The sequence below is a fragment of the Magnetospirillum molischianum DSM 120 genome (genome assembly GCF_000294655.1).
GTDB lineage: Bacteria > Pseudomonadota > Alphaproteobacteria > Rhodospirillales > Magnetospirillaceae > Phaeospirillum > Phaeospirillum molischianum.
On sequence record NZ_CAHP01000022.1, the window covers coordinates 1 to 110,226 of the forward strand.

Consider the following 110,226-nt stretch of genomic DNA (forward strand, 5'->3'; position numbering starts at 1 on the left):
TATGTTCTTCGCTTCATAGCCTCAGTCGCCGTGCCGCCAGGCGTCGGGCAGGTGGCGGGGCAATCGTCCCGGCGTCAGCAGCACCAGATCGAAGCGCAGGTCGCATCCGGCAAGGTTGGGAGTCCGGGCCAGGAAAGCCGCTGCACCGCGTTCGATCCGCCGACGTTGTGCCGGGGTCAGCGCCCATGCGGCCTGATCCAGGTCGGGGCGCGACTTGACTTCGACGAACGCGACCAGATTGCCGCGCCGGACGATCAGATCGACCTCGCCCGCGCCCGATCCACGACCAGTCACCTCGCCGTGACGCAGCACGCGATATCCCTTCAGCCGCAACCACAGAGCCGCCACCCACTCAGCCCTGATTCCCCGTCTTCGGGCAGCCCGACGGGTTGGATCGGGCCGGGACGAGGGAGACGATTCCCTCATTCCTCGTTGCTTCCCCGGAATAGTCTCAGCGCTTGGGCATAGACCTCACGGCGAGGATATCCTGTCTCGGCGGCGATCAGCGCGGCGGCGTCTTTCAGACTGGCTCCGGCTTCGATTCGCTGGCGCAGTCGGGTCTCAACATCGTCGGCGCTGGGGGCTTCGGCCTCGCCGGGTGGTGCGGCGACGATCACCACCTCACCGCGCGGTGGAGTGGCGGCGAAGCGGGCCGCCAGTTCCGACAGAGGCCCGCGCACGACCTCTTCATGCATCTTGGTTAATTCACGGGCCAGCGCCGCTTCGCGGTTGCCCAGCACCGCCGCCATGTCGGCCAGAGTCTCGGCGGCGCGGTGCGGCGCTTCGTACAGAACCAGCGTGGCGGGAGATGCCGCCAATTCCTGCAATGCAGCGCGTCGCCGTGCGCCCTTGGGTGGCAGGAATCCGGCGAAGAGAAACCGTTCGACCGGCAGGCCGGATAATTGCAGCCCCGTCAGCACGGCCGAGGCTCCGGGCAAGGCGGTGACGGCGATACCGCGCTCGACACAATCGCGCACCAGCCGATAGCCGGGATCGGACACCAACGGTGTTCCGGCATCCGACACCAGTGCGACCACCGCGCCCTGTTCCAGTTTGGCCAGCAGCGCCGGGCGGGCCTGATCGGCATTGTGATCGTGATAGGGGGTCAGGCTGGCCTTGAGCCCCAGCAGCCGCAGCAGCTTTCCGGTGACTCTGGTGTCTTCGCAGGCGACAAGATCGGCGGCGGACAGCACGTCAAGTGCCCGCAGCGTGATGTCGCGTAAATTCCCGATGGGGGTCGCGACGAGATAGAGTCCCGCCGCCGGTTTACTTCCGCGTCCCCACGGGCTAATTTCGCCGGACGTGTCTGCGGCGGCATTGTCGCCGCCCGCTTCGTCCAGGGAGGGTTGCTTTGCGCCGGTCCGCGTTTCGGTGGCGCCGTGTCGCTGCCTTGTCATGGCTTACCGCTTTCCTGGTGCTTTCGGGCTGTCAACAGGCGGCAGAGGTATCACCTTGGGAGCGCGGAACCAAGCCCGCATCCCCGATGGCCTCCGCTTCGCCGGTTCAGGCCGCGCCCGCCCCTGCTTTGCCCGCGCCGCCACCGCCTCCCGAACCCGCTCTTTCTCCGGCCGTGACAGCGCCGATGACGCTCGTCGCCCCGAAGGCCGCCAAGACAGAGTCACGAGCGGCATTGTTGTTGCCGTTGTCGGGACCACAGGCCGCGACCGGGCAGGCGCTATCCAACGCCGCCCAACTGGCGCTGTTCGAGATCGCCGATGCCCATTTCAGCCTGATCCCGCTTGATACCAAGGGGACCGCCGAAGGGGCCGCCGCCGCGATGGGGCAGGCCATGGCTCAAGGCGCAGACATTATCCTCGGCCCGGTGTTCAGCTTCGAGGTTAAGGCTGCGGCTCCGTTGGCGCAGGAGCATATGCTGCCAATGCTGGCCTTCACCACCGACGCCACCGTCGCCGGGAATGGCATTTATGCCCTGGGCTATCTCCCCGGCCCGCAGGTGGCACGGGTGATCTCTTATGCCCGCGATCAGGGACGGCGGCGGATCGCCGTTCTGGCCCGTTCCGACGAATATGGCCGCGCCGTCGCCGATGCATCCCAACTGGCGGCGTCGAGTCTCGGGGTCGATCTGGTTGCGGTCGAGTTCTACGATCCGGCCCAGACCGACTTTACCGCTCTGGTCAAACGGCTGGCCGCCCGCCGTCCGGCACCGGGACAGAAATCCGCCTATGACGCCATTCTGATCGCGGACGAAGGGGTTCGGCTGCGCAATCTTTCCTCGTTGCTGTCTTACTATCTGACCGGAGGAGAGCCGCCGCGACTGCTGGGGACTCTGCTGTGGGACGATCCCCGGCTGGTGGCCGAGCCGTCTTTGATCGGCGGTTGGTATCCGGCTCCGCCCTCGGCTTCTTACGAGGCGTTCGAGCAGCGCTATTCCAAGGCGTTCGGGCCGATGCCGGCGCGCGTGCCCGGCCTGCTTGCCGGAATCGCCTATGATGCCACTGCCCTGGCTGCGTTGATGGCGCGTCAGGGACGGGGCGAATACAGCATGGAGGCGTTGCAATCGCCGCTGGGGTTCTTGGGAGCTGGAGGTCTGTTCCGCCTGACTCCGGCCGGACTGGCGGAACGAGGGCTGGCGATCCGCGAGATCACCCCCCAAGGGGCGCGGGAAATCGCTCCGGCACCCGCGACGTTCTGATCGCAAACCCAGGAGCCGCAGGCTCCTGGTGGGTCAGGTTCAACCGGCCAACGGGTCAAATCCAGGGTTGGCCGGTCTAAACCCCGGTTACCACAATTTCGTCGAAACCCACCAAGCGGCAGCGCCGACCGTGCCTGCCGCCGGGATGGTGATAACCCAGGCGACGACGATGTTGGCGGCGATGTTCCACCGTACCGCCGACAGCTTGCGGGCGGCACCAACGCCGACGATGGCGCCGGTGATGGTGTGGGTGGTCGAGACCGGAATCCCGGACCAGGTGGCGGCAAACAAGGTGATGGCACCGCCGGTTTCGGCGCAGAAGCCTTGGACCGGCTTCAGGTCGGTGATCTTCGATCCCATCGTCTTGACGATGCGCCAGCCGCCGAACAGTGTTCCCAAGCCCATTGCCAGCTGACAGACCACCGCGACCCAGATCGGGATGTGGAATTCCGGCCCCAGCATGCCTTGACTGAACAGCAGAATGGCGATGATTCCCATCGTCTTTTGGGCGTCGTTGCCGCCATGGCCAAGCGAATACATCGCGGCCGAGAAGAATTGCAGCACCCGGAAGCGACGATCGACCGCGAAAGGTGTCGAGCGGCGGCACAGCCACGAGACCGCCAGAATCAGCAGCATCGCCAAGGCCAGCCCGATCAGCGGCGACAATACGATTGCGGAACCGGCTTTGACGAAACCCGAGGTGACCAGGGCGGGAAATCCGCCCTTGGCGATTCCGGCTCCGGCGATGCCACCGATCAGCGCATGGGAACTGGAGGATGGAATCCCCAACACCCAGGTGACGATGTTCCATAGGATCGCGCCTGCCAAGGCTCCGAAGATAATGTGAGTGTCGATCAGGTTCGGCTCGACAATGCCGGTGCCGATGGTGTTTGCGACGTGAGGCGCAAAAAACAACAGGGCGGCAGTATTGAAGAAAGCCGCCCACGCTACCGCATATTTTGGCGATAGCACCCGAGTCGAGACCACGGTGGCGATCGAATTAGCGGAATCGTGAAGGCCGTTGAGAAAATCGAACACCAGGGCCACAAAAACCAGCGCCACGATGATCGGGAGAGCGACGGATCCGTCCATGGTGCGTCAGACCAGCTCGATCACGATGGTTTCTATGACATTGGCGACGTCTTCAAAGCGGTCGGTGACTTTTTCCAGCCGCTGATAGACTTCCTTACGGGCGATCAGCCGAACCGGATCACGCTCGGAAGCGAACAAACCGCGTAGTCCGTCGCGTTGGCGCTGGTCGGCGGTGCTTTCTTCCAGGCCGATGGCTTCGCACAATCGGCCGATTTCATCCGCGTTGCGGGTGGCCTGCTGCAACATCGGGATCGCCTGGACCAGCAATCCGGCGCAGGCGGAAATTCCGGCGGCCAATTCGCGCATGTCTGGGCTGAAATCGCGCACCCCGTACAGATCGACGCGCTGGGCGACGTCTTCGATTCCATCGACGGTGTTGTCCATCGTGGTGATCAGCTTATGGATCTGATCGCGGTCGAAGGGGGTGATGAAACTGCGGTGAAGGGCTTGGTGTGTTTCTCGGGTGATCTTGTCCGCTTCACCCTCGATTGTACAGATGCGTTGGAAGTGAAGGCTCATGTCGGCCCCTTCGGCCATCATGGCTTCCAAGGCGCGCGAGGCTTCGAGGATCTTCTTCGAATGCGCTTCGAACAGCTCGACAAATCGCTCTTCTCGCGGCATCAACGACCGAAACAGGCGAAAGAACATCAACTAGGCCCCCGACAGTTCCAGATAAGCCCGCGAACGAGCGCCGCCTGCATATCATACATGACCGACCCGTTACAGGCGGTTCCACGGGCCGCGACGGATTCGAGCACGATCCGTTTTTATCGGATACCGCTCTACCCTCTTGTGCCCGCCGCGACGGACTTCTACCCTTGATCGGATCGAAATCCTGTCGAGGGAGTCCGGGTGATGCGCCGCCTCGTTTTTGCCGCCGCTGGCGTGGTTTTGTCCACGCTTCTCGCCCTGCCCGGCGCTCCCGTTCTGGCTGCCGAGGCCGATGAGGGCGAGGTTGTCGTCAGCACGTGGGCCTTCGTTTCTCCCGGTTTGTCAGAAAAGCGCGGATGCCGCATCCGGGTGGTGGTCGAAAATTTCACGCCAGTGTCGATCGGCTTTTCCGGCAAATATCGCACGACGCTAAAGGGAACCGAAAAGGACGCATGGCTTGTCAACAGCTCACGAATCCCGCCGAAAGGCAGGGTCGAGCGGCTTTATTCCTGCGTTCTTCTGGGCGACACACTCGAACTCGACCGCACCAGCGACTACGGATATCCACGCACGTGTGAGGTCCGGGGCGAAAATACAAGCCCCTGCCCGTTCAAACTGCGGCAGGTCTCCAATCTTGCCATCTCTGGCCAATAGGCCGCCGCTCAGAGGGGGAACTCAAGACAGATGCGGACGGTTCTGGTCGGTAACATCAAGGGTGGTTGCGGTAAGACCACGCTTTCGACTCACCTTGCCGCCGCTTTTTCGGCCGAGGGCAAGGTAACCGCGATCGGCGATTGCGACCGCCAGGGGTCCAGCCTCAACTGGCTGCGGCGGCGCGATCCCGCGTTGCCGACAATCCTAGGGCTCGATTGGGCCAAGGATGTCGGCGACACCCCCAAGGGTCTGGAGCGGCTGGTGATCGACGCCCCGGCGGCGATGCATCACAAGGATGTCGAGGCTTTGATCGATATCAGCGATATCGTCGTGGTTCCGGTGTTGCCCGGTGCGTTCGACGAAGACGCTACCGCCCGTTTCCTCGAACGCCTGTCGAAAGTCAAAGCGGTGCGCAAGAACAAGCGGATCGTGGCCGTGGTTGGCAACCGGCTGCGTCCGGGTACGCGCACCAGCGACCGTCTCGATGGTTTTTTCGGCGGTCTTGGCTTTCCCGTGGTGGCGCGGTTGCGTGACACCCAGCTTTACCCGACCGTCGCGGCGCGGGGATCGACCGTTCTGGAAGCAACGGAAAGCCGAGCAAAAGCCTACGCTGCCGAGTGGGGTCCTCTGCTCGATCTGATCGCCGGATCGGGATCGAAATAGAAAAAGGGACCGGCGCATTACGCCGGTCCCTTTTTAGAGTGCTTATTTTGCCTTGGCGCGTCCGCGTGCAGCCGCTTTCGGCTTGCTCTCGGACGAGGCGGCTTTGGTTGCCTTGGATTTCGCGGCGGGAGCCTTCTCCGGCGCGGGCGAGTCAGCAACAACAGCCGTTCCCATCAGACGCTGTTCAGCCGCCAGCCAGAAATCCAGGTCGCTGCCATCGGGCTGTCCTGCCTCTATCCACAGGTGGTAGGCAAGATCCCTCACCTCGGCTTCGGAAATCTGGGTCATGTCCCCTCCAGGCGGTCAGTTATAAGTCCACTTTTACATTAACGTACCCGTCCCTCTGGGTACAATGACGGTCCGGTTTAGCTCGACTTGCGGCTAGCGCCGATGCGGGGTTCCTCGCCTTTGAGCAGCCGGGCAATATTGGCATGATGGCGGTGAAACCCCATCGCAGCCAGTCCCAACGCCATGACAGCAGCGGCGGGACCGGCGAAATACCAGGCATAAAGTGGCGCCAGCGCCAGCGCGGCCAGTGCCGCCGCCGACGAGATGCGGAACACCGCCGCTACGACCAGCCAAGTCAGACCACAGGCGATCCCGACAGGCCAAGAGGCCGCAGCCAGGGTGCCCAGCGTCGTTGCGACCCCCTTGCCCCCCTTGAAGCCGAGCCACACCGGATAGTTATGGCCCAGCACGGCGGCGAACCCTGCAAGCAGGATCGGATGGGATGCTCCATCGGTCAGCAACGCTGCCAGCCCGACCGCGATCGCCCCCTTGCCGCCGTCAAGCAGCAGAGTGGCGAGTGCCAGTCCCTTGTGTCCGGTGCGTAACACGTTGGTCGCACCGATATTGCCCGATCCGATGGTGCGGATATCGCCCAATCCAGCGGCGCGGGTCAGTACCAGACCAAACGGGACACTGCCCAACAGATAGCCGCCGATCGCCGCTAGCGCGAGGGTCAGGACGACGACCGGATCAGCGTTCATGACGGAACACCGTGCGGCCATCAACCACGGTTCGCGCCACCTGACCGCGAACCAAACGGCCGTCGAACGGTGAATTTTTCGACTTCGAACGGGCGATCTTGGCGTCGATGGCCCAGGTGCGGTCGGGATCGAACAACACCAGATCGGCCGAGGCTCCGGTCTTCAACCGTCCGGCGGCAAGGCCCAGGATCGAAGCCGGGGCGCAGGTCACCAGACGCAACGCCTCGACCAGGGTCAGGATTCCGTCATGGACCAGATCAAGCGTTACCGGCAACAGGGTTTCCAGACCGATGCCGCCGAATTCGGCCATCGTGAACGGAACCCGCTTCGAGTCTTGATCCTGGGGGGCGTGATCCGACGCAATCGCGTCGATGGTGCCGTCTTTCAGTCCCTCGATCACCGCCAGCCGATCGGCCTCACCGCGCAATGGCGGCGACAGCTTGGCAAAGGTGCGGTAATCGCCGACAGCCTGCTCGTTGAGGGCGAAGTAGGGCGGTGCGGTGTCGCAGGTAACCGGCAGCCCGTTCGCCTTGGCACGACGGATCAGGTCGATCCCCTCGGCGGTGGAAAGGTGGGCGGCGTGATAGCGCCCGCCGGTCAGTGCGACCAGACGCAGGTCGCGCTCAATCATGATCGCCTCGGCCGCCGACGGCATTCCGGCCAGTCCCAGCCGGGTGGCGAACTCGCCCTCGTTCATTACCGCATCCTCGACCAGCGAGGGTTCTTCGGGATGCTGGACGATCAGCAGGCCGAAGGTGGCGGCATAGGACAGGGCGCGGCGCATGACCTTGGCATCGCCAATGGCGCGGGTGCCGTCGGTGAAGGCCAGCGCTCCCGCCTCGGCCAACATTCCCATCTCGGCCAGTTCCTTCCCGGCCAGCTGCTTGGTGGCGGCGGCATAGGGAAAGACCTTGGCCAGCCCGATCTGACGGGCGCGGCGGGCGACGAACTCGACCGTGGCAACGTCGTCGATCACCGGGTGGGTATTGGGCAGACAGACCATTGAGGTGACGCCGCCCGCTACCGCCGATTCGCCGGCCGAGCGGAGGGTTTCCTTATGCTCCTCGCCCGGCTCGCGGACTTGGACACGCATATCGACCAGACCGGGAGCGAGGCAAAGGCCATCGCACTCGATGACCTCGATTCCGCTCGGGACTCCGGCCTGGAACAGACCTGGACCGACATCGGCGATGGTCTCGCCATTGATCAGAAGGGCGCCCTTGGCATCCATCCCGGTGGCGGGATCGAGCAGGCGGGCATTGACATAGGCCACCAGGCCGGTGGAGGCGCGGTTAGGCATCAGGCGGCTCCGTCCCGATTGGGGAGATGGCGGGTGAGAACGTCGAGGCAGGCCATTCGTACCGCCACGCCCATTTCGACCTGTTCGCGGATCAACGAGCGTTCAACGTCGTCGGCGACGTCGGAATCGATCTCGACGCCGCGATTCATCGGGCCGGGATGCATAATCACCGCGTCGGGCTTGGCCAGGGCCAATTTGGCTTGATCCAACCCGAAGAAATGGAAGTATTCGCGGATCGACGGGATGAAATTGCCGCGCATCCGTTCGTTCTGAATGCGCAACATCATGATGACGTCAACGCCCTCCAGGCCCCGTCGCATGTCGTGAAAGACCTCGACTCCCATCCGATCGACCCCGGACGGCAGCAGCGTGCGCGGTCCGATCAGACGGACCTGCGCACCCATCGCGTTCAGAAGATAGATGTTCGACCGCGCGACCCGGCTGTGCAACACATCGCCGCAGATCGCGACGGTAAGACCCGACAGCCGCCCCTTGCGCCGCCGGATCGTCAGGGCGTCGAGCAATGCCTGGGTCGGGTGCTCGTGGCTGCCGTCGCCGCCATTGATGACGGCACAATTGACCTTTTCCGACAACAGCTTGACCGCACCGGAATCGGGATGGCGCACCACCAGGACATCAAGATGCATCGCGTTCAGCGTCATCGCGGTGTCGATCAGGGTCTCGCCCTTCTGCACCGACGATCCGGCCGCTTGCATATTGATGACATCGGCGCCCAACCGCTTCCCTGCCAGTTCGAAGCTGGTCCGGGTCCGGGTCGAGTTCTCGTAGAACAGGTTGATGACGGTGCGACCGCGCAACAGATTCTTGCGCTTATCGACGGAACGGTTCTGCTCGACATACCCATCGGCGATGTCGAGCAGTGTGGTGATCTCCTCCGGCCCCAGGCCCTGGATACCGAGGAGATGACGGTGCTGAAAGTGGGTGTCGGTCATGGTGCCGAACTATAAGCCTGGCCGCGAATGCCCGCAAGGTGGGGCGAAGGCCGGGATAAGTCGTTCCTTAAGTCAGTCCGGCCAGCGGCGATGCAGCCACAACCACTGTTCCGGCCTCTCCCTCACCCACTCCTCCATCAACAAGTTGATCCGCCCCAGCAACAGCCGATTGTCGTCGTGGATGTCGCCGGTATGGGGGAAGGACAGCGGCGGCAGGATGGTGATGCGGAAGTGGGCTCCGCCCAGTCGTTCGACCCGCGCCGGCACCAAAGGGCAGGAAAACCGGGTGGCGAACTGGGCCATCGCCGGGGCGGTCATTGCATCACGGCCGAAAAACGGGATCGGAACTCCGTCATTCATCTTTTGATCGACCAGCATGCCGAGATGGCCGCCAGCCTTCAGAACCTTGATCGCTTGGCGTGCTCCGGCGGCTCCCTTCTGAATCTGGTCTCCTGCGGCTCCCTTGCGTCCCTTCCGGTACAGATTTTCGATCCACGGGTTGTTGGCGGCGCGATAGACCAGATGCAGGGGCAAGCCGCGTTGCAGCGCGACCGCTCCGCCCAGCTCCCAATTGCCGAGATGACCGGAAATGAAGATGCCGGGCTTCCCATCGTCGCGCATCCGGTCGATTTCCTCGCCGCCGATCGTTTCAATCCGTTCGGTGGCGATCCGTTCCAGATGGGGGAACTCTCCGGCGACGCGGCCCAGATTGTCCCACATCCCCCGAAGAATGGCGGCGCGTTCCGCCTCGCTCTTTTCTGGAAAGGTACGGGCGAGATTGCGCCGGGCAACCCGGTTGACCCCCAGGTGCGGCCCCACCATCCGGGCGAGCCAGCCTCCCAGCGCGGACGCGGCATCTAGCGGCAAGGCCCGGAACAGCAGCCAAATTCCCCACGCAGCCAGGGCTTCCAACCGCTGTCGAATCTCTTTGCCCGTCATGCCACCACTCCGATCCGGTCCAGCAAAGGCGTCAGACGCGCCGGGTCGCGCCATTCCAGTTCCACAGGAAGCGCCATCACCCTCTCGCGTAAATCCGAAGGCAGCCGTACCCGGTCCTTCGCGGTGGTGACGGCCTGCGCATCCATCGCTTCGGCTTCGGCCAGCAGCGCCTCGATCTCGGCACGGGCATAGGGGTGATGATCGGGAAACGGATGCGCGGTCACGATGGTCGCCCCGATTCCACGCAAGGTCGCAAAGAACTTTTCCGGCAGACCGATCCCGGCAAATGCCACGACGCGCCGTCCGTTCAGGTCGGGCGCATCGGTGGACGGCACCAGCCGGGCTTCGAGCACAGGCAGATTCGCCCTCGCCGCCTGTTCCGCCAAACCGGCTCGGTCTTCGCCGACGAGCACCAGTGCATCGGCGCGGGAGAAGGCGCGCTCGGGTGGTTCACGACAGGGGCCGGCCGGGATCACGCGGCCATTGCCGAAGCCATAGGTTCCATCGACGACCAGTAGCCCGAGATCGATCGCGATCCGCCCACTTTGAAAGCCGTCATCCATTACGATCAGATCGGCCCCGGTGGCAATCGCGGCAACTGCGCCCTCGGATCGGTCGCGGGCGACCCAGGTTGGTGCGTATGCCGCGAGCAGCAGTGGTTCGTCGCCGACACGGGCGGCATCGTGGCGCAACGGATCGACGGCGCGGGGGCCGATTTCGGTTCCGCCATGGCCGCGGCTGAGAAAATGCGGCTGTCGTTTCGCCGCGATCAGCCGCTGTGCCAGGGCGATTGCCACCGGCGTCTTACCCGCGCCTCCGGCGACGACATTGCCGACGCAGATCACCGGCACCGCCGGACGATATTGTTCTGCCCGTTCCAGCAGGCGGGCCGCACCCCAGGCATAGACCGACCCTAACGGTGCCAGCGCACGGGACAGCCGACCATCCTTGCGCCAGAACTCAGGGGCGCGCATGTCGCCTCTCGGCGGCGCGGAGGAAGGGGGCCAGGGCGGTTTCGACCACATCCAGCACTTCGGCCTCGGTTTCGGCCCAGGCAGCGGCAGCCGCCTTCATCCGGTTCAACCGCTCGGGATCGGCCAGCAGCGCGCCCAGCGTTTTAGCCATATCGTCGGCATCCTTGACTTCGATCGCGGCACCTGCGGCCACCATATGCGCCGTCATGTCGGGAAAGTTTTCCATCCGTGGCCCGAACAGCACGGCGCACCCCAGCCGCGCCGGTTCGAACGGATTCTGTCCACCGCCAACGGTCAGGCTTTTGCCCATGAAGACGATATCGGACAGACGATAGAACACTCCCAACTCGCCCATCGTATCGGCGATATGGATCGCGGTTCCGGCGCGGGGCGTCTCTCCTGCCGAGCGCATTGCCACCGACAGGCCCAGAGCGATCAGCTTTCGGGCGATATCCGGCCCTCGGCCGGGATGACGCGGCACGATCAGGGTCAGCAGGGAGGGAAAGCGTTCAGCCAGATGACGATGCACCGAGGCGATGATCGCTTCCTCGCCGGGATGGGTGCTTGCCGCCAGCCAAAATGCTCGCCCCGCCACCGCCGCTCGCAGCCGTTCCAACTCGGCTTCGTCTCCCGGCAGCGGCGGCACGGCGTATTTGAGATTACCGAGACAGCGAACATCGCCGCCGCCCAGGTCGCGCAATCGTCCGGCGTCGGCCTCGGTTTGAGCCAGACACAGATCGAAGCCGCCCAACATCTTTCCGATTAAATCGGGCAAATAGCGCCAGCGGGCATAGGAGCGGGGCGAAATCCGTCCTTGGACCAGCACCATCGGTATCGCCCGCCGTTTCGCTTCGGACAACATGTTGGGCCAGAAATCCGACTCGGTCCACAGCATCAGGTCGGGCTGCCAGTGATCGAGAAACGCGGAGACATAGGCTGTCCGGTCAACCGGCTGGTATTGGTGGATCGCTCCTTCGGGAAGACGGTCGGCAACCATCCGTGCCGAGGTGACCGTTCCCGTCGTCAGGAGCACGCCCAAGCCACGCCGCCGCAGCCGTCCGACCAACGGCAGAACCGATAGCGATTCGCCCACCGATGCGGCATGGACCCAGACCAGCGGGCCGGGGGGGCGGGGCTGGCTCGGCTGGCCTAACCGTTCGCCGAATCGGGCCGGGTCTTCCTTGCCGCGATGCCGACGGTTATCAAGGTACAGCGAGATCAGCGGTCCGCCCAGATCGGTTATCCGTCGGTAAAGATCGTAAATCATGATTCCTCCGCCCCGACGCCGCTTGGTGGGGCTGGACTGGGGCTTTCGACGCCAAGGCGGGCATCCGCTTCGGCGGTCAGGGCATTCAAGGCCATCTCGATCTTCAGCCGTGCCGCCTCAAGCCCGTCGGCGTCGGCATCGGTTGCGACATGGATCGGTTCGCCCCACACCAGTTCGCCCTGGGCGAAAGGAAGAGCAACGGCGAAACGATCCCAGCTTCCCAGCAGGCGGCGGGGTTTGGCGGCCCAGGTCGCAGGCAGGACCGGACAGCCCGACAGCCGCGCCACCGCGACGATTCCCGCCGTCGCCCGCATCCGGGGGCCGCGTGGCCCGTCCGGGGTGATCCCGACACATTGTCCCGATTTCAGCGATTTCAGCATCGCCCGTAGCGCCGCCCCGCCGCCCCGGTTGGTGGAGCCGACAATGGTGTCGATGCCGAAATGGCTGACGGTGCGGGCGATCAATTGCCCGTCTCGGTGCTGACTGATCAGCATGTTGATCGGCACGCCCGGACGCCAGATACGCGGCATCATCAGGATGCGGCCGTGCCAGAAGGCCAGGATGAACGGCTTGCCCTCGTCCCACAACGCCGCGGCCGGGCCATCATTGATTACGGTCCAGCGCCCGGTCAGCGCGACCAGCCGGATGTACTGCGCCCCCAGCCAGCACAACGCTCCCCGCAAGGTCTCGCTTTTGCCGATTCGCTTGGCCAGCCCCATCCTTCCGGGTCTCCTTATTGTGTGCCGCCTTCGGCGGTCTCCTCGGCGAATTGCATGGCGTAGAGACGGGCATACAGTCCGCCCTGCTCCATCAGCATGGCGTGAGTGCCGGTTTCAACCACGCGGCCGCGATCCATGACGTGGATCAGATCGGCTCCAACCACGGTGGAGAGCCGATGAGCGATGACGATGGTGGTCCGTCCCCGCATCAGTCGGTCGAGTGCGGCTCGAATCTGGTGCTCGGATTCGGTGTCGAGCGCGCTGGTCGCCTCGTCGAGCAGCAGGATGGGCGCGTTCTTCAGCATCGCACGGGCGATGGCGATGCGCTGACGCTGGCCGCCCGACAGGTTCAGACCGCGTTCTCCGACAACGGTGTCATAGCCGTGGGGCAGGCCGATGATGAATTCGTGCGCTGCGGCCGCATGGGCGGCCTGAACGATCTCATCGTCGCTGGCACCGGGACGGCCATAAGCGATGTTGGCGCGGATCGTGTCGTCGAACAGGGTAATCTCCTGGCTGACCAGGGCGATTTTCGACCGCAGCGAAGCCATCGTGACGTCACGGATGTCCTGGCCGTCGATGCAGACTCGTCCGTCGGTGACATCGAAGAAGCGCGGCAGCAGGTTGAGCAAAGTCGATTTGCCCGCGCCCGATGGTCCGACCAATGCGACGGTGCGCCCGCCCGGAACCGACAAGTCGATCCCATCCAGCACGGCGCGGCTGCCGTCATACGTGAAGAACACGCCCTCCAAACGGACATGGCCTTCGCGTACCAGCAATTCGCGGGCGGAGGGATGGTCCTGAATCTCGGGCTGGGCGTCCAGAACCGAAAAGGTTCGTGCCGCCGCCGCCAAACCTTCCTGAAGATTGGTGTTGAGCGAGGCCAGCGATTTCAGCGGGCGATAGGCCAGCATCAGAGCGGTGATGAAGGAGAAGAACGCGCCAGGAGTCGTGTGCCCGTCGATGACGCGCGAGCCGCCATAAAGGATCACCACGGTGATTGCGACGCCGCCCAGGAATTCCATGATCGGAGATGAGGCCGACCGCACCCGAGCCGCGCGATAGACCAGATCCTGCAAGGTCTCGATCAACTGGCGGACACGGGTCTTTTCGTAATCCTCCATCCCATAAGCCTTAACCACCCGGACACCCTGAACCGATTGCTCCAGATAGGTGGTCAGCAGTCCCATCTGCTCCTGGGTGTTGGCGGTGACCTTGCGCATCCGCCGTCCCAGCTTGCTGATCGGCAAGATCGCCAGCGGGAAGACAAAGAAGGTCCACAGCGACAATTCCCAGTCCTGATAGAACATCGCGGCGATCAGGAAGATCAGTGACGAGGCATCCTTGCCCGCGCCGGTCAGCGCGTCCGACACGGCAAAGCGCATCTGCGAGATGTCATTGGTCAGACGCGACAGAATCTTGCCGGTTGAATTGGCCTGGAAATAGGCGACGTCGAGTCGCATAAGATGCGAAAACAGCCGCATTTGCATGTCGGCGATCACCCGAAGGCCGACCCGCGACAGAAACACCGCCTCGCCGTAATTGCACAGTGCCTTGACCGCAAAGGCGGCCAGAACCGCCAGTCCCAGTGGCAACAGGAAGGCGGATTGCCGCTCGGTGAATATTTTGTTGACCACCGGGTCCATCAGCAAGGCGTAGGCGGCGTTTGCCGCCGCTCCCACCACCATGCACAGAACCGCCAGGGCAATTTTGCCCAGATAAGGACGCATGCCTTCGCGGAACAGACGCCGCACCAGAACACGTGTCGAATGATCGAAGGTGATTTTTTGCTTGGTCAAGGCTCCGCCCGGTCGGTTTTTTCGGCGCGGCGGACCATAGCATGGCCGCAGGCTCGGGCCAAATCAAACGAACCCCTGCCCTCTACAGCCTGTGGTATGGGCGGTTGTTTCCGTCACATCCGGGGGGATTGGTGGCGTCTCGATCCGTCTTGCCGCAAAAGAAAACGGCCGCCATCGAACTCGATGGCGGCCGTCCTGTCGTCATTTGATTAGGATCTGAGAGAAAGCTCTCTGCGATCCGAACCAAATTTTCTTAGTGAACGTCCTTCCAAATCTGCCGCTTCAGGGCGAAGAGCAGGGCGGTCAGAAGGGCGAGGAACACCATCACCTTGACGCCAAGGCTCTTGCGGGCCTCCAGCTCAGGTTCGGCGGCCCAGTTCAAGAACGTCACCACGTCCTTGGCGATCTGTTCCTGGGTCGCCTTGGTGCCGTCGGCATAGGTCACGACGTCATCGAACACCTGCCGCGGCATGCCGATGGCGTAGCCGGGGAAGTAGGTGTTGTACATCTTGCCTTCGGGGATCGCGACGTCCGCAGGCGGGGCGTCGGGGTAGCCGAGCAGCAGAGAGTAGACATAGTTCGGACCGTTGGCGCGGGCCTTGACGATCAGGGACAGATCGGGCGGAACCGCACCACCATGGATCGCCGCAGCCGCCTTGTCGTTGGCATAGGGCGAGAGGATACGGTCGGCCGGACGAGCCGGACGCTGGAACATCGCGCCTTCGTCGTTCGGGCCGTCCAGGACTTCCTTCTCGGCGGCGATGGCCTTGATCTCTTCCGGGGTCAGGCCGACGGCGGCGAGATTGCGGAAAGCGACCAGTTTCACGCCATGGCAGTTCGAGCAGACCTCGTGATAAACCTGCCAACCGCGCTTCAGAGCAGCACGGTCATAGCGGCCGAACACGCCTCCCCACGAGAAACCGCCTTCGGGCTTCAGCAACTCATGGGTCGCGGTATTCGCCTGAGCCGTGCCGGAGAAACCAGTGGCACCGATCAGAAGCATGGCACCGACCGCGATCGCCTTGACCACCGGAGCGGAGATCGACGCCGGCAGGGGCAGGGTCTTTTCCTTACGTGACAGCCAGGGCAGCACGATCAGGAAGTGAGCGAAGTAGTAGGCAGTCGCGATCTGGCTGACGGTGACCAGGAAGTCGGTCGTCGGCTTGGCGCCACAATAGCCGAGAACAAAGGCATTGATGACGAACAGCCAGAAGAACTGGCGGTACAGCGGCCGGAAGGTCGCCGAACGGACTTTGGAGGAGTCCAGCCAGGGCAGGGCGAACAGGATCAGGATGGCACCGAACATCGCCACCACACCCAGCAGCTTGGCCGGGATGAACCACAGATCGACGGTGAACGCACGCAGGATCGCATAGAACGGCAGGTAGTACCATTCCGGGACGATGTGCGGCGGGGTCAGCATCGGGTTGGCGGGGATGTAGTTATCCGGCTCGCCGAAGAAGTTGGGCGCCCAGAAAACGAAGGCCATATAGATCATCAGGAACACGCCGATGCCGAACAGATCCTTAACCGTGTAGTAAGGATGGAACGGGATCGCGTCCTGCGGGCCATTCATCTCGATGCCCAGCGGGTTGTTCGACTTCACGCTGTGCAAAGCCCAGACGTGCAGAGCAACCAGCCCCAGGATGACGAAGGGCAGCAGGAAGTGCAGGGCGAAGAACCGGTTCAGGGTCGGGTTATCGACCGAGAAGCCGCCCCACAGCAGGGTGACGATCGAATCGCCGATCAGCGGGAACGCCGAGAACAGGTTGGTGATGACCGTGGCGCCCCAGAACGACATCTGGCCCCAGGGGAGCACATAGCCGAGGAAGCCTGTGGCCATCATCGTGAGATAAATGGCGATGCCGATGAACCACAGCAATTCGCGCGGAGCCTTGTACGAACCGTAGTACAGGCCGCGGAAAATGTGGATGTACACCAGGATGAAGAACATCGAGGCGCCGTTGGAATGCAGATAGCGCAACAGCCAACCGTAATTGACGTCGCGCATAATGCGCTCAACAGAATCGAAAGCCAGGGCGCTGTTCGGCGTGTAATTCATCGCCAGGAACAGGCCGGTCGCGATCAGGATCACCAGCGTGAACGCGGCAAGAGAGCCGAAGTTCCACCAGTAATTCAGATTTTTCGGCGTCGGATACTCGACGGCGCTGTGGCGCAACATCGAGAACACGGGCAACCGGTCTTCGACCCAGTTGACTACCGCGTTGTTGCTCTTGAAGCCACTCATGACGGTCCCCCTCAGCCGATCCGTACGGTGGTATCGCTGGTGAATTGATAGGCGGGTACAGCCAGATTCTTCGGTGCCGGCCCCTTGCGGATGCGACCCGAGGTATCATACTGCGACCCGTGACACGGGCAAAACCAGCCGCCCCATTCCCCCCGGGGATCGGTCGGCTTCTGGCCCAGCGGAACGCAGCCGAGGTGGGTGCAGATGCCCACAACAATCAACCATTGCGGGTTTTTAACCCGAATGGCGTCGGACTGCGGATCTCGCAATTCGGACAGGTTTACCGCCTGTGCAGAGGCGATTTCCTCGGCCGTTCGGCTCCGGACGAAAACCGGAGCTCCACGCCAAACCACAGTGATGGCCTGTCCAGGCTTAATTGCCGACAGGTCTACATCGGTGGTGGACAGCGCCAAGGTATCAGCAGCCGGGTTCATGCTATGCACGAACGGCCACAGGGCGATGCCCGTCCCGACCACGCCGACGGTGGACGCGGCCTGCAGCAGGAAATCCCGCCGCGTTTGCCCGTCCGCCGCCGAGGGCTGGGCATTCTTTGCCGTATCAGCCATTTCAAATCCTCTTGTTGGCCCGCGGAAGCGAGACTATTAAACACAATGGATGGCCCGATTCAACAGCCCTCTAGCCCCAGGGCCAAGCTGTCATGATACCTGATTTTCAGTCGTCGGCCAGCCAATCGGCGCACATTTCTCGCCAGACCTTGACGCGCAAGGAGTTTCACCCCATGGAGCGGCTCCGTCTGGCTCTATTTCAACCCGACATCCCTCAAAACGCGGGCACACTTTTTCGCTTGTCCGCCTGTCTTGGATTGGGAGTCGATGTGATTGAACCGTGCGGCTTTGTCTTTGACGACCGCAAGTTAAAACGTGCCGGAATGGACTATTTGGACCGTGCGCGTGTGGTTCGTCATGCTTCGTGGGAGGCGTTTGCTCTGACACTGGCGAAGACGGGGCGGCGGCTGGTGCTGTTGACTACGCGCGGCGAGCACCGTCACGACCACTTTTCCTTTTTGCCCGGCGACACTTTGATGGTCGGTCGGGAAAGTAGCGGCGTTCCGCCCGATATCGCGGCACTGGCGGCCGCGCGGGTACGAATCCCGATGGTGACGGGACCGCGTTCCATTAACGTCGCCTTGGCCGCCGCGATGGTCACCGGAGAGGCGCTCCGTCGTCTTGACGGTTTTCCCGACGAATCCCCAGCCGAAGAGGGTATGGAATGAAATCGTTCAAGGCAGCCTGTCTTCAAGTCAATTCCGGCACCGACATGATGCGCAATTGCGAGGTGGCCGCGACCCTGGCGGTCGAGGCGCGCGCCGCTGGGGCCGACCTGATTCTGATGCCCGAGAACGTAGCCCTGATGGAGTGGGGTCGTTCGGCTTTGGTGCTGAACGCCGCTGCCGAGGAAGACCATCCGGCCCTGGCCTTTTTCCGCGATCTGTCCCGCGAGATCGGGGTCTGGCTGCATCTGGGCAGCCTGCATATTCTGCTTGATGGCGGAATGATCGCCAATCGCAGCTTCGTGATCGATCCGTTGGGCGAGATTCGCGCCCGTTACGACAAGATTCATATGTTCGACGTCGATCTCGGCTTGGGCGAGGTCTATCGCGAATCCAGTACGTTCTCGCCCGGCAACCGTTCTGTTGCCGCCGATTTGCCGTGGGGGCGTTTGGGGTTGTCGATCTGCTACGATCTGCGTTTTCCCCAGCTTTACCGCGATCTGGCCCAGGCCGGTTGTGACTTTCTGACGGTTCCGGCCGCGTTTACCCGTACCACCGGCAAGGCGCACTGGCACGTTCTGCTCCGGGCGCGGGCGATTGAGACCGGATGCTATGTTTTCGCTCCGGCTCAATGTGGCGAACACGTCAACAATCGCCAAACGTATGGTCACGCGTTGATCGTTTCGCCTTGGGGTGAAATTCTCGCCGATGCTTTGGAGCAACCGGGCTGGGTCATCGCCGAGATCGACCCTCGCCGTGTCGGCGAAGCGCGCAGGAAGATCCCCTGTCTTGATCACGACCGGCCCTTCGTGCCCTTGCGGATGTGACGGCTGACTCGGTGGAAGGCGTGGATGTATAATGTTGAGGAGTCCGCGCCATTGGGGCGTGGGCAGACTTTCGCGGTGCGCCGATGATCCTGTTCGAATTGCGTTGCGCCTTGCAACATCATTTCGAGGCGTGGTTCCGCGACGGGGCCGCCTATGAGGCCCAATCGGCGGAGGGAGCCATCGCCTGCCCGGTTTGCGGCGATAAAGACGTCTCGAAAGCGCCGATGGCTCCGCGTTTGGTGCAGAGCCGGGGCGATTCGCCTCCGCCCGATTTCGACCGTGTTGCCGGGGATGTCCGCCGCGCCTTGCTGGAGATCAAGAAGCAGGTCCAGCAAAATTGCGATTATGTCGGGGACCGTTTCCCCGAGGAGGCCCGCCGGATTCATTACGGCGAGTCCGATGTCCGCCCGATCTATGGCGAGGCGACCCACGATGAGGCGCGTGATTTGCATGAGGAAGGGGTGGCGGTGCACCCCCTGCCCTGGATTAGCGACGCCAATTAAAGTCTCTATGCCGCTCGTTCAATGTTTGCCGAAGGAATGTGCGACGGATCAAACGCAAATAGGCTGAGGTGGGCAAACGCTTATTCGCCGGTGCGGATATTGGACCAGACCATATCGTGATAGCGGTGGATTTCTGGGTTGCAGGACACCAGGAATCCGACCTTGGCTGGCCAGGGCGCGACCAGTTCAGGGGCCGAAAGCACCTCGGGCCTCAGATGCGCCTCGGCTCCGCGGATCATCGTTGCATACCCGTTATAGTTGGTGTCGAGCGCTGCATTCTCTGGCCGTAGCATGAAAGCGATGAACTTCAGCGCATTGGTACGGTTGGGCGGATGACGCGGCACAGCGACGACATCGGTCCAGACCAGATTGCCTTCGCGTGGATAGGCGTAGGCCAAAGTCGGCCGCTCATCGCGGGCGCGCATTGCATCGCCGCTGGTGGTAACGGCCAGCGCCAACGTCTCGTTTCGTAAAGCAGAGGCAACCTGACTGATCGGGATCAGCCGCGCCCGTGCCATCAAGGGTTTCAGGAGGGTAACGGCTCGGTCGAGTCGGGCGGGGTCGGAGGTGCACCGTGGCTCGCCCGCTTGGATCAGGGCGAGGCGCAGCATCACAGAATCGTCCAGGAGTCCGATCCGGCGATCCAATTCCGCAGGCGGTGAGAACAGAAGCGACAGGCTGTCGATGTCGCCTTTATGAACCGTGGTATCGACGGTGAACGAGATCGTCCCCCACTGATGCGGAATCGTGTATTCGTTGCGAGGGTCGAACGAGCGCGACCGCCACGGGTCTTCGATGTTCCAGAAGCCTGGAAGGCGGTCGGCCCAGATCCGTTCCAGCCCTCCCTGTCCGATCAGTCCGGCGACATGATGATCGGACGGGAAGGCGATATCGAAACCGGGGGGGGAGGTGCGCAGGCGACGGATCATTTCGGCATGATCGGCGACTTCGGTGACATCGACGGCGATGCCGGTCTCGCGCTTGAATTTTTCGATCAGTTCGGGAGATAGGGTGGCGGTGCGCGCCAGAATACGAAGCTCGCTGCTGGCCAACGCCGGAGCGGGGAAAGCCAGCAGAACGGACAACAAGAACAGAATCGCCGCCACCCCTCGGCGCGGCGAGTCCATGTTCAGACCTCGTCTTCGATTCGGCTCATGTCGTCGTCGGACAGGCCGAAATGGTGGCCGATTTCATGGATGAGAACGTGGCGGACCAGCGTCGAGAGATCTTCGCCGGTTTCACACCAATAATCGAGGATCGGACGGCGGTAGAGCAGGATCATATCGACCGAGCCCGGCACGCCGCCAAAAGCGTGGATGTCCATCGCCGAACCGCGATAGAGCCCGAGCAGATCGAACGGGCTTTCCAGATCCATCTCACGCTCGACATCTTCGTCGGGAAAATCTTCGACGCGGATCAGAACATCGGCGACGTGACGGCGCAATTCCTCGGGAATCTCGGCAAAGGCGGCGGCGGCGATAGTGTCGAGATCGGCGATCGAAGGCGGCGTGGCGTAGTGTGGGATCAGTCTGCTCATCATCGCCCGAGTTTATCGTGTCCTTGCCGATGGTGCCAGCGTCACCCATGTGTCAAGAATATGCAACTCGTGGAGGCATGTCTGAGATGAATCCCGTCCTGTCCGGTGCCGAACGCACCGCCGCGTTGGCCAGCCTCTCCGGCTGGACCGAACGCGACGGCGGCAGTTCTCTTGCCCGCGATTTCGTCTTTCGCGATTTCGCCGAGGCCTTCGCTTTCATGACGCGGGTGGCGCTTGCCGCCGAACGGCTTGAGCATCACCCCGACTGGACCAACCGCTGGAACCGGGTCGAGATCACCCTGACCACCCACGAAGCGGGCGGTCTGACCGAGCGGGACATTTCTTTGGCCCGCGAGATCGACCGCGCCGCGAAGTAACGCCGAATCGGCGCCTGACGTTATTGACCCGTCTTCGTATCGCTCTGCCAATCCGGCAGGCGGTCAAAGGCGATCATTTCCTCGTAACTGGGCCGAACCCGCACCACCGCGAAGCGGTTGCCGTTGACCATCACTTCGGGCACCAGCGGCCGCGAATTGTAGGTCGAGGCCATCGCCGCGCCATAAGCGCCCGCTGTGGCGAACACCAGCAAATCCCCTGCCTGGACTGGGGGCAGGGGGCGTTGACGGGCGAAGGTGTCGCCGGTTTCGCAGACCGGGCCGACGATATCGACCGGCACCGCTTCGACTTCGGCGGAGGGTTCGGTCACAGGATGGATCGCGTGATAAGCGTCGTACAATGCGGGACGCATCAGGTCGTTCATCGCCGCATCGACGACGACGAAGGTCCGGGTTGCACCCGTTTTGACCCGCACCACTGACGAGACGAGCAGGCCAGCATTGCCGACCAGCAATCGGCCTGGCTCGACGAGGACGCTACAGCCCAGATCGCCTAACGTCTCGGCGATCGCACCGGCATAGGCGGCCGGAGAGGGCGGCGTCTCGCCATCATAGGGCACACCCAAACCGCCGCCGAGATCGAGGCGGCGGATATCGGTGCCGTCACTGCGCAGAACCTGGACCAGATCGCGCAGCCGCAGGAAGGCTTCGCGGAACGGCCCGATCTCGGTCAATTGCGAGCCGATATGGCAGGCCACCGCCACCGGCACGAGACCCGGCAGGGCACGGGCAATCGCATAGACTTCGCGGACGCGGGTCCATTCGATGCCGAACTTGTTTTCTTTCTTGCCGGTGGTGATCTTGGCGTGGGTATTGGCATCGACGTCGGGATTGACCCGGATCGCCACTTCGATCTCGCGTCCTGCCGCCGTCGCCAGTTCGGACAGCATCAGCAACTCAGGTTCGGACTCGACGTTGATCTGCATGATCCCGGACTCGATGGCAAAGGCCAGTTCGTCGCGGGTCTTGCCCACCCCGGAAAAGACGATCCGTTCGGCGGGTACGCCAGCGGCCAGCGCCCGGCGCAGTTCGCCCTCGCTGACCACATCGGCACCGGCACCAAGCCGCGACAGCGTTCGAATGACCGCCAGATTGGGATTGGCCTTGCAAGCGAAACAGATCGTTGCCTTCAGCCCCGCTGCCGCCAGGGACTCGGCCAGGACGGTATAATGCCGCTCAATCGTCGCGGTCGAGTAGCAATAGAACGGGGTGCCGACATCCGCGGCGATGCGGGGAATCGAAACGCCCTCGGCGAACAGAACGCCGTCCTGATAGTCGAAATGGTTCATCGGGATTGGTCCGTTTCAGGGGGTGGCGCACGGTTCGCCTCCCCGGCCCCGGTCCGGGTCGTCGCTTTCTGACCGGGATAGGGTGTGTAGGGATAGACGTTCGGGTAGGTCGCGCCCTCGGGCGTTTCCGGCTTGCCTCGGCGGCCGCAGGCGCTGAGGACCGAAGCTCCCAGCCCAGCCGTTAAAAATCCGAGCAGCCTGCGGCGGGTCACCGCCCTTCCTCCGCCAGCCGGGCGCGGGCCTCGGCGATGGCGGCGCGCACTCGCACCGGAGCGGTTCCGCCTTGGCTGGTGCGGCTGGCCACCGACGAAGCGACCGTCAGAACAGCGCGAGCCTCTTCGGTGATGCCCGGCTCGACCGCCTGCATGTCCTCAAGCGACAGGTCTTCCAGACCGACGCCTTTGTCCTCGGCCAGCTTGACCAGCGACCCGGCGACGTGGTGGGCGCGGCGGAACGGCATCCCCAGCGCCCGCACGCACCAATCGGCGATGTCGGTGGCGGTGGTGAAGCCCGCTCCGGCAGCGGCGGCCATCACCGCCTCGTTGACCGTCAGGTCGCGGATCATCCCGGCCATTGCCGAGATCGCCAGTTCCATCGTGTCGGCGGCTTCGAACACCGGCTCCTTGTCGTCCTGCATGTCCTTGGAATAGGCCAGCGGCAGACCCTTCATCACGATCAGCAGCGAGGACAGATCGCCGATCACTCGGCCGGTTTTCGCGCGGATCAACTCGGCGGCGTCGGGATTGCGCTTTTGCGGCATGATCGACGAGCCGGTGGTGAAGGCATCGGACAGCGAGACGAAGCGGAATTGCGCGCTGGTCCAGATCACCAGTTCCTCGGCCAGACGCGATAAATGCACCGCACAAATCGCCGAGGCCGACAGGAATTCCAGCGCGAAATCGCGATCCGACACGCCGTCGAGCGAATTCCGCATCGGCCGGTCAAACCCAAGCGCACGGGCGGTGGCCTCGCGGTCGATCGGGAACGAGGTGCCCGCCAGCGCCGCCGATCCCAGCGGGGATTCGTTCAGCCGCCGGCGCGCATCGACCAGACGGCCGCGGTCGCGTCCGATCATCTCGACATAGGCCATCAGGTGATGACCAAAGGTCACCGGCTGGGCCGCCTGAAGGTGGGTAAAGCCCGGCATTACCGTCGCCGCATGTTCCTCGGCGCGGTCGAGCAGGGCCAGAACGAGGTCTTTCAGACCGGCTTCCATCCCGTCGATGGCATCGCGTACCCACAAGCGGAAGTCGGTTGCCACTTGGTCGTTGCGCGAGCGGGCGGTGTGCAGCCGACCCGCCGGTTCACCAATCAGTTCGGCCAGCCGGGCTTCGACATTCATGTGGATGTCTTCCAGCTCGGCGCGGAACGGGAAGGTTCCGGCCTCGATTTCGGCCAGGACTCGTTCCAGTCCGTCCAGGATCGCCGCCGCATCGTCGGCACCGATCATCTTCTGGGCGGCCAGCATCCGGCAATGTGCCTGCGAGCCTCGGATATCCTGGGCATACAGGCGGCGGTCGAAATCGATTGAGGCGTTGATCCGCCGCATGATCGCGGCGGGGCCACCGGCAAAGCGACCGCCCCACATCTTGGATGCGGCGGCCTTGCTGTCGTTATCGGTCATGAGGGTTCCGTGGGTCAGAAAACTGGCGAACACCCTACACCCGCCGCTTCCGGGCGGGAAGAGGGCTGACACGGGATGACCTGTGTCGGGGCGTTACTTCCGTTTGGCGGCGCGGACGAGTTCGGCGAGTCCTTCGATTCCGCCTGCGGCGATGTCCGAGGCCAACGACCCCCAGGGTCCGGCCAGACGTCCCTTCGGCAACGCGCCCTGCTGGGATATCCGTCCCAGTTCGGCGCCGTCGGCACCGGCGACAATCCAGACCATCGTCAGGGTCTCCTGTCCACCGGCGGCGGCGGTAACGGTCGCCTGGACCCGCATGACGAAATCAGCGGCACCGTCACCCTCCACCGGCTTGAAGCCTGACTTTTCCAGCAGTTTCCGCAGCGCGTTGCTCAATGCGGCGTTGCCGTCGCCGGGCAGATCCGACAGCGGCACCAGCCGCACCGTGGTTGGCGCGGGCGGCGGAGTCGGTGGGGCGGCGGTCGGGCCGCCGCTCAGAACCGGCATCGCTTTTTCGACCAGATCGGCGGCCAGTCCGTCGATCAGGCGGGGGGTGGGGGTCCGCCAGACTTCGGCTGGAATGGTCTGAGTCAGATCGGCGGCGATTTCGTCATCGGCGCGGACCAGCCGCCAGCGTAAGACCGTCGTGGTCGCTCCCTCTTCTGCCTCGGAGATCAAGGTCCAGCCGCCACCGCCGCCGCTGCGGGTGGTGGCGGGAATCTCCGAGTCGAGCAGGCGACGAACGACCGCGTCCGCCAGCATGGCACCGCGCGGGGATTCGTCGATCCGGCGCACCAGCACGGATCGTGCCGCCACCGGAGCCAGGGCGACGTTGGGGCCGTCGTGACGGAACGGCTGGGGGACATCGCCACAGCCAACCACAATCAATAAGGGCAGGATCAGCGCAGCGGCGCGCACCCGGTTCAGCCTTCGAGCAGAATAGTGGAAAGTTGGCGTCCGTAATCGGGTTCGCCCCGCAACGTGGCGCGGCGATAGCTGAAAAAGCGTGTCTCGTCCCGGTTGGTGTCGGCGGGAACCCGCGAGACGTCAGTCACTCCCAGCCGCGACAAGCGGCGCGAGACATAGCCCGGCAGGTCGAACAGATAGCGTCCCTCGGTAAAAGGCGATGGCGCGAAGAAATCGGCGTTGATGATGTCGCCATCGATGAACGGCTCGGGAAAATCGTGGCCGACTTCATAGCTGCGCTGGCCGATACAGGGGCCGATTGCGGCGACGATGCGGTCGGTTTTCGCCCCCAAGCCGACCATCGCGGTGATCGCATTGTCGAGCACGCCGCTCAATGCGCCGCGCCATCCGGCATGGACGGCGGCAACCACCTGGGCGCGGGCATCGGCGAGCAGAACCGGGGCGCAATCGGCGGTGAGGATGCCAAGCACGAGGCCGGGCCGGTCAGTCACCATCGCATCGGCGACCGGAGGATGTGCCGGATCCCACTTTTCACGGACCACCACCACTTCGGCGGTGTGGGCCTGATGCAGCGTGCACAGAGCGTCGGCGGGTTGGTCCAACATCGCCATCACGCGGGCGCGGTTTTCGGCGACGGCGGCGGGATCGTCTTTCGAGCCGGGGCCACAGTTGAGCGAGGCGTAAATGCCGGTCGAAACGCCCCCTTCGCGGGTAAAAAAGCCGTGCCGCAGGCACGAAATCTCGTTCAAAATCGATAGGGTGATCATGGGGGGGATGATCCTTGAGGCACGTTCAGAGCAGTAAGCTTGGGCAGGGTTGGAGAGGCCAGGGCGAGAACGCGGAACAGGGTGCCCATTTCGCTGGGATCGATCAAGCGCCGCGCTCCGGCGGCCAGGGCGGCGGCCTGCTCTGGCGTTGCTTCCCGCATCAGCATCGTCGCCCGCTCTTCGATCCCCATCCGCGACAGGAACAGCCCCTGAGAGACCGGCCCGTCAATCCGTGCTCCGGCCTGTCGCGCCGCCGCCGCCAGTCGGGCGAAATCGACATGGGCGGTCAGATCGACGCGGCCAGGATCGGCCAGCACGGGGTGATAACGGTGACGGCGCACCGCCTGAAGAGTATCGCCGATTCCGCCTGATTCATGGCCGTAATCGATGATGAGGGCGGCGCCGATATCAGCGCATAGGCGGCGTCCCAGCCACGTTGCCAGGGCCAGACCGGCCTCTCCGATCTCGGCGATTGCTCCTTCGGCGGCCTCGGCGGGGAGTTCGGGCGCGTTGGATTCGGCTCCGGCGACGAAGACGAATCCGCCGTCCGGGTCCAGTCCGACTCGCCGTTCGCGCCAAACGCCATCCTTGCGCTCGAATTGGCGGATCGGCAGGGCGTCGAACAGTTCGTTGGCGATCACCAGCAACGGACCTGGCGGCAAGTCCTCAACCCGCTCGACCCAAGTGACTTTGTGCCCGGCCAGAGTCTGAACTTGACGGTTGCGTAACGCCGGGCTGGTCTCGACCAGAACCACCTCCAGCGCGGCAGCAAAGGCCGGACGGACCTGGGCGGTGCGCAGCAGATCCGCCATCAACGTCCCGCGTCCCGGCCCGATCTCGGCCAGAACCAGCCGCGCCGGCGATCCCATCGCCTGCCACGCCAGCAAGCACCATAGTCCGATCAACTCGCCGAACATCTGGCTGATTTCCGGTGCCGTGGTGAAATCGCCGCCCAGACCGAACGGGTCATGTCCGGTGTAATAGCCGTGTTCGGGGTGACCGAGCGCCGCCGCCATGTACTCGGCGACGGAAATCGGTCCCCGCACTCGGATTGTCTCGGCCAGAATGTGCGCCAATGGCTGGGTCATGATGTCACCTTGGCTCATAGACGGGCGGCGGTTCAGGCGGTTGCGGTTTTGCCCCGATAGGCCGCGACGATCAGGCCAGCCCCAAACAGCACCAGCGGTACCGACAGCAACTGACCCATGGTGAAGCCGCCCCACAGGAAGCCAAGATGGGCATCGGGCTGGCGGAAGATTTCGCCGACCATCCGGGCCAGACCGTATCCGGCCATGAACACGCCGGACAGCGCGCCGGGATGGTGGCGGATGGCGGTGAAGCGCCACAGTAGGAACAGGATCAGCCCCAGTGCGGCCCCCTCCAGCCCGGCTTGATAAAGCTGGCTGGGGTGGCGCGGCTCGGGTCCGCCATGGGGAAACACCATCGCCCAGGGCAGGTCTGAGGGGGCGACACGGCCGAACAACTCGCCATTGATGAAATTGGCGATACGACCGAAGAACTGACCGATCGGCTCGGCACAACAAATCACGTCCCCGATCAGGAACATGTTGCGCCGGTTCTTCTTGGCGAACAGCACGACGGCAAGCATCACGCCCAGCGCCCCGCCATGGAAGGACATGCCCCCATGCCACAGCATCGGGATCTCAAGCGGATTGGCTAAGAAATAAGCGGGTTTGTAGAACAGGACATAGCCCAGCCGCCCCCCCAGGATCACCCCCAACGTCGCCCAGACCAGGAAGTCGTCAACCTCGGTTTCGGTCATCGCGTTGGGCGGTCGGGCGACCAGCGCCTTGACATAACGCCAGCCCAGCAGCAGCCCGGAAATATAGGCCAGGGCATACCAGCGAATCGCGAACGGACCCAGTTGCAGCGCAACTGGGTCGATCTGGGGGTAGGTGAGGGCAAAGCTCATCGGTACGAATCCGCTGCCGCCAGATAGCGCTTCACATAGGTTTCGACGCCCTGCTCCAGTCCGGTGAAGGGACGGTCGTAGCCCGCTTCGCGCAGGCGGTCCATCCGCGCCTCGGTGAAGTACTGGTACTTGTCGCGGATTTCGATCGGGGTATCGCGGAACTTGATCTGCGGTTCGCGCCCAACCGAGCGATAGACCGAATTGGCCAGATCAAGGAACGACCGCGCCTTGCCGGTGCCGACATTGAACAGGCCGTTGACCTGGGGGTTGTCGTAAGCCCACATCATCACGTCGATGACATCGCCGATCCAGATGAAATCACGCAACTGCCCGCCGTCCGGGTATTTCGGATTATGCGAGCGGAACAGCTGGTAAGCGGCTCCGGCGACGGCGTGGGGATAAATCTGGGCCACCACGCTCTGCTGGGTTCCCTTATGGTATTCGTTGGGACCGTAGACGTTAAAGAACTTCAACCCGACCCATTGCGGCGGGCGGCGCGACCCGACCGACAGTTTGCGCGCCACGCGGCGGTCGAACAGATGCTTCGACCAGCCATAGGCGTTCAGCGGGAGCAGCTTCGCCAGATGCTCGATCGATGCATCGTCGTCGAAGCCGTGGGTACCGTCACCATAGGTCGCCGCCGATGAGGCGTAGATCATCCGCACGTTGTTCATCGCGCACCATTTCCACAGCGCGAGCGTCAACGAGAAATTGTTGGCGACGATCTTGTCGGCGTCGGTCTCGGTGGTGGCCGAAATCGCGCCCATGTGAAAAATGACCTCGATGCCTTTGCGATTTGCCTCAAGGAAATCGAATAATTGCTCGGGATGAACGATGTCGGCCAGCTCGCGCTTGGCGATGTTGCGCCACTTGTTGTTGCTGCGCAGCCTGTCGCACGCCACCAATTTTCCAGCATTGCGCTGTTCCAGCGCCGCCAGGATGTTTGACCCGATGAAGCCGGCGCCGCCGGTGACTAAAATCATCGCACGCTCCGCGACCTTTGGGGGGACTATCGCGGTTATAGGCCCGCCGCCGAGGCTTCCGCAAGCGGCGGAACCGTGAAGGCGATTCTGTTCATTGTTTCAGTCGCTCCGTCCGATCCTGTGTCGATCAATCGATGACCACCGCTTTCATTTGTTCGACCGCTTCGATCAGCGCCGAGCGCAGCGGTGGTTCCATCGCCGCGTGTCCGGCATTGGGGAGTATCCTCAACAAGGCTTCCGGCCAGACGCGGGCCAGTTCGAATGCGGTGACGGGCGGACAAATCACATCGTAACGCCCCTGGACGATGATGGCGGGCAGATGTCGGATCGCCTCCATCCCGTCCAGTAATTGGTTCGGTGTCAGGAAACCGTCATTGGCCATGTAATGGGCCTCGATCCGCGCCATCGACAGCACGCCCGGCCCGACCGGCAGGCCATCGTCGGGGCGAGGGATGATTCGGGCGCAGGCCTCTTCATAGGCGCACCACGCCCGCGCCGCCGATAAATGAATTAACGGATCGGGATCGTTCAGCCGCTTTTGCCATGCCGCCAGCGGGGTGGTTCGCTCGGCGGGGGGAAGAAACGTGGCGAAGCGCCGTCCGGCCTCGGGGAAGAAATGCCCCATGCCGGTCATGAACCACTCGATCTCGGGGATCGAGAACAGAAACACTCCGCGCAGGACGAAGCCGAGGCAGTGCTGCGGGAACGCCTGACCATAGGCCAGGGCCAGGGTACTTCCCCACGAACCGCCGAACAGAAGCCAGCGCTCGATCCCGAGATGAAGCCGGAGCGCTTCGAGGTCGGCGACGAGATGAGGGGTGGTGTTGGCGACGATCGACGCCTCGGGTAGCGAGCGTCCGCAGCCGCGCTGATCGACCAGAACGATTTTCCAAAAAGCGGGGTCGAAAAAGCGGCGATAAGTCGGTTGTGTGCCTGCTCCCGGCCCGCCATGGACGAACAGGACCGCGGGACCGGATGGATTGCCCGAGACGTCCCAGTAAAGCTGGTGGCCGTCACCGACCGGCAACAGCCCGACCTGTATCGGTTCGATCGGCGGAAACATCTCCATGGCGCCTCAGCAAAGCGGAGAAAGACTTGGGTAAGTATGACACGTGGATTGAAGGCGGACCAGACGCAGCCCGCACGAGAGTCTGGAGAAGCGGCGCATCTGAGGGCATACTTGATTCGAGTGTCCCCTCCCCCCGACCCGAGGACTCATGAAGGCTCTCCTGTCCCACGCCGAGTCCGTCTTGACCGTGTCTCTCGACGGTTGCCTCGATCATACCGCCGGCAGTTCCTGCCAACACCTGATCGATGAAATTTCCCCGATCCGGGTCAGTCGGGTCATCGTCGATCTCAGCCGGGTGCCACGCATCGATTCGGTCGGACTTGGCATGCTGTATCTGGTCCGCGACGCTGTTACCGGCATCGACGCGCGGCTGACGCTACGCGGAGCGACGCCGACGGTTTTACGTCTGCTCGAATTGACCGGCAGCCATCAAGTGTTCGAGATCGAATGACCGTGCCGCTCCGCCGCTTTTCCCCGATTGCGCGAGGATATCGATGCTGGCCTGGATTCTTCTAGCCGCCGCTGGGTTGCTGCTGGCGCTGGCCGGATTGGGCTGGTTGATCCGGCAACCGCCGGGAAAGATCAGGTCCGGTTTGATCTCCGTCGCTCTGCTGGCGGTGGCGGTGATCGGCATGGCCCTTCTTCTCAGCGGTCGGCTGGCCGGTCTGATCGCTTTGCTTGCCGGATTGTCGCCCTGGCTGTCGCGAGCGATGCGGCTGCACCAATTCTGGCGGATGCTGCNGGGGCAGCCCGCCGAGGCCGCCCCTCCCCCTCCGCCGCCGGCTGGTGTGGGAGGGCTGACTCGTGCCCAGGCGTATGAGATACTTGGCCTCTCCCCCAATGCCCGTCCAGACGAGATCCGCGCCGCCCATCGTAAACTGATGCAGGCCAATCATCCCGATCGCGGCGGATCGACCTGGATCGCGGCCCGGCTTAATCAGGCTCGCGACCTGCTGCTGGGATAGGATCGATGCCGCCCCTGTCTCCTCTTCCCCTGCCCCCCAACCCGCACGGCAATCGCTGCCGGGCGCGAGTCGGGTTGCTGGGCGGTTCGTTCAACCCCGCCCATGACGGCCATCGCCACGCCGCGCTTCAGGCGATGCGGCGGCTTGGCCTCGATCAGGTCTGGTTGATGGTGAGTCCGCAGAACCCGCTAAAATCCACTGCCGAGACCCAACCCCTGTCCAGCCGGGTCGAGTCTGCCCGGCGCATGGCGGCCGGTCATCCCGCCCTGCGGGTCACCGCGCTGGAGACCAGCCTTGGCACCCGCTTTACCGCCGATACGCTGGCCGTGCTGGTCCGCCGCTTTCCCCGGATCGAGTTCGTTTGGCTGATGGGGGCCGATAATCTGGCCCAGATTCACCTTTGGACCCGTTGGGCCACGATCTTTCGCACGGTTCCAGTTGCGATTCTGGCGCGGGAACCGTATTCTGAACGTGCCTTGGCCGCAAAGGCATCGCGGCGATTCGCCCGCTTCCGCTGTCCCTCGGGTGCGGCGCGCGGGCTCTGCCGGAAGCATCTTCCCGCCTGGGTGTTTCTTCACATTCGGCGTCATCCCGCTTCCTCTACCGCGCTGCGGGCGGCCATACCCATTCCCTGAATCAGGCCCAAGCGACAGGAGCCCGTCATTACCCAGCCTCTTCCTTCCGAGTCCACCCCGGCGACCGATTTGCTCGCCCTGGTCACCGCCGCTCTGGAAGACCTCAAGGCCGAAGACATTGTTACCTTCGACCTGCGCGGCCGTACTTCGATTGCCGATGGCATGGTGATCGCCAGCGGGCGTTCGGCCCGTCAGGTTGGCGCGATGGCCGATCACATCGGACGGGCGCTGAAACAGGCCGGATGCCACGTTTCATCCGAGGGCGAGCCGCAATGCGACTGGGTTCTGGTCGATGGTGGCGATATCATCGTCCATCTGTTCCGGCCCGAAGTCCGCGCCTTCTATAATCTGGAAAAGATCTGGGCCCGTCCGGCCGAGTCCGCCGGACAGGTTGCCTCGCGTCCCCAGGCTGCCGCAGGCGTCTGATGCGGGTTACCCTGGCGGCGGTCGGCCGGGCCCGTTCGGGTCCGGAGCTGGATCTGTTCCAGCAATATGTCCGCCGCCTGACTCCGCCATTGACCTTGCGCGAGGTCGAAGAGCGTCGCCCGTTGCCGTCCGATCGTCTCAAGGCCCGCGAGGCCGAGCTTCTACTCGGCTGCGTGCCGCCCGGCGCGGTGACGGTCGCGTTGGACGAACGCGGCGTGGCGATTGGCTCGATGGCCTTCGCGACCCGCCTGCAAGGCTGGCGCGAGTCTGGCACCAGCGATCTGGTGTTTCTGATCGGTGGTGCCGATGGACATGGCGAGGCGGTGCGCAGTCGTGCCGATCTGCTCTTGTCGTTCGGTCCCATGACATGGCCGCACATGCTGGTGCGCGCGTTGCTGGCCGAGCAATTGTGGCGGGTGCAGGCGATCCTGTCCGGCCATCCCTATCACCGGGCTTAACGCCATTTGCGTTTGATCCAGCGAGGGGTATCGAGGCGTCAGAACTGTTCGAGTTCGGTATCCCAATACAGATAATCGCGCCAGGATTGGTGCAGGTAATTGGGCGGGAAAGACCGGCCATTGACCTGAAGCCGAAACGTCGAGGGTTGTTCCGGTCTGGCCAGCAGGGTCATTCCTGCGGCACGGGCCGAGCGGCACCCCTTGCGGAGATTGCACGGTGAACACGCGGTGACGACGTTGTCCCAGGTGGTTCGCCCCCCGCGTGAGCGCGGAACAACGTGGTCGAAGGTCAGTTCATGGGTCGGGAATGAGTGGCCGCAATACTGACAACTGAAGCGGTCGCGCAAGAAGACGTTGAAGCGTGTAAAAGCTGGTCGCCGCGTCGTGGGAACGTATTCCTTCAGCGAAATAACGCTGGGCAGCCGCATCGTAAAGGTGGGAGAGCGAATCTCCCGGTCATATTCCGATACGACGGACACACGATCAGAGACCACCGCTCGGATCGCGTCCTGCCACGACCACAGCGATAACGGGAAGTAACTGAGTGGCCGGAAATCGGCATTCAGCACCAGGGCAGGATGGTTGTCGAACGCGACCAAACGCCTCTCCCTTCACGGGTTGAGAAACGATAGTCGTTTTGTCCTAGATAATCTATGCCGACATCATGACGTTATGTTGAAACCGGACACTCGAAAGTCTGGGCTAGAAAGGCCTGAGCCAGACGTGCGCTCGACTCGTCGATGCCATGGCCCAGGCCGGGCTGCATCTGGGCCAGCACCGGCACCCCGACGGCGGCCAAAGCCTGTTCGGCGGTAGCCAGACTGGCAGGATTGACCACTTCGTCCTGCTCGCCATGGATCAGCAGCACCGGCGGGCGGACTGTGATTTCGCTGGCCAGTGACGCGGCATCGACCAACGCCCCAGACAGGCTGATCAGTGCTGCGGGGGATTTCGCGCGGCGCAGGCCGACATGAAGCGCCATCATCGCGCCCTGGCTGAAGCCGACCAGGGCAAGGTCGCCATTGCCGACGCCCCAGTGCGTCAGTTGTTGCTCGATATAGGCATCAAGCCGAGGCGCGGTGGCGCGCAAAGCGGCGGAAATGGCCGGGCCGCTGCGGTCTTGCAAGCTGAACCATTGCCGCCCGAACGGAGCAAGATCGAACGGCTCGGGCGCATCCGGGGCGACGAAGGCGGCGTCGGGCAGGACTGCCGCGAAGAACGGAGCCAACTCGATCAGGTCGGAGCCATCGACGCCGACACCGTGCAGCAGGATCACTAACTGCGCTGCCGGTCCGCCGGATGCAGGCGGAACTTCGGGTCCGGTCAGTGGGGGCAAGGTCGGGGACGGCTCGGTCATGACACCTCCAGCGAAGCGCGCCCGGTTTCCAGCCATGCTAGACTGGAACCAGTACGGGGCCGTAATAAGATCATGCCCCGCCGTCGCCTGTGAAGGACCAAACCGCGCATTCGGCCATGATCGTTACCCGTTTCGCCCCCAGCCCAACCGGAGAGCTTCATCTCGGCCACGCCTTTTCCGCTCTGAGCGCCTTCGCGGCCGCGCGGATGGCGGCGGGACGGTTTCTTTTGCGGATCGAGGATATCGACCTGGGCCGCTGCCGTCCGGCTTTCGTCGACTCGATTCTGACCGATCTGTCCTGGCTCGGTCTTGTTTGGGAAGAACCTGTGCGGCGACAGTCAGAGCATTTTGACGAATACCGCGCCGCTCTCGACGTTCTTTCCGCTCAGGGACTGCTCTATCCTTGCTTTTGCACCCGCAAGGACATCGCCGGAGCCGGACAGGCACCGCACGGCCCCGATGGTCCGCTTTATCCCGGCACCTGTCGCAATTTGTCTCCGGCGGAGCAATTGGAGCTGCGGGAGTCCGGCCAGCCCTTTGCCCTCCGTCTCGATTGCGCGGAGGCGACCCGGCGGGTGGGGCGGTTGGTTTGGCATGACCGCTTCGCCGGGACCGTCGTTGCCCGTCCCGAATTGTTTGGCGATTTCGTGCTGGCCCGCAAGGATTGCCCGGCGAGCTATCACCTCGCCGTCACCCTTGACGATGCCCATCAGGGGGTAACGCTGGTGACGCGGGGTGAGGATTTGTTCGCCGCCACTCATGTTCACCGCCTGCTTCAGGCGCTGTTTGATTTGCCCGTCCCGGATTACAGCCACCATCCGCTGTTGACTGGTCCCGATGGCCGTCGTCTGGCCAAACGCGACCACGCCCAGACCCTGCGTTCGTTGCGAGAGGACGGGCGCTCGGCGGTTGAGGTGCGGGCGATGGTCGGATTGGTCTAAGGCTGCGCCCTTTTCCTGCGCATCGCCTCATCCATCCGATCAGCGCGGAATGCGGCGATAGCGGAAAAAGGTCGGTTCACGTCCCGTCAGGCACTTGATTTCGTAACGGGTGGCGGGCCAGTCGGACGGCAGAGTTGCGCGCGCGGTGGTGACCTGCTCGCGGCGAAAAGCGGGATGAGCGTCGAGCTGGCGGGTGGCCCAGGCGACATAAATCGGATCATCGCTGGCGACGCGCAATTCACCCTCGTCCGTGAGCAGGCGGGCGATCTGATCGAGATTGTCGGGGTTGATGAACCGGCGGTCGGAATGGCGCGATTTCGGCCAGGGATCGGGAAACAACACGAAAACCCGGCTCAGGGATGCTTCGGGCAATGCCGGGAGCAACAGGCGAGCGTCGTCAGGAAAAACGCGGACGTTTTCCAGATCCTGGGCCTGAACATGACCCAGCAGGCTGGCGATGCCGTTACGGAAGACCTCGCTGCCGATCATTCCGATACCGGGATGAGCTTCGGCCAGGGTGGCGAGATGCTCACCGCCGCCGAATCCGACTTCGAGCCAGATCTCGTCTACCGGGCAAGGGAACAGGGTAATGGGATCGATTTGTTCGTTCGGCCCCGGTATGGCGATGGCAAGACGGGGCAGCAGGCCGTCGATCAGGCCGAGGGCTGTCCGACGCAGGGCCTTGCCGCTGCGCCGTCCGAAGAAGCGCGGCCGATCTCCGGCCGCGCCGCTTTTTTCATTGTCCTCGGCCATCTCACCGACGTCAGAAAGCGCGCTTCAGCGCATCGACCAGATCGGTCCGTTCCCAAGAGAAGCCGCCATCGGCTTCCGGGGCGCGGCCGAAATGGCCATAGGCGGCGGTCCGCGCATAAATCGGCTTGTTGAGGCCGAGATGGGTGCGGATGCCGCGCGGGCTGAGATCGACCAACTGCTGAAGCACGTCGGACAGCTTGTCTTCATCGACCTGGGCAGTACCGAAGGTATCGACATAGACCGACAGCGGCTTCGACACGCCGATGGCGTAGCTGAGCTGGATGACGCACCGGGACGCGAGACCCGAGGCGACGACGTTCTTCGCCAGATAGCGGGCGGCATAGGCAGCCGAACGATCGACCTTGGTCGGGTCCTTGCCCGAGAACGCCCCGCCGCCGTGCGGAGCCGCGCCGCCGTAGGTGTCAACGATGATCTTACGCCCGGTCAGGCCGGTGTCGCCATCGGGACCGCCGATGACGAAGCGGCCGGTCGGGTTGACGTAGAAATGGGCTTCATCGGGGAACCAGCCTTCGGGCAGCACATTCTTGACGTGCGGACGGACCAGTTCGCGGATCTCGGCCTGGGTGGCGGCTTCGATGTGCTGGGTCGAAACGACCACCGACGCGGCGCGAACCGGCTTGCCGTCGCGGTATTCCAGGGTAACCTGGCTTTTCGCGTCGGGCAGGAACTGCGCGGCGGCGCCGGAATGGCGAGCCTCGGCCATCGACTTCAAGATTTCGTGCGAATAGTAGATCGGGGCCGGCATCAGCGTCTCGGTCTCGTTGACCGCATAGCCGAACATGATGCCCTGATCGCCCGCACCTTCGTCCTTGTCGCCCGCGGCATCGACGCCGACGGCGATATCGGCGGACTGGGCGTGGACGTGATACTGCACCTCGGCGTTCTTCCAGTGGAAGCCGTCCTGCTCGTAACCAATGTCCTTGATGGCGTGGCGCGCAGCGTCGATCAGCAGATCTTTGGTAACCGAAGCCGGTCCACGTACTTCACCGGCCAAAACCACCAGATTGGTGGTGCACAGCGTCTCTACCGCAACCCGAGACTGGGGGTCGGCGGCAAGAAAGGCATCGACCACGGCATCGGAAATGCGGTCGCTGACCTTATCTGGGTGCCCTTCGGACACCGATTCGCTGGTGAAAAGAAAATTCTTTTTGGACACGGGCAAGCCCTCCTCGATCCTATCCACAGGGGACCAGGGGCATCAGACGCTGGGAACGTCGCCATCGTGATGCACCCACTTAGCCGTTTTGACGTGGCGGCAAGCGGTCAAAATCTCCACAGGAGCGAGTGACCCGCTCCGGGGGGTTCTTCTGACAGCCGAAGAGGGAACCGTCAAGGGCTAAGCCGGGTTATTGTGCCGGTTGTGTCGGTTCTGCCGATTGCGCCGGAAGCGGGGGCGGCGTGATTGCGGCGGCAGGCGGCATAGTTGTCGGAGCCGGAGCGGGAGCCGGAGCAACTGCGGGGGCGCTCGGAGGGGGGGGCTTGGATGGGGGGATCGCGGCCGCATCGGCGGATTCAACGAAAACCACCACCACCTCGACCGCGCTGGGATCGGGCCGTTCCAGCAAAAGTTTGAAGCTGGTGGTGCCCTGGGGGTCGAGTGCCGCAGTCGGCGGCCGAGCCTGTTTTTCCTGGACTGGCTGACCGGCTTTGTCGAGCAGGATCAACTTCATCGTCGGTACGGCACGAATCCGGTCGCTGATATTCGCGATGATGCCGCGTACCACCAGGACGTCAACATCGTTGATAACAAGGCGCTCTGGGGTTCCGGCCTTGCGCAGTTCCAAACCGGCGCCGGGCTTTTCGTGGCGGAGTCCGGCCTGGGTCAACAGGTCTCCGGCCTCGGGCACCAGATCGACGACCTGATCCTGGAAGTAATAGACGCCACCACCCAGCCCGCCCAGGACCAGCAGGACCAGCACAGCCCATAGGGCGGAGGTGCCGCCACGGGAACTTTTTCTTGAACGGAGCCGAAAATGTCGGGCACCGATGGCGGTTCTTCGCTGAGCAGCCCATGCGACAGATCGATGTCCGGCCGTTCCGGCGGCAGGCGCGAGCCGAAATTGGGTCCCGGCGGCGGTTCGAGATCGGGAAAAGCGGAAAGAACCGGGCGGGTCTGGGACGGAAACGGCGGCGGGGGTGTGGGCGTGGACTCGGCAGAAGAGAAAGGCGAAGGCGTCGCCGGTTCCGCCTGCGGTTCGAAGTCGAGATCAAGGACGTCATTGTCCTCGATCTCCAGCCGCAGCGGAGCCTGGAACCACTTGTGCTCGCATTTGGCGCATTTAAGCTTGCGCCCCTCGGTGCCGAGCGCGGCATCGGGGATCGAGAAGTTGGTTCCGCAATTAGGGCAAGTGATCAGCATGCTGACTGTAACCGCGAGGGGGACGCTCTAGACTTATAGGCCGGAGGCGCGGCCAACACAAGCGAGGGCCTTTCACAACAGTGGTGGACCGGATCGAAAACGCCCCGTCCGTCAAGTGCTTGAGACCGTCGGCGAGACCTGCTAAACCGAGGCCCTTGCGATCAGGAGGCTTGAATGCGCCAGGGAAAGATCGAGCGCACCACCACCGAGACCGCCGTCGCCGTTTCGGTCGACCTTGATGGTGGTGGACGCTATCAGGTGGCAACCGGCATCGGCTTCCTCGACCATATGCTGGAGCAGTTGTCGCGGCATTCGCTGATCGATCTGGTGGTCGAGGCGCGCGGCGATCTGCACATCGATGCACACCACACCACCGAGGATGTCGGTATCGCGTTGGGGCAGGCGGTGGCGCGTGCGCTGGGTGACCGCAAGGGCATTCATCGCTACGGCGCGGCTTATGTCCCGATGGACGAGACCTTGACCCGCGTGGCGCTCGATCTGTCCAACCGGCCCTATCTGGTGTGGAAGGTCGCGTTCAAGCGCGATCGGCTCGGCACGCTCGACACCGAAATGGTGCGCGAGTGGTTCCAGGCTTTCGCCCAGGCCGCCGGGGTGACCCTGCATGTCGAATGCCTGTACGGCGAAAACGACCACCACATCGCCGAAAGCTGTTTCAAGGCGCTGGCCCGCGCCCTGCGCGAGGCGATCGAGATCGACCCCCGTAAGGCGGATTCAGTGCCATCGACCAAGGGTACGCTGGGGGGAAGCCTGTGAGCGGACGTGTCGCCATCGTCGATTATGGGTCGGGCAATCTGCGCTCGGCTGCCAAGGCGTTCGAGAGGGTCGCGGCTGAACGCGGTCAGGGGCAGCAGATTCTCGTCACGTCGCGGGCCGAAGATATCGCCACCGCCGAGCGGATCGTTCTGCCCGGTGTCGGTGCTTTTGCCGATTGCAAGGCTGGTCTCGACCGGCTGCCCGGCATGGTCGATGCTCTCGAAGACGCGGTTTTGCGTCGGGGCCGCCCATTTCTTGGCATCTGTGTCGGCATGCAATTACTTGCCACCACCGGGCGCGAGCATGGCGAACATCGCGGCTTGGGCTGGATCGCGGGCGAAGTGTTGCCGCTGGCGGTCGAGGATGCGGGGCTTAAGGTGCCGCATATGGGCTGGAATGAACTGGTCGCCGACTGTCCCGACCACCCGATCCTCGCCGGATTGCCTGCGGGGGCGCACGCTTATTTCGTCCACTCCTACCGTTTCGCCTGTGCCGATTCCACCCATCGCCTGGCTCATGTCGAATATGGTGGATCGGTTACCGCGCTGATCGGTCGCGATTCGATCGTCGGCACCCAGTTCCACCCGGAAAAATCACAGGAAACCGGGTTGCGGGTAATCGAGAATTTCCTGACCTGGAGGCCGTGAGCGATGTTTTTTTTTCCCGCCATCGACCTCAAGGACGGTGCTTGCGTCCGGCTGAAACTCGGCCTGATGGAAGAAGCGACGGTGTTCAATACCGATCCCGCCGCCCAAGCCGCCGCGTTCGCCGCCGCCGGGGCCGAGTGGATTCACGTCGTCGATCTTAACGGCGCGTTCGCGGGCAAGCCGGTCAACGCCGCCGCCGTCGAGTCGATTCTGAACGCCGTTTCGGTTCCGGTTCAGCTTGGCGGTGGTATCCGCGATCTCGCCACGATTGAATCGTGGCTGGACCGTGGCGTGCGCCGGGTCATCCTCGGCACCGTCGCCTTGAAAGATCCCGAACTGGTCAAGGACGCTTGTCGGCGCTTTCCCGGTCGGGTCGCTGTCGGCATCGACGCCAAGGGCGGCAAGGTCGCGGTCGAAGGCTGGGCCGAGACCGCCGATATCACCGTGCTCGATCTCGCCCGCAAGTTCGAGGACGCCGGGGTCGCCGCGCTGATTTATACCGATATCGACCGCGACGGCGTGTTGGCCGGTCCAAATGTCGCCGCCACGGCGGCTCTGGCTGCCGCGATCCGTATTCCGGTAATCGCTTCGGGTGGGGTGTCGTCGCTGGACGATCTGCGTGCGTTGAAAACCGTTCCGGGTCTGGAAGGGGTTATTTCCGGCCGCGCTCTGTATGACGGACGTATCGATCTGGCTGCCGCCATCGCTCTGCTGAAAGGCTGCGGCTCATGCTGAAGATGCGGATCATCCCTTGTCTCGACGTCAAGGACGGTCGTGTCGTCAAGGGAGTCAATTTCGTCGATCTGGTCGATGCTGGCGATCCGGTCGAGCAAGCGCGAATCTATGACCGCGCCGGGGCCGACGAACTGACCTTCCTCGACATCACCGCCAGTGTCGATAATCGCGACACCATCTATGATGTCGTCCGCCGCACCGCCGAGCAATGCTTCATGCCGTTGACCGTTGGCGGCGGGGTACGCACCAACGACGATATCCGAAAGCTGTTGCTGGCTGGAGCCGACAAGGTTTCGATCAATACCGCCGCCGTCCATCGTCCTGATTTCGTTCGCGAGGCGGCGGAGAAGTTCGGTAGCCAGTGCATCGTCGTTGCCCTTGACGCCAAGCAGGTCGCTCCCGGCAAGTTCGAGATCTTCACCCATGGCGGCCGGACCCCGACCGGGATCGACGCCGTGGGCTGGGCGCGGCGGATGGTCGAGAACGGCGCGGGCGAGATATTGCTGACCTCAATGGATCGCGACGGCACCCGCCAGGGCTTTGACATCGCGCTGACCCGCGCCATTGCCGATGCGGTGACGGTGCCTGTGATCGCTTCGGGCGGGGTCGGCACCCTGGACCATCTGGTCGAAGGCATCCGCGACGGCCACGCCACCGCCGTTCTGGCGGCTTCGATCTTTCATTTCGGGATGTTTTCGATCGCCGAAGCGAAAGCTCATCTGGCAGCTGCCGGTATTCCGGTACGACCTTAACCCATCGGTCATATGTACAAGGATGACAGTCTAGACTGCATCTGCTACCAACTTAGGCAGTGGCACCCGGTGCCCAATTCAATCAGGGGGCGAAATCATGGCCCAAGACGTCGAAATTCTGAACGAACTGTACAAGGTTATTCTCAGCCGTCGCGGCACCGATCCCGATAAGTCCTATACCGCCAAGCTGTTTTCGCGCGGTCGGGGCAAGATCGCCCAGAAGTTCGGCGAGGAATCGGTCGAGACCATCGTTGCCGCCTTGTCCGAAGGCCGCGACGAGCTTGCCGCCGAAAGTGCGGATATGCTGTATCATCTGCTGGTGCTGTGGGCCGATTGCGGTCTGGAGCCGGGTAAGGTGTGGGCCGAGCTGGAACGTCGCTTGGGCACCTCGGGTATTGACGAGAAGAAGTCCCGCGCCAAGAAAAGCTGACGACGGGGCATGCGCACAGAGGGGGAAAGCCGGTGATGGTGTATGACGACAACAACGTCTTCGCCCGCATCCTGCGGGGCGAGATTCCCTGCCGTAAGGTCTATGAGGACGAGCACACGCTTGCCTTTCACGACATCAACCCCCAGGCACCGATCCATATTCTGGTGATCCCCAAAGGTGCCTATGTCTCGATGATCGACTTCACCGAGCGCGCTTCGGATGTCGAGATCGCCGCCCTGTTCCGCAGTGTCACCAAGGTCGCCGAGATCGCCGGAGTTTCGGCCGAGGGCTGGCGTTTGCTGTCCAATATCGGGATCAATGGCGGGCAGGAAGTGCCCCACCTGCATATCCATATTTTCGGCGGTCGCAAACTGGGGCCGATGATCGCCAAGTCGGCCTAAGCCCCAGTCCGCCAACACCCGGTCAAATACGGGGAGGGTCCGAGAGTCGGAGCCTCCCTCAGATCGTGTCGTGGCCGGGCAGGCCACCAAGGCTGGCGGCGGTGTCGCACTTGATCCGCTCTTCGGGAAGAGATTTTCCGGTAATACGGAAGTGGGTCATCTCGGCGATGTTGGTCGCGTGATCGCCGATCCGTTCCAGATTCTTGGCGATGAACAGAAGATGGCTGCACGGGGTGATCGTGCGCGGATCTTCCATCATGTAGGTAAGAATTTCGCGGAACAGGGCGGAGTGGATTTCGTCCAGTTCCTGATCGCGGTCGCGCACCACCAGCGCCCGTTCCGAATCGCCGCCGAGATAGGCGTCGAGCACATCCTTCACCATCGCCAACGACAGTCGCCCCAGTCGGCTGACCGAGCGGGTCTGAGCCACTGGTGGCAGCTGGTTCAGAACCAGCGAGCGTTTGGCGACATTGGCGGCGAGGTCACCGACCCGTTCGATTTCTCCGGCGATTTTCAGTGCCGTGACAACGGTGCGCAGATCGTCGGCGACCGGCGCGCGGAGCGCCAGCACCTTGATCGCCTGCTCGTTGATGAAAGCGTCAAGGCTGTCGATACGAGCGTCGCCGCCAACCACCTCTGCGGCCTGCTCGCCGTCGCGGTTTTCCAGCGCTTCAATCGCGGCGGCAAGCTGGGCTTCGGCCAGACCGCCCATGCGGGCCAGGGCGTCTCCAAGCTTGCCGAGTTCGATGTCGTAGGATTTGACGATGTGTTGCTCGCCGATGCTCATTGCGCCCGTCCTTTAGCCGAATCGGCCAGTGATATAACCTTGGGTTAGTTCCTTAGCGGGGGCGGTGAACACCTGTTCGGTGGCTCCCACTTCGATGATCGCGCCAAGATGGAAGAAGGCTGTTATCTGCGAGACCCGCGCCGCCTGCTGCATCGAATGGGTCACGATGACGATCGTATATTGATCGCGGAGTGAGTCGATCAGTTCCTCGATCTTGGCGGTGGCGATCGGATCGAGCGCTGAACATGGCTCGTCCATCAGGATCACTTCTGGCCCGACCGCGATGGCGCGGGCGATGCACAGCCGTTGCTGCTGTCCACCCGACAGGCCGGTGCCCTTTGTCGCCAGCCGGTCCTTGACCTCGCCCCACAATCCGGCGCTTTCCAGGCTGGACTGAACCACGGCATCCATATCGGCGCCTTCGTGGCACAGCCCCATCAGCCGAGGGCCGAAGGCAACATTGTCATAGATCGATTTCGGGAACGGGTTGGGGCGTTGGAACACCATGCCGACGCGGGCACGCAGCAGCACCGGGTCGAGACCGTCGCGGCCATAGATCGGTGCGCCGTCGAGGGTGACTTCGCCCGAGACCTTGGCCCCCGGAATGGTGTCGTTCATCCGGTTGAGACAGCGCAGGAAAGTCGATTTGCCGCAGCCGGACGGGCCGATCAGTGCCGTTACCCGCCCCGAGGCGATATCGAGATCGACGTCTTTCAGCGCCAGCTTGCCGCCATAGCGGACGGCCAGATGGCGGGCGGTCATCTTGGGGGAGGGAGCCCCTTGCTCGGACATGCCAGGTTCCTTTGATCCTCGCGGAGACGATGTCACGCCCGGTTATAGCGGGCATCGGACCGGACGCAATTCGAAAAAGGTGAAGGATTCATGGCAGCGCGATTCGAGGCTACCCGAAACGGAGCGTGTCATACGACCTTGCCCTACCTTGCCTTGAGCTGCGCCAGCCATCATTATGAGGACACGATGAAAGCCGCTAACTCGCGCCGCTCATGGCGCCACGCCACCACCCAGACGGCCCCCCAACCCGATCCCCGTCGTTGTGACCATCCCGGTTGCGATCAGACAGCGGAGCATCGGGCGCCGCGTTCGCGCGACCATCTGGACGAGTATTACTGGTTCTGTCTCGACCACGTTCGCGCTTATAATTCCGCTTGGGATTATTACGCCGGGATGCCGCCCGAAGCGATCGAGGCCGAGTTGCGCCGCGACAGCACGTGGCAGCGCCCGACGTGGCCGTTGGGGCGTCAGGGTGCCACGCGCCGGTTTTCCTTTGTCCTCGACGATCCGTTCGATCTGTTCGACGAGGCAGAGGCCGAAGCCCAGGCGCGCAAGGTCCGCCCGTCCGCCGCGCCCGAAGACGAAGCAATGAAGGTGCTCGACCTTCGCCCGCCCTTGACCGCAGTGGAGCTTAAGGCCCGCTACAAGGCGCTGGTTAAGCGCTACCATCCCGACGCCAATGGCGGCGATAAGGATTCCGAGGAACGCTTCAAACAGATTAACCAAGCCTACCATATCCTGAAGACCAGCCTGGATGCTTGACAGCACCCCGGCTGGACGATTCCCCTCAAGGACGATCGCATGACCTCCAAAACCCAGATCCCGCTCGCTTCGGATCATCCGATGGCCGAGCCTGACATCGAGATTTCCGCGAGAGAGGTGTTTGGTCTCGACACCGACATGATGGTTCCCGCCTTCAGCATGGGCAGCGAGCATGTTCCCGAGATCGATCCGTCATACCGTTTTGATCCCGATACGACTCGCGCGATTCTGGCTGGTTTCACCTATAACCGCCGGGTGATGATCCAGGGCTATCACGGTACCGGCAAGTCAACCCACATCGAGCAGGTGGCAGCCCGGCTGAACTGGCCCTGTATCCGCATCAATCTCGACAGCCATGTCAGCCGCATCGATCTGATCGGTAAGGATGCGATCGTGCTGAAGGATGGCCAGCAGATCACCGAATTCCGTGAAGGGATTTTGCCCTGGGCATTGCAACATCCCTGCGCCCTGGTGTTCGACGAATATGACGCCGGTCGTCCCGACGTGATGTTCGTGATCCAGCGGGTACTGGAAGTCGAAGGGCGCTTGACCTTGCTTGACCAGAACCGGGTGATCCGCCCCCACCCCGCTTTCCGTCTGTTCGCTACCGCCAACACGGTCGGGTTGGGCGATACCACCGGGTTGTATCACGGGACCCAGCAGATCAATCAGGGCCAGATGGACCGCTGGAACATCGTTGCCACCCTGAATTATCTCGAACACGATGCCGAATGTGCGATCATTGTTGCCAATCAGCCCGAACTCGATTCGGTCGATGGCCGCGCCCTGGTGTCGAAGATGGTGATGCTGGCCGATCTCACCCGCACCGGCTTCATGAATGGCGACATCTCGACGGTGATGAGTCCCCGCACGGTGATTACCTGGGCCGAGAATTTCCGGATCTTCGGCGATCAGGCCTTTGCTTTCCGCGTCACCTTCCTCAACAAGTGTGACGAGATCGAACGGCCGGTCCTGGCAGAATATTACCAGCGTTGCTTCGGCGAGGATCTGCCCGAGGGACCGGCGCGGCAATTGGCCTGATGTCATGACCGTCCCCCCGCATCGCACCGAAGGTCCGAAGATCGTCACCGGGCCGAACGAAAGCCCGGCCGATCTGGTCCGTCGTACCACCGCCGCGACACTGAAGGCGGTGTCCGGCCGCATCGACGTCGAAGTCGATTATGGTGTCGGTCAGGGCAGTGTGCACGGCGCCGAGGTTCGGTTGCCGTCGCTGCCGCGCACCGTTTTGCCTGCCGATCTGGCCCGGCTGCGCGGTACCGCCGATATGGTGGCGCTGCGTCTGCGCTATCACGATGACGGGCTGCACCTGCGTCGGATGCCGCGCCAACCCGAGGCCCGTCAGGTCTATGAGGCGGTTGAGCAGGCTCGGGTCGAGGCGCTGGGAACGCGGCGGATGGCCGGTGTCGCCACCAACCTGAACGAGTTGCTGGAAAGTCGCATTCTCGCCGAGGGGCTGGATCGGGTCACCCGCCGCGATCAGGTTCCGCTGTCCGAGGCGCTGGCTCTGATCGCGCGGGAGCGGTTTTCCGGTCAGGTGCCGCCCGCATCGGCTCGTCATGCGGTCGATCTGTGGCGCTCAGAAATCGAGGCCAAGGCTGGCAAGGCGCTCGACCGCCTGAGCGGATTGCTGCGTGATCAGGACGCTTTTTCGCGCGGATTGTTCGACCTGCTGCGCGAATTAGAGGTTGGTGGCGATCTGGAATCCGACTCCAGCGAAAGCGGCGAAAGTGAAAGCGCGGCGGACAGTCCCGAAGCCGGTCCCGGATTGGAAACGGACGATCAGGGGGACGGAAGTGACGCACCCTCCGACGGGACCGACGCCGAGGCCCCAGGATCAGAAGGCGCGGCAGACGAGGACGATGGCGGCGAGTCCGGCGATGAATTGACCTTGACCGGGGCCGGAATGGACGATCCCGGCGGCCCATCGCGGGAACGGCGCGATCAGCCCTCGGCGCCGAATGCGGAAAAGCCTTATCGTCCCTATACCACTCGGTTCGATCAGGTGGTTGGTGCCGAGGAATTGTGCGATGCCGAGGAGTTGGGGCGGCTGCGCGTCCAACTCGATCAGCATCTATCCCGGCTGCAAGGGGTGGTGTCCAAGCTGGCCAACCGATTGCAACGCAAGCTGATGGCGCAGCAAACCCGGTCCTGGGCCTTCGATCTGGAAGAAGGCATCCTCGACACTGGACGGTTGGCCCGGATCGTTGCCAATCCGACTCATTCGCTGTCGTTCAAGGTCGAAAAGGAAACCGATTTCCGCGATACGGTGGTGTCGCTGTTGATCGACAATTCCGGGTCGATGCGGGGCCGGCCGATTACTGTCGCGGCGATGAGCGCCGATATTCTGGCCCGTACCCTGGAACGGTGCGGGGTCAAGGTCGAGGTGTTGGGCTTTACCACCAAGGCGTGGAAGGGCGGGCAGGCGCGCGAGGCGTGGCAGGCCGAGGGCAAGCCCGTCAGTCCTGGCCGTCTCAACGATCTGCGTCACATCGTCTACAAGGCAGCCGATGCGCCCTGGCGTCGAGTTCGGCGCAATCTGGGGTTGATGCTGCGCGAAGGCATCTTGAAGGAGAATATCGACGGCGAAGCACTGCTGTGGGCGCATGAGCGTCTGCTTGGTCGTCCCGAACTGCGCCGTATCCTGATGGTGATCTCGGATGGTGCTCCGGTCGATGATTCCACTCTGTCAGCCAATTCGGGTAATATCCTGGAAAAGCATCTGCGTGAGGTGATCGCGACGATTGAGACCCGCTCCCCGGTTGAGTTGGCGGCCATCGGGATCGGTCACGACGTGACCCGCTATTACCGCCGTGCCGTCACCATTATGGATGCCGAGGAGTTGGGCGGAACAATGATGAAGCAACTTGCCGACCTGTTCGATGAAGGACAGGCAGGTGGAGGCCGCCGAATCCGTTAGACCGGCGCAAATGTGGGAGAGACTTTAACGGAATGGTCGGACTTCCCCTCCCCCGGCTTCTCTTAGCCATCGTTGCGGCCGTTACCTTGTTGGGTGGCGTCGGTGGGCTTGTCGCCATTTCGTGGCTTGACCACAACGCCACCGAGGCCGAATCCAGCGACCGGCTCCGGCTATCGTCTCGGTTGGCTGAGAGTCATGTCCGCGCTCTGCATCAGGCCGGGCAGGAGGTTCTCGCTCGTATCGGCGAGTATTATATCTATCGTCCAGGCGGGGCCGGGGTGCGGCCCTGGCTGGCGACTCTGGTCGAGGATGCGCCCTATATCGACGCGGTGCGGATACAGAATCTTAGCGGCGAGACTATCCTTTCGACCGACGATGCCGCGCCGCTGACCGAAACCGAGTTGGCCGACATTCGTACTGCTTTGTCGCAGCCGGGGCGAACGGTAATCGGTATCTTGTCGTCCGAAGCCCAGTTGGGGGGGCATGCCATCGTGCTGACCCGCGCCTTTTCCGCTCCATCCGGGGCCGTATTGGGAGTAGCGCGGATTCTGGTGTCTATCTCCTATTTCAACGATCTCTATCGTGATCTCATCCCGCCGCCGGGGGCGATTTTTTCCGTTCTGCGCCGCGACGGACTACTGATCGCGCGCTATCCGATGCCACCCAATTCGCCGCGCCTCGATTCTGCGGCCCATCCCTTCACCAAATTCGCCGAGGCTTCGGAAGGGGTCTACCAGGCGGTGTCGGTGGTCGATGGTTCCAATCGGTTGTTGTCTTATCGCGTTCTGCCCGATCTCGATCTGGTGGTGGCCGCCGGGCTGTTGACCGATACCGTGTTCCAGGACTGGGAGGTGCGGACCCAGCACGCCACCTTCTTGGTGTCGCTGGCTCTGCTGCTGATGTTGGGGCTGACGGCGTTGGCGGACAGAAGCATGCGCAAGGAATTCCTTCTATCGCGCTCGGATAAGGAAAACGCAGACAATTTGGCGGCTGCTCTGGCCGACAAGGATGTGTTGTTCCAGGAAGTCCATCACCGGGTTAAAAACAATCTTCAGGTGATCTCTAGCTTGTTGACGATGCAGTCTCTTCATGTTCGCGATGAGGTCGCCCGCAACACATTGAAGGACGCGCTGGACCGCATCCACTCAATGGGGCTGGTTCATCAAACTCTGTACGAACGCAATCTGGCTGCCAATGTCGATCTTGGCGCTTATTTTGGGCGGTTGGCGGAGGGATTGGCGAGCAGCTACGGCTCGGGGAAGGGAGGGGTTACGGTTCAGGTCGATGCCAGCGGAACCCTGGAGCTTGAACGGGCAGTGCCGTTGGGGATGCTGGCCAACGAAGTGTTATCGAATGCGTTGAAGCATGCTTTTGCCGATGGTCGTCATGGCAACGTCTACATGTCGCTACATTGTGAGGACGGGCGCTGGCGGCTGGTGGTGCGAGACGATGGCTCTGGGATTGCCCCCGAGCCGGGGCGCGGCATCGGGTTCGGATTGATCCGGGCTTTATCGCGGCAATTAGGCGGCTCGGTCCAGTTTTCCGCTGCGTCGGGCGGCGGCACGATGGTGGTGGTCGATTTCCCCGCCTGATGTAATTAATAATTTTATGTCAAAAAAGTTGATCTAAAAGACGTCAACGTCTAGCATCAGTTTCTTAATGGATAGTTGTTGTGGCGCGAGGAACAGATGAAGGTTTCTGAGTTTGAGCAAAAAGTTTGGGAGCTTGATGGCATCCGGATTATTTTGCGCGCAGATTCTAATGATGAAGTTGGTGAGTATGAGAGGGTTCGTGCCGTCGCCCAAAGCTCATCGATCGCAGAATTTATTGAGAATAGAGTAAAAAAACATATTGGTGACGTGGATGTAGTCGTTGTTGATGGCCGCGGCACAATTCCAAGAAGAAACTCATTGGTTAGTACTATTCGGGAAACCTACAATCGAGAATGAGGCGGTTCGAACAATTTTTTGTTCCATGAGCCTCACCCCAACCCCGCAAGGAGCCTGCGGCCCTTTGACCCGCCTTCACGGGATCGGGTTCCAAGGGCCATGCCCTTGGCGGGTGAGGGCAGAGCCCACGTACCCCCTTTTTCCTTCGCTACTCTGCCGCTCGCGTTTTCGGGTCGGTGCTGTTCTGTTCCTTCAAGGCTGCCAGTAAGGTGACGCGGATTCGCTCCAGCTTGCGCTCGTGTTCGACCTTATGGCCGAACACATCCTTGACATAAAAAACGTCAACGACCCGCTCGCCATAGGTCGAGATGTGGGCGGATGAGATTTGCAGACCCAACTGGGTCATCGCCGAGGTGATGTCGTACAGCAGTCCCGGCCGATCACGACCGTTGATCTCGATCACGGTGTGCGAGCGAGACGGCTTGTTATCGACCAGAACGCGCGGCGGGACCTTGAAGACGTGGGCGCGGCTGGGCAGGTTGCCTTTGCGGGAAGCTAGTTCCTGGGCCAGACGCAGGCGACCGGACAAAACCTGTTCGATGGTGTTGGCCAGACGGTTCAACTTGGCCGGGCTGTCGAACGGTGCGCCCTCGGAATCCTGAACGAAAAAGGTGTCGAGCGCCATTCCGTTGGTCAGGGTGATGATCTTGGCATCGACGATGTTGGCTCCCGATACCGCCATCGCTCCGGCGATTTGCGAGAACAGGCCGGGATGGTCGCCGGTATAGACCACCATTTCGGTGACGGCGCGCTGGGCATCGACCCGAGGCTCAACCGTCAGTGGCGCGCCGGAATCCTCGGCCGCGCGCACCAGATGGGCATGACGGGACTGGGTGGCGGTATCGCAACCAGTCCAATAGCCGGGATAACCGCGGGCCAGATGAGTCTCGATGTCTGTCAGTGGCCAGCCCTGGCGCAGCAGTTCGACGCGCAATGCATCCTGGGCCGCCTTGACTCGCGTGGAGTGGGCCAGCCCAGCCAGTCCGCCCGTCATCACCTCCAGCGTCCGCTGATACAACTCGCGCAGCAGCCCGGCTTTCCAGGCGTTCCACACTGTCGGACCGACCGCCCGAATATCGGCGACGGTCAGGCACAGCAGTAGCCGCAGACGTTCGGGCGATTGCACCAGGGCGACGAAATCCTGGATCGTCTTGGAATCGTCGATGTCGCGCTTAAAAGCAACGCGGGTGAAGGCCAGATGGTGGCGGACCAGCCACGAAACGGTTTCGGTTTCCTCGTCGGTCAGACCCAGGCGCGGGCCGAGCTTCAACGCAACGTCGGCTCCGATCTGAGAGTGGTCGCCGCCGCGTCCTTTGGCGATATCGTGCAGGAACGTCGCGACATAAAGCGCCTTGCGCGAACTGATCTGGTGGATCACTTCCGAGGCGGCGGGGGCTTCCTCGGCCAGATCGCCGCTTTCGATCGAGTGGAGGATGCCCAGCGCCTGGAGGGTATGCTCATCGACGGTGAAGACGTGGTACATGTCGTACTGCATCTGCGCCACCACCCGGCCGAAATCGGGTAGGAAGCGGCCCAGAACCCCGGCTTCGTTCATGTGGCGCAGCGCTACTTCGGGGTTCTTGCGCGAGGTCAGCATCTCGACGAACAGCCGGTTGGCGTTGGGATCGAAGCGTAGAGTCGATCCGATCCGCTTCAGGTTGCGGTGGATCAGTTCCAGCGCCCGAGGATGGATATCGACATCGTTTTCCAACGCGGCATGGAACAGCCGGATCATTGCGCCGGGATCGGTTTCGAACTGATCGGGAGCGGCGACGTCAAGCCGTCCGCCTTCCTGAACGAAGCCGTCCAACATTGTCCGCCGTGAGAATAGTCGCCGGAACGGCAGACGCCGGGGCTTGCGCCGATGCCGCTCCTCGACCAGCGCGCAGACCAGCCGGGTCAGGTCGCCGACATCCTTGGCGATCAGGAAATAGTGCTTCATGAACCGCTCGACCCCGCGCGATCCGGCGCGATCGACATATTGCATCCGCTGGGCGATCTCCGGCTGAACGTCGAAGGTCAGCCGATCCTCGGGCCGATCGGTCAGGTAATGCAGGTGGCAGCGCACCGTCCACAGGAACGCCTGATCCTTGGCGAAATGGCTGGCGGCCTGGGCGCTGATAATGCCGGCTTCGGCCAGTTCGTCGATTCCCGCCACGCCGTACATGTCGCGGGCGATCCAGAACAGAGTGTGCAGATCGCGCAGTCCGCCCTTGCCCTCTTTGACGTTTGGCTCAAGCACATAGCGGGAATCGCCCATCTGAGCATGGCGGGTATCGCGCTCGGTCAGCTTGGATTCGATGAACTCGACGCCGGAATTGGACATAACTTCGGCGCGATAGCGGTTCTGAAGCTCGGCGAATAGATCCTGGTCGCCCCACAGCCAGCGCATTTCCAACAGCGCGGTGCGAACGGTCAGATCTTCCTTGGCACCGCGGATGCATTCCTCGGCCGAGCGGGTCGATTGCCCAACTTTCAGCCCCAGATCCCACAGCATGTAGAGGATGAACTCGACCATCTGCTCGTGATAGGGCGTTCGCTTGTAGGGCAGCAAAAACAGCAGATCGACATCGGAATGTGGTGCCAGCTCACCCCGTCCATAGCCGCCCACCGCCACCAGGGTCATCGTTTCGCCCAGGGTGCGGACGCCGGGGGGAAACTCGTTCTCGGCGGCGAAGTCGTGGATCAGCCGCACCAACTGGTCGATCAGAAAACAGCTTTCGCGGACTGTCAGCGAGCCGTCGCCGCTCTGGTCAAAGCGGCGACGAATCTCGGCCCGTCCTTCGGCCAAGACCTGCTTGAACAGGTCAAGAACCCGGCTGCGGCGGCGATTGCGGGGCAGGTCGTCCAGAGCCAACGCCCCAAGCCGGGCAAGGACCGAGCGGCGGTTGATGATAGCGCGCTGAGAGGTGATACGGGGCATGGCGGTGACATTTCGTCAGGGTATTAACGGACCAGTATAGGAATCGCCGTGCCCCGGTCGCTAGCCGAATCGGAGGCCGAGGGGGAATGAGCGCGAACGAAAGCGATGAAATCGTCAATGGGCATCGGCCGGGCGATCAGATATCCCTGGATTTCGTCGCAATGGAAGAGGCGCAGCCGGTCGAGCATTTCCTGGTCCTCGACTCCCTCGGCGATCGTGCGCAGGTTCAGGCTGTGCGCCATCTGGATGATGGTGCGGATGATCGCGGCGTCGTCAGGATCGCTGGCCAGATCGCGGACGAAGGATTTGTCGATCTTCAGCTTATCGACCTTAAATCGCTTCAGGTAACTGAGGCTGGAATAGCCGGTGCCGAAATCGTCGATTGCCAGTTTCAGCCCCAGCGACTTTAGCTGGAACACGGTGGCCAGCACCTCCTCGACATCCTTGATCAGGATCGATTCCGTCAGTTCGAGTTCCAGGCAGGTTGGATCGAGGCCAAATTCGGCCAGGGCGTCGGTGACGGTTTGCTTCAGGTTGCCGCGCTTGAATTGCAGCGCCGACAGATTGACCGCCACCGTCACGCCGGCCAGTCCCTCCTTCTGCCATGCCGCCGCGCGACGACAGGCTTCGCGCAGGACCCATTCGCCGATGGGAACGATCAGCCCGGATTCTTCGGCCACCGGGATAAAGCGGTCGGGTGAGACGCGGCCCAGTTCGGGATGGTTCCAGCGAATCAGCGCCTCAGCTCCGATCACCCGACCACTGGCCAGATCGATTTGCGGCTGGAAATGCAGCTCGAATTCATCATGGTCGAGGGCGTTGCGGAGGCCGTTGCGCATTCGCAACAATTCCGCGACCCCGACATTCATCCGCTCATCGAAGAAGCGGTAGGTGTTCCGTCCTTCTTCCTTGGCGTGATACATCGCCGTATCGGCTTTTTTCAGCAGGGTGGCAAAATCGGTTCCGTCGCCAGGATAAACCGCGATCCCGATCGAAGCGGTGGTCAGCAGAGTCTGGTTCTGGATATCGAACGGTTGGGCAATTTGTGCCAGGATTTTGCCGGCGGTGGTGCTGATCGCATCGCTGGTGCGCGGGCCGGTCAGCACGATCAGGAACTCGTCGCCGCCATGGCGAGATATAGTGTCGGTATCGCGCACGCAATTGCTCAACCGTTCGGCCACCGCGCGGATCAGGTCGTCGCCGCAGGAATGGCCCAACGAATCGTTGACGCCCTTGAAGCTGTCGAGGTCAAGGAACAGCAAAGCCGCCATCGTTCGGTCGCGCTGGGCATGGGCGGCGGCCTGGGTCATCCGGTCTTGGGCCAACAGGCGATTGGGCAGGCCGGTCAGGGAATCGTGATAGGCCAGATGCTCGATTTTCTGCTCAGCTGTTTTTCGTTCGGTTATGTTTTCGAAGATAATCGCCAGTAAACCGTCCTCGGTCATGAAAAAAGATGAGACGAACCAGATGTTAAGTGCGCTGAAATAGCCCTCGTGTTTTTCCGGCTGGCCGGTTTCGGCGACACGAACTCCCATCTCATAGATTTCTGCGTCTGTTTCCTTGATGGTCGGAAACATTTCGGATACCAGCTTTCCGGTTACATTTTTAAGCCCGGTCTGTACTTCAAAGCTGGGATTGGTGAACAGATAGCGGAAATCGACCGGGCGGCCGTTCTCGCGGATCACTTCGTAAGACGCAAAGCCGCTCAGCATATTCTCGAACATCGAGCGATAACGCGCCTCGCTGCGCCGCAGGGCTTCGCTGGCCATCAACAATTCTGTGATGTCGCGGGAAACGCCGATTATGCCGACCACCCGGTTCGATGTGTCGAGCAGGGGAGCCTTGGTGACCGAAAACGTGCGCACTCCCAATCGGGTGGTCAGGGTTCGGTCGTAGGTTTCGATCCGCCGCTCCGCCATCATCTTGCGGTCGATTTCCATCAATTCCGCCGCCTCGTCCGCCGGGAACAGCACATGGTCGTCCCGCCCGATCACATCGTCGGCGGTGCGGTTCAGCATCCGCTCTGCGGCGCTGTTGAACAGAAGATAACGTCCGCACTCATCCTTGACGTAAATCGCTTGCGAAGCTTGCTCCGAGATGGCCTGAAGGCGGCGGGCGAGTCGCGCCATACTTGAAGCCCGGTCTCGGGGTGTTTCGGTCGCCATGGTGCGGCGAAGCAGCGCGGCCAGAATCAGGGTGGAGACAGCGACAAAGGCCAGCCCTTTAGTTAGCCCCGATATTCCGCCGGTAAGGTTTGCAAACACACCCTCGGTTAGTCCGAACCAAGCTGCGGCAGCGACCCCGTATATGGTAACAACCCGGATCGACCCGCTTGGGTCGGAGGGGGCTACGGACGGAAGCGGAGGGTCCTGAGCCGTAACGTGGCTCTGCTTATAGTCTGGCATCAGCCTCTCGCAAGCAGGGGCTAAAAACGATAGCCTGTGCCGCGCCGGGGATAAAGCCCCGACTGGGCACGCGGTATCTTTTAGTTGCCGCTCGGGGAGATTTATCCGTTGAAAGTGCTTTTGTCATTCAGCGCATTGATCGATGGTGTCAATGCACGGGTAGGAAACAGCGTTCGCTGGTTAATTCTAGCGATGGTCGTGATTTGTACCGCGACCGCAATAATGCGTTATTTGTTCAGTGTCGGCTCGAATGCCTGGCTTGAAATACAATGGTATCTGTTTGCGGCGGTCTTCCTGCTGGGGGCGGGAGATACATTGCGACGCAACGAGCATATCCGTATCGATGTCATTGCCCAACGTCTGTCGCGACGGACCCAGGCCTGGATTGATATCGTCGGGACCGTGCTGTTTCTGGCACCGCTGGCAGTCATCATCATCGTGTTGTCCTGGCCGATGGTGATGGCGTCGCTGGCGCAGGGTGAATTGTCGAGCGATGCTGGCGGGCTGCTGCGCTGGCCGGTCAAGCTGCTGATCCCGGTCGGTTTCGGGTTGCTGCTGTTGCAAGGGCTGTCGGAACTGATCAAAAAGGCGGCGTTTCTGACCGGGCGGATTCCCGATCCGGCCGAGACCGCTCCGCCCGGTCTCGATCCCAAGGCGGGAGGCGTGCTGTGACCGCCTTTATCATCGCCAATATCGCCCCGCTGATGTTTGCGTTCCTGGTGCTGTTCCTACTGTTCGGCTATCCGGTCGCCTTCGCTCTTGCCGCCAATGGTATTCTGTTCGGCTTGATCGGAATCGAACTCGATCTGTTGACGCCATCGCTGTTCCAGGCGCTGCCCGAGCGGGTATTCGGGATCATGCGTAACGACACCTTGCTGGCGGTGCCGTTCTTCACCTTCATGGGGCTGATTCTGGAACGCAGCGGGATGGCCGAGGATCTGCTCGACACGATCGGCCAGTTGTTCGGACCGATTCGTGGCGGACTGGCCTATGCCGTGATCCTGGTGGGTGCGCTGCTGGCGGCGACCACCGGGGTGGTGGCTGCCTCGGTAATCTCGATGGGGCTGATTTCGCTGCCGATCATGCTGCGTTACGGCTATGACGCGCGGGTCGCGACTGGTGTGATTGCCGCCTCGGGAACGCTGGCCCAGATCATTCCGCCCTCGCTGGTTCTGATCATCATGGCCGATCAGTTGGGGCGCTCGGTCGGCGACATGTATCAGGGCGCGTTGGTGCCCGGTCTTCTTCTGACCGGATTGTATGCCGGGTATATCCTGCTGGTCAGCGTGGTGTTCCCCAAGGCGGTACCGGCCTTGCCGCTTTCCGCCCGAAATCTTCATGGTCTGGCGCTGGTCGGGCGGGTCGTCACCTCCCTGTTGCCGCCGTTGGTGCTGATTTTTCTGGTGCTGGGCACGATCTTCCTGGGCATCGCCACCCCCACCGAGGGCGGCGCGATGGGAGCCGCCGGGGCCTTGGTTCTGGCCTTGATCCGGCGGAAACTAAGTTGGGCGCAATTGTCTCAGGCGATGGAGAGCACGGCGCGGCTGTCGTCCTTCGTGCTGTTCATCCTGATCGGTTCGACAGTGTTCGGTCTGGTGTTCCGGGCCGTCAACGGCGATTTGTGGGTCGAACACCTGCTGACCGCCTTGCCGGGTGGAGCCATCGGCTTCCTTGTCGTCACCAATCTGTTGATCTTTGTCCTCGCATTCTTCCTCGATTTCTTCGAGCTGGCCTTCATCCTGGTGCCGTTGTTGGTCCCGGTGGCCGATAAGCTGGGGATCGATCTGATCTGGTTCGGGGTGTTGCTGGCGGTCAACATGCAAACCTCGTTCATGCATCCGCCGTTTGGTTTCGCCCTGTTCTTCCTGCGCAGCGTAGCGCCGCGCCGTGACACGATCGACCGCATCACCGGGCGGCTGATCCCCAAGGTGACCACTGGCCAGATTTATTGGGGCGCAGTGCCGTTCGTGCTGATTCAGCTGGTGATGGTCGCTCTGGTGATTACCTTTCCCGATCTGGTGCGGGGGTCGATCGATACGGCCCACACGATAGATGCTTCGAAGGTACAGATCGAGGTGCAGCAGGAAGATTACGGCGGCAGTCCCGCCGAATCGCCGTAAGGTCGGTCGAAGAATAAGGGAGCCATCATGTTCGCTGGCTCCCTTATCTCTTTTCGCGGTCGCTACTTCTTTGGGATTCCGTTCAGGACGAAATTATCAAAGCCGAATTCGGCGACGCGGAACCACGAACGCTGTTCCTCCAGGAAGGCGCTCCAATGCTCGAACACCTTCTTGAAGGCCGGATTGTGAGCGGCGTCTTCGGCGAAGGTTTCCTGCGACGCCTTGTAACAAGCCTGCATGATCTCCTTCGAGAATGGCCGCAGCTTGGCACCGTTGGCGACCAATCGCTTCAGCGCGGGAGGATTAAGCACGTCGTATTTCGCGCTCATATGCAGGTTGGCATCGGCGCAGGCGGATTCAAAGATCGCCTGATAGGCTTTAGGCAGCTTTTCCCACGCGGCGATGTTAACCAGCATCGTCACGGTCGGGCCACCTTCCCACCAACCGGGATAGTAGTAATAAGGTGCGACCTTGTGGAAGCCGAGCTTTTCGTCGTCGGCTGGGCCGACCCATTCGGCACCATCGATGGTGCCTTTTTCCAGGGCCGGATAGACATCGCTTCCGGCCAATTGCTGGGGCACGACGCCCAGCTTGGTCAGCACCCGCCCGGCATAACCGGCGATGCGGAATTTCAGTCCCTTCAGATCCTCGACAGTCTTGATCTCCTTGCGGAACCAGCCCCCCATCTGCGTTCCGGTATTGCCCGCAGGGAAGTTGATGACGTTATAGGAGCGGAAGAAATCGCGCATCAATTCCAGCCCGCCGCCCTGATACAGCCAGGCGTTTTGTTGACGGGTGTTGGTCCCGAACGGCATCGTCGATTCGAAGCCGAAGGTCGGATCCTTGCCGACATAGTAATAGCTGACGGTGTGGCCGCATTCGACGGTTCCGGCTTGGACGGTATCGAGAACCTGGAGGCCGGGGACCAGTTCACCCGCGGCAAAGCTGCGGATCTGGAATTTGCCATCGGTGGCTTCGGCTACCCGTCGGGTGATGTATTCGCCGGTGCCAAACAGGGTTTCCAGACTTTTGGGAAAACTTGATGCCAGTCGCCATTTGATCTCGGGCTGGGTCTGGGCCAGCGCCGGGGCGGCCAAAGCGCTGGCCGCCGCGCCCAAGGTCGCAGTGGTCAGAAAAGTCCGTCGTTCCATCGAACGTCTCCTCGATTTTGTCGTTCCGGGACAGAGCGGGTCACCCCGGTTCAAGCGGGCTCTATCCTACAGGATCGCGCGCGCTCCGCCAGCAGAGGCGCTTGACGGCCGGGGCGGCAGAGGACTATCACTGGTCCCCGTGGTGATTTGTCCGACCGGATTGCGGCCACGTTAAAAAAACCGCTAAAGAGGTCCTGCTCCGGTTTCGGAGCAACGGTGCCTCTCAGTGCGGCCATTTGCCGGTCAGACCAGCAGATTGTGCATGCCTTAAGGAGGCAAGACCGATGAGCGAACGACTTCCCACCGATCCGAAGAGCTGGAGCCCTCAGACTCGTGCCATCCGTTCCGGTTTGGCCCGGACCGGGTTTCATGAAACCGCCGAGGCGTTATTCATGACCTCGGGCTATGTCTATGACAGCGCCCAGGAAGCGGAAGAGAGCTTCGACGGCACCCGCGAGCGGATGGTCTATTCCCGTTTCCGTAATCCGACCGTGGCCGCGTTCGAGGATCGTCTGGCCGCGATCGAAGGTGCCGAAGCGTGCCGCGCCACGGCTTCGGGGATGGCGGCGGTGCATGCCTCTCTGCTGTGCCAGTTGAAGGCAGGTGACCGGCTGGTGGCGTCGCGGTCGCTGTTTGGTTCGTCGCAATGGATCATCGACGATCTTTTGCCCCGCTTTGGGGTCGAGCGCGAGTTCGTCGATTGCGGCGATCTTCCCGGCTGGGAACGGGCGTTGTCCCGTCCGACCGCGTGTGTCCTGATCGAGACACCATCGAATCCGACGCTGGAAATCATCGACATTCCGGCAGTGGCCGAGCTGACTCACCGCGCCGGAGGGCGGCTGGTGGTTGACAATGTTTTCGCCACCCCGGTTCTGCAAAGTCCGTTGGAACTCGGTGCCGACGTGGTGGTTTATTCCGCGACCAAGCATATCGATGGCCAGGGTCGTTGCCTGGGTGGCGCGGTTCTTGGCAGCGCCGAATTCTGCAACGACGTGCTGGGGCCGTATTTGCGTCATACTGGTCCGGCGATGTCGCCGTTCAATGCCTGGCTGCTATTGAAGGGGCTTGAGACGTTGGGCCTGCGCGTCGAGCGCCAGACCGCCAACGCCCTGGCGCTGGCTCAATTGCTTGACGGTCATCCCGCCGTCGCCCGTGCGCTCTATCCGGCGCTGGCCAGCCATCCGCAGCACGATCTGGCGATGCGGCAGATGCGCGCGGGCGGAACGATGATCGCGTTGGAGCTGAAGGGCGGCAAGTCGGCGGCTTACCGGCTGCTCGATGCTCTTCATCTGATCGACATCTCGAACAATCTGGGCGATGCAAAAAGTCTGATCACCCATCCCTGGACCACCACCCACCAGCGCCTGTCCGTCGAGGACAAGCTGGCGATGGGGATCGGCGAGGGGATGTTGCGTCTCTCGGTTGGTCTCGAAGACATTGTTGATCTGACGGCCGATCTGGGGGCAGCTCTCGACGCCGCCCAGGGCTGACACCAATAAGGCTGGGTTGGAACCTGACAAAAGAATACACTGCATGGGGGAAGTCGGAGGTCGGTGGCCACCGTCTTCCCCCGCTTGCCCCGTCCGGTTCGAGGAGGCTCCCCCCGCCATGTACAGCCACACCACCCGCGACATCACGGTGACGGTTCGTCCGTTCTTTCTTGAAGAACAATCGGCCCCGGACGAGGGCCGTTATGTTTGGGCCTATCGTATCCGTATCGAGAATCTCGGTCTGAGTACCGTCCAACTGCTGAACCGCCACTGGATCATCACCGATGCCACCGGATGCAGTCAGGAGGTAAGGGGATCGGGCGTCATCGGTGCGCAACCGGTGCTTCGCCCCGGCGAGAGTTTCGAATATACCAGCGGCGCGCCTCTCACGACCCCGTCTGGGATCATGCATGGCAGCTACGAGATGGAAGGCGAGGGGGGCGAACGCTTCGAGATCGTCATTCCCGCCTTTTCGTTGGACAGTCCGCACGACCGCCCCAGCCTTAACTGATTGATCGGAGGCTTTCTCCCGTGACCGCTGACGATATCCCCCCGCGTCCGCTTTCCGGCGCTTGTCCCGTCGTTTCCGACCGTCCTTCCCGCGCCGAGGCCGAGGCGGCGGTTCGCACTCTGATCCGCTGGGCCGGTGACGATCCCGCGCGCGAAGGGCTGGTGGGCACTCCCGATCGGGTTGTGCGCGCTTATGAGGAATTTTTCTCGGGTTATGAACAGGACCCGGTCGATATTCTCCACCGGACCTTCGAAGAAACTGACGGCTATGACGAGGTGGTGCTGCTGCGCGACATCCGCCTCGAATCCCATTGCGAACATCATATGGTGCCGATTATCGGTGTCGCTCACGTTGCCTATCTGCCCGACCGGCGGGTGGTGGGAATTTCCAAGCTGGCCCGCGTCGTCGAGGTGTATGCCCGGCGCCTCCAGATTCAGGAAAAGCTGACGGCTCAAATCGCCAACACCATCAACGAGGTGTTGCAGCCGAAGGGGGTCGCGGTGGTGATTGAAGCCGCCCACCAATGCATGACGACGCGGGGCGTCCGCAAGGCCGGGGTGACCATGGTCACCAGTCGGATGCTGGGCGTGTTTCGCGACGATTCCGAAACCCGGCGCGAGTTCATGGCGCTGATCCACAATCGGTGTGGCAGCGGAAGTTAGGAATGGCGATCCCTTCCTCTCCCTCGTCCTGGGGGAGAGGAAGAGAAAAGGATACGCAGAGGGTGGGTCTTACTTGTCCGCCTTCGGCACCGGAGTGTCCTCGACGCGGCCATATTTGGCATTAAGACGATCGTTGCAGCTGACTTGTGCCGCGCCGGTCAATGGTCCGCAATTCTCCTGCCAATCGTCGGCATAGGTGCCGGTGATGTGCAAAGAGGGACCGGCCGCCGTTGGGGCCGGGTCGGAACCGTGTTGACGCAGAGCCAACGCGGCGGTGATGGCGGCAATCAGGGCCAGGGCGATACCAATACGCAGAACGATCCGTTTCATGGCGGCTCCTCGGCGAGGCGGCAAGGGACTGTCTCGGTTACACCCGGCCGATGCTGTAATACTCGAACCCGAGTTCTTGCATCTCGGCAGGTTCGTAGACGTTGCGCAGATCGACGATGCGGGGGGCGGCCAGAAGGGTCTTGACCCGATCGAGATCGATGGCGCGGAACTCATTCCACTCGGTGACGATGACGAGGCATTCCGCTCCCGGCAAGGTCGCGTAGGCATCGTCGCAGTAAATCACCTGAGACGGCAGCAGTTTCTTCGCTTCGCCCATCCCTTCGGGATCGAAGGTGCGGACGGTGGCGCCCGCCCCGATCAACCCGGCCACGATGTCGATTGAGGGGGAATCGCGCATGTCGTCGGTATTGGGCTTGAAGGTCAGGCCCAGCACGGCGATGGCCTTGCCGGAAACCGAACCGCCGCAGGCAGCGACCACCCGGTCGGCCATGCTTTTTTTCCGCCGGTCGTTGACCGCGATCACTTGTTCGATGATCGACAGGGGCGAGTTGAAGTCACGGGCGGTTTGAACCAGGGCCAGCGTGTCCTTGGGGAAGCACGACCCGCCATAGCCGGGACCAGGGTGAAGGAACTTCTTACCGATACGGCCGTCCAGCCCGATCCCCTTGGCGACGTCATGAACGTCGGCACCGACCTTCTCGCACAGATCGGCGATTTCATTGATGAAGGAAATCTTGGTGGCGAGGAAGGTGTTCCCTGCGTACTTGATCAGTTCCGAGGTGCGGCGCGAGGTGAAGACGATCGGCGTCTCGATCAGGTAGAGCACCCGGTAAAGCTGCTTCATCACCTTGCGGGCGCGTTCGGATTCGGTGCCGATCACCACCCGGTCGGGGCGCAGGAAGTCGTTGATCGCCGACCCTTCGCGCAGGAATTCGGGGTTGGATACGACATCGAACTCGGCATCGGGGCGGCGTGCCCGGATAATCCGTTCAACCTCGTCGCCGGTGCTGACCGGCACCGTCGATTTGGTAACGATCACGGTATAGCCGTTCAGGGCGTCCGCGATTTCCTCGGCGGCGGCATAGACATAGGACAAATCGGCATGGCCGTCGCCGCGCCGCGATGGCGTGCCGACGGCGATGAAGACCGCATCGGCTTCGGCGACCGCCGATTTCAGATCGGTGGTGAAGGACAGGCGGTTCGCCTCGACATTGGCGGCGACCAGTTCGTCCAATCCCGGTTCGTAGATCGGCATCACGTTCTGACGCAGCAGGTCGATCTTGCGTGCATCTTTATCGACACAAACGACCTGGATGCCGAATTCAGAGAAACAGGTTCCCGACACAAGCCCGACATAGCCGGTGCCGATCATTGCGATACGCATGATACGAAGACCCCCCTTGAGGATCAGAACTGGAACGGGCGCAGGACCGAACGAACGGCGTCGCTAATATCCGGGCGGTCGAGGGCGAAAGCGACGTTGGCTTCAAGCCAGCCGACTTTGTCGCCGCAATCGTAGCGGTTGCCTTCGAAGCGCAGGCCGTGGAAGGGCACCGTCCCGATCGTCTGGCTGATCGCGTCGGTGAGCTGGATTTCGCCGCCTGCGCCCTTTTCCTTGCGGTCGAGCACTTCGAATACGACCGGGTGCAGGATATAGCGGCCGATGATCGACAGGGTGGATGGGGCCAATTCCGGCTCGGGCTTCTCAACCAGACCGCGCGCCTTGGCGATGCGGCCATTGTCGGTCTCGACATCGAGAATGCCATAGCGCTTGGTGTGCTCGCGCGGGACATCGGAAACGGCGACGACATGACCACCGACTTCGGTGTGAACCGCGACCATCTGGCGCAGACACGGAGTCTTCGACAAAATCAGATCGTCGGGGAGCAGAACCGCGAACGGTTCGTCCTCGACCAGATCGCGGGCGCACCATACCGCGTGACCGAGACCCAGCGGCTCGCTCTGGCGGGTATAGGAAATCTGGCCTGATTTGGGCATCCAACTGGTGACCGCTTCGACCAGATCGAACTTACCGCGCTCCTTCAAGGTGCGTTCCAGCTCGGGAGCGTGATCGAAATGATCTTCCAGCGCGTTCTTGCCGCGCCCGGTGACGAAGATAAAGTGTTCGCACCCGGCGGCAGCGGCCTCTTCAACCGCATACTGAATTAGCGGCTTGTCGACCACCGGCAGCATTTCCTTGGGCATCGCCTTGGTAGCGGGCAGGAAACGGGTGCCCATGCCGCCAACGGGAAACACGGCCTTGCGCACATGACGAGCCATCAACACCACTCCTTCGCGCCGAAATTGCCAGCTGGCCAGCGGGCGCGAGCCGCCAATTCCAGCCGCGCAGTTGTGACATGGCCGGTGATCGGACGCAATCGCGCGCTGAACCAACGCGCTCTGCGCCGAATGCAATGCCTCGGATCGGTCGCGACCGTCATCCCGCCACAATCGGGACTGGGAGCCTCAGCGCCGCTCCGCGCGTAGCTTCCGGGTTCGCAGCGCGTTAAGCAGAATGCCGAGCGTGGTGCCGTTATGCAGGATCGCAGTCGAAATCGGTGACAGCATCCCCAGCGCCGCCGCCGACAGGATGCCGGTGTTCAGGCCGACGGTCAGGCGGTAATTGGTGGCGATCAGGTCCATTGCAGCTTTGGCGGCGGCCTTGGCATCGGCAACGCACTCGATATCGTCCTCCAGCAAGGCGACGTCGGCGGTCAGGCGGGCGATATCGGCCCCCTTCATCATTGCGATGCCGACATGAGCCCCGGCCAGGGCGGGGGCGTCGTTGATTCCGTCGCCAACAAACGCGATCCGCGCCCCCTGAGCGGCGAGCGAGTCGATGATGCGAGCCTTGTCCTCGGGCATCAATTCTGAATGGCACTCGTCCAGGCCCAGTTCGTCGGCCAGTTCGGTGGCACGGTCACGATGATCGCCGGTCAGCAGCAGGATGCGGCGGACTCCCAGGGCGCGCAGGCGGCGCAAGGTCGCGACGGTGGTGGGGCGCACCGAATCCTTCAACCCGATCACGCCCAGCAGCCGTCCGCCAAAGCCGATGAACAGTAGGGTTTTGCCGTCACGGTATAGTTGGTCGATGATCTCGGTCTGCGGGGTGATGTCGATGCCTTCGTCTTCCTGGACGAAATGGCGAGAGCCGACGACGATTCGCTTGCCGTCGATCACGCTGGCAACGCCATGGGCAACGATAAACTGAACTTCCTGGTGATCGAAATGGCGATGATTCTCGGTGGCGCGGGCGGCGGTGACCACCGCCATCGCCAGCGGGTGGAAGTAATGTTCCTCGACCGAGGCGGCGAGGCAGATCAGATCGTCGGGGGTAAAGGTCGGGTCGAAGGCGATGGCGTCGGTCACCTGCAACAGGCCGGTGGTCAAGGTGCCGGTCTTGTCGAAGACAAAGGTATCGGCCTGGGCCAGTCGCTCCAGCGCACTGGCTCCCTTGACCAGGATGCCCGCCCGTGCCGCGCCGTACATCGCCGATTTGAACGCGACCGGGGTGGCCAGCTTCAGGGCACAGGAATAGTCGGCTTGAAGCACGGAGGCGGCGCGCCGCCAGTCGCCGGACACCACGAAAGCGGCTCCGGCCAGTTTCAGCACCAGCGGGACCAGCCGGTCGGCCAGTCGCGACGCTTCCAACTGCGCTTCACTTTTGACCACCAGCGACTGCTCGACATAATCGGCAATGCGGGCGGCGGCGGTGCGGCGGCCGACCTGTTCGGCATAGATCGAGAGCCGTCCTTCTTCGACCAGGGTTCCAGACAAGACCAGAGAGCCGCGGCTTTTTTCGACCGAGACGCTTTCGCCCGTCATTGCTGCTTCGTTGACGGTAGCCTCTCCCGACAGCACCGTGCCATCGATCGGGATCACCGTGCCGGTGCCAACGACCACCGTATCGCCGACGACGACTTCGGCGGCGGGGATCAACACCTCTTCGCCGTCCCGCATCACCCAGATTTCGTCGCTGGACGGGCGCAGCAGATGCTTCAGCAGATCGTCGGAGCGGCGGGCGACCGAATGTTCGAGATGCTCGCCCAGCGCCAGCATGAACGTCGTGGTGTTGGCGGCGGTGTAGTCGGCCCGCGCCAGCGAGATCGAGACCGCCATCGCTTCCAGGCCGTGCGAGGTCACCCCGTTCTCGGCGTAATCCTCGGCCCCGTGCCGCAGCAGCGGCAGGGCGGCGGCCAGTGCCACCGGCAGCCGCAATGGCGCGGGGAGCAGCGGCGTCATCAGCAAGGTCATCAGACTGGACCCCAGCCCGGAAGACGTCTTTGGCGCGGCGGCGGGAGCCGTTTCCGGCTGGACCGTTGGCAGCAAGGCGGCGACCGAGGCGCGTAACGCCTCGGCTCCGGTCTCGGCCGGGTCATAGGAAAGGATCAGCGAACGCGCAGCCGGATTGATCCGTGCGGCGGTAACACCGTCCAGCTCGGAGACGGCCCGCACCAGCGGGGCGGTGGCGATCGGTCTGCCGTGCGACCGATAGCGCAGCCGAACCCGTCCCGGAACGCGGTGGACTACCTCCACCGCGTCAATCCAGCCGGCGTCCGGGATCATGCAGCGCCGCTTTGTTCGGCCTGAAGCTCGGCCTGAATGTCGGCGACCTGCTCCTTCACTTCTTCAAGTCCGCCGACCAGCCCGGAATAGAGCTTGACCCCCGAGCGGATCAGCTTGCCGCGCAGTTCCTCGTCGCTGAGGACATAGGCGGCGGCAGCGCCGATTGCCGCGCCGAGCAGGAACTGTTCAGTCCGTCCCGCAGGCAGCATCCGGCCCAGACCGGCGAACAGGCCACCCGTCCCGGCCTGGGGATTCCCCACCGGAAGACCGCGTTTGCCGTATTTGTTTTTCTTAGATTTCTTCTTTTTCTTGGCCAAAGCCAGTCTCCTCGTTCCGTTCGGATGATCCATGAGTCAGCAGGTATTCCGCCGCCAGTACGCCGCCCGCGCCCAGCGCCGCCGCCGTCAGGACAGTCGGGTAATCGCGCTGTCGCAACGCTTCGGCCACCATTGTCGCGGCGGACAAGGCCGCGCCGCCCTGAAGAGCGTGGCGCAGGATCTTGCGGCCACTCGGGGCGGGCGAAACCGGCTCCAGCCGGTCTTGAAACATGCTGAGAAGGCCGGTGGTGACGAAGCCGCGTGCAAAGGCCGTCGCCGCTTCGGTTCCGGCCTTACGTTTCGCGGCTTTGCCTTTGCCCCGCTTCATGGCGTGTTCCCGGCCTCGGGCGGCTCGGTGGGAGCCGGAGCGGCGGGGGTCAGCTTGCCGCGCAGGCTGGCAGATGATTTCTCGATCGCGGTCAGGCCGGAAACGGTGGCGTCGCGCAGGCCGCTCTTGGCCTGATCCAGGCCATGGCGGGTCTTGCCGCTAAGAGACTCCAGGGCGTCCTTACCCTTGCCGCTATTTTTCAAGGCGCGGACGCCGACAATTCCAGTCACCAGTCCGGTGGCGAAGAGCAAAACAGGATGCATGTCCGTGGGATCCTTTCGGGCCAGGGTTAAGCGGGATGACGGTCGGTTCCGACCAATCGGTGCGTCAGAGCCAGGGCTTCGGCCGAGCGGGTNNCGNGGCTCACCGGGACGGAGCGGAACGTCGCTTCGTAGCGTATCTTGACCGAGGTCAAGCGCGCGCAACCCCATCTCGCACACCATCACCTGTGCTCCCAATGCGACGCAGGCAGCCAGCAGATCCTCGAATCCGGCGATGCCTCTGGCGCGAAAGGCGGTGTCGATGTCTGGCGCGGTTTGCCCGCTTTGTCCCGTCGCGAGCTTGGCCCAGCCCGGATGTCCGTCCGCCGCACTCCGTTCCAGGGCGCGGGTGGCTGCCATGGTAAAAAAGAGGGTAACGGCGCGGTTACAGGCCAGTGCGGCGGCGGCCATCGCCAGAGCGTAATGAACCTTCTCGAACTCACCGGAAAACACCACGAGTGCCAACGCCCCGGTCTCGGGTCGATCCGCTTCAGTCATGATTGCCGCAAACCGAGCAGGCGGGATCACGCTTCAGGCGGGCGATGCTGACCGTCGTCTTCAATGCGTCGTAGCGGAGCAGGCGACCGGATAGACTTTCGCCGATCCCCAGCAATTCCTTGATCACCTCGGTTGCCTGCATCGTGCCCAATGTTCCGGCGACGGCTCCCAGCACTCCGGCATTGGCGCAGGTCGGCCCGTCTCCATCGGTGGTCACCTCGGGGTGCAGACAGCGATAGCACGGCCCATCGGGACGGAACGTCGAAAGTTGACCGTCAAAGCGGCGGATCGCCGCCGATACCAGGGTCCGCCCGGCCCGGCGGCAGGCATCGTTGATGAGGAATCGGGTCTCGAAATTATCCGATCCATCGGCAACCAGATCGTGATCGGCGATCAAGGCGTCGATATTGCTTGCGGTCAGGCGGGCACGAACCGGCACCAGCCGGACATCGGGGGTAAGGTCGGCGATCGCGGCGGCGGCGCTCTCGACCTTGGGCAGGCCCAGCCGCGCCATATTATGCAGGACCTGACGTTGCAGGTTCGACAGCTCGACCGTATCGTCGTCGATCACCGTGATCGTTCCGACCCCGGCCGCCGCGAGATACAGGATTAGCGGCGAGCCGAGACCGCCAGCCCCGACCACCAGAACCCGCGAGCTGAGCAGTCGCGCCTGTCCCGTTCCCCCGATTTCAGGCAGCAGGATGTGCCGGGCATAGCGGTGGGTTTGTTCCTCGGTGAAGGTCAACGTCTAGCGCCCCATCAAGGTCAGCAGGGCGCGGACGGTGTTTTCCGCCCCGGTGGCGATCGTTCCAATCGATGAATCTAGCATGTAGCAAGGCGAGGTCGCGATCTTGTGCGTCGCGTCGATCACCACCTCGCCCGGCCCGGCGATGCGATGGTGCGCGCCCATCGCATCGATGGCGGCGGCGGTGCCGCTGTCGTTGCCGATGGTGACATCGATTCCATCGCCGATAACCCGCGCCAGCAGCGCCGGGGCAATACACAACGCGCCGATCGGCTTCTTTGCCGCCAGCATCAGTCGGATCGCCCGCTCGGTGGGGGCATCGACGGCGCAGCCCGGTCCATCGATGGCGAAACCACACAGATTCTTGGCGGCGCCGAAGCCGCCCGGCAGGATCAGCGCATCGCACTCTTCGGGATCGAACTCGGCCAGATCGGTGATCGTGCCCCGAGCGATCCGGGCCGACTCGACCAGGACGTTGCGGGTTTCGTCGGGGACGACGGTTCCGGTCCGATGATTGACGACATGCAATTGGTCCCGGTCGGGGGCATAGCAGCGATAGACTCCGCCCAGCCGGTCGATGGCCAGCAGGGTCAGAACCGATTCGTGAATTTCGGTTCCATCAAAGACGCCGCAGCCCGACAGGATCACGGCGAATCTCGGTTGGGCTGACATGGCGGCGCGACTCCTGATCGAGGGAAGGGATAGGGGGCGATTATACGATTTCCTGCCGCCGGAGCCATGGTCTATCCTTGGTGGAAGCGTCAGATCCTCCCCCTATCGCGAGACATGATCCGCCATGACCAGCGCCTATGCCCAGCTTGAAGCCCGGTTCCACAAGGCGTCGGTGATCGGAGATTCCCTATCGATTCTGCATTGGGACATGGCGACGATGATGCCGGATGGCAGCGCCGAATCGCGTGCCGAGCAGTTCGCCGTCCTGCGCGGGCTGCATCACCAGATCCTGGCCGCGCCGGACCTGCCCGATCTGCTCGACGCTGCCGGGACCGAACCGCTGGACGCGTGGGAAAGGGCTAATCTGGCCGAGATGCGGCGCGACTGGATTCATACCGCCGCGTTGCCTGCCGATCTGGTCGAAGCGGTGACTCGGGCCGAAGCCGCCTGCGAAATGGTGTGGCGCGAGGCCCGCGCCGCCGCCGATTTCGCTCAGGTGTTGCCGTCGTTGAAAGCGTTGCTGGCTTTGGTGCGCGAGGTCGGCGCGGTGAAGGCCGAGCGGTTGGGGGTTGGGTTATACGACGCTCTGCTCGATCAATACGAGCCGGGCGGGCGGGCCGCCGCGATCGATCCGGTCTTCGATCATTTGGAAGGCTTTCTGCCCGGCTTCCTGGCCGAGGTGCTGGAGGCGCAGAGCTACAATCCGCCGCCCGCGCCGCCGCCCGGCCCGTTCCCGGTCGAATGCCAGCGCACGCTTGGGCTCGATATGATGACCCGCCTTGGCTTTGACTTTAACCGGGGGCGTCTTGACGTTTCGCACCATCCGTTCTGCGGCGGCCATGCCGACGATACCCGCATAACCACCCGCTATGACGAGACTGATTTCGTCTCGGCTCTGATGGGGGTGATTCACGAAACCGGCCATGCTCTGTATGAATTCGGCCTACCGGGCGGACGCTGGCGTCACCAGCCGGTCGGCCGTGCTCGCGGCATGGTGATGCACGAATCGCAATCCTTGCTGTTTGAGATGCAGGTGGCTCGCTCGCGCGCTTTCGCCACGTTCGCCGCTCCGGCGATCCGCGCCGCTTTCGATAGCGACGGTCCCGCCTGGGACGCCGAAGCGCTATACCGGCGGGGTATCAAGGTCGAACCCGGCTTCATCCGTGTCGATGCCGACGAGGTTACCTATCCCGCCCATGTCATTATCCGCTATCGGTTGGAGCGGGCGCTGATCGAGGGACGGATGGAATTGGAAGACCTGCCAGCCGCCTGGAACGAGGGGTATGGCCGCCTGCTCGGCATTACGCCGCCAAACGATCGCCTGGGGTGTTTGCAGGATATTCATTGGTATAGTGGGTCGTGGGGGTACTTTCCTACTTATACTCTGGGGGCGATGACCGCCGCCCAAGTGTTCGACGCTGCCCGTCGTGCGATTCCCGGCATGACCGACGCGTTGAGCCGAGGCGAGGTCCGGCCTCTGCTCGATTGGTTGCGCGCCGAGATTCACGGCAAGGCCTCGTCGCTTTCAACCACCGATTTGATGGTCGCCGCCACCGGACGCCCGCTCGATCCGGCCGTGTTCGCGGCCCATCTACGCGGGCGCTATCTGCCATGAAGGCAGCCGGGATCTCGATGCCGATGTTCTTTTTCGGCACTCTGATGGATGCCGATGTTCTGGCCCTGGTGCTGGGGCATTCCCTCGACGCCGTGAGGACCGAACCAGCCTTGGTGCGCGGCGTCCGTCGGGTTCACGTCGCCGGGCGGTCCTATCCGATGCTGCGTCCTCATCCCGGCGGACGGGTCGAGGGACATCTGGTTGGCGGTCTGACCCCGTTGGACCGGGCGCGGCTGGCCTATTATGAGGGCTGGGAATACGATGTCGGCACCATCGCCGCCATAGATTCGGCGGGTCGGATGGTGACCGCCGGGATTTATGTCTGTCCGCCGCAGATCCAGGCCGACGAGCGGGTGTGGCGTCTGGATCGTTGGCAAAGCGTTCATAAAAGTGTCTATTTGCCTCGGCTGCGCCTGCTGATGGATGGGTTCGACCCTGCCGCGACAGGCAATGATGGAGCCAAGCGGCCGCCGATGGCGCCGGGCGCAATGCGGGGGCGCCGGTCGGCGGGATAAGCATTGCCGCCGCGAGTGCAGCGCGGTAATCATCGACCTTACCGTGCCGAGAGGAGTCCGACGCCGTGGATTTCGCCGATTTTCTTGACGACCAGATTGCCGGACATGCCGAGGTGCTGGCCCTGACCGGCCCCGCCGTGCGCGAGCCGTTCCGCCATCTGGTCGAAGCCTGTATCGCCGCCCTGGCCGGGGGTGGTAAGATTGTGCTCTTCGGCAATGGCGGCAGTGCCGCGGACGCCCAGCACCTTGCCGCCGAGCTGGTGGTCCGCTATCGGGTCAACCGTCGGGCGCTGGCGGCGCTGGCGCTGACCACCGACAGCTCGATCCTGACCGCCTGCGGCAACGATTTTTCGTTCGACGACATTTATGCCCGCCAGATCGAGGCGTTGGGGCAACCCGGCGATGTCGCTATCGGCATCTCGACCTCGGGCAACAGCGCCAATGTGCTGAAGGCACTGAGGGCGGCCCGTGCCATCGGTATGGTTCCCGCCGGTCTGTCTGGCCGCGATGGTGGTGAGATGGTCGGATTGGCCGATCCGCTGTTGGTGGTGCCCAGTCCCGTGACCGCTCGTATTCAGGAAATGCATATCCTGATCGGGCATGCGTTGTGTGATCGGATCGAAGCGGCGGCCTAGCTGTCTTCGGACGGGAAGGACGTCTTTGCCGCTCGCTTCCTTCAGGAGCGGGCTTGACCTCGTGGGGGGTGTCGTGCTGTTGATGCCCCCGTAAGTTTCTTTTGTTGCAGGAAGACCAGGACGTGGATCGGCTGACTGGCGGCACCCGCCCTTATCTACTGCTTACCCTGATGTGCCTGTTCCTGTATATGCCGGGACTGGTCACGTTGCCTCCGCTTGACCGGGACGAGTCCCGTTTCATGCAGGCCACCCGTCAGATGCTGGAAACCGGCGATTACGTCCGTATCCAGTTCCAGTCGGAAATGCGGGCGAAAAAACCGGCCGGAGCCTATTGGGCCCAGGCGGCAAGTGTTATCGCCTTTTCCGATCCCACCACCCGCGAGCCTTGGCCCTATCGTCTTCCTTCGCTGTTGGCGGCCTGGGCGGCGACGTTGATGACGTTTGGAATCGGACGGCGGCTGTTCGGGCCTCCGGCGGCGCTGTTGGGGGCGGCGCTGTTGGCGTCGTGTCTGATGGTGGTCGCCGAAGCGCACCAAGCCAAGACCGATGCGATATTACTGGCGACTGTCGTGCTGGCCCAAGGGGTGTTGGGACGATTCTATCTGGCGGCCCGGCGTGGCGACAAGCAGCCCAGTTTCGGAACCGCGCTGATATTCTGGATCGCGGTCGGCGTTTCGGTGCTGATCAAAGGGCCGGTCGTGCCGGTGATCCTGCTGCTGACGATCTTGTCGCTGACGATTTTCGATCGGCGAATCATCGGGCCGGGCTGGCTGTGGGGGATGCGCCCGATCGAAGGGCTGGCGATCGCGATCGCGATCGCGGCACCATGGTTTTTCGCGATCAGTCAGGCCACCGACGGTGCTTTCGTCGGCGAGGCGGTCAAGAACGACTTGCTGCCGAAGCTGCTGGGCGCTCAGGAAAGCCATGGCGCCCCGCCGGGGATGTATCTTTTGCTGTCGCCGGTGACGTTGTGGCCAGCCTCTCTTCTGCTGGTTCCGGCCCTGATCTGGGCATGGGGCAAGCGAGCGTGGCCCGAGGTTCGTTTCTGTTTCGCCTGGATTATTCCGACCTGGGTGATGTTCGAACTGATTCCGACCAAGCTGCCGCACTACGTCCTGCCGGTCTTTCCCGCGCTGGCTCTGCTGATGGCGGCGTCGGCCTGGGGCGGCGATATGCGCGACGGTCGGGGCCTGCGTTTGTGGGCGACGGCGTGGAGCGTGATTGCCCTGGCCCTGGCGGGGGCGGTTCTGCTTGCGCCACTCGCCTATGGCGACCGCTTCGACCTGACCAGCCTGCCGGCCTTTGTCGCGATTGCCGGGACCGGGCTGTTGTCGGCGTGGCTGGCGATGCGGGGCCGTGTTCTGGGCGCGGCCTTCGCGGTGCTGGTAACCTCCTGTGCTACGTTTCCGGTGGTATTGGACGGGGTATTGCCGCAACTCAATCAACTGTGGGTCAGCCGTTCGGTCGCCGAACTGGTCGCGACTCGGCCGCATCAGGGGCCGGTGGTGGTGGCGGGCTATTCCGAACCCAGTTTGGTTTTCCTGCTTGGCACCGACACCCGTCTGACTACCGGGAGCGAGGCCGCCGCGATTCTGGCCGAACGGGCCGGGACGCTGGTTCTGATCTCCGACCGTGAGGAAGCCGCGTTCCAGGCCGAGTGCGCCGAGCGGGCGGTGAAGACGGCGGTGGTTGGTAAGGTCAAGGGGTTCAACTACTCGCGCGGACGCCCCGTTGCGTTGACCGCGTATGCGGTGGAGGACAAGCCATGAGCCTGCTCGATACCATGTTGCTGCCGCTGGAACGGATCGCCATCGCTATCGGTGCTCGGTGGCAGAAATTCAGTCACGTCCGCACGGCCGTCTCTGGCCAGTGGAACCGTACCTTGCGCTCGCCGATGGTGTGGGTCTCGCTATACGCCCTGGTCCTGGGCGGATTAGGGGTGGCGGTTCTCGACGAACCGCTGGCGCTGCTGTTCAAGGAAACGGTGTCGGGCGATTTCGAGGGGTTCCTCAAGATCGTCACCGAACTGGGCATTGCCGGTCTGTGGCTGATCCCGACCGGGGTCCTCTGTCTGATCTTTTTGCTGGCGCGGCGAGTCGCGGTCAGTCCGGCGGCGCGCGAACGCTTTACCCGTCTGGCCTGGGCTCCGGGATTTGTCTTCCTGTCAATGGCGGTATCGGGGCTGATCGCCGATCTGCTGAAGTTTCTGATTGGGCGCAGTCGTCCCCAGATGCTGTTCGACCAGGGGATCGCGACCTACACGCCGTTCTCGCACGGCTGGGCGGTCAATTCCTTTCCGTCGGGTCATTCCCAGGCCATTTTCGCCGCGATGGTGGCGTTGGCGCTGGTGTTTCCCCGCTATGACCGCGCCTATATCGCCCTGGCGATCCTGGTCGCGTCCAGCCGGGTATTCACCACGGTCCATTATTTCTCGGACGTGGTGGCCGGAGCGTGGTTAGGGATTTTTGTCACCCTGGCGTTAGCCAAGCTGTTGGCTCTGCGTGGGGTTGATGTCCGGTATCGGCCGCTCAGAGAGGGAACGTGGTGAGCCGCGATACCGATACGGGCGGAGCTGAACCGCTGGCGGGGCTGCTGCACGGGCATCCCGAGACCGCCTTCGATTATTTCGAGTTCCGCCGTCTGATGGCCGGTTCGGTTGCCGAGATGGCCGCGACGCGCGCGACCGAGGCCGATCTGGCCCGGATCGCCGCCTGCGTTCAGGCGTTGGAAGATGCCCACCTGCACGACGATCCCGATCAGGAAGCCGCCGCGGATACCGATTTCCACACCGCTTTGTGCGAGGCGGCAGGCAACCCGGTCACCTCTCGGGTGATGCTGCGGATTTTCGAAATGCTGCGCGGCGGGGTGTTCTATGACCGCTGTGATCTGTATCGCCGTCGGGGTGTGCGTGACGGGTTCCTCGCCCAGCATCGCGCGATGTGGCAGGCGATTCTGTCCCGCGACGCCCCGCTGTCTCGCCGTCTCAGCGAGGCGCATATCGACGCGACCGAGGATGCCCTGCGCGAGGCCCGTGACGACGACGCCCGCCGCGAGGTGGCTCTGCGTCGCCAGGATGGGATTGGCCTGACCTCCCGCCGTCCATGAGGCGGTGGGGCGAGGCGCTGTGAGCCCCCGTGACAGTAAGAAGAATCCGGGATAGGGTCACGGCCCGTATGAACTATGAGGACCCGTTTGCAATGAGACCTTCCGGCCGCGCCTTCGATCAGCTTCGTTCCATCAGCCTCGAACCGGGCTTTTCCCGGCATGCCGAAGGATCGTGTCTTGCCCGCTTCGGCGACACCCACGTTCTGTGCACTGCCTCGGTCGAAGAGCGGGTGCCGCCCTTCCTGCGCAATACCGGCAAGGGCTGGGTTACCGCTGAATACGGCATGTTGCCGCGTTCGACCCACACCCGCACCGACCGCGAGGCGGCCAAGGGCAAGCAATCTGGGCGGACCCACGAGATTCAGCGTCTGATCGGCCGCTCGCTGCGTTCGGTGGTCGATCTGGCCGCGATGGGCGAGCGTCAGATCCGTATCGATTGCGACGTGCTCCAGGCCGATGGCGGCACCCGTACCGCCGCGATCACCGGAAGCTGGGTGGCGTTGGCTTTGGCCTTCCGCAAGCTGGTCGAGCAGGGCCTGCTGGCGGCGGTGCCGCTGACCGACCATGTTGCCGCCGTCTCCTGTGGTCTGTGCGAAGGCGTCGCGGTGCTCGATCTCGATTACCCCGAGGATTCGACCGCCTGGGCCGATGCGAATTTCGTCCTGACCGGGCGGGGTGGCATCGTCGAAATCCAGGGCACGGCCGAGGAATGCCCGTTCGCCCGCGATCAGTTCCTTGATCTGCTGGCGTTGGCGGAAAAGGGTGTGGCCGAGTTGGTCGAAGCCCAGAAGCGGGCATTGGAGGCGTGATGAGTCCCCGGCGTTTCGGCGGCGGTCGGCTGGTTATCGCCAGCCATAACCAGGGTAAGGTGCGCGAGATCGGCGACCTGCTCGCGCCTTTTGGCGCCGATGTGGTGTCCGCCGCGACGCTGGGGCTTCCCGAACCGGACGAGACCGGCGTCACCTTCGTCGAGAACGCCGAATTGAAGGCCCGCGCCGCTGCCGCCGCCAGCGGTTTGCCGTCGCTGGCCGACGATTCCGGTCTCGCGGTGGCGGCTCTGGGCGGCGCTCCCGGTATCTTCTCCGCCCGCTGGGCCGGGCCGAATAAGGATTTCCTCGCCGCGATGGCGCGGATTGAGGCCGAACTGGGCGAGCAGGCTGACCGTTCGGCTCGCTTCGTCTGCGTGCTGTCGCTGGCGTGGCCCGATGGCCATTGCGAAAGTTTCGAAGGTACCGTCGCGGGTGAGATCGTCTGGCCGCCGCGTGGGGACAAGGGATTTGGCTATGACCCGATTTTCCGGCCTGTGGGCGGCACCTTGACCTTTGCCGAGATCGAACCCGCCGCCAAGCACGCCATCAGCCACCGCGCCGACGCCTTCCGTCAGTTGGTCGCGGCCTGTTTTTCTCCCGGCTGATCGGGGTGGCGGCGGAACCGGATGCCGGTTTCGGGCTTTATGTCCACTGGCCGTTCTGCCGGTCGAAATGCCCCTATTGCGATTTCAACAGCCGACCGGCGGGGGCGATCGATCAACCCCGCTGGGCCGCCGCTCTGCTGGCCGAACTTGATTATTTTGCCGATCGGACGCCGGGGAGACGGCCAACCAGCCTGTTCTTCGGCGGCGGAACCCCGTCTTTGCTCGATCCCGAGATCGTCTCCGCCATCGTCACGCGGGTACGGGCGCGGTGGGATTGCGCGCCGGATTGGGAAGTGTCATTGGAGTCCAATCCGGACAGCGCCGATGCTGGGCGCTTTCAGGCGTATCGCGATGGTGGTGTCACCCGTCTGTCGCTCGGGTTGCAAGCGCTTGACGATACGGCACTGCGCTGGCTGGGCCGTCCCCACGACGTCGCCGAGGGCAGGGCGGCGCTGGAACTGGCCCGCACCGTATTTCCCCGTCTGTCGTTCGATCTGATCCATTCCCGCCCCGGCCAGAGTTTGGCGGCGTGGCGGGATGAACTGGCCCTGGCGCTGACCTTCGCGCCCGACCATCTGTCGCTCTATCAATTGACGATTGAGGATGGAACGGTCTTTGGCGCGCGTGGGGTCGAACCGCCCGATGACGATACCGGGCGCGCCTTGCTCGACCTGACCCGAGCGATGACCGCGGCCGTGGGTCTGCCCGCCTATGAAGTCTCCAACCACGCCCGCCCCGGCGCGGAATGTCGCCACAATCTGACCTATTGGCGGGGGGGAGACTGGGTTGGCATTGGTCCCGGCGCACATGGCCGTCTGGGCGTTGCGGCGATCGCTCAGAATCGCGATCCCGATACATGGCTTGCTGCCGTCGAAACGATCGGTCACGGTACCGAGACCGAGGAAACCCTGTCGCCCGAATCGCTTGCGGCCGAGCGGGTGATGATGGGGTTGCGTTTGGCTGCGGGGATCGATATCGGCGCGCTTGCCGCCGGATGTGGGCTGGCTGTCGAGCAGGTGATCGACCGCCGTGGTCTCGCCCGTCTGATCGAAGCCGGTTTGGTCGAAAGCGATGGCGACCGCCTCCGCGCGACGCCGGACGGCTGGCCGTTACTCGATTCCGTGCTGGCGATGTTGTTGGTGTAACGAGCTGTCCCTCCCCACCTGGACGTCTCTCAGAAGGAGAGGTCCAGGTGGGGAGGCGCCGGTATCAGGTCCGATACGAGCCGTTGATATCGATATAAGCGTGGGTCAGATCGCAGGTCCACACCTGGGCCTTGCCACGTCCGACTCCGACATCGACTTCGATCTCGATTGTCTGGCCCTTCATGTGGGCCGCCACCGGAGTCTCGTCATAGCCAGGAACGACTTCGCCCTGGTCCGCGACCAGAACGCCGCCGATACGGATCGATAATTTATCGCGGTTGGCCTTTTCGCCGGACTTCCCGACGGCCATCACGACGCGGCCCCAATTGGCGTCCTCGCCGGCGATGGCGGTTTTGACCAACGGAGAATTGGCGATGGCCATCCCGATGACGTGGGCGGCTCGTGCACTGGCGGCACCGCCAACCTTGATCGAGACGAACTTGCTGGCGCCTTCGCCGTCCTTGACCACCTGATGAGCCAGATCGAGCAGCAGGTCGAACAGCTTGGCCTTGAAGTCGGCCAAGCGGCGGTCGGCGGCGTCGGTGATCGGGCTGTTTCCCGCCTTGGCGGTAGCGAACAGCAGCAGGGTGTCGCTGGTCGAGGTGTCGCTATCGACGGTGATGCAATTGAATGAACGGTCGGTTCCGGCCTTCAACAGAGCCTGGAGCGCCTCAGCTGAAATGTCGGCATCGGTAAAGACATAGGACAGCATCGTCGCCATGTCGGGGGCGATCATTCCCGAGCCTTTGGCGATACCGTTTATCCGCACCGTGACGCCATCGATGATGGCGGTGCGGGTCGCGCCCTTGGGATAGGTGTCGGTGGTCATGATCGCCTTCGCCGCGTCTTGCCACGCGCCGGGGGTCAGCTTGGCATAGGCGTCGGCCAGGGCGGAGGTGATCTTTTCATCGGGCAAGCGCACGCCGATGGTCCCGGTCGAGGAGACATAAATCTCGGTCGGAGCACAGCCGGCGATTTCGGCGGCCTTATCGACAGTGCGCTGGACCGAGGCGATCCCGACCGAACCCGTAAAGGCGTTGGCATTGCCGGAATTGACCACCAGCAGACGAGCGCGCCCGGTGGCAACGGCGGTGCGGCACCACTCGACCGGAGCCGATGCGGTTAGCGAGCGGGTGAATACTCCGGCGGCGCGGCTGCCGGGATCAAGCTCGACCAGCAGAAGATCGGTGCGTCCGGCATAGCGGACGCCGCAGGCGTGGCTGGCGAGGCGCACGCCGTCGATCACGGGCATGTCGGGGAAAGAGGCGGGAGCAAGCGGAGACAGCGCGGTCATGATGGTCGTCACGTCCAAATATAGCGAAAAGGTCCGGGGTGAGCATCGCACTCGGCCCGGCCGACGTCTCGCGTCGATTTAGTGACGACCGTAGATCACTTGTCCGGCGGTTGGAATAGGAAAGCTTTATCCCGAAAGCCGCCTTCGCATCAGTCGGATGCCGAGGCCCAACAGCGGCATGCGGGCATAAACCTGTCCTCCGGCATCCCAGTGATCGCGGTGAAACACCACCCGGCCTTCGGGGGTGAAGCCAACTTCGCTCATCCCTTCGATCGAAAGCCGCTGCCCGGCGATGGTGGCGGCGAAATCCCACCGCAAATAACCCCCCTTGGCTCCCATCGCCCAGTCCAGGACAACGAAGGACGGTGTGCCGAGGTCGCGCAGCATCCGCTGCAACAGGGTTTTAACCTGCTCACGCCCGGTGATGTTATTGAAGGGATCGATGAAGTGCAGATCTGGTGCGGCAAGGTCGTTCAGCCGGTCGAGAGTCTCGGGGCCGAGGCTGGACCAGAACCCCGCCCAGGATTCGAGAGGACTCATCCCGATCTGTTCCAAAATCGTTCGATGCGTACAGGCATGTCCGTTCTCCACCTGCCGGTGGACGGTCAGGCCCGGATGGCGTCAACGTCCACCGCAACTTCAACATGGTGATCGCCGCCGCCCAGGACCACCCCCCGGATCGGGCTGACATCGTCGTAATCGCGGCCCCAGGCGACGACGACATGATCCTCTCCGGCGATCATGTTGTTGGTCGGATCGACCTCCAGCCAGCCCCAGCCCGGCAGAAAGACCGCCAGCCAGGCATGCGAGGCGTCGGCTCCTTGAAGTTTTTCCCGTCCGGGTGGGGGCAGGGTGCGGATATAGCCGCTGACATAGCGCGCCGCCAGTCCGGTTGCCCGCAGGCAGGCAATGCCGACATGGGCGAAATCCTGGCACACGCCGCGACGGCCCGAGAACACCTCGGCCAGGGGGATGCCGACCGAGGTGGCATCGGGATCAAAGACGAAATCGGCGTGGATACGGCGGACTAGATCCAGCACCGCCTCGGTCAGCCGCCGTCCGGGGAGGAAGCTGGGGGCGGCATAGGCGGCGGCCTGAGGCAGCAACGGCACCTGGGCCGAGGCATGAAGAAAATCCAGGCTCCGCTCGATTCCCGCCCCGGTTCCGGTGCAAAGGCGGTCGCGGGTCGTCTCCCACGCGCCGCCGCCATCCTCGGGTAAGGGCGGTGGCGGATGGGTTTCGACCACGAATAGCACCTCGACCTCCAGCGTGGTGTGCGGCTCCTGGATCGTGAAAAAGGTGGTCGGGTTGCCGAAATAATCGAGTCTGTCATCCTTCAGTACCGCCGGAAACGGGCGGATGTCGAGATCGACCCCGTGGTGGCGCTGACGGCTGTCGCCGCGCGGGCGCAGGTGAGCGGCGTGGTGCGACAGCGAGACCGGCGCGCCGTAATGATAGCGGGTCAGGTGGCGGACGCGGAATTTCACGGCAGCGGGTCCATCGGATGCAGCGGCAGACGCCATTGGGCGTGAATAAAATACTCGCGCGAGATCACCTCGGACAGCTCCCACAGGCGCGAGCGCACCGTTTCCAGCAGTCGCTCCGCATCGACAAAGCCGCCATCGGAATCGTAATGCGAGATTACGGTGACGTCGGTGGTGCGCACGATACCGCACAGCACCGTCATCAGCCGCTGCTCGGCGCGCAGGAAGCCGGTCTCTCCCGAGATTGCGACCAGCCGGTCCATATGCCCGGCCAGCGCCGCCAACTGAAAGCCCAGGGCGCGGGGATTGTTCTCGTCGCACATCAGCAGGTCGAGCACGGCGGCAAGGCGTGGCGCGGCCAGATAGCGCGAGCGGTAGGTCATCACGCTGTCCCAGATGTCGAGCAGCAGGTCCATCGGCACCATCTGCTCGTGGGTCGCCCCGGCCAGCGCGCCGCCCAATGTGTCGGCGACCGCTCCGGCGCGCTCGATCCGCCGCCCGGTGTCCCAGAACAGCCACATCGGTCCACGGGTCATGTTTTCCATCGCCAGACCGCTGACGGCTTCGGCGGTCAGCACCACCTGATTGAGCCGTCCCTGGGTATCGCTGCGCCCGCCGGTGCCGGTCATCGCGTCGATCTCGTCCTTGAGACGCTGCAACGCTCTCCAGGTGTCGAGCGACAGCCGGTCGCGCAAGTTCCCGGCCTGCCGGATCATTCGCTCGGCATGGTCGGCCAGACTGCCCGGACTGCCGGTTGCGTGGAATGCAATCACGGCGGCGGGCAAGTGATGGGGCGGTCGGTCGGTCACTCCGGGCGGCAGGGCCAGACCCAGCCGGGCGATGGTTTGCACGGTATCGGTCGCTCGTGCGCCGTCGCTCTGATCCAGCGCGTCCTCGGTCCGTTGCAACGCCGTGCGCAGCAGCCGGGTGGTGGTCTCGCACCGTTCGAGATAACGGCCCAGCCAGAACATGCTATCGGCGACCCGTGACGGCAGGTCGCGGCTGCCGCGCACCAGTTTGACCGGAGCCGTCACCCCGCGCGCGGCGTTCTCCGGTGTCGGGCGGGCTTTGGACAGGACCCACAGATCCTTGCTGCAACCGCCTCCGGCTTGAAGTCGGGCCGTGGTCAGTTCGTTCTCGCCCGAGACCCGGACCAGCCCCCCCGGCATGACCGACCAGCCCCGTTCCGACGCGACGGCGAAGATCCGGATCACCATGTGGTGCGGCTCCAGCCGTTCCTGATTCCAGACCGGAGCCGTCGAGAGCGTGCCGATTTCCTGCGCCACCCAATCGGTTGGCCGTTCGATGATCGCGGCGACCAGGGCGCTCCGCTCCTCCGGCGTCAGCGTCGAGCCGAGGCGGGGCGGGGTATGGTTGTGGAACGCCGGGCGCAGAATCAGGCGGTCGAGCGAATCGAGAACGACCCGGCGCGACTCTTCCTGGCCGCACCACCACGTCGCGATCGAGGGCAAGGCGAGATCCTGCTCCAGATAGCGCTGGGCGACCCGAGGCAGGAACGGCATCAGGGCGGCACCGTCAACCAATCCGCTCCCAAGGGCGTTGGCGATCGCCACGTTTCCGGCCCGTGCCGCCTGGACCAGTCCGGCGACGCCGACCGCCGAATTGCCGCGCAGTTCCAGCGGGTCACACCATTCGCCAGCGGAACGGCGGACGATGACATCGACCCGTTGCAGCCCGGTCAGGGTCTTCAGGAACACGGCATTATCGCGGACGGTCAAGTCCTCGCCCTGGACCAGGGTGATTCCGAGTTGGCGGGCCAGGAAGGCATGCTCGAAATAGGTCTCGGTAAGCGGGCCGGAACTCATCAGCACCACGCGGGGCTGTTCGGCCCGGCGCGGCGATAGCGCCAGCAATCCTCGTCTTACCGTGTCGAAGAATGGTCCCAGCCGCTCGACCGGCAACGCACGGTGAATTTCGGGCAGAACCCGGCTGACGATGGTGCGATTCTCTAACGCATAGCCGGTGCCGGAAGGCACCTCGGTATGGTCCGAGATCACCCGCCAGCACCCATCGGCCCCCCGTGCCAGATCGGCGGCGTAAATGTGCAGATAGCGCCCACCCGGCGGCAGCCAGCCATGACACGGCCGCAGGAAGGCAGGATTGGCGTATAGCAGGCCGGGGGGAATCGACCCGTCGGCAATCAGGGTGTGGCGGCCATAAAGATCGGCCAGAACCGCTTCCAGCAAGGTGGCGCGTTGGGCGATCGCGGCAGACAGACGCGACCATTCCGCGGCGGGTAAAATCACCGGCAGCGGGTCCAGCCGCCAGGGCCGGTCCAACCCGCCACGATCGCCGTGGATGTTGTAGGTGACGCCGTTGTCGCGCAACAGAGTCTGGCCCAGATCCCAGCGCCGCGCGACCTCCTCGGGGGGGATCGCGGAAAAGCTGTCGATGAACTCGCGCCAGTGCGCGCGCACGCCTCGTTCGGCGGTGCTCAGTTCGTCATGGCCGCCCGGAGGGGGCAGGTAAAGGCCGCAGAAAGCACCTGCGTCCTCGGGCGTCGCATGGGGCACGGTAAAATCGGTCCTTGGGATCGCGGGCAGAGCCTCGGAAGGTCAGATCCGTTTTAGATCTTGGCGCAAAACCCGACCGTTCTGAACCGCCTTGGCCAGGGCGACGATAGTTTCGACAACATCGTCGAAATTTTCCATCCGGTCGGTGTTGATGGTCAGATCGAACTCGCTGGCGTTGGACAGACGCGACTGGAACACCTCCCACACGAACGTCTCGCGCCGATGGTTGACCTCGCGCGCCGTGGCCAGCAAATCCTCTTCCTTGCCGTGACCGGCGGCAGCCATCCGGCGGGCACAGACTTCCGGCGTTCCGGTGATGCGGACCCGTAGGGCGCATTCCTCGGACAAGATGACATGAGCGCCCCGACCCAGGATGATGCCGCCCAGGCGACCCAGATTGATCACCACCTTGACCAGCGTGTCGCGATAGCTGTCGGGGCCGATATTCTTACCCGACAACAGACGGTACAGCCACATGTCCTTGGCGCGGCCAAAGCCCTCGTCGAGCATCTGGACGATGGCGGGATCGTCTTTCAGCCGGGTGGCGACGTCGCGCAGAACCTGCTCGTCATACAGCGGCAGGTCGAGGGCCTGACTCAGCTTGGTGGCGATCACATCGCCGCCCGATCCGAAATCGCGCGACAGGGTGATGACGGGTTTGGGCGGCAGTTGCCGACCGCTCTCGTGCGGCTTCGAGACCACGGATGCCAGCGCGGAAATAACGGAAAGAACATTGTTCGACATCGTTGACCTCGCTGTCCGTCGGTTCGCGATTAGTTCAAAAGATGATACGCCTTGGCCAGGGCGATGCCAACACAAGCTGAAATGGGAACATCTCCGCTGATCGCTTGACGGCGGGACGTTCGGTCCCAAAATGATAAGGGTGACGAAGGGCGCCAAAGCGGGTCCTTCGGTTCCGTTCTCGCTCGACGTCAGAGGAGACATTTGCGTCATGTCCCGTATCGCCACCTTCAACAGCCCCCTTCTGCTCGGGTTCGATCATTTCGAACGGGTGCTCGACCGTATTTCGAAGACCTCGCCCGAAGGCTATCCGCCCTATAACATCGAGCAGGTTGACGAGACCCGTCTTCGCATCACGCTGGCGGTCGCCGGGTTCGCGATGTCCGATCTGTCCGTGGCGGTCGAAGACAATCAGTTGGTGATCCGGGGCCGTCAGGCCGAAGAGGAAGGAACCCGCGTTTATATCCATCGTGGCATCGGTGCCCGGCAGTTCCAGCGCGCCTTCGTGCTAGCCGAGGGGATCGAGGTCGAGGGGGCGGAACTGGAAAGCGGCCTGCTGCATATCGACATCACCCGCCGTCAGCCCGAGACCCGCATCCGAGCCATCCCTATTCGCGTTCCCGTCCAGGAGGAGGTCTGACCATGGCCATTATCGAACATAAGATGAGTCCGGCCCTGGCTGCCCGCGTGATGAGCGTTTCCGATCTGGCGGGGTGGGGGCTGTCGATGGTCGCCTACGTTCGCTGGATAGCAGCGGGCGAGTGGGCGATTTGCTCGGCGGACGGAACTCGGATCGGAACGGCTCCTGATCGCCTGTCCGCCTTCGCCGCGATCCGGCAGCACGATCTTGAACCGCTGAGCGTACATTAACGTCTTCGCAATCAAGCATCGTCATGAAAACGTCATGTTCAGGGCCGCGTCGGGCAAAGATGATCCGACGCGGCCCTGAATCGTTTTCTTTGATGAGGATTTTCCCGGCTCGACTAACGCCCCGGAGTGAGTGAACAACGATTCCGAGGCTTCGAGACAGGATCGGTTCCGATCGATGCCGGATGACATTGTTGCTTTCATGCCACAGTGCGCGGCATTCATCACAGGGTACGAGGGGGCTTGCTTGACTGCGGCGGCTCGGCTGTGGCGTCATGCTGCCAAGAAATCGGTTGGCTTGTTGGTTTGCTTGCAAGCGCAGCGCTAATCAGAGTTCAGCTACTCAAGAGAGGGAGTTCCCATGAAGAAGATTCTTTTCGCCAGCACCGCGCTGGTTGCCGTTGGCCTGATGGGTGCCGATGCAGCCCAGGCTGCGGATCCGATCAAGTTGTCGGTTGGCGGCTTCTCCCGCTGGTGGGTTGTTGGCGCCGAGCAGAGCAGCAGCTACTCTGATGCCCTGAATGCCATTGCTGGTGGCCGTGGCGCGGCTGGCCGCACCAACACCGCCGGTATCAAGGGCGACAACGAGATTCACTTCCAGGGCAGCACCGCTCTCGACAACGGCCTGAAGGTCGGTGTGTTCGTGTCGCTGGAAGCTGGCGGTCATACCGACCAGACCACCGACCTGATCGACAGCAGCTACGCCTGGGTTGAAGGCGGCTTCGGTAAGGTGTTCGTCGGTACCCTGAAGAACGGCGCGGCCCTGCTGCACGTCTCCGCTCCCGACGCGGCCGGCAACTTCTCCGAAGGCGGCATGGCCACCGGCAACTACACCATCACCAAGCCGGGTGCCGTGATGGGCATGAACCAGCGCGCTGGTTACAGCAGCTCGACCAACACCACCGCGATCATCACCGACAACAAGGCCGAGAAGATCACCTACGTGACTCCGGTCTTCGCGGGTCTGACCCTCGGTGCCACCTATGTCCCGACCGCCGTGTCGGAAGACAACCGCGCTCAGGGCACCGCCCGCGCCCAGGCTTACGGCGTCGGTGCCGGTTACACCCGCACCATCGGCCCGGTCGGCTTGAAGCTGTCCGCCGGTGCGGTTCAGACCCAGCTGTCCGCTGGTGAGACCTTCACTCAGTATTCGGGCGGCACCCAGCTGTCCTATGCCGGTTTCACCCTCGGCGGTTCGTACCAGTTGGCTCGTGACGCCATTGCCAAAAGCGGCAATGTCGCCAACGGTGTCGGCGGCTTCAATGGTATCACGAACGGCACGAACGGTGTGGTCAACCTGACCACCAACAACCCGCTCGGCAACACCAAGTTCGACTTCGGTGGTCAGGCTTATGACGTTGGTTTGCAGTACGCGACCGGCCCGTATGCCATCAGCTTCGCCTACTTCCACTCCGAGACCAAGGGTGCGAAGGCTGACACCAGCGCTCTCTATCGCGACCATGGCGATGACACGATCGACTTCTACCAGGCTTCGGGCAAGTACAGCCTGAGCGCCGGTATCGATCTGCTTGCCTCGGTTGGTTACGCGGCTTACGAGAGCGGCCTGTATGACCGCACTCCGGCTGGCGCCACCAAGGACGCGCTGAAGAACGACGGCTACTACGGCATGACCGGTCTGTCGCTGAAGTTCTAAGCCGTCAAGGCTTTGGTTGAGGGAAGGGCGGCCGATCGGCCGCCCTTTCTTTTTGTGCTGTCTCACGCCCTTGTTTTCGATGGATGTCGTGATGCGGACGTCTGGAAATTTGTTTGGCGATCTGCCTCTTCCGTCCCAAGACGAAGAGATTGTCGCGCTTCTGTCCGCCCCTGGTGTGCGGATTGAACGTATTGTCTCGACCGGACAGGCCAGCCCGCCCGATTTCTGGTACGACCAGGATTGGGCCGAATGGGTGATGGTGGTGTCGGGAGCCGCCCAGATGCGTTTCGAGGCGGAGCCGGAGTTCCGTCGAATGGAGGCGGGCGATTACCTCTTGATTCCGGCTCATTGTCGCCATCGGGTGGAATGGACCGATCCGTCAGTGCCGACGATCTGGCTGGCCATTCATTTCGACCAGGGCCGGGCCGAAGCTCCTACGATATAATCCTCTGCCCCTCTGGATGGCGATCGGGCAAAATAAAAGGCCTAGACCGTGACTCGGCTAGACCTTATCGGGAAATATGGTGGAGCCGAGCGGGATCGAACCGCTGACCTCCTCGTTGCGAATGTTAGGGTGCTGGTGTTACCGCCTGCTTCCGCAAGCCACCGGATGCTTCCAATCCATTGCATTTTAACGCTTATATACGTTACTCTCATGAGGCGGTGAGAGACGGAGAGCACCCAATGTTGCCTCCGCGTGATTCCGCAATGATTCCGCATAGGGGGGAGAATGGCCCGTTTGACGAAACGCACCGTCGATGCGGCCAAGCCGGATGGGCGAGACTACTTCCTCTGGGATGAGGACTTACCCGGATTTGGTCTGAGGGTATTCGCATCGGGTGCCAAGTCGTACCTGATCCAGTATCGGGTCGGTCGGACTGTTCGGCGGTTTACCATAGGCCCCCATGGAGCCTTCACACCTGACGAGGCCCGTAGTCGTGCAGCCAAGCTGTTGCAGACAGTTCGGGATGGGGGCGATCCCTCGGCAGAGAAAAAAGACCGACTCAAGGCCGAGACGGTGGCCGAACTGGCTGACCTCTATTTGGGGCCAGATGGACGGGCAGCTCGTCCACGGAAAAAGGAAAGCTCATGGACGCAGGACACTTCCTGCATTCGTCGGCACATCCTGCCGCTGTTGGGGCGCAAGGTCGCCCGTAACCTGACAGCGGAGGACATCGAGCGTTTCCAGGCGGATGTTGCGGCCGGGAAGACCGCTACGGACGAAAAGACCGGATTTCGAGGGCGTGCCATCGTCAAAGGCGGCAAGGGCGTAGCGGCTCGCGCCGTCTCGTCACTGTCGGCAATGCTGGCTTATGGCGTGTCGCGGAAGCTATTCGCCACAAATCCAGCGCAAGGTGTCGTTCTCTACAAAGGTGAGAAGAAAGAACGGCCCCTTGGTCCGTCAGAGGTGGCGACCCTCGCCCGTGGTCTGGCGATCCTGGAAGACCTGGGCATGGTGTCCCCAAGCATGGCCGCCGCGATCAAGCTGTTGCTGCTGACCGGAGCCAGGAAGGGCGAGATCACCAATCTTCGCTGGGAATATGTGGATCTAGAAGGCGGACGGTTAAACCTGCCCGACAGCAAGACCGGCGCAAAGGTGATTCCGCTGCCCGCTGCCGCCGCTCGGATCATCGCCGATCTGCCCCGCCGCTCTGAATGGGTCCTGCCGTCCACTCGATCGGATGGGCCGATCGTCGGCTTGCAAAAAACGTGGGAGATGACCCGCGAATGGTGCGGCATCGACGCGGTCAGACTGCATGACCTGCGGCATTCGTTCGCCACCTATGCGGTTTCGGACGGTGCCAGCCTTTACCTTGTCGGTAAGGCGCTGGGCCACAAACAGAGCCGCACCACCGAACGCTATGCCCATGTCGCCGACGATCCGGTGAAGGCGGTCATGGACCGCACAGCCGACCATTTGGCGGCTTTGATGGAGATCGACGCCAACTTGGGTGGCGAGGTTATCAAGATGACGAAGAGGCTAAAATGAACGACAGTTCGACAAATGACCACCTTCCGCGTCCTATCGATCAGGGTAGGGCTGCAAGGAAGGCCGGAATTCTGCGTGCAGATAACCCCTATGAGCCCGGGTCGCTCAAGGCAAAGTTTTGGGCTAATGGCTGGGACACTCCAGATTGGAGCGGAATTGTCGTGGACGGTTCCGATTCGGCACATGGGGAATGCTTCAATGTGGATAGAGCATTTAGAAGTCATCTGAGAAATGAACCGCAACCAATCTCCACAGAAGTTGACGTTATTTCTTCGTGGGACGCTCTTCAGTGGATAGCATTTGGTCGCCCTCGAATCAGCTACTCCCCAGTTCCACTTAGCCGTCTTCTGGATGAGGATGCTGAATGCACACTTTCTGCCGTCGAGGAGGCTTCAATTAATGTTGCAGCCGCAGCTCTTCGAAGATATTGCGCGGCTGGAAACGTAAGATGCGGTTTTATCGAAGATGATTTCAGTGACGATGATTGCGATTTTAGAGCGTTTATTTTTTGTAAGGAGGAATTTAGGTATTTAGAATTTTTGTGGGATGGCTCGATCTACTCAAAAGGGATGTTTCACTCCCCTGAAGTTTTTATTTTATACGAAGATTTAAAAAATATAATGTCACCATGTGAGGGTGCAGAAGAAGAGCAATTTAATAATGTTGCTAAAATCAGGGGGTTTGACAGTCCTCGGCGAGGTCCGAAATCAATATTTAATGAAACAGAATTCTGGTCATTTGTAGCATGCATGGCCGACCTTGACGGCATCCCCGACACACAATCTGAATTTATTAGATGCATAGATGAAGTTCTAATTCAGAACTGGGGGAGTTCCCCAGGGGAAACTTGGCTGAAGAAGAGGGCTATGGCGCTATATCGAGCGAGGTCGCAATTTCGGAAGGGAAATAGCGACTGAAATAGCAACCCTATAGAGGCTGACACTCTCCCCTCGCTCCCCCATCGTTCCCTCACGTTTCGCTTCGATCCGTGAGGGAGCCAATGAGCAACCAGACCTTTCTCGACCGCCCCGGTGCCGCCGATTACATCAAGGCCAAGGGTCTTCCGATCAGCGCAGGCACGCTGCGCAAATACGCCACCGTTGGGGGCGGCCCCCGTTTCCAGAAGTTCGGCCGTCGTGTCGTCTACAATCCTTCCGATTTGGATGCCTGGGTTGACGGCCGCCTGACCGGGCCGTTGTCCTCGACCTCCGATCCCGCCGCCCAGCGGGCCGCGTGAGATGGGCCGGGCAAACGAAAGCCCGGCGGGGGCGGCATCCCCCAACCGGGCCTCGGTAAATGTCTTCGCTGACGGTGCCGAGCTTATCACCACCCCTTCCATCAATTCCAGCCTCGCCGGTCGCTGGCTGAATCGCCGGTTCGGCCTGCCGTTCCCGACTGCCTGCACCGTGGCCGCGCTCGCGGGTCTGGGGGCTGGCCATGGGCAATGACCGCGTGGTGGCCGACATCGCAAAGAACTCCCGCGAGACCATCCGGGTGAGCCTTGGCGAGTTCAACGGGCACAAGCTGGCTCATGTCCGCGTCTGGACGATGGGCACCGACGCCAAGCTGGTCCCGACCCGCTCGGGATTGGCGGTCAAGGTGGCGCTGCTCCCGGAACTGATCGGCGCGCTTGAAGCCGCATGGACGGAGGCCAGCCGATGATCCGCCCCCGCAGCCGGTCCGCTGAAACTCACGCCGCCCTCGGGCGCTCGATCCGCGAACTGTGGGACGAGTTCGAGGAAGCCTGCCAACGGGCGCAATCGCCCCAGGCCCGAGCGTGGCGGGATCGGTATTGGTCGCCCCATGCCCCGGCTCAAGGTCTGGGCGGCGGCGTCACCCGAATCACCCCGGCCCGCGACGGCACCTATCAGCCCGATCCCGACGGCCAATTGCCCGCGATCATCATTCCGGTCTGGCGCTTCCAAGCCCCCGGTCGGCCCGATGACCTGATTGATCTGCTGGCCTGGGTGCCGACCATGGGCGCGCTTCTCACTCGGCGCGGCATCGCCGACGTGCTGGGGCTGGAGGCGCTCGCCCGATGCACGCCGCTGATGGGGATCACCGACCCGTTGGTGATCTTCAGCGATCCCGGAGCCTGGGCCGCCGCTCATTCCTGGGACAACCGCGGGGATCACGGAATCGTCGTCATCCGCTGGGATCGGGTGCGGTCGATGCTGGGGCATCTGGTCGGAACCACCGAGTTCGTGGTGCCCGACCTTGCCACCGGCCGCCGTCTGCGCAAGGCCCTGACCCGGCCCGATCCGGCTCAACCGAAGATCCTGGTGACCACCAGCGCCAACGAGGCCGCCGCATGACATCCGCCATTCCGCTGGAAGAGGCCGAGCGTCTGGCTCGACAGCAGACCACCCCACCGCCGCCGGTCGAGGACGGGCCGCCGTGGGAAGCCGAAGCGCCGTCCGCGCCCCGGCTGCTGCCGACCCTGCGCTATGTCGATATCGAGGCGTCGATCGGCACCGCCGACTTTGTCGAAGGGCTGCTGATCGACGGCGGGTTATCGCTGGCCTTTGGCGCGTCCAACAGCGGAAAGACGTTCCTGGTCACCGATATGGGTCTTCACGTCGCCCTGGGCTGGCCCTGGCATGGGCGCGAGGTCGAGGCCGGTGGCGTGCTGTATGTCGCTGGCGAAGGCGGCTCGGGCATCAAGAACCGTATCGCCGCCTTTAGAAGCCACCACGGCGCGGCGGCTGCGGGCGAGATGGTACCGTTCGCCGTGGTCCCCGCGACCATCGATCTGTGCGACCCGACCGCCGACACGGGCGCGCTGATCGCCACAATCCGGGCCATGACCGAAGCGTTCGGAATGCCGGTGCGGTTGGTGATCGTCGATACCGTGTCACGAGCCATGGCCGGGGGCGATGAGAACGCTTCGGGCGACATGGGCGCATTGGTTCGAAACCTCGATCGTGTCCGCGAGGAAACCGGCGTTCACATCCTGCTCGTTCACCATTCCGGCAAGGACACGGCCCGGGGCGCTCGGGGCCACTCCCTGCTCCGCGCCGCCGTCGATACCGAGATCGAGGTGAGCCGGGACGAAGAGGCCGGTGTCTCGGTCGCCAAGGTCACCAAGCAACGCGATCTGCCGGTGGCGGGTGAATTGAGCTTCCGTCTGGAGGTGGTCGAACTGGGCACCAACCGGCGCGGAAAGAAGGTCACGTCCTGCGTTGTCGTAGCGGCCGATACCGTGCCGACGCGCAAGCCCGCCAGCCTATCGCCTGGGCAAAAACTGGCCCTCGATCAGCTGAAAAACAGCCTCGCCGACCACGGCCAAACGTACCGGGACAACCGGGACATTCCACCTGTCCCGGTCGTGGTTGCGAAAACCTGGAGAGAACAACTTAAACGCGCTGGCGTGACAGACCGGGACAATCCGGAGAACGAGCGCAAGCAATTCCGCCGTCACGTCGAAGCCCTTATGAGCAAAGGATTTATTCGGATGCTCGATGACCTCGTATGGTTAGCGGGACAATCCGGGACAGAGCGGGACAACGGAACGAGTGTCAGGGCGGGGACCGGGACGGACAGGGACACCCTTTCAGGGGGGTGTCCCGTCCGTCCCGTCCCACCCCGCCCGGCCGTTGGCCCTGTCCCAGTGTCCGAGGAACCGTCCGATTGGGAACTGGCGTGATGACCGCGACCGTTCACAAAATCGACTTCACCGCCCCACCTGAACCTGGAACCGTCCTGCTGTGGAGGGGCCAGCGGTACGAGGTCGAAGGCTGCGAGGATTATCAGCGTCGCGATGGGGCGATGATTGTTCTGATCCGCTGGCGCACCCACTGCGCGGATTGCGGAATGCCCGCGATGTTTCGTTCGCCCTTGCGGAGCAAATGGCCGAACCGGCGTTGTTCGGACTGCGCCAAGCCGGGGAGGGTCGTGCGATGAACGACGCCTTGCTGGTCGGTCTGACCCTGGCGTGCGGGTTCCGACCTGCCGCTGTGCAAGCCTTCGCCTCCGATCCTGCTGCGGTCGCTGATCCGTTCGGCCCTGGCCGGGTGTCGGTGCTGGTGCCGGTTCCTGCCGGATGCGCCGAAGCGGTCGAGGCCGATCCCAAGCTTGCCGCCACCGTTGCCGCCGGGGCGGTGCTGATCCTCGCGTTCGAGGATGTGGCCGACCTGGCGCGATGTAAGACCCCCGCAGGCTGGAGAGCATCGGCATGAATCCGAGAAACAACCCCATGCACCGGCGTCCGTCGTCTCGTCTTCTGGCCGTGGCCGCCGCTGCACAAGCGCCCATTGCGCCCCGGCCGGTCGAGCCTCCCCAAGATGAACCGCAGGGCGAGCGCCTGTTGAAAAATGTTGAAATCCAAAAGGCCCTTTCCGGGGCCATCGACGCCCGCGCTCAGCGCACCGAGGTGACCGAATCCCCCGCGTCCAATCTGGACGAGGTGACGAAATGACCGCCGCCCTGAACGCCGACAAACTCGGCAAACTGCTGGCCCTGGCGTCGAGCGACAACGACGCGGAGGCTTTGGCCGCGCTCCGCAAGGCGAAGGGAATGCTTGGCGCCGCCGGGATGGATTTCAAAGACGTGGCCGAACGGGTGGCCGCGCCCAAGACCAGCACCACCGAGTTTGATTTCGCCGAGTGGGCCAGGGAGGCGGCGGCACGGCAACCCGCGAAGCCACCGAAGCCGAAGGGTTACACCAAGGGGAATTTCACCTGGGAATCGAAGGCCGCCTATGACGCCTACATGGCCCGGCAGAAAGCCCAGCGAGAAGCCGAGCGGCAGCGGTACGCCCCGCAACGAGCGGCGGTTCTGGAAAAATACGGCAGCGAGGCGGCGGCGATCGCCCGCGATCCGCGCGAACAGGCGTTGCACGATGCCGCCTTGCCCTGGCTGGAAGGCCCGTTCGAGCCGACCCCTGGCTTCGAGTATCTGGCTGGGCGTTGGCACGACAGCATGGGCGGATGGCGTCGGTACGATTTCGGCAAGCACCCGGTGGACGAATGCCGGGCGGCGATCATGTCCGCGATCCCGATGCCGCAGACGATCCGGGAGGCGCGCGCCGAGGCTCAGTACTGGAACCAGCGCAGCGATGAGATTTGCCACGCCATCGAAAGCTGGGGTGATGAACAGCTTGACCTGCCCGCGTCCTATCGCCGCGAGATTGTCCGCAAGATGTTCGAGCGGGACATGCCGATTGTCACTCTCGACGACCTGCTGGTGCGGCTGGAATTCGCAGCCGATTCGGATGGGCATGACGACGCCCATTTGGCCGCCCCGCCCATTTTGGACGCCTTCAACCGGCTGGTGATCAACGGGGCATCGTCCAATCTGGACAGCGCCACGCCACCCGTTCCGCCCGTCCAGACTGGACACCCGACCAGCACCGCCGCCCGCCGTGCTCACGTCCTCGACATGTTGAAAAATGTTGAAACCGCAAGCTGGTCGGATCGCGCCATCGCGAAGGCGGCTGGGGTGTCGCCGACCACCGTGGGCAACCTGCGCCGACAGGTCCGAGGTGCGGCATGACCGCCGTTCTTGCGCTCACCCTGTCGGCACCACGCTTCGGCTGGGCAGTTGGCTCGCTATCCGGTCGGATCACCAGCGGCCGGGCATCCCTGCCGGTGGCAACGCCGGATCGCCCCGGCATTCCGTTCCAGGCGTTGCGCCGCTGGCTGACCGAAACCAAGCGGACCGCCGGCGATCTGGCCCTGGTGCTGGTGGACGAAGCACCACCCGGAACCGCGATCACCCATGCCGGGCTGTTCGCGATCGCTGCCGCCTGGGCCGATCACCACGGCATCACCATCGAGACCGCGCCCGCCGCGACAGTGGCCCATGCCCTGACGGGCAATCCGGACGCCCACCTCCCCGCCCTGGTCGCCGCGCTGCGCTCGGTCGGCCAATCCCCCACCACCCGCGAGGAAGCCCGCGCCCTCGCAATCCTGCTGTGGAGCCTGACCCGATGACGCCCCATCCGCAGACACCCCGCCAAATTGAGCGGAAACAGCCCCAGGGCGGGCGAAGCATCCCGGCCCGCTGCGACGTAGCAAGGAACAGAACATGCCTTTAAAGGGCCTGAAACGGGAAACTAGGGCCATGTCCAGTTTGGACAGGGCCGCCGCCACAACACGAGGTGAACCGATGACCGAATCGTATCCCCCCTCCGATCTGGACGCCCTGACCCTGCGCGAGAATGCGGAGCGGGCGGCCTACCAAATCCGGCTGGCCGACTATCAGGCCCGATGCGGGGAGGCGTCGGCCGATCCGCTCCCCCGGCTTCCCGGCAACGTTGTCCGATTGAACGACTTCCGCGCCCCCAAGATCGGAGACTGACCGATGGCTCGCGTTCCCACCTACACCCAACCCACAATCGAGGCCCGCCCGCTCGGCGCACCGCAGCTTTCGGCCAGCGTTCCCGCCGGCGCATTCGACAATGGTGGCCCTGCGCTGGTTGATGGCGGCAAGCAATTGCAAGACCTCGGCAAAGGCTTGGTCGAGATGGTCCAGCAACGGCAGAAAGAGGAGACCGCGACCAAGGCGGCCGAAGCGTCCGGGGTGATGACCCAATGGGAAATCGCCGCCCTGCACGATCCCCAGACCGGGGTGTTCGCCCGCCAGGGCAAGGCCGCCGAGGGATCTACCGCCGAAATCGGCAAGTCGTTCGACGACATCTTCCGCAAGGTGCGGGAAGGCTCGGGCATCACGGACAAGAAGGCGCTGGCCGATCTGGAGCGCCAGACGCTGGAGCGCAAGGCCACCATTCTCTCGACGGTGGACAAGCACGAGCGCACCCAGATGCAGCACTACCGGGCCACCCTGACCAGTGCGGCGGTGGATACCGCTATCACCGGGGCAACCGACGCCTATACCGATCCGGCCATGGTCGAAACCCGTCTGGGCGCGGCGGAACACACCTTGCGCGCCAACCTGACCGGCCAACCGGAAGAGGAAATCAACCGTCAGGTCGCCAGCCTCTATTCGCAGGGCAGTGCGGCGGTGATCCTGCGCCACCTTGCCGAGGGCGACGTGGACGCGGCGCGGAAATGGTACAGCGCCAACAGGTCCGGCCTGACCGCCGCCGATCACCTCCATGTCCTGGGCAAACTGGAGCCGGTGGTTCTTGACCGCGAGGCCCGCAAGATCGCCGACGGGATGCTGGCGGGCACCACTCGGGTTCTCAGCGCAGGCCATGCCGGAGTCGAACCGGGGTTGATCGATGCGATCATTCAGACCGAATCGGGGGGCGATCCCGCTGCCCGCAATCCGAACGGTTCCGCCGCAGGTCCAGCACAGTTCATCAATTCGACCTGGGTGGAGACGGTGCGTCGCCACCGGCCCGACCTCACCGAGAAGAGCGATGCCGATTTATTGGCGTTGCGGTCCGATCCCGCCCTGTCGCGGGAAGTGACAGCCCGGCTCGCCGCAGACAATGCTGAAACCCTGGCCGGTCAGGGACATTCCGCCACCCCGGCGAACCTGATGCTGGCCCATCGGTTCGGGGCGGGTGGAGCCTCTGCGTTGCTGAAAGCCAGCCCTTCGGCGGCGATTGGCGAGGTGGTCGGCCCCAAAGTGATGGAGGCCAACCCCGATCTTGCCGGAAAGAGCGTCGGCGACGTGCTGGCGCAGACGGCCGAACGGGTGGCGGGTATCTCCAGGCCCGGCCTGGCCCGCGAAGCCGCCCTGGTGGCACAGGCCCGCGCTTTGCCCAATGCGCGGCTGGGCGAGCGGGTCGAAGCCTGGGTGCGTTCGGGGCTGGCCGATCAGCAACGCGCCGAAGCCCAGCGCCAGCGGCAGGAAACCGAACAGTCCGAGCGGTCGCTATCGGATCTGGAATTGCGGCTGATGCGGGGGCAGGCCGATCTGCCCGACATCGAGGCCGCCTACGATGCCGGTCGCGGCTGGCTGTCGCCCAAGGATCGCACCCGGCTGACTGCTCACCAGGAAGAGCGCCGCCGTCAGCAGGCCGAGGCGGATGCCGATTTCACTCGGGTCGGTGCGGCGGTGACCGGTCTCGGCACCCTTGATCCGCGCTCGGATCGCGACCGTAAGGCGGTGTCGGCCCATTTCTCGGCGCTGGCCTCGGGCTGGCGCGACCTGCCGGAAGCCGACCAGCTCGACCGGATGGTTCAGGCCGCCACCCGCTACGGCATGGTGCCCGACCCGGTGCGCTCCAGCATTCGCGGTGCCCTGCGCCGCGCCGATCAGCCCGCCATGGTGGTGCAGGCCGCCGACGTGATCGAGCGGTTGCGCCATTCCAACCCGGACCTGCTGAAGGATTTCAGCCAGGACGATCTGTCGCTGGGCAATCTGGTCGGCACCTATGCCGGGGCCGGTCTACCCCCGGTCGAAGCCGTCCGTCTCGCCACCGAAGCGGCCAAAGTCCCCGAGGCCGAGCGCACGACCCGTAAGACGGGCTACACCGAGATGCAGAAGAATCAGCCGACCGCCTCGGCCGATTACGTGCGCGACACGCTGGTCGGCGGATGGATGGTTCGTCACCTGCCGCTGGTGGGAGTGCCCAATGTCGCACCACCACCCGAACTGGTGTCCGAGTTCGACCGGGTGGCCGAAGCAGAGTTCACCCGCCACGGCAATCTCGACGCGGCCCGGAAGACCGCGACCGATGCGGTGCGGCGGGTGTGGGGCCTGTCCACCATCGGCGGATTGACCCCGGACGGATCGGGCGCGGCCGATGGTGCCCGGTTGATGCGCCATCCACCCGAACTGTTCTATGGGCGGGCGGGCCTCGACGGGGGCGCGAACGGCGAATGGATGCGCGAACAGCTTGTTGCCGACCTCAAGAAATCGGGCGAGGCGCTCGACGAGCGCGCGGGCGATCTGGAACAGCGCTTCATGCTGGCGCCCGACCCAAGCCGCACCGATCCCACCACTGGTGGGCCGCTTTATCAGGTCTGGCTGAAATCCCGCGACGGCAGCCTGTCGGCGGTGCGCGGGTCCGATCAGCGGCTGGTGCTATGGCGGCCCGAATGGGACACCAGCCCGGCGGCCGAACGCCAGAAGCAGGAACTCCAAAAGCTCAGGGCAAGTCGTGGCGATCGCTACACCCCCTGGTACACGAACGATGTCGTCTCAATAGGGCCATTCAGCGCCGTCGGCTTCAGCCCGGCCGAGACGGCAATCATTGAGCAGAAGCGCGCGGAACAGCGAAAGAACAAAGGCCAGACCCTCGACCAGACCGAGGCGGCTGGACAATTTGGCGGAAGGAAGCATTGACCATGCCGTTTATCGAAAATACCGATGCCCCGGCCACCGGCCTCGCCACACAGGCCCCGATCGGCCCCGATCCCGCTACTCCTGACTTCCTCACCGAGACCCTACCGGCAGCGTTCCGGCAGCACAACCTGATGACCAACGCGGCGCGGATGTCGGCCGACAGCTTCCAACCACGTCCGGCACCGAATTTGCAGTTCGACCCGTTCGCCTCGATTGAGGGCTATGAGCCACAGGCCAGGGCCTTCGTCGATGCTGACAGCCCGGAGGACGTGGCCCGGATCAAAGGCTGGATCGACCGCGAGCGGCGGGACGATACCACTCTCGCCGCCGCTGGCTGGCAGGGTCTCGCCGCGGGGTTCGCCGCCGGTCTGGTCGATCCGATCAACCTCATTCCGATCAGCGGCGCGGCCAATGCGGCCCGATCCGGTGTCGGACTCGCCAAGGCAACCGGGGTCGGGNCGGCAGCCGGCCTCGGGATCTCCACAGGCTCGGAAGTGCTGTTGCACGGGATGCAGGAAAGTCGCTCATGGGAAATGAGTGCCCACGGCATCGCCTTCTCTACCGTGCTGGGCGGGGTTCTGGGCGGTGCTGTCTCGCTGCTACCGAAGGGGGTCAATGGCAAGGTGGGCGCGCGGTCGGTCGAGGGTATCGCCCACGCTGAAGCCGGGGCACGGATTGCCGACGATGTGCGGGGCAAGCTGCTGACTGCCGGTCTACCGGTCGATCAGGCCGAAGCCGGTGCCACCCTGTGGTCATCGTTCCTCCGCTCGTTCGTGGGGGAACGGGCCGGGCTTGATCCAATGCAGGTCTATCGCGACCTGGGGCTGGAGGTGCGCGGCCCGGCCAACGATACCGGGGCCGACCTTCCCGCCGGGCGCAGCTTCGGCCAACCGGTCAATCCGGGGGTCGATCTGGGGCGCGAGATGCCGGTGGTCTCGGTGCCGCGTGTCGCCATAGAGAACAGCGTTGCCGAGCGTAGAACAGCAAAGGCAGCCCGCGAAGGACACGCCCCAACCGATCTGGAGAACTCCGACCTGCCAGGAATGCAGATCCATCTTTCGGCCGGAGACTGGAAGCACGCGGTTGCGAGTTGGGGAAAATCAGTCACGGAGATCGGCGAGGACGGCGCGGCGCTGGCCCATCTCGATGCGGTTCGGTTGTTGCCCGAGTTGTTCCAGAAAGCTGCCCGGATCGAAAGCCATGCCGACCGCAAGGGCGATCCCAATGTGGCGCAGGTTCATCGTTTCTTCGCGGCGATGGAACATGGAGGCAACCGCTACGCCGTCAAGATGACGGTCGAGGAACATCCGGCCGGACGTCAAGTCCTGGTCATCGACGGCATTGAGCGGCTGGAGAAGCTGCACGACATGCACTTGGCGAAGAAGTTGCCCGCAGAGGGGACGCGCGAGGAACCCGTGCAGGCGCTTCGTTCCGACCAACAAACGACCACCCCGTTCCCTGAGCGCGTCGGTCCAGTCATCGATATCGGAAACACCATCATTCTCCGCGACCTGATCCGGGGAATCAAGGGCGAGGACGGTAAGGTATACTTGCAGGCTGGCTCCGACGGGTTGCGCGGATCGGTCACCCTGGGTGACGGGCAGACGGTGATTCGCCTGATGCAGGCGGCGGATGCCTCGACCTTCCTGCATGAAAGCGGGCACGTCTGGCTCGACATGGTGCGCAAGCTGGCCGAGGCCGAGCGCGCCCCGACCGAAGCGCGGGCCGTGTGGCAGGACATCCGGGGCCACCTGGGCGCAGCCGATGGCGAGGCGCTGACGGCAGCCCATCACGAAACCTTCGCCCGCTGGTTCGAGGCATATTTGCGCGACGGCAAAGCCCCAAGCGCAGCCCTCGCCGGGGTATTCGAGCGGTTCAAGACGTGGCTGGTCGCGCTCTATGCCGATCTGCGCACCCTTGGCGGCGAGGTGCCCGAGGGCGTGCGCGGGGTATTCGACCGGCTGCTGGCGACCGATCGGGAACTGGCGGCCCGTGCCTCGAATGATCCGGGGAATGTTAACACGCCGCCCCATGGCGGATCGGTCGGCGCGGCGGCATCACGTGATACCACCCTGGACCAGGAAACCCTGAAGGGGGCGCTGGGGGTCGAAAACGCGCCGATCATCCGGGGCCAGGACCCGTTGCTCCGCGCCGCCCATTCCCCTTCGGTCGAGACCCGCCGCATCATGCAAGATCTAGCCGATCACCCACTGATGTTTGCCAAGAACGCCGAGGGGATCGCTTCGCCGGTTGCGGTCGAAACCCGGTTGAAAACCTGGGATGGTCCGCTCGCACGCGCCGTCACCACGCTGGATGATGCCTTCATCCAGTACCGGCTGGGCCGGGCGGCGAAGACTGGCGATATGCTGAAAATCGGGATGGGCGACACGTTCGGCCGACGGCCCGAGGGCATGCTTGACGCCAAGGCGTTCCGCGAGGAGGTCGGCCGGGCGATGCGCCGCAATGATCAGCACGAGATTCCCGAGGTGGCCGAGGCGGCTCGGCGGATGCGTGTCGAGGTATTCGACCCGCTGAAAAACGAAGCTATCGCCGCCGGGCTGTTGCCGCCCGACGTGACGGTGGACACCGCTTTATCGTACCTGACCCGAGTCTATGATATCCCCCGCATCGTCGCCCACAGACCGGAATTCGAAGGACGGCTGACCGGCTGGCTGCGCAGTCTCAAGGCCGAGGCCGGACAGCGGATGCGCGATCACGAAGCGGCGATGGCCGAGCATCGCGCCACCCTCGACCGGCTTGACGTCGAAGACGCCAACCACCAGGCCGAACTGTCCCTGGCCGAACAGGCGTTGACCGAGTCCCGCCACCGGGTGATCGCCACCGAACGCGATACCATCGCCGCCCGCCGGGTCTCGCGTCAGGCCGAAAGCGAAGCGGCCCAGACCCGCGAGCGGATGGCGCAGTTCCGCCCCTCCGACGATCTGGCCAAGGGCGATCCGCTGGCCGACCTGCTGCGCGATCTGCGCCGGGGTAGGCCAAAGGAACCGCTCCGGCTGTTGGGCTGGGTGCGCCGTCAGGGTGGTCTTCGCGAAGACGGCGGCGAGGTTCGCGCCATCGGAGCGAACGGTCTTCTCAACGACAAGACCGGGATCAGCCTCGACGAGGCGGCCTTGCGCGCCTGGGAAGCGGGGTTCCTGCCCGGGGCCGAGCGTCCCTCGGTGAACGATTTCCTCCGCGCTTTGGCGGACGACGCCAACAACCACGTCCCCGTCTATCGTGAGGCCGACCTGGAACGGGTGGCCTATCGCGACTATCTGGCCGAGACGGCAGCCGAGTTCGACCGGATGGGGATCGACCTTACCCGGATGTCGGACGCCGAGATCAAGGCCAGGATCGCCGCCGCCGAGACCGGGGGCGACGTCGCCTTCCGCGAAGCCAGTCCGGCAGCCAAAGCCAAGGCCCGTGAGATCGGCTATTACCAGCGCCGCGCCGAAGCCAAGGCGGCAAAAGCAACCGAACGGGCGGTTACGGCGGACGCGGCCCATGCATCGGCGCGGACAACGCTCGACGCGGGACGGCGCGAGGTGGCGGCGTTAAAAGCTCGGGCCGAAGCAATCGCCAAGGATCTGTCGAAGGCCCGCACCGATCTTGACCGCGCCACCAAGGGCCGGGAGGCGGCGAAAGGGCTGGCCGGGTCCGAGGAGATCGAACTGGCCGACATCGCCCGCGAGATCACCGACCAGTTGTTAGGAATGTCGGCCAGCCGCACCGCCTATGAGCCGATTCCCTTGACCCGTGGCCCGTTGCGGGAACGCACCCTGTCCATTCCGGACGCGATGATCGAGGATTTCCTTGAGAGCGACATCAACGTGGTGGCTCGCATTTACGCTCGCACCATGGCTGCCGATGTCGAATTGGCCAAACGATTTGGCCGGGCCGACCTGCGCGACCAGCTCGACGCGGTTCGGTCCGACTATGCCCGCCTGCGGGTCGGTGTCGAGGATGGGAAGCGGCTGGCCGCCCTGCATGACCGCGAGCGGCGCGATCTCGCCGATATCGAGGCGGTGCGCGACCGGCTGCGCGGCACCTATGCCCTGCCACGCGATCCGCAGGGGCTGGCGGTGCGGACCTTCCGGGTGGTGCGCAACCTCAACTATCTGCGCTTGCTGGGCGGCATGACCCTCGCCGCCGTTTCCGATACCGGCCGCCCGGTGATGGTTCACGGCATGACGCGTGTGGTTGGTGACGGGCTGGCACCGTTGGTGCGCAATGTTCGGGGGTTCCGGTTGGCGGCCGAGGAAGCCAAGTTGGCCGGGACCGCCCTCGATCTGGTGCTCAACACCCGGATGATGAAAATGGCCGACGTGTTCGACGATTATGGACGGCTATCGAAGTTCGAGCGCGGCATCCAGGTACTGAGCGACAATTTCGGACTGGTGTCGTTGATGGCACCGTGGAACGCCGCATGGAAACAGTTCACCGGGGTAATCACGCAAACCAGGATGTTGCAGGCGATCGACCAGTGGCGGGATCTGCCCTCTGGTCACCCCGAGCGCGAACGGCTGGCGTGGCTGGGGATTGACCGGAACGCGGCCGAGCGGATCGCGACCCAGTTCCGCGCCCACGGCAAGCAACAGGATGGCCTGTGGTGGGCAAATACCCAAGCCTGGACCGACCCGGAAGCAGTCAGTGCTTTCCGTGCTGCGATGGTCAAAGACATCGACCGCACCATTGTTACCCCCGGCCAGGATAAGCCGCTGTGGATGTCCACCGAACTCGGCAAGGTGATCGGTCAGTTTAAAACCTTCAACATGGTATCGACCCAACGCACAGCACTGGCCGCCCTGCAACAGCGTGACGCGGCAGTGCTGAACGGGGTGATGATGATGACCACCTTTGGGACGCTGTCCTATGCCCTGGCCTCGGCTGCCGCCGGGCGCGAGATGTCGGACGATCCCGCCCATTGGCTGGCCGAAGGGTTCGACCGTTCAGGGCTGCTGTTCTGGCTGTCGGATGTGGCGGGGACCGGCGGCAAGGTGCTGGGGATCGGCACCACCAGCCGGTACGGATCGCGCTCGGCCTGGGAAGCGGCGCTCGGGCCGTCGGCTGGTCTGGCCTCCGATCTGTCCCAGGTGCTGGGCGAGGCGGGCCGGGGCGATTGGAAGGCCACCGACACCCACGCACTGCGGCGGATGATGCCCTATCAGAACCTGTTCTATCTGCGGCAAATGTTCGACGCGGCGGAAAGCGGCATCAACGATGCGTTCGGGGTGCCGCCGACGCCGAAGAAGGTCGCGGCGCGGTGACCAAAGCCATGCATTTGTCGCCCCGCTGTGGCGCGAAGACCCGGGCCGGGACACCCTGCCAGTCTCCCGCGATGGCGAACGGACGGTGCCGGATGCATGGCGGCACTTCCCCCGGTGCCCCCAAGGGCGAGGCGAACGGCAACTGGCGGCACGGGGCCTATGTCGCGGAACGGTTCCTGCGTTGGGCCGCTCAGGGGATGCGGGGTAAGGGGGCTGCGGCGCGGGCCTGGGAGCAAGAGTTCCTGGCCCTGCCCCCCGATGAACGGGCGGCGGTGCTGGAAGGGGTGGCGATGCTCCGCGCCTTCCACGCCCATCGCGCCGCCTCGGCCGATCTGCCCGCCGAAGGGATCGACCAGTTGGACACGATCTTCAATCGCAACGCCCGGACGGTAGCGACCATCGCCCGCGCCCGGCTGGTGCTAGCCCTGGCTGCCGCCCAGGGCGTGACGATGCCCAGCGATCAGGAACCAGAGGCCGACCAAAGCGGGGACGCGGTGACCGAGGAAGAGCGGGTCGAGCGGCTGATAAGGGTGTTGGAGGGGGCAGATTGAAGTGTAGCCGCCTCGTCCGGGATGGGGTTAGGTGTGCTTCTTTGGCGACGGGCACACTGCATGCCCCGGGTCCCACCACAGCACCAACATCATGTTGTTGTCCATCCGGCACCACACCCGGCGGGCCCCGGTGAGCCGGAACGACATGAGCGCATCAAGATCATCCAGCTCGATTTCAGCCAGCCTGTTCTGCGCTTCCTTGCACAACTGCCAAACCTCGACCGGGTGACTGCCCTGCGCCCGGATAGCAGTTTCCTCCATTGTCTCGAACTGGTGCAGTTTCTCCATTGCCTCCTTGTAGGCGGCAGGATCGTCCAATGCCGACCACGCGAACGGGCCGTCACGATCAATGGAAGAAAAGCGCCATACCAGCGGGCCGCCACGCACCTGCGGCATGCGCGGTCGTTTTTCAGTCTTCGGCAACGAGGCTGTGTGGGGGACCTTCTTCGGGGAAGGCTGGAATGCAGCCTTGGGCGCCTTGGCCACGGCTCAGCTCAGGCCGCCATAGTATTCGGCCATGGCAGCATGGGTAATTTCGCGTGACCCGCGATCGCCATCGGCCAAGCCGGCACGAGAATCCCGCCACGGGGCTTCCTGGTGGGAAAGGTCGCTCAACCACTGCGCCGACTTGTCGCTGTAGAAGTTGAGGACACCCCGTATGGTGTCCTGCCCGTCCCCATCAATTTCGTCTGGGTTCCCGGGAATTTCGTGCGGACCCACGCGGAACAGGCCCTGGTGCAATCGGTAAAGATCTGGGCAGACGGGACCATTCGCCCACGCCTCTATCCGCTGAGGGAACAGCGGGCGTTCATCCCACACCAGCGACCACACCTGAGCGTAGTACACCAGTTTTTGCAGCTTCATTGCGGTCATCTCACCGCACTGGCGGAGGATGAACGCGGCCACGTCTCGCACGTCCGCCATGTCGGGCCTCCAACGGAACCTCATGAGGAAGGCTCATAACACATGGTGAGCCTTCTGGAAACGTCCAGCAACGTCCGACGACGTTCATGGACGTTCATTCTGGACACCCTGCCTCCCATTTCAGCACCGCCGCCGATACCCGCCCCCGTCTCGGATCGGCCGCGTTGCCCCGGCATCATGTCGGATCGGGCGAGAGGCCAAGCGGGAACACGCTGTACCCCTCGATGTTCAGGTGGCTCATACCGACCACCTGGAGATCGGCGGCGGCTTGCTCGACCTTCGGAAAGCCGCGTTCAAGCTGGCGCCACATCTCACGGCCAAGCATCCGCAAGTCTGGATTGTTGGCCGCTCTGATGGTGTGCAGCCAAACCATGGCCGCTGCGGCCAACTCGCGGCTGTTTGTGGCCTGCATATTTCTGATCTGCCTGTTCAGGGCCTGGGCTGCGGAAGGCCAAATGATCTCGACGGCACGGGGATCGAGCAAGTCGAGCCTCGAATCGGCTTCGAGAGTGTGTCGCAGATCGGTGGCCAAGGCCAGAAGCGCCCCGATTTCGTCGCTGTCCATCGCCCGCAAGGCGTCGGTGAAGCGGGTAATCTCCTTCCTCTGGACCTTGGTTGCCCAGGACAGGAACAGGTTGGCGAACCACCTTTCGATTCCCCCAGGGATGGCCGGATCTACAGCAGGTTCTTGACGGGGAGGTTCGGGCGCTGGCCGAGGTGGTGGCGGGTCGTAGCATCCCCGCATATTCCACCAATACCGGAGCCCGCTGGCAATGCCGCCCTGGTCGCGCTCCTCAGACTCGCTTCCGGTCATGGTGACCTATCCCACCAGTGGCGAAATACGGGCGCCCCTCCCGGCAGTGCCCAAAGGAGGATCACCGAGAAAGTCATCCCGGTAAAGCTGTCCGATGGTTGTGGTGCGGTGAGTCAGCCCAATTCCGGACGAACGGTCACGCCCTCCCGGTTAGAGTTCAGCATTTCCTCCCACATCTTCATCACGGCTTCGATCGCGTCTAAAAGTGGTCTTGATGATCCGTCATCCATTTTAACCATTACCCATGAGGCTTGATTAAACACCCCTACGCCAAAAGGGGCATGAAACAGGCCGGGTCTACGAGTAATCTGCTCCGACGACGAGATAATGCGAGGAATTTTACCCTGTGTATACAGACGCGCATGCTTGGATGCGTCTGCAATATCCCTAATAATATTGAATTCTTGGCATTCAGCTATCAGTTGTTTGTGAAGTTTTTCCAGGCAATTTTTATTATCTTTTTTGTCACCGCCCTCGTTACGTTTGGCAACCCAGTAGTCAGCCATGTGGTAAAGCACGATTGCAGCGAGGCGACCTCGACGGAGATTTAGAGGATCGCTCAAAAATTCTTCGACCGTCGGCTTCACTGTTGAGCGAAAGAAGTTCTCGGCCAAGTGTGTGCTCTTTGGTCCAAGGCCATCTGCCATCATTCGCCCCCCTTCAGCCGTACCCCAGGACCGCCGCCAGCGCTGGGAGCGCCATCGGGGATGAAGACTATCCCGGCGGTTTCAAGGGCACTCTCCAACGCCTCGACCGTTCGTGCATGCACCCCGGCTCCATTCTCGAAGCGGCTGACCGTGTTGAAGTTCACCTCGGCATGATCCGCCAGTTCCCGGACGCTCCAGCCAAGCGCAGTGCGCGCCAGCTTCACCTGCAACCCTGAAATCATTGCATCCTCTTCAAAACTGATTACAGCGTACTAATTTCTGTTGACCGCATACGAAGTCGGCAGATATGATTACAGCATAATCAGTTTTGAGGACAAACACCATGTTCATCGACCGCCGCACCCTGTTCCTCGAAGCCTGGAAGCAAGCCCGCCGGATTCGCAGCCGGTACCGCAACCTCCGGACCGCCTTCGCCGCCGCGCTGCGCACCACCTGGGAACTGGTCCGGGCGTTCGCTGCCGAGGAAGCCCGCCGTCCGACCCCGAAGCCTGCTCCCGTCGTCCGGAAGTGGGAAGACGAGACCCCCTATCGCGCCCGTGCCGTCGCCGCCCACAAGGCCCGGCTGGGAAGCTACGTCGTCAATTGCTGGTAAGGAGCCAACCGTCATGGACTGCCATAATGCTGGCGGCAATGCCGCCCCCTTGCACACCGCTTCTCTGCCGATCACCCTCGATACCCTGATCGGGCTTGACGCGATCGTCGGCAAGATCAAGCCGAACAGCACCGAACACCGCGCCTTTGACGCTCTGTCCGCCGTTGTGCGGCACGGGATCAAGGGGATCCTCGACCGCCCGGCCGCGAATGAACAGGTGCTGTGCTGGAAGCTGCGCCAGATCGGCGGCGAGATCGACACCTTTCCGGGCGAACCGTTCGAGGTTGACGATGAATATCGTCGCCGCCTGTCCATTCTGGTCGCCGATTTGAAGCACTTCGGATTGGTCCCCGGTGCCAAGGGGAGGGCCGCAGCATGAGCGCCACCAACGCCCCGTCCAAAGGGACGGAGAGAACCATCCCCCATTCGGACATTCTCGCGATCGAGGACATCCTTCACGACCTGTTCGGGGTGTCCGACATCATCAACGGGTTGGCTGTTGCCGCCGAGAGCGACGTCGCCCCTGATCCCCGCGCTCTCAGGTTCATTGGTTGGAATGTGCGCTCCATGGTTGGCGAGTTGGCGGACCGGTGCGACATCGATCTGGACCGCACCTATGATGAGCGGAGGACCACAGCATGAGCCGCGCCCCGCACAATCCCCAGGCCAATACGTCGGTGCTGATTCCCGCCGACCTCGAATTCCGCCTTCAGGTGGAAGCGATCGCCATCGACCTGAAGAGCATGACCGAGGCCGCCGCAGGACTGGCCGAACTGGTGGCGAACAGTTGCCGGAGCGCCGAGACGAACAACGACATTTCGTTCGGTCCCTGGCGTGGGCTGGAATGGGTGCTTGACCGCCTGTCCGCCAGCGTTCGGGATTTGGAGGCGCTGGCCGAAGCGCAATTCCCCAAGGCGGCCGAGAGCGGGAGGGCTGCGCGATGACTCCTGAGAACGCACGGTATATCCAGTTGGCCGAAGATCTTGGTGGCCCATTGCCTGAAAAACGCAGACGCCTACTAGAGATGTGCCTAAGAATGCCAGATGTCAGAGGGGCTGAGAGGGATGCTCTTGTTCGAGAGTATTACCGGCTCTTGCGGAGTGATCGCGCGTTAGCCGTTATCCCGACTCTTCCCCCAGATCGGAACCAGTTCTGTCAGAAACGGATCACCTGATCCCGCGCCACCGTGGCGCACCTCCCCCGCTGGGCGACTGGCGGGGGTTGGCGTTTGTGCAAAACAAACCCCATGCGCTGGAGCGTCAAGGGGTGGTTCGCAGAGGTGGACGGAATCGGTCCCTACAGATTTTCGCGTTACCGATTGGCACCGCGAATTCCCGCCGTTTGATTCCGCAGTGATTCCGCAACGAAAAAAGGCCTAGCCGGATATCTGGCTAAGCCTTTGAAAATCTTGGTGGAGCCGAGCGGGATCGAACCGCTGACCTCCTCGTTGCGAACGAGGCGCTCTCCCAACTGAGCTACGGCCCCTGAAGGAAGCCGGAAAATAGTCAAAGCGCGCGGCGCTGTCAATGGGCGAGTTTTATCTTTTCTCACCTGCGACGGTGCGGCTGGGCTTGCCATCCGGGGGGCGTGCGGAGTACCAGTGGTACCATGTGTTCCGCGCCGTCCCCCCTCGCTCCGCCGCTTGGCTCCGTCCAGACCTGGGTGTTCGATCTCGACAACACCCTGTATCCGGCCTCGTCGAGCCTGTTTCCTCAGATTGACCAGAGAATGCGGCGTTTCATCGCCGAACTGTTGGATCTCGACGACATCGCCGCCTATGCGCTGCAAAAGCGCTATTACCGCGAATACGGCACCACGCTATGCGGCTTGATGCAGGTCAACGGAGTCGATCCCGACCGCTTCCTGTCCTATGTCCACGATATCGATCACGACGTCCTGGTGCCCGATCCCCGACTGGGGGCGGTGTTGGAGCGGCTTCCGGGGCGCAAGCTGATCTTCACCAACGGTTCGGAACGCCATGCCGAGGCTGTTCTCGGGCGTCTGGGCATCGCTCATTGGTTCGAAGCGGTGTTTGATATTCGCGCCGCTGATTACATTCCCAAGCCGCAACCGCATGGCTATCAGCGTCTGGTCGAACGGTTCGCCGTCGATCCAACCCGCGCCTTGATGGTCGAGGACATTCACCGCAACCTGCGCCCGGCCGCCGGGATGGGAATGCGCACTTTGTGGATTCGGGAAAACGATCATCCCGACGGTCCGATTCCGCCCCAGGATGTGTCCGATCTGTCGCACGTCGATTATGTCACCGACGATTTGGTATCCTGGCTCGAAGCGGTCGCGTAGACGATTTCGATCACCTCCAGCGTCTCGATCCCGCCCGGCGTGCGAAGCTGGACCAGATCGCCGATGGTCGCCTTGTGCAGGGCGCGAGCGACCGGCGAGACCCAGCTGATCAGTCCTTTGTCCATGTCGGCTTCGTCGATGCCGACCAGGGTCACCGTAATCTCCTGGTCGCGCGAATTGGCATAGGTGACGGTCGCCCCGAAATAAACGCGGTCGTGCCGGGTTTGTAGGGCAGGATCGACCACGACGCCGCTTTCGATCCGGCGGGTGAGAAAACGAATGCGGCGGTCGATCTCGCGTAGCCGCTTTTTCCCATAAAGATAATCGCCGTTTTCCGAGCGGTCGCCGTTCCCGGCCGCCCACGACACGATTTCAACCACGCGCGGCCGTTCGACCCGCAGCAGATGGTCGCGTTCGGCCTTCAACGCCTCGAAGCTCTGCGGCCGCATGTAGTTCTTCGTCCCGGCGGGAAGGCCGGCCGGAGCTTCGTCCTGATCGTCGTCATCGCCGCCGCTGTCTTCGCGGGTGAACGCCTTACTCATCGGTTTTATCCCTCAAACGCAAGATACCGCGTCAGGCCTTGACGCCTGCTCCGACCGCGGCGGGGGCGGTGGGGTCAAGGGGCCAGCGCGGGCGTGGCGCGAAATCAAGATCGTCGATCAACCCGAGGCGGAACCGTTCGATCCCGGCCCAGCCGATCATCGCCGCATTGTCGGTGCACAGGCGCAGCGGCGGGGCCAGAAGCGATAGCCCGGAATCTTCGCCAACGCGGGCCAGGGTCTGGCGCAGCAGGGTGTTGGCTGCAACCCCTCCCGAGACCACCAGATGCCGCCCAGCGGGCCAGCGGGCGCGGAACAGGACGGCGGCGCGGGTGACGCGATCGGCGATCGCTTCGGCGACCGCCACCTGGAATCCGGCGCTGACATCGGCAGCATCCTGGGCCGACAATGGTTTGGGCAGGCTTTCGATCAGCAGGCGGACGGCATTTTTCAATCCCGAGAAGCTGAAATTGCAGTCGGGGCGGCCCTTCATCGGGCGGGGCAGGGCGAAACGAGTGGGGTCGCCGCCTGCTGCCGCCCGTTCCAGCGCCGGGCCGCCAGGGTAGCCGAGTCCGGCCATCTTCGCCACCTTGTCGAACGCTTCGCCCGCCGCGTCGTCGATAGTGGTACCCAGGCGGCAATAGCGTCCGACGCCTTCGACCGCCAGCACCTGGCAATGCCCCCCCGAGACCAGCAGTAGTAGATAAGGGAAGTCGATTCCGCTGGTCAGCCGTGCAGTCAGCGCATGGCCCTCCAGATGGTTGATGGCCAGAAAGGGTTTGTTGGCCGCCAGAGCGATCGCCTTTCCGGTCATCACGCCAACGATCACTCCGCCGATCAATCCGGGGCCGCCGGTGGCGGCAACCGCGTCAAGGTCGGAAAAGCCGCATCCGGCTTCGTTCATCGTCTCGGCGATCAGGCGATCGACGTGGTGAAGATGAGCGCGGGCGGCGATTTCCGGCACCACGCCGCCATAGGGGCGGTGGTCATCAAGCTGTGATAACACCCTTTCGGCCAGTACGGTTCGGCCATCCGTTACCAGGGCGGCAGCGGTCTCATCGCAACTTGTCTCGATTCCAAGGACCAGCAAGACGTAAATCCCTTTGCAGAGCGCAGCACGACTTACTACAACAATGGGACCATGACAGCAAAACCCAACACCCACCCGACCATCAGAATTGGCACCCGCGGTTCGCCGCTGGCGCTGGCGCAGACCTACGAGACCCGCGAGCGGTTGGCCGCTGCGTGGCCTGACCTCGCCCAGCCTCCGGTGGGCGGGGTCGATCCGGTCGAGATCGAGGTCATCAAGACTACCGGCGACATGGTCCTGGACCGGCCATTGTCTGAAATCGGCGGCAAGGGGCTGTTCACCCGCGAGTTGGACGACGCCATGCTGGACGGCCGCATTCGCATCGCCGTTCATTCGATGAAGGACGTGCCAACCTATTTGCCCGACGGTATCGTTCTGCCCTGTATTCTGCCGCGCGAAGACGTGCGCGACGCGTTCATCTGCCTCAAGGCCAAATCCATCGCCGATCTGCCCGCCGGTTCGGTGATCGGCTCGTCCTCGCTGCGCCGTGGCGCCCAGATCCTCAACCGCCGCCCCGACCTGAAAGTGGTCAACTTCCGCGGCAACGTTCAGACCCGGATGCGCAAGCTTGAAGAGGGCGTGGTCGATGCCACCCTTCTGGCGATGGCCGGCATGCGTCGCCTGGGGCTTCAGCAGCACATCACCGGCTCGATCGAGACCGAGGACATGCTGCCTGCGGTGGCTCAGGGGGCGATCGGCATCACCTGCCGCGCCGATGACGAAGACGCACTGCGTTATCTCGCGCCGCTCAACTGTCAGGATTCATTCGACCGCGTTACGGCCGAGCGGGCGTTCCTGACCAAGTTGGACGGGTCGTGCCGGACTCCGATCGCGGCTTTGGCCACGTTGGATGGCGATACCATGTTCTTCCGTGGCCTGATCGTCAGTCCCGATGGCAAGGCTCTCCATTCGACCTCCCGCACCGGTTCGCGCGCCGATGGCGTGGCGATGGCGATCGACGCCGCCGAGGAGCTGTTCAAGGCAGCCGGGCCCGGTTTCTTCGACTTCATGACCAGTTAGTCGCCGATGGTTAAGGCTCTGGTCACACGTCCGAAAGAAGATGCGGAACCGGTCTCCCGCGCGTTGACCGATCGCGGTATCGCCGTGATGACCGAGCCGTTGCTGAGGATCGAGTCGGTCCCTGGGGTTTCGGTCGATACGGCCGGGCTCCAGGGGTTGCTGGTCACCAGCGCCAACGGAGCCCGCGCTCTGGCGCGTCTATTGCCCGACCGGACTCTTCCGGTTTGGGCGGTGGGCGACGGCTCGGCGCGGGTTGCGCGCGAGATGGGTTTCGTTTCGATTGAATATGCCGGTGGCGACGTCGGAAGTCTGACCAATCTGGTTCTGGCTCGCGTCGATCCGACCCGCGGTGCGCTTCTGCATGCTGCCGGAGAGAACGTTGCGGGCGATTTGTCCGGCTGTCTCAACGAACGCGGCTATCGTGTCCGGCGCGAAGTGCTCTACCGGGCGGTGCCG

General features: G+C 63.2%; 121 protein-coding genes, 2 tRNA genes, 1 pseudogene and 1 riboswitch (1 of these 125 only partly in view). Of the genes and pseudogenes, 65 read left to right on the forward strand and 59 right to left on the reverse strand.

Annotated features, from left to right (window positions below; all coding sequences use genetic code 11):
- Positions 1–21: 21 nt before the first annotated feature.
- Together PHAMO_RS10175 and rsmI are read right to left on the reverse strand one after the other, a co-directional pair.
- Entirely contained in the window at positions 22–426 is a 405-nt protein-coding gene (locus PHAMO_RS10175; protein WP_002729049.1) for a YraN family protein, read from the reverse strand.
- Positions 423–1,397 carry a 16S rRNA (cytidine(1402)-2'-O)-methyltransferase gene (rsmI, locus tag PHAMO_RS10180; protein ID WP_002729050.1) on the reverse strand — a complete coding sequence of 325 codons (975 nt, stop codon included), beginning with the start codon at positions 1,395–1,397 and terminating at the stop codon, positions 423–425. Before rsmI ends, PHAMO_RS10175 begins: the two co-directional genes overlap by 4 nt.
- A gap of 86 nt (positions 1,398–1,483) precedes the next feature.
- On the opposite strand from rsmI, the gene PHAMO_RS10185 reads away from it, so the two are divergent.
- Positions 1,484–2,653 carry a penicillin-binding protein activator gene (locus PHAMO_RS10185; protein WP_002729051.1) on the forward strand — a complete coding sequence of 390 codons (1,170 nt, stop codon included), beginning with the start codon at positions 1,484–1,486 and terminating at the stop codon, positions 2,651–2,653.
- Positions 2,654–2,740: 87 nt separating this feature from the next.
- Here PHAMO_RS10185 and PHAMO_RS10190 read toward each other — a convergent pair whose 3' ends face one another.
- Both PHAMO_RS10190 and PHAMO_RS10195 read right to left on the reverse strand, forming a co-directional pair.
- Positions 2,741–3,745, reverse strand: coding sequence for an inorganic phosphate transporter (locus PHAMO_RS10190; RefSeq protein WP_002729052.1), 1,005 nt, complete (start codon positions 3,743–3,745; stop codon positions 2,741–2,743).
- 6 nt (positions 3,746–3,751) lie between these two features.
- Positions 3,752–4,393 carry a DUF47 domain-containing protein gene (locus PHAMO_RS10195; protein ID WP_002729053.1) on the reverse strand — a complete coding sequence of 214 codons (642 nt, stop codon included), beginning with the start codon at positions 4,391–4,393 and terminating at the stop codon, positions 3,752–3,754.
- A 207-nt stretch (positions 4,394–4,600) separates the two neighbouring features.
- Between PHAMO_RS10195 and PHAMO_RS10200 the strand changes: the two genes are divergently transcribed.
- Both PHAMO_RS10200 and PHAMO_RS10205 read left to right on the forward strand, forming a co-directional pair.
- The gene (locus tag PHAMO_RS10200; RefSeq protein WP_002729054.1) at positions 4,601–5,050 is read left to right on the forward strand and encodes a hypothetical protein; all 450 of its coding nucleotides are present in this window, start codon (positions 4,601–4,603) and stop codon (positions 5,048–5,050) included.
- A gap of 30 nt (positions 5,051–5,080) precedes the next feature.
- On the forward strand, positions 5,081–5,713 hold the full coding sequence (locus tag PHAMO_RS10205; RefSeq protein WP_002729055.1) for a ParA family protein: 633 nt from the start codon (positions 5,081–5,083) through the stop codon (positions 5,711–5,713).
- A gap of 42 nt (positions 5,714–5,755) precedes the next feature.
- Here PHAMO_RS10205 and PHAMO_RS10210 read toward each other — a convergent pair whose 3' ends face one another.
- From PHAMO_RS10210 to petA, 12 genes and pseudogenes are all read right to left on the reverse strand, one after another.
- Complete coding sequence (locus tag PHAMO_RS10210; protein WP_002729057.1) at positions 5,756–6,001, reverse strand: DUF2934 domain-containing protein; 246 nt, start codon at positions 5,999–6,001, stop codon at positions 5,756–5,758.
- 77 nt (positions 6,002–6,078) lie between these two features.
- Positions 6,079–6,702, reverse strand: a complete 624-nt coding sequence (gene plsY, locus PHAMO_RS10215) for a glycerol-3-phosphate 1-O-acyltransferase PlsY (RefSeq protein ID WP_002729059.1) — start codon at positions 6,700–6,702, stop codon at positions 6,079–6,081.
- Entirely contained in the window at positions 6,692–8,002 is a 1,311-nt protein-coding gene (locus PHAMO_RS10220) for a dihydroorotase (protein WP_002729061.1), read from the reverse strand. The genes plsY and PHAMO_RS10220 overlap by 11 nt, the downstream gene beginning before the upstream one ends.
- Entirely contained in the window at positions 8,002–8,955 is a 954-nt protein-coding gene (locus PHAMO_RS10225; RefSeq protein WP_002729063.1) for an aspartate carbamoyltransferase catalytic subunit, read from the reverse strand. The genes PHAMO_RS10220 and PHAMO_RS10225 overlap by 1 nt, the downstream gene beginning before the upstream one ends.
- Before the next feature lie 72 nt (positions 8,956–9,027).
- The gene (locus tag PHAMO_RS10230; protein WP_002729066.1) at positions 9,028–9,894 is read right to left on the reverse strand and encodes a lysophospholipid acyltransferase family protein; all 867 of its coding nucleotides are present in this window, start codon (positions 9,892–9,894) and stop codon (positions 9,028–9,030) included.
- A complete protein-coding gene (lpxK, locus tag PHAMO_RS10235; protein WP_002729067.1) occupies positions 9,891–10,868 on the reverse strand; it encodes a tetraacyldisaccharide 4'-kinase in 978 nt (325 codons plus the stop codon). Before lpxK ends, PHAMO_RS10230 begins: the two co-directional genes overlap by 4 nt.
- Complete coding sequence (locus tag PHAMO_RS10240) at positions 10,855–12,135, reverse strand: 3-deoxy-D-manno-octulosonic acid transferase (RefSeq protein WP_002729068.1); 1,281 nt, start codon at positions 12,133–12,135, stop codon at positions 10,855–10,857. The genes lpxK and PHAMO_RS10240 overlap by 14 nt, the downstream gene beginning before the upstream one ends.
- Positions 12,132–12,854 carry a lysophospholipid acyltransferase family protein gene (locus tag PHAMO_RS10245; RefSeq protein WP_002729069.1) on the reverse strand — a complete coding sequence of 241 codons (723 nt, stop codon included), beginning with the start codon at positions 12,852–12,854 and terminating at the stop codon, positions 12,132–12,134. Before PHAMO_RS10245 ends, PHAMO_RS10240 begins: the two co-directional genes overlap by 4 nt.
- Positions 12,855–12,868: 14 nt before the next feature.
- A complete protein-coding gene (gene msbA / locus PHAMO_RS10250) occupies positions 12,869–14,653 on the reverse strand; it encodes a lipid A export permease/ATP-binding protein MsbA (RefSeq protein ID WP_002729070.1) in 1,785 nt (594 codons plus the stop codon).
- A gap of 253 nt (positions 14,654–14,906) precedes the next feature.
- Positions 14,907–15,656, reverse strand: coding sequence for a cytochrome c1 (locus PHAMO_RS20050; RefSeq protein WP_235720830.1), 750 nt, complete (start codon positions 15,654–15,656; stop codon positions 14,907–14,909).
- Between the two features lie 24 nt (positions 15,657–15,680).
- A pseudogene (locus PHAMO_RS20055) lies at positions 15,681–16,901 on the reverse strand (cytochrome b); the annotation flags it as partial.
- A gap of 11 nt (positions 16,902–16,912) precedes the next feature.
- Complete coding sequence (gene petA, locus PHAMO_RS10260) at positions 16,913–17,467, reverse strand: ubiquinol-cytochrome c reductase iron-sulfur subunit (protein ID WP_002729078.1); 555 nt, start codon at positions 17,465–17,467, stop codon at positions 16,913–16,915.
- Positions 17,468–17,640: 173 nt separating this feature from the next.
- Between petA and PHAMO_RS10265 the strand changes: the two genes are divergently transcribed.
- The 3 genes from PHAMO_RS10265 to PHAMO_RS10275 all read left to right on the forward strand — a co-directional run bounded on the left by PHAMO_RS10265 (position 17,641) and on the right by PHAMO_RS10275 (position 19,462).
- A complete protein-coding gene (locus PHAMO_RS10265) occupies positions 17,641–18,135 on the forward strand; it encodes a tRNA (cytidine(34)-2'-O)-methyltransferase (protein ID WP_002729079.1) in 495 nt (164 codons plus the stop codon).
- Complete coding sequence (locus tag PHAMO_RS10270) at positions 18,132–18,959, forward strand: carbon-nitrogen hydrolase family protein (RefSeq protein WP_002729081.1); 828 nt, start codon at positions 18,132–18,134, stop codon at positions 18,957–18,959. Before PHAMO_RS10265 ends, PHAMO_RS10270 begins: the two co-directional genes overlap by 4 nt.
- 83 nt (positions 18,960–19,042) lie before the next feature.
- Positions 19,043–19,462 (forward strand): DUF1178 family protein, encoded by a 420-nt coding sequence (locus PHAMO_RS10275; protein WP_002729083.1) that lies wholly within the window; start codon positions 19,043–19,045, stop codon positions 19,460–19,462.
- Positions 19,463–19,542: 80 nt separating this feature from the next.
- Here PHAMO_RS10275 and PHAMO_RS10280 read toward each other — a convergent pair whose 3' ends face one another.
- Both PHAMO_RS10280 and PHAMO_RS10285 read right to left on the reverse strand, forming a co-directional pair.
- Positions 19,543–20,589 carry an extracellular solute-binding protein gene (locus tag PHAMO_RS10280; RefSeq protein WP_002729085.1) on the reverse strand — a complete coding sequence of 349 codons (1,047 nt, stop codon included), beginning with the start codon at positions 20,587–20,589 and terminating at the stop codon, positions 19,543–19,545.
- A 2-nt stretch (positions 20,590–20,591) separates the two neighbouring features.
- On the reverse strand, positions 20,592–21,002 hold the full coding sequence (locus PHAMO_RS10285) for a metallopeptidase family protein (protein WP_002729087.1): 411 nt from the start codon (positions 21,000–21,002) through the stop codon (positions 20,592–20,594).
- Between the two features lie 83 nt (positions 21,003–21,085).
- Here PHAMO_RS10285 and PHAMO_RS10290 point away from each other — a divergent pair, with 83 nt between their 5' ends.
- Entirely contained in the window at positions 21,086–21,376 is a 291-nt protein-coding gene (locus tag PHAMO_RS10290; RefSeq protein ID WP_002729089.1) for a 4a-hydroxytetrahydrobiopterin dehydratase, read from the forward strand.
- 20 nt (positions 21,377–21,396) lie between these two features.
- Here PHAMO_RS10290 and lysA read toward each other — a convergent pair whose 3' ends face one another.
- The 8 genes from lysA to pip form a co-directional block, all read right to left on the reverse strand.
- Positions 21,397–22,683 (reverse strand): diaminopimelate decarboxylase, encoded by a 1,287-nt coding sequence (gene lysA, locus PHAMO_RS10295; RefSeq protein WP_002729091.1) that lies wholly within the window; start codon positions 22,681–22,683, stop codon positions 21,397–21,399.
- Positions 22,684–22,891: 208 nt separating this feature from the next.
- Positions 22,892–24,307, reverse strand: a complete 1,416-nt coding sequence (gene argH / locus PHAMO_RS10300) for an argininosuccinate lyase (protein WP_002729095.1) — start codon at positions 24,305–24,307, stop codon at positions 22,892–22,894.
- A 93-nt stretch (positions 24,308–24,400) separates the two neighbouring features.
- A complete protein-coding gene (locus tag PHAMO_RS10305) occupies positions 24,401–25,225 on the reverse strand; it encodes a hypothetical protein (protein WP_002729097.1) in 825 nt (274 codons plus the stop codon).
- A 5-nt stretch (positions 25,226–25,230) separates the two neighbouring features.
- Complete coding sequence (gene pgeF / locus PHAMO_RS10310) at positions 25,231–26,001, reverse strand: peptidoglycan editing factor PgeF (RefSeq protein ID WP_002729100.1); 771 nt, start codon at positions 25,999–26,001, stop codon at positions 25,231–25,233.
- Positions 25,998–27,089, reverse strand: coding sequence for a class I SAM-dependent methyltransferase (locus tag PHAMO_RS10315; RefSeq protein WP_002729102.1), 1,092 nt, complete (start codon positions 27,087–27,089; stop codon positions 25,998–26,000). The genes pgeF and PHAMO_RS10315 overlap by 4 nt, the downstream gene beginning before the upstream one ends.
- A 32-nt stretch (positions 27,090–27,121) precedes the next feature.
- The gene (lgt, locus tag PHAMO_RS10320) at positions 27,122–27,934 is read right to left on the reverse strand and encodes a prolipoprotein diacylglyceryl transferase (protein WP_002729104.1); all 813 of its coding nucleotides are present in this window, start codon (positions 27,932–27,934) and stop codon (positions 27,122–27,124) included.
- Positions 27,931–28,917 (reverse strand): ADP-glyceromanno-heptose 6-epimerase, encoded by a 987-nt coding sequence (rfaD, locus tag PHAMO_RS10325; protein WP_002729107.1) that lies wholly within the window; start codon positions 28,915–28,917, stop codon positions 27,931–27,933. The genes lgt and rfaD overlap by 4 nt, the downstream gene beginning before the upstream one ends.
- Positions 28,918–29,044: 127 nt before the next feature.
- A complete protein-coding gene (pip, locus tag PHAMO_RS10330; protein WP_002729109.1) occupies positions 29,045–29,986 on the reverse strand; it encodes a prolyl aminopeptidase in 942 nt (313 codons plus the stop codon).
- A 148-nt stretch (positions 29,987–30,134) separates the two neighbouring features.
- On the opposite strand from pip, the gene PHAMO_RS10335 reads away from it, so the two are divergent.
- From PHAMO_RS10335 to rlmH, 5 genes are all read left to right on the forward strand, one after another.
- On the forward strand, positions 30,135–30,437 hold the full coding sequence (locus PHAMO_RS10335; RefSeq protein WP_002729111.1) for an STAS domain-containing protein: 303 nt from the start codon (positions 30,135–30,137) through the stop codon (positions 30,435–30,437).
- A gap of 283 nt (positions 30,438–30,720) precedes the next feature.
- A complete protein-coding gene (locus PHAMO_RS20460; RefSeq protein WP_456085336.1) occupies positions 30,721–30,951 on the forward strand; it encodes a DnaJ domain-containing protein in 231 nt (76 codons plus the stop codon).
- Positions 30,952–30,956: 5 nt separating this feature from the next.
- Entirely contained in the window at positions 30,957–31,586 is a 630-nt protein-coding gene (locus PHAMO_RS10345) for a nicotinate-nucleotide adenylyltransferase (protein WP_002729115.1), read from the forward strand.
- Between the two features lie 69 nt (positions 31,587–31,655).
- Positions 31,656–32,012 (forward strand): ribosome silencing factor, encoded by a 357-nt coding sequence (gene rsfS, locus PHAMO_RS10350; RefSeq protein ID WP_002729117.1) that lies wholly within the window; start codon positions 31,656–31,658, stop codon positions 32,010–32,012.
- Complete coding sequence (gene rlmH, locus PHAMO_RS10355; RefSeq protein WP_002729118.1) at positions 32,012–32,470, forward strand: 23S rRNA (pseudouridine(1915)-N(3))-methyltransferase RlmH; 459 nt, start codon at positions 32,012–32,014, stop codon at positions 32,468–32,470. Before rsfS ends, rlmH begins: the two co-directional genes overlap by 1 nt.
- A gap of 38 nt (positions 32,471–32,508) precedes the next feature.
- Here rlmH and PHAMO_RS10360 read toward each other — a convergent pair whose 3' ends face one another.
- A complete protein-coding gene (locus PHAMO_RS10360) occupies positions 32,509–33,069 on the reverse strand; it encodes an HNH endonuclease (RefSeq protein WP_002729119.1) in 561 nt (186 codons plus the stop codon).
- 71 nt (positions 33,070–33,140) lie between these two features.
- Positions 33,141–33,827 (reverse strand): alpha/beta hydrolase, encoded by a 687-nt coding sequence (locus tag PHAMO_RS10365; RefSeq protein WP_002729120.1) that lies wholly within the window; start codon positions 33,825–33,827, stop codon positions 33,141–33,143.
- Positions 33,828–33,943: 116 nt separating this feature from the next.
- Between PHAMO_RS10365 and gluQRS the strand changes: the two genes are divergently transcribed.
- On the forward strand, positions 33,944–34,768 hold the full coding sequence (gene gluQRS, locus PHAMO_RS10370) for a tRNA glutamyl-Q(34) synthetase GluQRS (protein WP_002729121.1): 825 nt from the start codon (positions 33,944–33,946) through the stop codon (positions 34,766–34,768).
- A gap of 39 nt (positions 34,769–34,807) precedes the next feature.
- On the opposite strand, the gene trmB is transcribed toward gluQRS, so the two are convergent.
- From trmB to PHAMO_RS20065, 4 genes are all read right to left on the reverse strand, one after another.
- The gene (trmB, locus tag PHAMO_RS10375) at positions 34,808–35,521 is read right to left on the reverse strand and encodes a tRNA (guanine(46)-N(7))-methyltransferase TrmB (protein ID WP_002729122.1); all 714 of its coding nucleotides are present in this window, start codon (positions 35,519–35,521) and stop codon (positions 34,808–34,810) included.
- A 10-nt stretch (positions 35,522–35,531) separates the two neighbouring features.
- The gene (gene metK / locus PHAMO_RS10380) at positions 35,532–36,698 is read right to left on the reverse strand and encodes a methionine adenosyltransferase (protein ID WP_002729123.1); all 1,167 of its coding nucleotides are present in this window, start codon (positions 36,696–36,698) and stop codon (positions 35,532–35,534) included.
- A gap of 190 nt (positions 36,699–36,888) precedes the next feature.
- Positions 36,889–37,461 (reverse strand): DUF3426 domain-containing protein, encoded by a 573-nt coding sequence (locus PHAMO_RS20060; RefSeq protein ID WP_002729124.1) that lies wholly within the window; start codon positions 37,459–37,461, stop codon positions 36,889–36,891.
- Complete coding sequence (locus PHAMO_RS20065; RefSeq protein WP_002729125.1) at positions 37,365–37,901, reverse strand: zinc-ribbon domain-containing protein; 537 nt, start codon at positions 37,899–37,901, stop codon at positions 37,365–37,367. Before PHAMO_RS20065 ends, PHAMO_RS20060 begins: the two co-directional genes overlap by 97 nt.
- Positions 37,902–38,075: 174 nt before the next feature.
- On the opposite strand from PHAMO_RS20065, the gene hisB reads away from it, so the two are divergent.
- The 6 genes from hisB (at position 38,076) to PHAMO_RS10420 (ending at position 41,640) form a co-directional block, all read left to right on the forward strand.
- Complete coding sequence (hisB, locus tag PHAMO_RS10395) at positions 38,076–38,675, forward strand: imidazoleglycerol-phosphate dehydratase HisB (RefSeq protein ID WP_002729126.1); 600 nt, start codon at positions 38,076–38,078, stop codon at positions 38,673–38,675.
- Positions 38,672–39,322 carry an imidazole glycerol phosphate synthase subunit HisH gene (gene hisH / locus PHAMO_RS10400; RefSeq protein WP_002729127.1) on the forward strand — a complete coding sequence of 217 codons (651 nt, stop codon included), beginning with the start codon at positions 38,672–38,674 and terminating at the stop codon, positions 39,320–39,322. The genes hisB and hisH overlap by 4 nt, the downstream gene beginning before the upstream one ends.
- Positions 39,323–39,325: 3 nt before the next feature.
- Entirely contained in the window at positions 39,326–40,057 is a 732-nt protein-coding gene (gene hisA / locus PHAMO_RS10405) for a 1-(5-phosphoribosyl)-5-[(5-phosphoribosylamino)methylideneamino]imidazole-4-carboxamide isomerase (RefSeq protein ID WP_002729128.1), read from the forward strand.
- Entirely contained in the window at positions 40,051–40,809 is a 759-nt protein-coding gene (hisF, locus tag PHAMO_RS10410; RefSeq protein WP_002729137.1) for an imidazole glycerol phosphate synthase subunit HisF, read from the forward strand. The genes hisA and hisF overlap by 7 nt, the downstream gene beginning before the upstream one ends.
- Positions 40,810–40,906: 97 nt before the next feature.
- Positions 40,907–41,239 (forward strand): phosphoribosyl-ATP diphosphatase, encoded by a 333-nt coding sequence (locus PHAMO_RS10415; RefSeq protein ID WP_002729139.1) that lies wholly within the window; start codon positions 40,907–40,909, stop codon positions 41,237–41,239.
- A 35-nt stretch (positions 41,240–41,274) separates the two neighbouring features.
- On the forward strand, positions 41,275–41,640 hold the full coding sequence (locus PHAMO_RS10420) for a histidine triad nucleotide-binding protein (protein ID WP_040566735.1): 366 nt from the start codon (positions 41,275–41,277) through the stop codon (positions 41,638–41,640).
- A 58-nt stretch (positions 41,641–41,698) separates the two neighbouring features.
- Here the strand turns inward: PHAMO_RS10420 and phoU are convergent, their stop codons facing one another.
- Together phoU and pstB are read right to left on the reverse strand one after the other, a co-directional pair.
- The gene (gene phoU, locus PHAMO_RS10425) at positions 41,699–42,427 is read right to left on the reverse strand and encodes a phosphate signaling complex protein PhoU (RefSeq protein ID WP_002729143.1); all 729 of its coding nucleotides are present in this window, start codon (positions 42,425–42,427) and stop codon (positions 41,699–41,701) included.
- Positions 42,428–42,439: 12 nt separating this feature from the next.
- Positions 42,440–43,219, reverse strand: coding sequence for a phosphate ABC transporter ATP-binding protein PstB (gene pstB / locus PHAMO_RS10430; RefSeq protein WP_002729144.1), 780 nt, complete (start codon positions 43,217–43,219; stop codon positions 42,440–42,442).
- A gap of 90 nt (positions 43,220–43,309) precedes the next feature.
- Here pstB and PHAMO_RS10435 point away from each other — a divergent pair, with 90 nt between their 5' ends.
- The 5 genes from PHAMO_RS10435 to PHAMO_RS19435 all read left to right on the forward strand — a co-directional run bounded on the left by PHAMO_RS10435 (position 43,310) and on the right by PHAMO_RS19435 (position 48,868).
- A complete protein-coding gene (locus PHAMO_RS10435; RefSeq protein WP_002729146.1) occupies positions 43,310–43,981 on the forward strand; it encodes a J domain-containing protein in 672 nt (223 codons plus the stop codon).
- Positions 43,982–44,020: 39 nt separating this feature from the next.
- Positions 44,021–45,022, forward strand: a complete 1,002-nt coding sequence (gene cobS, locus PHAMO_RS10440; RefSeq protein WP_002729148.1) for a cobaltochelatase subunit CobS — start codon at positions 44,021–44,023, stop codon at positions 45,020–45,022.
- A 4-nt stretch (positions 45,023–45,026) separates the two neighbouring features.
- Complete coding sequence (cobT, locus tag PHAMO_RS10445; RefSeq protein WP_002729150.1) at positions 45,027–46,919, forward strand: cobaltochelatase subunit CobT; 1,893 nt, start codon at positions 45,027–45,029, stop codon at positions 46,917–46,919.
- Positions 46,920–46,951: 32 nt separating this feature from the next.
- Positions 46,952–48,511 (forward strand): sensor histidine kinase, encoded by a 1,560-nt coding sequence (locus PHAMO_RS18505; protein WP_002729152.1) that lies wholly within the window; start codon positions 46,952–46,954, stop codon positions 48,509–48,511.
- A gap of 96 nt (positions 48,512–48,607) precedes the next feature.
- Entirely contained in the window at positions 48,608–48,868 is a 261-nt protein-coding gene (locus tag PHAMO_RS19435; RefSeq protein WP_155801702.1) for a hypothetical protein, read from the forward strand.
- A 148-nt stretch (positions 48,869–49,016) separates the two neighbouring features.
- Here the strand turns inward: PHAMO_RS19435 and PHAMO_RS10460 are convergent, their stop codons facing one another.
- A complete protein-coding gene (locus PHAMO_RS10460; protein ID WP_002729156.1) occupies positions 49,017–51,791 on the reverse strand; it encodes a [protein-PII] uridylyltransferase in 2,775 nt (924 codons plus the stop codon).
- A 23-nt stretch (positions 51,792–51,814) separates the two neighbouring features.
- On the reverse strand, positions 51,815–54,196 hold the full coding sequence (locus PHAMO_RS10465; RefSeq protein ID WP_002729158.1) for a putative bifunctional diguanylate cyclase/phosphodiesterase: 2,382 nt from the start codon (positions 54,194–54,196) through the stop codon (positions 51,815–51,817).
- Between the two features lie 114 nt (positions 54,197–54,310).
- Here PHAMO_RS10465 and PHAMO_RS10470 point away from each other — a divergent pair, with 114 nt between their 5' ends.
- Positions 54,311–54,868, forward strand: coding sequence for a TRAP transporter small permease subunit (locus tag PHAMO_RS10470; RefSeq protein WP_328285750.1), 558 nt, complete (start codon positions 54,311–54,313; stop codon positions 54,866–54,868).
- The gene (locus tag PHAMO_RS10475) at positions 54,865–56,316 is read left to right on the forward strand and encodes a TRAP transporter large permease (RefSeq protein WP_002729162.1); all 1,452 of its coding nucleotides are present in this window, start codon (positions 54,865–54,867) and stop codon (positions 56,314–56,316) included. The genes PHAMO_RS10470 and PHAMO_RS10475 overlap by 4 nt, the downstream gene beginning before the upstream one ends.
- A 62-nt stretch (positions 56,317–56,378) precedes the next feature.
- Here PHAMO_RS10475 and PHAMO_RS10480 read toward each other — a convergent pair whose 3' ends face one another.
- Positions 56,379–57,467 (reverse strand): TRAP transporter substrate-binding protein, encoded by a 1,089-nt coding sequence (locus PHAMO_RS10480; RefSeq protein ID WP_002729163.1) that lies wholly within the window; start codon positions 57,465–57,467, stop codon positions 56,379–56,381.
- Between the two features lie 129 nt (positions 57,468–57,596).
- A riboswitch (SAM riboswitch) is annotated at positions 57,597–57,675 on the forward strand.
- Between the two features lie 76 nt (positions 57,676–57,751).
- Here PHAMO_RS10480 and metZ point away from each other — a divergent pair.
- From metZ to folE, 3 genes are all read left to right on the forward strand, one after another.
- On the forward strand, positions 57,752–58,957 hold the full coding sequence (metZ, locus tag PHAMO_RS10485; RefSeq protein WP_002729165.1) for an O-succinylhomoserine sulfhydrylase: 1,206 nt from the start codon (positions 57,752–57,754) through the stop codon (positions 58,955–58,957).
- Positions 58,958–59,075: 118 nt separating this feature from the next.
- Positions 59,076–59,468 carry a Co2+/Mg2+ efflux protein ApaG gene (gene apaG, locus PHAMO_RS10490; protein ID WP_002729166.1) on the forward strand — a complete coding sequence of 131 codons (393 nt, stop codon included), beginning with the start codon at positions 59,076–59,078 and terminating at the stop codon, positions 59,466–59,468.
- A gap of 20 nt (positions 59,469–59,488) precedes the next feature.
- On the forward strand, positions 59,489–60,130 hold the full coding sequence (folE, locus tag PHAMO_RS10495) for a GTP cyclohydrolase I FolE (RefSeq protein WP_002729167.1): 642 nt from the start codon (positions 59,489–59,491) through the stop codon (positions 60,128–60,130).
- Positions 60,131–60,199: 69 nt separating this feature from the next.
- Here the strand turns inward: folE and PHAMO_RS10500 are convergent, their stop codons facing one another.
- From PHAMO_RS10500 to elbB, 8 genes are all read right to left on the reverse strand, one after another.
- Positions 60,200–60,460: a hypothetical protein gene (locus PHAMO_RS10500; RefSeq protein WP_002729168.1), complete on the reverse strand. Its 261-nt coding sequence runs from the start codon at positions 60,458–60,460 to the stop codon at positions 60,200–60,202.
- 37 nt (positions 60,461–60,497) lie between these two features.
- Positions 60,498–61,805 carry a UDP-glucose dehydrogenase family protein gene (locus PHAMO_RS10505; protein WP_002729169.1) on the reverse strand — a complete coding sequence of 436 codons (1,308 nt, stop codon included), beginning with the start codon at positions 61,803–61,805 and terminating at the stop codon, positions 60,498–60,500.
- 23 nt (positions 61,806–61,828) lie between these two features.
- Positions 61,829–62,701 carry a UTP--glucose-1-phosphate uridylyltransferase GalU gene (gene galU, locus PHAMO_RS10510; RefSeq protein WP_040566779.1) on the reverse strand — a complete coding sequence of 291 codons (873 nt, stop codon included), beginning with the start codon at positions 62,699–62,701 and terminating at the stop codon, positions 61,829–61,831.
- A gap of 186 nt (positions 62,702–62,887) precedes the next feature.
- On the reverse strand, positions 62,888–64,987 hold the full coding sequence (locus PHAMO_RS10515) for a heavy metal translocating P-type ATPase (protein ID WP_002729171.1): 2,100 nt from the start codon (positions 64,985–64,987) through the stop codon (positions 62,888–62,890).
- The gene (locus PHAMO_RS10520; RefSeq protein WP_040566740.1) at positions 64,984–65,304 is read right to left on the reverse strand and encodes a hypothetical protein; all 321 of its coding nucleotides are present in this window, start codon (positions 65,302–65,304) and stop codon (positions 64,984–64,986) included. The genes PHAMO_RS10515 and PHAMO_RS10520 overlap by 4 nt, the downstream gene beginning before the upstream one ends.
- The gene (locus PHAMO_RS10525; protein ID WP_002729174.1) at positions 65,279–65,632 is read right to left on the reverse strand and encodes a hypothetical protein; all 354 of its coding nucleotides are present in this window, start codon (positions 65,630–65,632) and stop codon (positions 65,279–65,281) included. Before PHAMO_RS10525 ends, PHAMO_RS10520 begins: the two co-directional genes overlap by 26 nt.
- Positions 65,633–66,382: 750 nt before the next feature.
- Entirely contained in the window at positions 66,383–67,135 is a 753-nt protein-coding gene (locus PHAMO_RS10540; protein ID WP_002729178.1) for a HesA/MoeB/ThiF family protein, read from the reverse strand.
- Positions 67,136–67,138: 3 nt separating this feature from the next.
- Positions 67,139–67,807, reverse strand: coding sequence for an isoprenoid biosynthesis glyoxalase ElbB (gene elbB / locus PHAMO_RS10545; RefSeq protein WP_002729180.1), 669 nt, complete (start codon positions 67,805–67,807; stop codon positions 67,139–67,141).
- Between the two features lie 124 nt (positions 67,808–67,931).
- Between elbB and PHAMO_RS10550 the strand changes: the two genes are divergently transcribed.
- From PHAMO_RS10550 to hemW, 9 genes are all read left to right on the forward strand, one after another.
- The gene (locus PHAMO_RS10550; protein WP_002729182.1) at positions 67,932–69,422 is read left to right on the forward strand and encodes a carboxypeptidase M32; all 1,491 of its coding nucleotides are present in this window, start codon (positions 67,932–67,934) and stop codon (positions 69,420–69,422) included.
- Positions 69,419–69,937 (forward strand): gamma-glutamylcyclotransferase family protein, encoded by a 519-nt coding sequence (locus tag PHAMO_RS10555; RefSeq protein ID WP_002729184.1) that lies wholly within the window; start codon positions 69,419–69,421, stop codon positions 69,935–69,937. The genes PHAMO_RS10550 and PHAMO_RS10555 overlap by 4 nt, the downstream gene beginning before the upstream one ends.
- Before the next feature lie 65 nt (positions 69,938–70,002).
- Positions 70,003–70,572: a D-sedoheptulose 7-phosphate isomerase gene (locus PHAMO_RS10560; RefSeq protein ID WP_002729185.1), complete on the forward strand. Its 570-nt coding sequence runs from the start codon at positions 70,003–70,005 to the stop codon at positions 70,570–70,572.
- Positions 70,573–70,694: 122 nt separating this feature from the next.
- Positions 70,695–72,341: an ArnT family glycosyltransferase gene (locus tag PHAMO_RS10565; protein ID WP_002729188.1), complete on the forward strand. Its 1,647-nt coding sequence runs from the start codon at positions 70,695–70,697 to the stop codon at positions 72,339–72,341.
- Positions 72,338–73,120, forward strand: a complete 783-nt coding sequence (locus PHAMO_RS10570) for a phosphatase PAP2 family protein (protein WP_002729190.1) — start codon at positions 72,338–72,340, stop codon at positions 73,118–73,120. The genes PHAMO_RS10565 and PHAMO_RS10570 overlap by 4 nt, the downstream gene beginning before the upstream one ends.
- Positions 73,117–73,677, forward strand: a complete 561-nt coding sequence (locus PHAMO_RS10575) for an FCD domain-containing protein (protein WP_002729192.1) — start codon at positions 73,117–73,119, stop codon at positions 73,675–73,677. The genes PHAMO_RS10570 and PHAMO_RS10575 overlap by 4 nt, the downstream gene beginning before the upstream one ends.
- A 92-nt stretch (positions 73,678–73,769) precedes the next feature.
- On the forward strand, positions 73,770–74,486 hold the full coding sequence (gene rph / locus PHAMO_RS10580; RefSeq protein WP_040566742.1) for a ribonuclease PH: 717 nt from the start codon (positions 73,770–73,772) through the stop codon (positions 74,484–74,486).
- Positions 74,486–75,091, forward strand: coding sequence for an RdgB/HAM1 family non-canonical purine NTP pyrophosphatase (gene rdgB, locus PHAMO_RS10585; protein ID WP_002729196.1), 606 nt, complete (start codon positions 74,486–74,488; stop codon positions 75,089–75,091). Before rph ends, rdgB begins: the two co-directional genes overlap by 1 nt.
- A gap of 5 nt (positions 75,092–75,096) precedes the next feature.
- A complete protein-coding gene (gene hemW, locus PHAMO_RS10590; RefSeq protein WP_002729199.1) occupies positions 75,097–76,236 on the forward strand; it encodes a radical SAM family heme chaperone HemW in 1,140 nt (379 codons plus the stop codon).
- Between the two features lie 64 nt (positions 76,237–76,300).
- Here the strand turns inward: hemW and argJ are convergent, their stop codons facing one another.
- The 5 genes from argJ to PHAMO_RS10615 form a co-directional block, all read right to left on the reverse strand.
- The gene (gene argJ / locus PHAMO_RS10595; protein ID WP_155801716.1) at positions 76,301–77,533 is read right to left on the reverse strand and encodes a bifunctional glutamate N-acetyltransferase/amino-acid acetyltransferase ArgJ; all 1,233 of its coding nucleotides are present in this window, start codon (positions 77,531–77,533) and stop codon (positions 76,301–76,303) included.
- Between the two features lie 123 nt (positions 77,534–77,656).
- A complete protein-coding gene (locus PHAMO_RS10600; protein ID WP_002729201.1) occupies positions 77,657–78,070 on the reverse strand; it encodes a nuclear transport factor 2 family protein in 414 nt (137 codons plus the stop codon).
- A gap of 65 nt (positions 78,071–78,135) precedes the next feature.
- Positions 78,136–79,017: a transglutaminase family protein gene (locus PHAMO_RS10605; RefSeq protein WP_002729202.1), complete on the reverse strand. Its 882-nt coding sequence runs from the start codon at positions 79,015–79,017 to the stop codon at positions 78,136–78,138.
- Positions 79,014–81,548 carry a circularly permuted type 2 ATP-grasp protein gene (locus PHAMO_RS10610; protein ID WP_002729203.1) on the reverse strand — a complete coding sequence of 845 codons (2,535 nt, stop codon included), beginning with the start codon at positions 81,546–81,548 and terminating at the stop codon, positions 79,014–79,016. The genes PHAMO_RS10605 and PHAMO_RS10610 overlap by 4 nt, the downstream gene beginning before the upstream one ends.
- 42 nt (positions 81,549–81,590) lie before the next feature.
- Positions 81,591–82,292 (reverse strand): cytidylate kinase-like family protein, encoded by a 702-nt coding sequence (locus tag PHAMO_RS10615; RefSeq protein ID WP_002729204.1) that lies wholly within the window; start codon positions 82,290–82,292, stop codon positions 81,591–81,593.
- Between the two features lie 208 nt (positions 82,293–82,500).
- On the opposite strand from PHAMO_RS10615, the gene PHAMO_RS10620 reads away from it, so the two are divergent.
- The 4 genes from PHAMO_RS10620 (at position 82,501) to PHAMO_RS10635 (ending at position 85,255) form a co-directional block, all read left to right on the forward strand.
- Positions 82,501–82,929, forward strand: coding sequence for an Hsp20 family protein (locus PHAMO_RS10620; protein ID WP_002729205.1), 429 nt, complete (start codon positions 82,501–82,503; stop codon positions 82,927–82,929).
- A gap of 2 nt (positions 82,930–82,931) precedes the next feature.
- Positions 82,932–83,159: a DUF1150 family protein gene (locus PHAMO_RS10625; protein ID WP_002729207.1), complete on the forward strand. Its 228-nt coding sequence runs from the start codon at positions 82,932–82,934 to the stop codon at positions 83,157–83,159.
- Between the two features lie 358 nt (positions 83,160–83,517).
- Positions 83,518–84,810: a porin gene (locus PHAMO_RS10630; RefSeq protein WP_002729211.1), complete on the forward strand. Its 1,293-nt coding sequence runs from the start codon at positions 83,518–83,520 to the stop codon at positions 84,808–84,810.
- A 91-nt stretch (positions 84,811–84,901) separates the two neighbouring features.
- Complete coding sequence (locus PHAMO_RS10635; protein WP_040566745.1) at positions 84,902–85,255, forward strand: cupin domain-containing protein; 354 nt, start codon at positions 84,902–84,904, stop codon at positions 85,253–85,255.
- A 77-nt stretch (positions 85,256–85,332) separates the two neighbouring features.
- Here the strand turns inward: PHAMO_RS10635 and PHAMO_RS19440 are convergent.
- A tRNA-Ala gene (locus PHAMO_RS19440) sits at positions 85,333–85,408 on the reverse strand.
- Positions 85,409–85,540: 132 nt separating this feature from the next.
- Here PHAMO_RS19440 and PHAMO_RS10640 point away from each other — a divergent pair.
- The 16 genes from PHAMO_RS10640 to PHAMO_RS10715 all read left to right on the forward strand — a co-directional run bounded on the left by PHAMO_RS10640 (position 85,541) and on the right by PHAMO_RS10715 (position 101,819).
- Positions 85,541–86,800 carry a tyrosine-type recombinase/integrase gene (locus tag PHAMO_RS10640; RefSeq protein WP_002729215.1) on the forward strand — a complete coding sequence of 420 codons (1,260 nt, stop codon included), beginning with the start codon at positions 85,541–85,543 and terminating at the stop codon, positions 86,798–86,800.
- Positions 86,797–87,717 (forward strand): hypothetical protein, encoded by a 921-nt coding sequence (locus tag PHAMO_RS19445; RefSeq protein ID WP_002729217.1) that lies wholly within the window; start codon positions 86,797–86,799, stop codon positions 87,715–87,717. Before PHAMO_RS10640 ends, PHAMO_RS19445 begins: the two co-directional genes overlap by 4 nt.
- Before the next feature lie 83 nt (positions 87,718–87,800).
- On the forward strand, positions 87,801–88,037 hold the full coding sequence (locus PHAMO_RS10645; RefSeq protein WP_002729223.1) for a helix-turn-helix transcriptional regulator: 237 nt from the start codon (positions 87,801–87,803) through the stop codon (positions 88,035–88,037).
- Position 88,038: 1 nt separating this feature from the next.
- On the forward strand, positions 88,039–88,248 hold the full coding sequence (locus tag PHAMO_RS10650; RefSeq protein ID WP_002729225.1) for a hypothetical protein: 210 nt from the start codon (positions 88,039–88,041) through the stop codon (positions 88,246–88,248).
- Positions 88,238–88,462: a PC4/YdbC family ssDNA-binding protein gene (locus tag PHAMO_RS10655; RefSeq protein WP_002729227.1), complete on the forward strand. Its 225-nt coding sequence runs from the start codon at positions 88,238–88,240 to the stop codon at positions 88,460–88,462. Before PHAMO_RS10650 ends, PHAMO_RS10655 begins: the two co-directional genes overlap by 11 nt.
- Positions 88,459–89,115 (forward strand): hypothetical protein, encoded by a 657-nt coding sequence (locus tag PHAMO_RS19710; RefSeq protein WP_002729229.1) that lies wholly within the window; start codon positions 88,459–88,461, stop codon positions 89,113–89,115. Before PHAMO_RS10655 ends, PHAMO_RS19710 begins: the two co-directional genes overlap by 4 nt.
- Positions 89,112–90,446 (forward strand): AAA family ATPase, encoded by a 1,335-nt coding sequence (locus PHAMO_RS10665; protein ID WP_002729231.1) that lies wholly within the window; start codon positions 89,112–89,114, stop codon positions 90,444–90,446. The genes PHAMO_RS19710 and PHAMO_RS10665 overlap by 4 nt, the downstream gene beginning before the upstream one ends.
- Complete coding sequence (locus PHAMO_RS10670; RefSeq protein ID WP_040566748.1) at positions 90,446–90,703, forward strand: hypothetical protein; 258 nt, start codon at positions 90,446–90,448, stop codon at positions 90,701–90,703. Before PHAMO_RS10665 ends, PHAMO_RS10670 begins: the two co-directional genes overlap by 1 nt.
- On the forward strand, positions 90,700–90,978 hold the full coding sequence (locus tag PHAMO_RS10675; RefSeq protein WP_040566750.1) for a hypothetical protein: 279 nt from the start codon (positions 90,700–90,702) through the stop codon (positions 90,976–90,978). The genes PHAMO_RS10670 and PHAMO_RS10675 overlap by 4 nt, the downstream gene beginning before the upstream one ends.
- Positions 90,975–91,217, forward strand: a complete 243-nt coding sequence (locus tag PHAMO_RS10680) for a hypothetical protein (RefSeq protein ID WP_002729237.1) — start codon at positions 90,975–90,977, stop codon at positions 91,215–91,217. The genes PHAMO_RS10675 and PHAMO_RS10680 overlap by 4 nt, the downstream gene beginning before the upstream one ends.
- Complete coding sequence (locus PHAMO_RS10685; protein ID WP_002729238.1) at positions 91,214–92,293, forward strand: DUF2786 domain-containing protein; 1,080 nt, start codon at positions 91,214–91,216, stop codon at positions 92,291–92,293. Before PHAMO_RS10680 ends, PHAMO_RS10685 begins: the two co-directional genes overlap by 4 nt.
- Complete coding sequence (locus PHAMO_RS10690) at positions 92,290–92,733, forward strand: hypothetical protein (RefSeq protein ID WP_002728814.1); 444 nt, start codon at positions 92,290–92,292, stop codon at positions 92,731–92,733. The genes PHAMO_RS10685 and PHAMO_RS10690 overlap by 4 nt, the downstream gene beginning before the upstream one ends.
- Before the next feature lie 175 nt (positions 92,734–92,908).
- Positions 92,909–93,100, forward strand: a complete 192-nt coding sequence (locus PHAMO_RS10695) for a hypothetical protein (RefSeq protein WP_040566754.1) — start codon at positions 92,909–92,911, stop codon at positions 93,098–93,100.
- 3 nt (positions 93,101–93,103) lie between these two features.
- Positions 93,104–96,001, forward strand: a complete 2,898-nt coding sequence (locus PHAMO_RS18510; protein ID WP_002729243.1) for a transglycosylase SLT domain-containing protein — start codon at positions 93,104–93,106, stop codon at positions 95,999–96,001.
- A gap of 923 nt (positions 96,002–96,924) precedes the next feature.
- Positions 96,925–101,268: an LPD3 domain-containing protein gene (locus PHAMO_RS18515; RefSeq protein WP_456085337.1), complete on the forward strand. Its 4,344-nt coding sequence runs from the start codon at positions 96,925–96,927 to the stop codon at positions 101,266–101,268.
- Between the two features lie 8 nt (positions 101,269–101,276).
- A complete protein-coding gene (locus PHAMO_RS10715; protein WP_162136956.1) occupies positions 101,277–101,819 on the forward strand; it encodes an HGGxSTG domain-containing protein in 543 nt (180 codons plus the stop codon).
- A 27-nt stretch (positions 101,820–101,846) separates the two neighbouring features.
- On the opposite strand, the gene PHAMO_RS10720 is transcribed toward PHAMO_RS10715, so the two are convergent.
- The 5 genes from PHAMO_RS10720 to PHAMO_RS10740 form a co-directional block, all read right to left on the reverse strand.
- A complete protein-coding gene (locus tag PHAMO_RS10720; RefSeq protein WP_002729249.1) occupies positions 101,847–102,305 on the reverse strand; it encodes a hypothetical protein in 459 nt (152 codons plus the stop codon).
- A 3-nt stretch (positions 102,306–102,308) separates the two neighbouring features.
- Positions 102,309–102,743, reverse strand: a complete 435-nt coding sequence (locus PHAMO_RS10725; protein WP_002729250.1) for a Panacea domain-containing protein — start codon at positions 102,741–102,743, stop codon at positions 102,309–102,311.
- 175 nt (positions 102,744–102,918) lie between these two features.
- The gene (locus PHAMO_RS10730; protein WP_002729251.1) at positions 102,919–103,557 is read right to left on the reverse strand and encodes a hypothetical protein; all 639 of its coding nucleotides are present in this window, start codon (positions 103,555–103,557) and stop codon (positions 102,919–102,921) included.
- 113 nt (positions 103,558–103,670) lie between these two features.
- Positions 103,671–104,207: a hypothetical protein gene (locus PHAMO_RS10735; protein WP_002729253.1), complete on the reverse strand. Its 537-nt coding sequence runs from the start codon at positions 104,205–104,207 to the stop codon at positions 103,671–103,673.
- Positions 104,204–104,446 carry a helix-turn-helix domain-containing protein gene (locus PHAMO_RS10740; protein ID WP_002729255.1) on the reverse strand — a complete coding sequence of 81 codons (243 nt, stop codon included), beginning with the start codon at positions 104,444–104,446 and terminating at the stop codon, positions 104,204–104,206. Before PHAMO_RS10740 ends, PHAMO_RS10735 begins: the two co-directional genes overlap by 4 nt.
- A gap of 101 nt (positions 104,447–104,547) precedes the next feature.
- On the opposite strand from PHAMO_RS10740, the gene PHAMO_RS10745 reads away from it, so the two are divergent.
- From PHAMO_RS10745 to PHAMO_RS10760, 4 genes are read left to right on the forward strand one after another with little or no spacing between them, the layout of a single operon-like run.
- Positions 104,548–104,817: a hypothetical protein gene (locus PHAMO_RS10745; protein WP_002729256.1), complete on the forward strand. Its 270-nt coding sequence runs from the start codon at positions 104,548–104,550 to the stop codon at positions 104,815–104,817.
- 13 nt (positions 104,818–104,830) lie between these two features.
- A complete protein-coding gene (locus PHAMO_RS10750; RefSeq protein WP_002729258.1) occupies positions 104,831–105,196 on the forward strand; it encodes a hypothetical protein in 366 nt (121 codons plus the stop codon).
- The gene (locus tag PHAMO_RS10755; protein WP_002729260.1) at positions 105,193–105,459 is read left to right on the forward strand and encodes a hypothetical protein; all 267 of its coding nucleotides are present in this window, start codon (positions 105,193–105,195) and stop codon (positions 105,457–105,459) included. The genes PHAMO_RS10750 and PHAMO_RS10755 overlap by 4 nt, the downstream gene beginning before the upstream one ends.
- The gene (locus PHAMO_RS10760) at positions 105,456–105,761 is read left to right on the forward strand and encodes a hypothetical protein (protein WP_002729261.1); all 306 of its coding nucleotides are present in this window, start codon (positions 105,456–105,458) and stop codon (positions 105,759–105,761) included. The genes PHAMO_RS10755 and PHAMO_RS10760 overlap by 4 nt, the downstream gene beginning before the upstream one ends.
- Before the next feature lie 465 nt (positions 105,762–106,226).
- Here the strand turns inward: PHAMO_RS10760 and PHAMO_RS10765 are convergent.
- Positions 106,227–106,302: transfer RNA gene (locus PHAMO_RS10765), tRNA-Ala, on the reverse strand.
- 123 nt (positions 106,303–106,425) lie between these two features.
- Between PHAMO_RS10765 and PHAMO_RS10770 the strand changes: the two genes are divergently transcribed.
- Positions 106,426–107,121, forward strand: coding sequence for a pyrimidine 5'-nucleotidase (locus PHAMO_RS10770; RefSeq protein ID WP_002729264.1), 696 nt, complete (start codon positions 106,426–106,428; stop codon positions 107,119–107,121).
- Here the strand turns inward: PHAMO_RS10770 and greB are convergent.
- The gene (greB, locus tag PHAMO_RS10775) at positions 107,076–107,663 is read right to left on the reverse strand and encodes a transcription elongation factor GreB (RefSeq protein ID WP_002729265.1); all 588 of its coding nucleotides are present in this window, start codon (positions 107,661–107,663) and stop codon (positions 107,076–107,078) included. The genes PHAMO_RS10770 and greB overlap by 46 nt on opposite strands.
- Positions 107,664–107,694: 31 nt before the next feature.
- Entirely contained in the window at positions 107,695–108,750 is a 1,056-nt protein-coding gene (tsaD, locus tag PHAMO_RS10780; RefSeq protein WP_002729266.1) for a tRNA (adenosine(37)-N6)-threonylcarbamoyltransferase complex transferase subunit TsaD, read from the reverse strand.
- A gap of 51 nt (positions 108,751–108,801) precedes the next feature.
- Here tsaD and hemC point away from each other — a divergent pair, with 51 nt between their 5' ends.
- Complete coding sequence (gene hemC, locus PHAMO_RS10785; protein ID WP_002729267.1) at positions 108,802–109,770, forward strand: hydroxymethylbilane synthase; 969 nt, start codon at positions 108,802–108,804, stop codon at positions 109,768–109,770.
- 6 nt (positions 109,771–109,776) lie between these two features.
- Positions 109,777–110,226: the 5' portion of a uroporphyrinogen-III synthase gene (locus tag PHAMO_RS10790; protein WP_002729269.1), read on the forward strand. 273 nt of this gene lie beyond the right edge of the window; 450 of the gene's 723 nt are visible here — the first part of the coding sequence; its start codon is at positions 109,777–109,779; its stop codon lies beyond the right edge, outside the window.

Coding starts and splice junctions, on each gene's coding strand:
- PHAMO_RS10220 (WP_002729061.1), bottom strand. CDS start 8,002: ATGCCTAACCGCGCCTCCACCGGCCTGGTGGCCTATGTCAATGCCCGC.
- PHAMO_RS10290 (WP_002729089.1), top strand. CDS start 21,086: ATGAATCCCGTCCTGTCCGGTGCCGAACGCACCGCCGCGTTGGCCAGC.
- PHAMO_RS10695 (WP_040566754.1), top strand. CDS start 92,909: ATGACCGAATCGTATCCCCCCTCCGATCTGGACGCCCTGACCCTGCGC.
- PHAMO_RS10420 (WP_040566735.1), top strand. CDS start 41,275: ATGGTGTATGACGACAACAACGTCTTCGCCCGCATCCTGCGGGGCGAG.
- PHAMO_RS10265 (WP_002729079.1), top strand. CDS start 17,641: ATGGAGCGGCTCCGTCTGGCTCTATTTCAACCCGACATCCCTCAAAAC.
- PHAMO_RS10435 (WP_002729146.1), top strand. CDS start 43,310: ATGGCAGCGCGATTCGAGGCTACCCGAAACGGAGCGTGTCATACGACC.
- PHAMO_RS10460 (WP_002729156.1), bottom strand. CDS start 51,791: ATGCCCCGTATCACCTCTCAGCGCGCTATCATCAACCGCCGCTCGGTC.
- gluQRS (WP_002729121.1), top strand. CDS start 33,944: ATGATCGTTACCCGTTTCGCCCCCAGCCCAACCGGAGAGCTTCATCTC.
- PHAMO_RS19435 (WP_155801702.1), top strand. CDS start 48,608: ATGAAGGTTTCTGAGTTTGAGCAAAAAGTTTGGGAGCTTGATGGCATC.
- PHAMO_RS10480 (WP_002729163.1), bottom strand. CDS start 57,467: ATGGAACGACGGACTTTTCTGACCACTGCGACCTTGGGCGCGGCGGCC.
- hisF (WP_002729137.1), top strand. CDS start 40,051: ATGCTGAAGATGCGGATCATCCCTTGTCTCGACGTCAAGGACGGTCGT.
- PHAMO_RS10365 (WP_002729120.1), bottom strand. CDS start 33,827: ATGACCGAGCCGTCCCCGACCTTGCCCCCACTGACCGGACCCGAAGTT.
- PHAMO_RS18515 (WP_456085337.1), top strand. CDS start 96,925: ATGCCGGTGGTCTCGGTGCCGCGTGTCGCCATAGAGAACAGCGTTGCC.
- rlmH (WP_002729118.1), top strand. CDS start 32,012: ATGCGGGTTACCCTGGCGGCGGTCGGCCGGGCCCGTTCGGGTCCGGAG.
- PHAMO_RS10770 (WP_002729264.1), top strand. CDS start 106,426: ATGTGTTCCGCGCCGTCCCCCCTCGCTCCGCCGCTTGGCTCCGTCCAG.
- metZ (WP_002729165.1), top strand. CDS start 57,752: ATGAGCGAACGACTTCCCACCGATCCGAAGAGCTGGAGCCCTCAGACT.
- lpxK (WP_002729067.1), bottom strand. CDS start 10,868: ATGCGCGCCCCTGAGTTCTGGCGCAAGGATGGTCGGCTGTCCCGTGCG.
- PHAMO_RS10465 (WP_002729158.1), bottom strand. CDS start 54,196: ATGCCAGACTATAAGCAGAGCCACGTTACGGCTCAGGACCCTCCGCTT.
- PHAMO_RS10245 (WP_002729069.1), bottom strand. CDS start 12,854: ATGGGGCTGGCCAAGCGAATCGGCAAAAGCGAGACCTTGCGGGGAGCG.
- PHAMO_RS10205 (WP_002729055.1), top strand. CDS start 5,081: ATGCGGACGGTTCTGGTCGGTAACATCAAGGGTGGTTGCGGTAAGACC.
- PHAMO_RS10345 (WP_002729115.1), top strand. CDS start 30,957: ATGCCGCCCCTGTCTCCTCTTCCCCTGCCCCCCAACCCGCACGGCAAT.
- PHAMO_RS18510 (WP_002729243.1), top strand. CDS start 93,104: ATGGCTCGCGTTCCCACCTACACCCAACCCACAATCGAGGCCCGCCCG.
- PHAMO_RS10670 (WP_040566748.1), top strand. CDS start 90,446: ATGACCGCGACCGTTCACAAAATCGACTTCACCGCCCCACCTGAACCT.
- PHAMO_RS10745 (WP_002729256.1), top strand. CDS start 104,548: ATGTTCATCGACCGCCGCACCCTGTTCCTCGAAGCCTGGAAGCAAGCC.
- PHAMO_RS10505 (WP_002729169.1), bottom strand. CDS start 61,805: ATGCGTATCGCAATGATCGGCACCGGCTATGTCGGGCTTGTGTCGGGA.
- cobS (WP_002729148.1), top strand. CDS start 44,021: ATGACCTCCAAAACCCAGATCCCGCTCGCTTCGGATCATCCGATGGCC.
- phoU (WP_002729143.1), bottom strand. CDS start 42,427: ATGAGCATCGGCGAGCAACACATCGTCAAATCCTACGACATCGAACTC.
- PHAMO_RS10230 (WP_002729066.1), bottom strand. CDS start 9,894: ATGACGGGCAAAGAGATTCGACAGCGGTTGGAAGCCCTGGCTGCGTGG.
- PHAMO_RS10270 (WP_002729081.1), top strand. CDS start 18,132: ATGAAATCGTTCAAGGCAGCCTGTCTTCAAGTCAATTCCGGCACCGAC.
- PHAMO_RS10755 (WP_002729260.1), top strand. CDS start 105,193: ATGAGCGCCACCAACGCCCCGTCCAAAGGGACGGAGAGAACCATCCCC.
- PHAMO_RS10550 (WP_002729182.1), top strand. CDS start 67,932: ATGACCAGCGCCTATGCCCAGCTTGAAGCCCGGTTCCACAAGGCGTCG.
- PHAMO_RS10555 (WP_002729184.1), top strand. CDS start 69,419: ATGAAGGCAGCCGGGATCTCGATGCCGATGTTCTTTTTCGGCACTCTG.
- PHAMO_RS10690 (WP_002728814.1), top strand. CDS start 92,290: ATGACCGCCGTTCTTGCGCTCACCCTGTCGGCACCACGCTTCGGCTGG.
- petA (WP_002729078.1), bottom strand. CDS start 17,467: ATGGCTGATACGGCAAAGAATGCCCAGCCCTCGGCGGCGGACGGGCAA.
- PHAMO_RS18505 (WP_002729152.1), top strand. CDS start 46,952: ATGGTCGGACTTCCCCTCCCCCGGCTTCTCTTAGCCATCGTTGCGGCC.
- PHAMO_RS10225 (WP_002729063.1), bottom strand. CDS start 8,955: ATGACCGACACCCACTTTCAGCACCGTCATCTCCTCGGTATCCAGGGC.
- PHAMO_RS10640 (WP_002729215.1), top strand. CDS start 85,541: ATGGCCCGTTTGACGAAACGCACCGTCGATGCGGCCAAGCCGGATGGG.
- PHAMO_RS10500 (WP_002729168.1), bottom strand. CDS start 60,460: ATGAAACGGATCGTTCTGCGTATTGGTATCGCCCTGGCCCTGATTGCC.
- PHAMO_RS10315 (WP_002729102.1), bottom strand. CDS start 27,089: ATGACCCAGCCATTGGCGCACATTCTGGCCGAGACAATCCGAGTGCGG.
- rdgB (WP_002729196.1), top strand. CDS start 74,486: ATGAGTCCCCGGCGTTTCGGCGGCGGTCGGCTGGTTATCGCCAGCCAT.
- elbB (WP_002729180.1), bottom strand. CDS start 67,807: ATGTCAGCCCAACCGAGATTCGCCGTGATCCTGTCGGGCTGCGGCGTC.
- PHAMO_RS10200 (WP_002729054.1), top strand. CDS start 4,601: ATGCGCCGCCTCGTTTTTGCCGCCGCTGGCGTGGTTTTGTCCACGCTT.
- pip (WP_002729109.1), bottom strand. CDS start 29,986: ATGGAGATGTTTCCGCCGATCGAACCGATACAGGTCGGGCTGTTGCCG.
- argH (WP_002729095.1), bottom strand. CDS start 24,307: ATGACCGATAACGACAGCAAGGCCGCCGCATCCAAGATGTGGGGCGGT.
- PHAMO_RS10285 (WP_002729087.1), bottom strand. CDS start 21,002: ATGATGAGCAGACTGATCCCACACTACGCCACGCCGCCTTCGATCGCC.
- PHAMO_RS10600 (WP_002729201.1), bottom strand. CDS start 78,070: ATGAGTCCTCTCGAATCCTGGGCGGGGTTCTGGTCCAGCCTCGGCCCC.
- PHAMO_RS10665 (WP_002729231.1), top strand. CDS start 89,112: ATGACATCCGCCATTCCGCTGGAAGAGGCCGAGCGTCTGGCTCGACAG.
- PHAMO_RS10515 (WP_002729171.1), bottom strand. CDS start 64,987: ATGATCCCGGACGCCGGCTGGATTGACGCGGTGGAGGTAGTCCACCGC.
- PHAMO_RS20065 (WP_002729125.1), bottom strand. CDS start 37,901: ATGCTGATCACTTGCCCTAATTGCGGAACCAACTTCTCGATCCCCGAT.
- PHAMO_RS10335 (WP_002729111.1), top strand. CDS start 30,135: ATGAAGGCTCTCCTGTCCCACGCCGAGTCCGTCTTGACCGTGTCTCTC.
- PHAMO_RS10570 (WP_002729190.1), top strand. CDS start 72,338: ATGAGCCTGCTCGATACCATGTTGCTGCCGCTGGAACGGATCGCCATC.
- PHAMO_RS10630 (WP_002729211.1), top strand. CDS start 83,518: ATGAAGAAGATTCTTTTCGCCAGCACCGCGCTGGTTGCCGTTGGCCTG.
- PHAMO_RS10185 (WP_002729051.1), top strand. CDS start 1,484: ATGGCCTCCGCTTCGCCGGTTCAGGCCGCGCCCGCCCCTGCTTTGCCC.
- PHAMO_RS19710 (WP_002729229.1), top strand. CDS start 88,459: ATGATCCGCCCCCGCAGCCGGTCCGCTGAAACTCACGCCGCCCTCGGG.
- PHAMO_RS10680 (WP_002729237.1), top strand. CDS start 90,975: ATGAATCCGAGAAACAACCCCATGCACCGGCGTCCGTCGTCTCGTCTT.
- PHAMO_RS10715 (WP_162136956.1), top strand. CDS start 101,277: ATGCATTTGTCGCCCCGCTGTGGCGCGAAGACCCGGGCCGGGACACCC.
- PHAMO_RS10730 (WP_002729251.1), bottom strand. CDS start 103,557: ATGACCGGAAGCGAGTCTGAGGAGCGCGACCAGGGCGGCATTGCCAGC.
- PHAMO_RS10655 (WP_002729227.1), top strand. CDS start 88,238: ATGGGCAATGACCGCGTGGTGGCCGACATCGCAAAGAACTCCCGCGAG.
- hisB (WP_002729126.1), top strand. CDS start 38,076: ATGCGCCAGGGAAAGATCGAGCGCACCACCACCGAGACCGCCGTCGCC.
- pgeF (WP_002729100.1), bottom strand. CDS start 26,001: ATGATCACCCTATCGATTTTGAACGAGATTTCGTGCCTGCGGCACGGC.
- PHAMO_RS10195 (WP_002729053.1), bottom strand. CDS start 4,393: ATGTTCTTTCGCCTGTTTCGGTCGTTGATGCCGCGAGAAGAGCGATTT.
- trmB (WP_002729122.1), bottom strand. CDS start 35,521: ATGGCCGAGGACAATGAAAAAAGCGGCGCGGCCGGAGATCGGCCGCGC.
- PHAMO_RS10240 (WP_002729068.1), bottom strand. CDS start 12,135: ATGATTTACGATCTTTACCGACGGATAACCGATCTGGGCGGACCGCTG.
- PHAMO_RS10685 (WP_002729238.1), top strand. CDS start 91,214: ATGACCGCCGCCCTGAACGCCGACAAACTCGGCAAACTGCTGGCCCTG.
- plsY (WP_002729059.1), bottom strand. CDS start 6,702: ATGAACGCTGATCCGGTCGTCGTCCTGACCCTCGCGCTAGCGGCGATC.
- lgt (WP_002729104.1), bottom strand. CDS start 27,934: ATGAGCTTTGCCCTCACCTACCCCCAGATCGACCCAGTTGCGCTGCAA.
- PHAMO_RS10615 (WP_002729204.1), bottom strand. CDS start 82,292: ATGTCGAACAATGTTCTTTCCGTTATTTCCGCGCTGGCATCCGTGGTC.
- PHAMO_RS10415 (WP_002729139.1), top strand. CDS start 40,907: ATGGCCCAAGACGTCGAAATTCTGAACGAACTGTACAAGGTTATTCTC.
- PHAMO_RS10625 (WP_002729207.1), top strand. CDS start 82,932: ATGGCCATTATCGAACATAAGATGAGTCCGGCCCTGGCTGCCCGCGTG.
- PHAMO_RS19445 (WP_002729217.1), top strand. CDS start 86,797: ATGAACGACAGTTCGACAAATGACCACCTTCCGCGTCCTATCGATCAG.
- pstB (WP_002729144.1), bottom strand. CDS start 43,219: ATGTCCGAGCAAGGGGCTCCCTCCCCCAAGATGACCGCCCGCCATCTG.
- PHAMO_RS10210 (WP_002729057.1), bottom strand. CDS start 6,001: ATGACCCAGATTTCCGAAGCCGAGGTGAGGGATCTTGCCTACCACCTG.
- lysA (WP_002729091.1), bottom strand. CDS start 22,683: ATGAACCATTTCGACTATCAGGACGGCGTTCTGTTCGCCGAGGGCGTT.
- PHAMO_RS10760 (WP_002729261.1), top strand. CDS start 105,456: ATGAGCCGCGCCCCGCACAATCCCCAGGCCAATACGTCGGTGCTGATT.
- PHAMO_RS10635 (WP_040566745.1), top strand. CDS start 84,902: ATGCGGACGTCTGGAAATTTGTTTGGCGATCTGCCTCTTCCGTCCCAA.
- PHAMO_RS10190 (WP_002729052.1), bottom strand. CDS start 3,745: ATGGACGGATCCGTCGCTCTCCCGATCATCGTGGCGCTGGTTTTTGTG.
- PHAMO_RS10645 (WP_002729223.1), top strand. CDS start 87,801: ATGAGCAACCAGACCTTTCTCGACCGCCCCGGTGCCGCCGATTACATC.
- PHAMO_RS10620 (WP_002729205.1), top strand. CDS start 82,501: ATGTCCCGTATCGCCACCTTCAACAGCCCCCTTCTGCTCGGGTTCGAT.
- galU (WP_040566779.1), bottom strand. CDS start 62,701: ATGGCTCGTCATGTGCGCAAGGCCGTGTTTCCCGTTGGCGGCATGGGC.
- PHAMO_RS20050 (WP_235720830.1), bottom strand. CDS start 15,656: ATGCTTCTGATCGGTGCCACTGGTTTCTCCGGCACGGCTCAGGCGAAT.
- hisA (WP_002729128.1), top strand. CDS start 39,326: ATGTTTTTTTTTCCCGCCATCGACCTCAAGGACGGTGCTTGCGTCCGG.
- greB (WP_002729265.1), bottom strand. CDS start 107,663: ATGAGTAAGGCGTTCACCCGCGAAGACAGCGGCGGCGATGACGACGAT.
- cobT (WP_002729150.1), top strand. CDS start 45,027: ATGACCGTCCCCCCGCATCGCACCGAAGGTCCGAAGATCGTCACCGGG.
- PHAMO_RS10740 (WP_002729255.1), bottom strand. CDS start 104,446: ATGATTTCAGGGTTGCAGGTGAAGCTGGCGCGCACTGCGCTTGGCTGG.
- PHAMO_RS10725 (WP_002729250.1), bottom strand. CDS start 102,743: ATGGCGGACGTGCGAGACGTGGCCGCGTTCATCCTCCGCCAGTGCGGT.
- apaG (WP_002729166.1), top strand. CDS start 59,076: ATGTACAGCCACACCACCCGCGACATCACGGTGACGGTTCGTCCGTTC.
- PHAMO_RS10735 (WP_002729253.1), bottom strand. CDS start 104,207: ATGATGGCAGATGGCCTTGGACCAAAGAGCACACACTTGGCCGAGAAC.
- PHAMO_RS10750 (WP_002729258.1), top strand. CDS start 104,831: ATGGACTGCCATAATGCTGGCGGCAATGCCGCCCCCTTGCACACCGCT.
- rfaD (WP_002729107.1), bottom strand. CDS start 28,917: ATGATTTTAGTCACCGGCGGCGCCGGCTTCATCGGGTCAAACATCCTG.
- PHAMO_RS10650 (WP_002729225.1), top strand. CDS start 88,039: ATGGGCCGGGCAAACGAAAGCCCGGCGGGGGCGGCATCCCCCAACCGG.
- hemC (WP_002729267.1), top strand. CDS start 108,802: ATGACAGCAAAACCCAACACCCACCCGACCATCAGAATTGGCACCCGC.
- PHAMO_RS10675 (WP_040566750.1), top strand. CDS start 90,700: ATGAACGACGCCTTGCTGGTCGGTCTGACCCTGGCGTGCGGGTTCCGA.
- PHAMO_RS10175 (WP_002729049.1), bottom strand. CDS start 426: ATGAGGGAATCGTCTCCCTCGTCCCGGCCCGATCCAACCCGTCGGGCT.
- PHAMO_RS10525 (WP_002729174.1), bottom strand. CDS start 65,632: ATGAAGCGGGGCAAAGGCAAAGCCGCGAAACGTAAGGCCGGAACCGAA.
- PHAMO_RS10275 (WP_002729083.1), top strand. CDS start 19,043: ATGATCCTGTTCGAATTGCGTTGCGCCTTGCAACATCATTTCGAGGCG.
- PHAMO_RS10280 (WP_002729085.1), bottom strand. CDS start 20,589: ATGGACTCGCCGCGCCGAGGGGTGGCGGCGATTCTGTTCTTGTTGTCC.
- rsmI (WP_002729050.1), bottom strand. CDS start 1,397: ATGACAAGGCAGCGACACGGCGCCACCGAAACGCGGACCGGCGCAAAG.
- rph (WP_040566742.1), top strand. CDS start 73,770: ATGAGACCTTCCGGCCGCGCCTTCGATCAGCTTCGTTCCATCAGCCTC.